The sequence below is a fragment of the Caulobacter sp. GW821-FHT12D05 genome (genome assembly GCF_058807295.1).
Genome location: NZ_JBXAQO010000004.1, coordinates 1 through 111130, shown reverse-complemented (window position 1 = coordinate 111130; position 111130 = coordinate 1). Strand labels below are relative to the sequence as shown.

Sequence of the window (111130 nt, the reverse complement as noted above, 5' to 3'; positions counted from 1 at the left end):
TATTCGAAGCTCAGCGCGCGGCGAGACCCTCGGCGATAGCCGCATTCAAGGCCGCGACAGCCGCATCGGGGCCCTGCGGATGCGCCCAGACCCCGGCCGAGACGGCCAGGAAGTCGGCGCCAGCCGTGGCCAGGGGCGCGGCATTGGCGGCGGTGATGCCGCCGATGGCCACGCACGGGACCTCCATCGTCTCCTGCCAGATGGTCAGGATGTCGGGCTCGGCGGTGGTCGGGGCGTCCTTGGTCGAGGTCGGGAAGAAGGCCCCGAAGGCGACGTAGTCGGCGCCGGCCTCGGCGGCCTCCATGGCCAGGTGGCGGCTGTCGTGACAGGTGACGCCGACCATGCGCTCGCCCATCAGCTTGCGGGCGTCGCGATAGGCCATGTCGCTCTGGCCGACATGCACGCCGTCGACCGGCAGGCGGGCGGCCAGGTCGGGGCGGTCGTTCAGGATCACCGCCACATCATGGGCCTGGGCGATCGGACCCAGCACGTCGACCGCCGCCTTGATCACGTCGTCGGGGACGTCCTTCAGGCGGATCTGCAGGGCGGCCACGTCGCCGCCTTCCAGGGCCTTGGCCAGCTGGCGGCCAAAGCCGGCCAGGTCGTCCAGGGCGGGCGGGGTGATCAGATAGAGGCGGCAGGGAAGCGTCATGAGGCGGCCTTTATGCCAATTTCAGGACGCTTGCGACACCTGGTCGCTGCTAACCAGAGTGAGAGTCAGTTGCAAAGTCCGTCGGGACCGGCTAGATGAGAATGACAATCAAACCGGGTAGGGCGTTCGTACCTTGTACGTCTGTAACTGTAACGGCATCCGCGAGCGCGAAGTGCGCGCCGCCATCGACGCTGGCGCCAGCCGGCCGGCCGACATCTTCCGTTCCAAGGGTTGCCAGGCTCAGTGCGCCAAGTGCGTCTGCGAAATGCGCCAGATGATCCAGGACAATCGCGAAGCGCTTGCATTCGCGGCCGAGTAATCGTCGAAAAGCCAATAAATTCAGCGATCGCGAAGCACTCGCACGCTTTTCTGTGAGAGCGCGAAACACTCGCACACATTCAGGTTGAAGCCCGTTTCGGCTTGCCCCAGGTTCCCGCCGAGATCCGAACCTTAAGGAGGCCGCCATGCAGGGCGATCCCAGCATCATCCGACTGCTCAACGCGGTGCTCACCAACGAGCTGACGGCGGTCAACCAGTACTTCCTGCACGCGCGGATGTACGACAACTGGGGCTTCAAGCGCCTCGGCAAGATCACCTACGACGAATCGATCGGCGAGATGAAGCACGCCGACATGCTGATCAACCGCATCCTGTTCCTGGAAGGCCTGCCCAACCTGCAGGACCTGCACAAGCTCAAGATCGGCGAGACCGTGCCGGAATGCCTGAACAGCGACCTGCAGGTCGAGATCGGCGGCCGCGAGACCCTGATCCCGGGCATCGTCCAGTGCGAACAGGCCCGCGACTATGTCAGCCGCGAGCTGCTGCGCGTGATCCTCAGCGATACCGAGCACCACATCGACTTCCTGGAAATGCAGATCGGCCTGGTCAAGTCGCTGGGCGAGCAGAACTACCTGCAGTCGGCCATGGGCGAACTGCCGGCGTAAGCGCCACGGAAACCCCGTCCTTCGACTAGCTCAGGATGAGGTTTCCGACTGAACGGCCCTAGCAGTAGTCCTCATCCTGAGCTTGTCGAAGGACGAGGACGGCTCCGCTAGGCAGGCCGCTCCATGAATACCCGCAGGCTCTCATCCAGCCCACGCGCCAGATGTTCGCGCCGGATCTCCAGGAGGTCCGGCGCTAATTTTTTGTCGTCGATCTCGAGGAAGCCCAGGCGCCGGTAGTAGGGCGCGTTCCAGGGCACGTCGCGGAAGGTCGACAGGGTGAGGCGGCTCGTTCGCGCGCCCACGGCGTCGATCAGGGCCGCGCCGATGCGCCGCCGTTCGAAGGCCGGCAGGACGTCGATCTGCTCGATATAGAGACTGTCGCCGACGGGCCGGAACATCACGAAGGCGGCGACCTGGCCCTCGACATCCGCAACCAGCAGGCCGCCAGCCGCGATCCGGTCGGCCAGCACCGACGCTGGCGAAGGCTCGTCGGCGGCCAGGGCGTCCATCAGCCCGATGAAACGCTGAGCCGAGGCCCGCTCGATCTCTCGAACGGCCTCGATCTCGGAGGACAGGGCAGGGCGGATGGCAACGGTCACGCCGCCATGCTGGCCCGCCGGGCAGGCAAGGTCTAGGCCGCGCGGGCGCCCGGACGACGTTGGGCGGCGATCGGCGCAGCGGCCTGGCCGGTCTTGAAGCGCGTCATCAGGTGCGTCAGCTCGTGGGCCTCGGTGCGCAGGTTGGCGGCGGCGGCGGTGGTCTCTTCCACCATGGCCGCGTTCTGCTGGGTCACCTGGTCCATCTGGTTGACGGCGCTGTTGACCTGGTTGAGGCCGGTGGCCTGTTCCTGGGCCGAGCGGGCGATCTCGCTGATCAAGCCGTCGATCTCGCCGACCTTGCTGACGATGCCGTCGAGCGAGGCGCCGCTTTCGCCGACCAGCTTCACGCCGCGATCGACCTGGGCGGTCGAGTTGGCGATCAGGGTCTTGATCTCTTTCGCGGCGTCGGCCGAGCGCTGAGCCAGGGCCCGCACTTCCTGGGCGACGACGGCGAAACCACGACCGGCTTCACCCGCACGCGCCGCCTCGACACCGGCGTTCAGCGCCAAGAGGTTGGTCTGGAAGGCGATCTCGTCGATCACCCCGATGATGTTGCCGATCTGGGCCGAGGACTTCTCGATCTCGCCCATGGCCGTGATGGCCTGCTGGACGACCTCGCCGGAGCGGCCGGCGTCGACGCGGGCGGCCGAGGCGGCGGCCGAAGCGCGCTTGGCGCCCTCGGCGCTGCGCACCACCGTGGCGGTGATCTCGTCAAGGGCGGCGGCGGTCTCTTCCAGGCTGGCGGCCTGTTGTTCGGTGCGGCGCGACAGGTCGTCCGAGGCGTAGGACACCTCGTCGATGCCGGCCTGCATGCTGCCGGTGCGCTGGACGATGGTCGAGACCGTGTCGCGCAGGCAGTCGATGGCGGTGTTGAAATCGTCCTTGACCTGCTGGTAGCGCGGATCCATCGCCGCTTCGATGTGCTCGCTGACGTCGCCGCGGGCCAGGCGGCCCAGGCCGTCGGCCAGCACGGTGACGACCGTATTGTCCTGGTCGGCCTTCTTGCGGGCGGCCTCGGCGGCGGCGCGCTCCAGCTCGACGGCGGTGATGTCCGAGGCGAACTTGATGACCTTCACCGGCTTGCCGTTCTTGTCGAACAGCGGGTTGTAGGAGGCCTGGATCCAGATCTCCTTGCCGCCCTTGCCCACGCGCTTGAACTTGTCGGAGAAGAACTCGCCGCTGTTCAGCCGGCGCCAGAAGTCGCGATATTCGCCGCTCTTGGCGTAGTCGTCCTCGACGAACAGGCTGTGGTGCCGGCCCTGGATTTCCGAGAGGCCGTAACCCAGCGTCTTCAGGAAGTTGTCGTTGGCCGTGATGATCGTGCCGTCGAGATTGAACTCGATCACCGCCTGGCTGCGGTGAATGGCGGCGATGATCGCCTCCATCTCGGCGATCTGGCTCGTGGCCTTGCTGTCGTCCTGGCGCGCCCGGAAGAAGGACATCGGCGTTTTCCCTGTCGCGTGAGGTCACCACCTTGGCGACGCCTGCATCTCACGCTTCGGCGAAAAGTTGCGCTCCGAAACTCAAAAGAGCCTTAACGCGGTGAAGCTCTCGGTTGAATGTCAAAAGATCAGTTATCTCGAAAAGACAAATAAAAACAGTAACATGATATCCATGTCTAAACTCGTCGTTTTCCTTAACGCGTCATCCGGTCGCACGAGACTTTAGGATAGATCGAGTCAGGGTTGTGCCACTCGGAGTCGGCCTCCCGACACGCCAAGGGCGTTTTCGGGTGGCGCCGCGCGAGGATCAGGCCATCATGCGGATCAGGCCCCGCTGAAGCTGGAACCAAGGCTCAGCTGGGCTGTTTGACCTTGCGAGTTCACGAGGGAGTCCCGCCATGCATATCGCCAACGGAAAGTCGCGCGAGCGCGCCCTGGCCGGTCGCGAAGCGTTCCAGCTCGATCAGCGGGAGGCTGGCGTTCACCCCGCGGCGCAGATCGCGCTCGGCGCGGCCCTGGCCGGCGGCGCGATCTTTGCCGCCCTGATGATGGGCCGTCGTCACGAAGCCGTGCTGGACGACGAGATGTACGCGGTCGAGTTCGCCGAGATGCACGAGCCGGTGGCCCATCAGCCCAAGCCCCTGACCAGCCTGCTGCTGCCCCCGCTGTTCATCGCCATGACCCTGTCGGGCCTGCGCACCTGGAACGCGCCGTCCAGCCCGGCCCGCACCCGCGCCCTGACCATCTGGAGCCTGGTGCAGGGCTTCAACGCCCTGTGGCTGGGCCTGGGCGCGCGTCGCGTCGGCGGCCAACTGGGCGCGGCCACGGCCTCGCTGGCGGCCTCGGCGGCCTATGCGATCGAGGCCCGCAAGGTCGGCGGCGGCGTGGCCCCGGACCTCGGCTGGGTCGGCATCGCCAACGCCCTGACGGCGCAGCTGTGGCGGCGCCCGCTGGTCCCGCGCGTTCCGACCATCCACTAGACGGCTCAGGGGATCTTCAGCAGGCGATCCAGGCTGAAGGTCCCACCGCCGCGCGCGATCAGGAAGAGCAGGAGGCCCGCCCACGACAGGTGGGTCGGCCAGGCGTCGGGATAGACGAAGATCTCGATCACCGCGGTCATGCCCAGGAAGGCCAGGGCGGACAGACGCGTGAACAGTCCCAGCACCAGCAGCACCGAGAACAGGTGCTCGGCATAGGTCGCCGCGTGCGCCGCCACGACCGGCGGCAGCAGGGGCACGTGGTACTCGCTCTCGAACAGGGCGTAGGTCCCGTCGGTGATGTGCAGCAAGCCATCGACCTTGGTGCGGCCCGACTGGAAGAAGATCGCCGCCACGCCGAAGCGGGTGACCAGGGCCAGGACGTCCTCGGTCAGCAGCTTGCGGGCGGTCTGGGCGAAGGCGTCGAACGGGGCGCGAAGCGAGAGCGCGGTCATGGGGTGAAGACTCCCTCGGAGATCAAGACGGCAAACAGTGACGCCAGGTTGGCGGCGGGGTCGGCCTCGAAGGCGCGCTGAGCGGCCTGCGCCGAGGTGAGGCCGTCGCGGCAGGCGCGCAGGAAGGCGACCTCGGGGACGCCGATGAGGCGGGCGGTGACGGCGCCGCCTTGGCGGACCAGCAGCAGGGTCTGGGCCTGATCCGACAGCTCAAGGTCCTCGCGGCTTTCGCGAGCGGCGATCCACAGGCCGGGCAGGCCGGCCTCGAAGCTGGCGAAGCGGACGCTGGGGTGCAGGGACAGGTTCGTTTCGGCCAGGGTCTCGGGCGTCAGGGCTGCGAGCGCCTCGGCCGTCAGAACCTCCGCCTCGGCGGCGAACAGGCACTCGGTCCACAGGCGGTCCAGGTGGGCGATCCCGGCCAGGTAGGGCGTGTCGTCGGCCGGTGGGAAGCGTTCCAGCCAGGTTGGGAAACCTTCACCGTAGTCGAGCAGGGCGGCGCTGGACGGCGGGGCCTCGCGGGCGAACAGGGCGGCGGCGGCGCGGAACCAGTCCTCGCCGACCATCGAATGCACGGTCGGGAAATTGGCGGCCAGGGCGTCGACGCAGCCCTTGGCGATGGTGTTGCGGTAGACCGACAGGCCCGCCGCGCCTTCACCGGGCGCGAGCCAGGGCGACAGGGCCGAGGGGCTGCCGGCGAGGGCGGCGACGAAGGCGTCCTGGAAGTCCAAGAGCTCAGGCATGGACGGTCTCCAGCGCGGCGAGCTCGGCGGCGGCGCGATCGCGCTCGGCGGCGGCGCGATCGCGCTCGGCCATCAGGACGTGGAAGGCGGGGATGTCATCGTCGCGCTCGATCAGCGTCGGGCGCAGGCCGATGCGGCGGATCAGGTGGCGATAGAGCGCCCAGACGGGCTCGGCCACCGGCGCGCCGTGGGTGTCGATCAGCAAAGCCGAGCCGCCGGCGTCGGCGCCGTGGCCGGCCAGGTGGATCTCGTTCACCGCCTCGGCGGGCAGGGCGTCCAGATAGGCCTCGGCGCTGTAGCCAAGATTGCTGGCGCTGACGAAGACGTTGTTGACGTCGACCAGCAGGCCGCAGCCGGTCTTGGCGACCAAGGTGGTGAGGAACTCGACCTCGTTCAGGTCGTGGCCGGTCAGGGGCAGATAGAGCGAAGGGTTCTCGACCAGCACGCGGCGGCCCAGGGCGTCCTGCATGCGGCCGATATTGGCGGCGATGCGGGCGAGGGCGGCTTTCGTGCGGGGGAAGGGCAGCAGGTCGGGCTGGTGGGCGCCGCGATGCGTCGACCAAGCCAGGTGCTCGGACACCACGAACGGTTCGAACCGGTCGACCAGGCGCTTGAGGGCGGCCAGGTGCTCGGCGTCCGGATCGGCGTCGGCGGCCAGGGACAGGCCCACGCCGTGCAGCGATAGCGGGCGGCGTTCGCGGACGGCCTCCAGCGCGGCGAGGCGCGGACCGCCAGCCGACATGTAGTTCTCGGGATGGACCTCGAACCACAGTCCCTCGGCGTCGCACGCGACCGCGTCGGCATAGTGCTGGGATTTAAGGCCGAGGCCGGCGGTGGGGGTCATATTCGAGGTCTCAAACAAACCCGTTTTCCCGGCGAAAGCCGGGACCCAGATCTCGAAGAGCCTGGGCTGACTGGAAAAGCGCTGAGGTCGTAGAACCCAACCCCAGCGCCCTTCCATCTGGACCCCGGCCTTCGCCGGGGAGACGGCGTGTGGAATTACATCTTCGGCGTCAGCGAACCCATGCCGGTCGGGGTCTTGATCGTGACGCAGGTGCCCTTCTTGACCATCTTCCAGGCGTCGCCCTGGTAGTCGACCTTCGAGGTGCCGGCGCACGAGGTGCCCGCGCCCGCCTTGCAGTCGTTCTCGCCGGCCTTGGCGACGCCGTAGCACTTTTCCTGGTCGCCCTTGGCCTTGCCGTGGTCGTCGGCGGCGGCGATCGAGACGCCGGCCGACAGGGCCAGGACGGCGGCGAGGGCGGCGGTGGCAGCGGTGCGGTTCATGGGGTTCTCTCCTGGGTGTTGTTTCACACCAGGCGGCTCTGCTGGCCGCCTGGTCGATGGGAAGTACGAAGCGACACCGCGAGAGGTTACACCGCTCAGCGAACAAAATTTCGGCGCGGTTTCACGGCCTAGGTTCCGGCGCGGCGCGCGGGCGTGTAACCATCCGCCCCTCGCGCGCGAATAGGGGCTTGCGTGACGGATACCGAAACCCGTTTGAAGGCGCTGATGCTGCGCGGGCTGGACGGCGACGCCGCAGCCTATCGCGAGTGTCTGGCCGGTCTCGGCGTTCGGCTTCGCGCCTATTTCGCGCGGCGGATGTCCGGCGCGCCCGGCGATGTGGAGGATCTTGTGCAGGAGACGCTGCTGGCGGTGCATCTCAAGCGGTCGACCTGGGACCCGTCCCAGTCGTTCACCGCCTGGGCGCATGCGGTGGCGCGCTACAAGCTGATCGACCATTGGCGGCGGCGGAAGATCCGCCAGACCCTGCCGATCGAGGACCACATCGAGTTCCTGGCCGCCGACGAGCCCGACCCTGGCGTCGGCCTCGAACTGGATCGCGCCCTGGCCTGCCTGCCCGAGAAGCAGCGGATCCTGGTCTCCGACGTCAAGCTGACGGGTCTGTCTCTGGCCGAGGCGGGTGCGAAAGCCGGCATTTCCGAAGGCGCCGCCAAGGTCGCCCTGCACCGGGCGCTGAAGGCCCTGGCCGAAAGGATGCGCCGTGCGGACGGATGATCTGATCGACGCCCTGGCCCAGGACGCGGGCCCCAGCCGCGCGCCGCCCAAGCGCCTGGCGATCGTCGCCGGCCTGGGCGCCCTGGCGGCGCTGGTTCTAGTGCTGGCCTGGCTGCACACCCGTCATGACCTGATGCCCGCCATGCGTGGCGGTATGTTCTGGATGAAGGCGCTCTATACCGGCGCGCTGGGCCTGGCCGGCTATCTGGCGATCGAGCGCCTGTCGCGGCCGGAGGGCTCGGGCCGGCGCGGCTGGATGCTGGGCGGGGCGGTATTGGGCCTGTTTGCCCTGGCCGGTGTCGTCCAGGCGATCATGAGCCCCGACATCCAGATGGCCCTGCACATGCTGCGCGGGCACTCGTGGCACGTCTGCAGCCGCAACATCCTGATGCTGGGCCTGCCGATGTTGGTCCTGGGCCTGTGGGCGGTGCGCGGCATGGCCCCGACCCGGCCGGTCGCCGCCGGCTTCGCCACGGGCCTGTTCGCGGGCGGCGTCGCGGCCACCGTCTATGGCCTGCACTGCGCCGAGAACACCTTCACCTTCGTGGCCCTCTGGTACAGCCTCGGCGTGCTGTCGCTGGCCGCCGTGGGCGCGCTGATTGGGCGCTGGGCGCTGCGTTGGTAGGCAGACCTGATGTCCCTAGAAGTAGCGACGATCACGTTTCGTATCGTCGCCTTAGGGTCGATTGACAAACCCACGTTCCGCCAATGAAGTGCCGCCTCTTTTCGCGAATGAGACGCGAGAAGCTTCACTGAAACGCCAGCCGGCTCTGTGGGGAGAGGCGCGTGACGATCGACGACACCCTTGCTCCGCTGGATGCGGGAGCGAGCGGCGAGCGCCTTGGCGCACCCATCTGGTCGACCGCGACCCTGCCCTGGCGGCTGGCCGAGATCGGCGGCGCCGGCGCCTTGGCGGGCGTGCTGATGATTCTGCTGTGGCTGGACGTGCGATCCGACCTGACCGAGGCGGCGGGACAGGCCTTCTTCTGGATCAAGGCCGCCTATCCGGCCGGCGTCGCCCTGTGCGCCCTGGTCGCGGCCACCTGGCTGGCGCGCGGACGGCCGGGCGGCGTCACGGTGCTGGCCTTGGCTGGCGCGGGCGCGGTCGGCATGCTGGTCGCCGCCGGCGTGCAGAACGCGGCCATGAGCCCGGCCGCGCTGCTGACCCTTCATTGGCCCAACGCGCTGGTGTGCCTGGGCAACATCCTGGTCATCGCCGCCCCGATGCTGGCGCTGACCGTTTTCGGCCTGCGCGACGTCGACCTGCTTCGACCCGCGCCGACCGGCTTCGCCTGCGGACTGTTTTGCGGGGGCGTAGCGGCGACGGTCGACGGCTTGCACTGCTGGCAGGGGACCTACGCCTTCGTCGGTCCCTGGTTCACCCTGGCCATGCTGGTCAGTGGCGGGATCGGGGCCGGCGCGATCAAGCTGCTCGCCCGTCGCCGCCGCTTTCTGGCGGCCGAATAGAAAAAGGCCTCCCGGATCGCTCCGGGAGGCCCTTCGTGTTCAAGCTCTAGAGCGCCTTATTCGGCGGCGGCCTTGGCCGCGCCGGCGCCGAACTTGGCGTCCAGTTCGCCGGCCGTGTAGCGCTTGGCCATGGTCGCGGTCGACAGCGCCTTGATCTTGTCGGCGTGGCCGGCCGAGCCGAACTCGACGAAGCGGGCCTGGCAGACCTTACGCATGGCTTCCTTGGCCGGCTTCATGTAGGCGCGCGGGTCGAACTCGCTCGGCTTCTCGGCCAGCAGCTTGCGGATCGCGCCGGTGATGGCCATGCGGTTGTCGGTGTCGACATTGATCTTGCGCACGCCGTGCTTGATGCCGCGCTGGATCTCTTCGACCGGCACGCCCCAGGTCTGGGGCATCTCGCCGCCGTACTGGTTGATGATGTCCTGCAGGTCCTGCGGAACGCTGGACGAGCCGTGCATCACCAGGTGGGTGTTGGGCAGGCGGCGGTGGATTTCCTCGATCACGTTCATGGCCAGGACGTCGCCATCCGGCTTGCGCGTGAACTTGTAGGCGCCGTGGCTGGTGCCCATGGCGATGGCCAGGGCGTCGACGCCGGTGGCCTGCACGAAGTCGACCGCCTGGTCGGGATCGGTCAGCAGCTCGTCGTGGGAAAGCTTGCCCTCGAAGCCGTGGCCATCCTCGGCCTCGCCCATGCCGGTTTCCAGCGAGCCCAGCACGCCCAACTCACCCTCGACCGAGACGCCGCAGCTGTGGGCCATCTGGACCACCTTGCGGGTGACCTCGACATTGTACTCGTAGGTCGCCGGGGTCTTGGCGTCTTCCATCAGCGAGCCGTCCATCATCACCGAGGTGAAGCCGTACTGGATCGCCGTGGCGCAGGTCGCCGGGCCGTTGCCGTGGTCCTGGTGCATGCAGACCGGGATGTTCGGATAGATGTCGACCAGGGCGTCGATCATCTTGGCCAGCATGATGTCGTTGGCGTAGTTCCGCGCGCCGCGCGAGGCCTGGATGATGACCGGCGAGTTGACGGCTTCAGCCGCCTCCATGATCGCCAGGCCCTGTTCCATGTTGTTGATATTGAAAGCGGGCAAGCCGTACTCATGCTCGGCGGCATGATCCAACAGCTGGCGCAGCGTGATGCGAGCCACGTAATTCTCTCCTGCAAGCGTGAAGTAGGTTGAGGTCGTTTCTTGTTATTGGGGCCGTGACGCTTGTGCGTTCTCTGCCCGGGCCGCCTTCTATCTTCGATAGAAGGCTTGTCTTTAAATGGAGCGCATTAGGACGGCGAAACCGCCTACACTTTCGCCTAATGCGCTCTGCAGTCGTCAGTCCAGCGCGGATCTGCACGATCCGCGCCAGGACAAGTCTCTTTAGGCCTCGAGTGCGGCGACGCCCGGAAGCGTCTTGCCTTCCATCCACTCGAGGAACGCGCCGCCGGCGGTCGAGACGAAAGTAAAATCGGCCGACACGCCCGCGTGGTTCAGTGCAGCGACAGTATCACCGCCGCCCGCGACCGCCACAAGCTTACCCGATTTCGCCAGCGATGCAGCGTGTTTTGCCGCCGAAACCGTCGCTTCATCGAACGGAGGCACTTCGAAAACGCCCAACGGGCCGTTCCAGATCAGTGTGATGCTTGAATCCATGGCGGCCAGCAGGCGCTTGGCGCTTTCCGGACCGGCGTCCAGGATCAGGTCGTCGGCCTGCACTTCGTTCAGCGCACGGACGGCGGTCTCGACGCCCGGGGCGACCTTCTTGGCCACGACCACGTCGACGGGCAGCAGCAGTTCGCAGCCGGCGGCGTCGGCCTTGGCGATGATTTCGCGGGCGGTGTCGGCCAGATCCTTTTCGCAGAGCGAGCCGCCGACGTCGTGGCCTTGCGCGAACAGGAAGGTGTTGGCCATGCCGCCGCCGATCGCCAGGCGATCCAGCTTGGCGACCAGGTTGTTGAGCAGGTCCAGCTTGGTCGAGACCTTGGAGCCGCCGACGATGCCGATCACCGGCTTCTTCGGATTGCCCAACGCGGCGTCCAGGGCTTCCAGCTCGCGCTGCATCGACAGGCCCGGATAGGCCGGCAGCAGCTTGGCCAGGCCTTCGGTCGAGGCGTGGGCGCGGTGGGCGGCGCTGAAGGCGTCGTTGACATAGATGTCGCCGTTGGCGGCCAGGGCCTTGGCGAAGTCGGCGTCGTTGGCCTCTTCGCCGGCGTGGAAGCGGACGTTCTCCAGCAGCGCGACGCCGCCGTTTTCCAGGCCGTCGACGACCTTGGCGGCTTCAGGACCGATGGCGTCCGAGGCGAAGGCGACCGGTTGTTCCAGCAGCTTGGAGAGCGGCTCGGCCACGAAGCCCAGGCTCATCGCCGGCACGACCTTGCCCTTGGGGCGGTCGAAGTGGGCCAGCAGGATGACCTTGGCGCCTTGCTTGGACAGATAGTGGATGGTCGGCAGGGCCGCGCGCAGGCGGGTGTCGTCGGTGATCTTGCCGCCGTCGACGGGAACGTTGAAGTCCACCCGAACCAGGGCGCGCTTGCCGGCGAGGTCGGCGGTGTCGAGGGTGCGGAAGGTCATGTGGCGTCCTGGGCAGGGGATATCGGGCAAGGAAAACCCCCGCTCCTCGGAAGGAGCGGGGGCTGGGTATCTCGGTTCCTTAGAGGAACTTGGCCATCTCGAGGGCCGTGTCGCTCATGCGGGTCGCGAAGCCCCACTCGTTGTCGTACCAGCTGAGCACGCGGACCAGCTTGCCCTCGATGACTTGCGTCTGGGGCAGGGCGGCGGTCGAGCTGGCGGCGATGTGGTTCAGGTCCGACGAGACCAGCGGATCGGTCGTCGTGAACAGCACGCCCTTCATGTCGCCGTCGGCGGCGGCCTTCAGGGCGGCGTTGACTTCGTCCACCGTGGTGTCGCGCGAGGGCACGACCTTCAGGTCGATGACCGAGACGTTCGGGGTGGGCACGCGGATCGACGAGCCGTCCAGCTTGCCCTTCAGGGCCGGCAGCACCAGGCCCAGGGCCTTGGCGGCGCCGGTCGAGGTCGGGATCATGCTCAGGGCCGCGGCGCGGGCGCGGTAGAGGTCCTTGTGCATGGTGTCCAGCGTCGGCTGGTCGCCCGTGTAGCTGTGGATCGTGGTCATGTAGCCACGCTCGATGCCGACCAGGTCGTGCAGGACCTTGGCCACGGGGGCCAGGGCGTTGGTGGTGCACGAACCGTTCGAGACGACGATGTCGTCGGCGGTCAGGGTCTCGTGATTAACCTTGTAGACGATGGTCTTGTCGGCGCCGTCGGCCGGAGCCGAGACCAGCACGCGCTTGGCGCCGGCTTCCAGGTGCAGGGCGGCCTTGTCGCGGGCGGTGAAGATGCCGGTGCACTCGAACGCGATGTCGACGTTGAGTTCCTTGTGCGGCAGGTCCTTCGGGTCGCGGATCGCCGTGACCTTGATCTTGCCCATGCCGACGTCGATCCAGTCCTCACCCGAGGTGACCGTGCCGGGGAAGCGGCCGTGGACGCTGTCGTAGCGCAGGAGGTGGGCGTTGGTTTCGACCGGACCCAGGTCGTTGATCGCGACGACCTCGATGTCGCGGCGGCCATGCTCGGCGATAGAGCGCAGGACCAGACGTCCGATGCGGCCGAAGCCGTTGATGGCGACGCGAATAGCCATGGGTCTTTCTCCTGTTATGGCCGCCGAGCTGATGCGATCGGCGTTCCCTATTTAAGGGCGCGTTTTGCGGGGGAAAGGCGCGAAGTCAAGCCCGAGAAACTGACACGCCTTCCGTAAATGCTGCTATGGGCTCGGCATCGCCCAAATCTCGCCCCTGCGTCTGGCATAGACGGGCTCGATCTATATGTTGCGTTGCATGATTGGAAATTGCCGATGATCCCGGCCGACGGTACGGCCCTCGACCTCGCCGTGCGCCGTTTGGAGCGTGCGGTCGGGGCGCTGGAACAGCGTCTCGCGGCCAAGGCGGCCGAGCCCGTCCGCGCGCCCGCGCCGGCGCTGACCTCGGCCGAGCCGAGCCTGTTTGACGACCAAGAGCGCGCCCGCCTTATCGCCGACCTGGACGCCGCGCGCGAGCGCGAAAAGGCGCTGGAGGAAGCCGGCGAGCAGGCTTCGGCGGCGCTGGGCCGCGCCATCGCCGAGATCCGTTCGGCCCTGGGCGACGAAGCCGTGGCCAATGACGATCACGAACATGATGACGCGCCGCACGACGCCGTCTCGTCCGACCAGGACCGGGATCTGTTCGACGATCCGAAGGAGGGCTGACCGATGGCCCAGGTGACTATCCATGTGAACGGCCGCCCCTACATGGTCGGCTGCGAGGACGGCCAGGAGCCGCACCTGACCGAGCTGGCCCGCCTGTTCGACCGCCAGGTCCGCCAGGTCAGCAGCGACGTCGGCCAGCTGGGCGAGACCCGGCTCTTCCTGATGGGCGCCCTGCTGCTGGCCGACGAGCTGTCGGACATGAAGCTGCGCCTGGCCCACGCCAACGCCGAGATCAGCCGCCTGAACCAGGAAGGCACAAAGGCCGAGATCGCCGCGATCCGCGCGCTGGACGCGGCGGCCGAGAAGATCGAGAAGCTGGCGGCGGAGTAAGTCAGTCGGCGAAAGCGGCGTCGACGTTTTGTCCGCCGTGGAAGATCCTGATAATCACGATCGCCTTTGCCGTGACGCTAAACGCGATCGCGGTGCGTCGCTCGAAGCCGAGCAGTCTCAGTCCCGGTCGGATATCGTCACGACGGACACCCTGTTCCGGAAAGCTCGCTAGGCTGGCGCATCGGTCATCGAGGCGTGTGACATACGCCATGGCTGCGTTGGGCGCGCCTCGATCGGCGATGTAGTCATACAGGTCGTGAAGGTCGTCGAGCGCTTCTGGCGAATAGACGACCGTTCTGGTCACGGTTTGGTCTTCAGGCGCTCGGCGTGATGGGCGCGGATCGAGGCCATCACATCCTTGGCGTCGATCGCCCGGTTAGGATCGTCCAGCATCGCGTCGTAGACCGGCGCTACATCCTCACGCAGCCAACGTTCCACGGCCGCGTCCCGTTCCTGCAAAGCGCGAACACCAGCGCGCACGACCTCGCTGGCGGACGCATAGGTTCCGGCCGCAACCAGGTCATCGATATAACGAGACTGCTCGGCGGGCAGACTGACAGTGCGCTTGCTGACTGTGGTCATGAGAGCCTCCGTCGCCACAGTAGCAGGCGGTATGAAGGTTGCATACCGCGTCCGCGTCACCGCGCCGCTAGCAATCCGCCCCCCGAACCCCTATCTTGATCAACGGCGGGTCATGCTGTGGCTCTCGTCGAAGATTTCTTATCCCAGGGACCTTAATCTCTCTATCGGGACCTGTTCCCTCCCGTGGCCGTGGCTGCGGGAATACGGGGCCCACCTGTTACTGACAGGTTCGAGTGGATTGAAACGTCTTCACGGTTCTTCGCGGCGCCGCCACCTTTCTCCCCTATAAGCGGTCGATGACCATCGCCGACCCCCTCGCGGCCAAGATCGCGCTGCGCGTCTTCCTGCGGAACCAGCGCAAGCAGCTGGCGCTCGAACATCCCGAAGCCGACTGGATGATCGCCGACGTGGCGCGCGAGCCGCTGGCCAGGCTGTTCCCGAACCCTGAAGGCAAGATCGCCGCCCTGTATCACGGGCTGGGCTCGGAGGTGTCGCCGCGCATCCTGGCCGACCAGATGGCGGAAGCAGGGTGGGTCCTGGCGCTGCCGGCGGTGCTGGACAAGGACGACGGCGAGATGGTGTTCCGGCGCTGGGATCGTGGGACGCCGCTGGTCCATGACGCCATCGGCCTGCGCGGCCCCCCGCCGGAAGCGCCGGTGGTCGAGCCCGACCTGGTGGTCGCGCCGCTGCTGGCCTTCCAGAGCGATGGGCTGAGGCTGGGGCAGGGCGGCGGCTACTACGACCGGGCGCTGGAGGACCTGCGGGCCCGCAAGCCCGACGTCTTCGTGCTGGGCCTGGCCTATAGCGGCCAGCAGGTGGAGAATCTGCCGCACGAGCCGCATGATCAAAGGCTGGACGCCATTCTCACCGAAAAAGAGTATATGGCCGTCAAAGACATGGGCCGCTGACGGCCCGCACCAAGGACTTTCGATGCGTTTCGCCTTCTTCGGTGATGTCGTCGGCAAGTCGGGCCGTGACGGCCTGGCCGACCATCTGCCCGATCTTCGCCGCCGTCTCGGGCTCGAGTTCGTGATCATCAACGCCGAGAACGCGGCGGCCGGTTTCGGCATCACCGAGAACACCGCGCGCGAGCTGTTCGAGGCCGGCGCCGACTGCCTGACCCTGGGCAATCACAGCTGGGACCAGCGCGAGGCCCTGACCTATATCGTCCGCGAGCCGCGCCTGATCCGTCCGGCCAACTATCCGATCCTGTCGGACGCTCCGGGCCGCGGCAGCCACCTCTTCCAGACGGACAGCGGCAAGACCGTGTTCGTCGTCAACCTGCTGGGCCGCGTCCACATGGACGCCATGGACGACCCGTTCGCCGCCGCCGACCGCGAGCTGGACAAGGCCCCGCTGGGCCAGGTGGCCGACGCGGTGATCGTCGACATGCACTGCGAGGCCACGTCCGAGAAGATGGCCATGGGCCACTATTGCGATGGCCGCGCTTCGCTGGTGGTGGGCACCCACACCCACGTCCCGACCGCCGATTGCCAGGTCCTGCCGGGCGGCACCGCCTACCAGACCGACGCCGGCGCCTGCGCCGACTATGACAGCGTCATCGGCAACCAGAAGGACGAGCCGCTGCGCCGCTTCACCACCAAGATCAGCGGCGGGCGTTATCAGCCAGCCTCGGGTCCGGCGACGGTGTGCGGCGTGTTCGTCGAGACCGACGACCGCACGGGCTTGGCAACGCGCGTCGAGCCGATCCGGGTGGGCGGGCGTCTGCAGCAGAGCATTCCCGAGGTCTAACCTTCGGTTCAGCTTGCGGCTGTCGCAACTCCAGCTTCAGATGGTGTCTCCATCCTAACGGAGACACCGCCATGACCGACGCCCTCTACACCGCCAAGGCCCACGCCGTGGGCGGCCGCCAAGGCACCGCCAAGACCGACGACGGCCACCTGGACGTGACGCTGGGCTATCCCAAGTCGCTGGGCGGTGACGGCAGCGGCACCAACCCGGAGCAACTGTTCGCGGCCGGCTACGGCGCCTGCTTCCTGGGCGCGCTGGGCCTGGTCGCGCGCAACACCGGCGTCAAGCTGGGCGAGCACAGCCTGGACAGCGAAGTCGACCTGATCAAGGACGAGACCAGCTTCCACATCGCCGTGCGCCTGAAGCTGAACGCGCCCGAGCTGGACCGTGAGACCGCGCTGAAGCTGCTGCACACCGCCCACGAGGTCTGCCCGTACTCCAAGGCGACCCGTGGCAATGTCGATGTGCAGCTCGAGGTCGCCTAACCCTCCGGGAAGAACTTGAAGAAGGGCTCGGCCTCGGTCAGCACGCGCTGCACCGACGGCCGGTCCTTCAGCCGCTCCAGGTACGACAGGCACAGCGGCCAGCGGCCGTCGAAGGTCTGGACCTTGTCGGCATAGAACAGCGCCGGCAGCGCCGCGCAGTCGGCCAGGCCGAAGTCGCCGCACATCCAGGCGCGGCCGTCGGCCAGCACGCTTTCCAGGTGGTCGCAGGCCTGGGCCAGCTGGCCATAGGCCTCGTCGACGCCGAAGCCGTCCTTGGCCTCGAGCGGACGCAGGCGGTCGGCGACGATCTTCTGCATCGGCGTCTGGACGTAGTTGTCGAAGAACCGGTCCCAGAACCGCATCCGCCAGGCGAAGTCCGGATTGCTCGGCGTGAAGCGCACGCGACCGGGATAGTGGGCGTCCAGATAGTCGAGGATGACGGTGGTCTCGATCACCGTCTCGTCGCGGGCGTCGTCGCGCAGGGCCGGCATCTTGCCCATCGGCGACAGCTTCAGGAACGCCTCGCGCCCGGCCGGATCGCCCAGATCGACCAGCACGTTCTCGAACGCGATGTCGTTCTCGTAGAGGCCGATCAGCACCTTCCAGCAGAACGAGGCCAGCGGGTGGGCGTGCAGCGTCAGGCTCATCGGGCGCTCCAGATACTTAAGTTATTGCCTAACTATATCGACGATCGGCGTTACGCAATACCCCTCGGGGGTGACAAAACCCGCCCTCGGACGCTAGAAGCGCCCACACTCCACTTTTCAGATCAGAGACAGAGCCTCCGAATGGCCGGCCACTCGAAATTCAAGAACATCATGCACCGCAAGGGCCGCGCCGACGCCGCGCGCTCCAAGCTGTTCTCCAAGCTGTCGCGGGAAATCACCGTCGCGGCCAAGACCGGCCTGCCCGATCCGGCCATGAACCCGCGCCTGCGCCTGGCCGTGAACAACGCCAAGGCCGAAAGCCTGCCCAAGGACGTCATCGACCGCGCGATCAAGAAGTCGCAGATGGGCGACGCGGCCGACTACTCGGAAATCCGCTACGAGGGCGTCGCCGCCGGCGGCGTCGGCATCATCGTCGAGGTGCTGACCGACAACAAGAACCGCGCCGCCGCCAACGTCCGGTCCTACTTCACCAAGATCGGCGGCAACATGGGGGCCACCGGCTCGGTGACCTTCAACTTCGATCACGTCGGCCAGATCACCTACCCGGCCAAGGCCGCGTCGGAAGACGACATGATGGAAGCCGCCATCGAGGCCGGCGCCGATGACGTCACCTCGGACATGGGCGAGGAAGGCGAAGGCCACACCATCTACACCGCCTTCGAGAGCCTGAACGAAGTGGCCGCCGCCCTGGAAGCCAAGTTCGGCGCGGCGTCAAACACCAAGATCGCCTGGCGTCCGAAGATGCAGGTGCCGGTCACCGGCGACTCGGTGGGCACGCTGATGAAGCTGCTCGACCTGCTGGACGACGATGACGACGTCCAGAACGTCTACTCGAACGAAGACATCAGCGACGAAGACCTGGCCAAGCTGGGTTGATGACCATGTCCCGCACCTTGAACGCCCTGGAAGTCGTCGATCTTCCGGGCCTGCCCAACCACTATCGCGGCAAGGTGCGGGACAATTACGACCTGCCGGACGGTCGCCGGGTGATCGTCGCCTCGGACCGCCTCAGCGCCTTCGACCTCAACCTGTGCGCCGTGCCGTACAAGGGCCAGGTGCTGACGCAGACGGCGCGCTACTGGTTCGACGTCACGGGCGACATCTGCCCCAACCACGTCGTGGCCTATCCCGACCCGAACGTGCTGATCGGCCAACGGCTGGAGATGCTGCCGGTCGAGCTGGTGGTGCGCGGTTATCTGGCCGGGACCACCTCGACCTCGATCCTGACGCTGTACAACAAGGGCGAGCGCCAGATGTATGGCGTGACCCTGCCCGACGGCCTGCGCGCCAACCAGCGCCTGCCGCAGCCGATCCTGACCCCCACCAGCAAGGCCGCCGACGGCGACCACGACGCGCCGCTGTCGCCCGCCCAGATCTTGGAGCAGGGCCTGCTGACGGCTGAGCAGTGGGAGACGCTGAGCGCCTATGCCCTGGCCCTGTTCGCGCGCGGCCAAGCGCTGGCGGCCCAGCGCGGGCTGATCCTGGCCGACACCAAGTACGAGTTCGGCCTCGACGCCGACGGCCGTATCGTCTTGGCCGACGAGATCCACACGCCCGACAGCAGCCGCTTCTGGAAGGCCGCGACCTATGAGGCGCGCTTCGAGGCCGGCGAGCGTCCCGACAGCTTCGACAAGGACTTCGTCCGCGCCTGGGTCGCCCAGCGCTGCGATCCCTATAACGACCCGATCCCGGAGATCCCCGAAGAGCTGATCCGTCAGACCTCGGACGTCTATATCGAGGCGTTCGAGACCATCACCGGCCAGACCTTCGTGAAGCCGGATGCGGCCGAGCCGGTGCTGGAGCGCGTGCGGCGCAACCTGGACAGCTACCTGGCCGGCTAAGGGATCACTCAAGCTCCCCGCTCGTTACAGCCGGCATGGACTGGCTGCTGTCTCCCTATGACTACCTTCCCATCGTCGGCGCGGTGATCGCCGGCGGGGCGATCGGGCTGGAGCGCGAGTATCGCAGTCGGCCCGCCGGCCTGCGCACCCACGTGCTGGTCGCCCTGGCCTCGGCCCTGCTGATGATGGCCGCCGTGCATCAGGTGCGGTGGATGAACGACACCCCGCTGGACGTCGTGCGCATCGATCCGGTGCGGATGGCGCACGGCGTGCTGACCGGCGTCGGCTTCCTGTGCGGGGGAGTGATCTTCCAGCAGGGTTTCTCGGTGCACGGCCTGACGACGGCCGCCTCCCTGTGGATAACTTCGGCGATCGGCACGCTGTTCGGCGTTGGTCTCTACGGCCTGGCGGTGGTCGGCACGGTGATCGCCCTGGTGGTCCTCAGCGCCGCCCGCTTCCTGGATCACCGCCTGCCACAGAAGAACTTCGCCGAGATCCGCGTGCGGTCGCGCCGCGAGGCGATGCTGCGTGAAGGCGACTTTCGCGACTTGCTGGGCGCCTTCGAGCTGAAAGGCGCACGGCTGGATCAGCGGCTGGTCGACGGCGGGACGATCTTCGAGTTGTCCGGGATGTTCTCAGGCAAGGACACGCTTCCGCTGTCAGCTGTGGCCGATCGGCTGCGCGAAGACCCTCGGATCGTCGAGTTCGATATCCTTCCTCGTAAGGACTGATCTTCTCGCCGTCACACCAGCCCGCTAGACTGCGCGGATGGTTCTGCGGGTTCACATCGACACCGATTGCGGCGTGGACGACGCCCTGGCGCTGGCCTTGCTGGCGCGCTCGCGACAGGCCGTCGAGGTGGTCTCGATCTCGGCCGTGTTCGGCAACACCTATGTGGATCAGGCGGCGGCCAACGCCCGGGGCGTGCTGCGCCTGGCCGGCTGCGGGGCCGAGGTCTATATCGGCGCCGGCGCGGGCCTGGCCAAGCGCCGGGTCGAGCGCATGCGGCCGGCCCACGGCGTCGACGGTCTGAACGGCGCGGGCTTTTCCCAGCGCTGGAAGCTGCCGGAACTGGATCGCGGCCACTCCACCAACTTCCTGGCCTTCGCCGCCCGTCGCAAGATCAGCGGCCTGTTCCTGGGGCCGCTGACCAACCTGGGCAAGGGCTTGCTGGAGGATCCCGTGGCCTTCCGCAACTGGCGCCCGACGATCGTGGCCGGGGCCTTCGCCGTCGAGGGCAAGGCCAAGGGCGGCGCGGACTTCAACAGCTGGAGCGACCCCGAGGCCCTGCAGCGCACGCTGGAGGCCGGGACCATGCCGCGCCTGATGCCGCTGGACGTCACCCACCAGGTCGAGGTCACCGCCGACGATCTCTCCAAAGGCGCGGTCTGCTGCGGCTCGCCGCTGTCGCAGCGCCTGACCAAGGCCGCGCAGGCCTATATCGCCTTCCACCAGCAGGTGTGGGGCGGCGAGGGTTGCCGGCCGCACGACGCGGTGGCCGCCGCCAGCCTGGTCGCGCCCGAGCTCTTCACCTTCGAACCGGCTCGCCTGCGGGTCACCGTCGACGGCGAGCGCCTGGGCCGCGTCGACCGCATCGACGGCGCGCCCAATGCCGAGGTCTGCACCAGCGTCGACGTCGCCGCCGTCAAGCGCTTGATCCTGGGCGGTCTGTTCGGCTGGGGCGCGGTGGAAGCGGCCTGGGCCTAGTGCGGCTGGCCCCACTGGGCGGCGCGTTCGCGGACCAGATCACGCATGAACTGGTCCAGATCGGCCAGGCGGCGATCCATCTCGGCCACCGGCACGCCGTTCCAGACCGCGTGGTCATAGACCGACCGCGCCTCGCGCAGGCTTTCGCCGGCCCGGTATCGTTCGGCTATGTAGAGGGTCTCGAGGAGCTTGGTCGGGCGGTCGATCTTCTCGTGCTTCATCGACCAGTAGCTGACCATGTACTCGGTCAGGATCCCATCGTCCGACGAACTGACCATCGGCGTCTCCCTTGTGGTTGAGGCCGAGATAGGGAGCCGACGGCTGAGCGCAACCGCGTCGATGCAGATGCTCGAATGTGCGAAGGCCGCCCGACGGCCCGTTGACCCGGCCCGTTGACCCGGCAAGCGGCCTCTCGTAGACCGGGCTCAACCTCCGAATGAGTATGTGTGATGGCGACGATTATCGGAACTGACGGCGACGACAAGATCGAGGTTCCGGGCCTGGGCGACTATCAGGTTCTGGCCGGCGCCGGGGCCGATACGATTTCAATCATCGGCACGGCCTCGCGCGACGCGCGGGTGGTCACGGTCGATGGCGGCAGTGGCGATGACGTCATTACGATGGAGCTCTACGGGGCCCAGGCGGTCACCGTTCACGGCGGCGATGGCAACGACGTCATCAAGACCGGGTTTGGCGGGACGCTGTACGGTGACGCCGGAGCCGACACCTTCACCATCTTGGGCTTCGGCAGCGGCAATCTGACGTTCACGATCGCCGACTTCTCCAGCGAGGATAAGCTCGACCTCCTGCCGGCCCTGAAGTCCTCGACGGTCTGGAGGGAGGGCAACGATCCGTTCGACCCGGTCTTTGGCGATTTGCGGCTGGTTCAGGCGGGCGCCGACACCATCATCCAGGGCGACTGGAAATTCGGCGACTGGGTGTCGATGGGCGTTCTCAAGAACGTGCAGGCGTCCAGCCTCACGGCCGCTCAGCTGGGTTTCAAGCCCAGCGTCGCCGACATCAGCTTCTACTCGGTCACCCCGCTGACCCAGACCTTCGCCGAGGGCGGGAAGGTCGAGTTCACGGTCACCTTGCCCAAGGCGGTCAGCAACTACGTCAATATCGACTTCAACCTGACGCCGGACTCCACCGGTTCGGGCGGGGTCAGCGCCAGCGCCCACTTCGCGCCCGGCGAAACCAGCAAGACGATCTCGTTCCTGATTCCCGACGACGCCAAGGCGCTGGGCTATTTCTTCTTCTCGTCGACCACGTCGCCGACATCCGGCTTCATGACCGACCCGCGCACGCCGCCCACCTTCAGCTATGTGGACAACGATGCGGGAGGCTTCAGCGTCTACATCTCGTCGGTGCGGGACGCCTATCAGGCGATGACGATGAACGTCACGCCGCTGCCCAACGACAATCCGTGGCTGAACGTCTCGTACTATCGGCCCGAGAGCACGACCCGATCGGCGATCGTCCAGCTGGAGAAGCTTGTGCTGGGCACGACCTCGGTCGCGCTCACGGCCTACCAGTTCTTCACGGGAAAGACGCCGGGGGCGGCGGGACTGGCCTACCTTGTCAACTCGCCCGACAACGCCAGCGACCTGAACGACAAGGCCGGCATCTACGCGGGGATGAACACCGAGAACCGCTACATCAACTTCGCCGCCAATCTCGGGCTGGTCGGCGATGGCAAGGCGGCCTTCGCGGCGACCTATGGCGGGCTGACGTTCCAGCAGGCGGTCGAGAAGGCCTATGACGCGGTGATCGGCAAGAGCTTCGCCCTGGCCGCCGGCGTCAATGTTCAGGCCGCCATCGACAGCGTCGTCGCGGCCAAGGGCTATTTCGACGCCCTGGCCAGCGAGCGCATGGGCGGCTTCGACCACGACCTGGCCATGAAGGCCGGCGTGGTGGGCTATCTGATCGTCGAGGGGCTCAAGGCCAATGTCGGCGTCTATGCCCGCGCCGTCGAGAACTTCTACCTCGACTTCGCCGACGGCACGGCCCAGCACAACATCAACCTTGTGGCCGTCTATGGTCCGGGGACCTATCTCGACGCGATGTGACGGCCGCCGCCCAGCGCCGACTTGCCCAGCGCCTACTTGCCGCCCGCATAGTCCTTGATCAGGGCGTAGAGGAAGTCGCGGCCCTCGTAGAGCGACTTGACCCGCATGCGCTCGTTCAGGCCGTGGATGCCGTCGCCGTCCGAGCTGCCGAACAGGCCCGAGACGCCGTAGGTCGGGATGCCCGCCGCGTTGGTGTGGACGCCGTCGGTGGCGCCGGTCAGCAGGATCGGCACGACCGGCACGCCGGGCCAAAGCTTGGCGGCTTCCTTCTCGATCGGACCCATGATCGCTGGCGTCAGGGGCGGGGGCGGCGAGACGCTGTTGGGCTCGTGGGCCAGGGTCACGGCGACGGGGGCGGCGGCCAGTTCGGCCAGCTTGGCGCGGACCTCCTCGACGGGCGTGCCGGGCAGGATGCGGCAGTTGACGTTGGCGGTGGCGCGCTGGGGCAGGGCGTTGGGCGCGTGGCCGGCATTGACCATGGTCGCCACGCAGGTGGTGCGCAGCATCGAGTTCCACATCGGGTCGGCCGTGACCGCCTTCAGCGCCGCCGGGTCGTTAATGTCGGCTACTAGGGCCTTCATCGCCGTGGCCTGGGCGGGGTTCACGCGGGCCTGCATCTTGGTGAAGTAGCCGCGCGTGGCGTCGTTGAAGCGCGGCGGGAAGCCATAGGCCCCGATGCGGTCCAGCGCCGCCGACAGCTGGTAGATGGCGTTGTCCGGCACCGGACGGCTGGAGTGGCCGCCAGGATTGGTCACGGTCAGGGTGAAGTCCTGATAGACCTTTTCGCCGCCCTGGACCTCCAGCACGACCGGCTTGTCGTTCTCGTCCAGCAGGCCGTCGGCGCCCTCGTTCAGGGCGAACTCGGCATCGACCAGCGGGCGGTGGTTCTTCACCAGGTCCTCGATGCCGTTATAGGCCTCGCTCTCCTCGCCGCAGGTCAGGGCCATCTTGATGTCGCGCTTGGGCTTGAAGCCCGACTGCTTCAGGCGGACCAGGCTGTCGACCCAGATGGCCGCCTGGGCCTTGTCGTCCGAGGTGCCGCGTCCGAAGAAGTAGCCGTTCTCCTCGACCAGCTTGAACGGGTCGCGGGTCCAGTCCTCGCGCTTGGCCTCGACGACATCGATGTGGGCCAGGAGGAGCATGGGCTTGGACTTGGCGTCGGTCCCGTGGAGGATCGCCACCAGGGAGCCCTCCTTGGGATGGCCGTCGGCGACCACGACCTTGACGTCGGCCTCGGGGAAACCGGCCGTCTTCAGCCGTGCGCCCATGGCCTGGGCGGCGGCGGTGCAGCTGCCCACCGACAGGGTGGTGTTGATCTCGACCAGCTCCTTGTAGAGGTCGCGGAAGGCCAACTGGTCGGGGCGGACGGTCTTGGGTGGCTCGGCGGTCTGTGCGCTCGCTCCGGTCGCTAGGGCCAGCAAGGCGCCCGCCGTCATCAACACCCGTTTCATCCGTACTCTCCCCAATGATCTTAGCTGGCGAAGAGAGCTTGCCTGACGACCGCGCGCAAGAGGCCGTGCTTAACGGCTCGTTAGCAATACAGGGGCTTTTCCTGAGGCGCGGATCAGACGATGTTGCGAGAACACATGATGAACGCCATTCGCATCCTCGGACTCGATCCTGGCCTCCGCCGCACCGGCTGGGGCGTCGTCAGCGTGCTCGGCTCGCGGGTGACGCACGTGGCCCATGGCGTGATCGCGCCGGACGAAAAGGCCGCTTTCTCCGATCGCCTGCTGCATCTCTTTGAGGGGATCTGCGCGGTGATCGAGCAGCACAAGCCTGATGAGGCGGCGGTTGAGGAGACCTTTGTCAACACCAACGCCCAGTCGACCCTGAAGCTGGGCCACGCCCGCGCGGCGGCGATGATCGCCCCGGCCCGCGCCGGCCTGCTGGTGGCCGAATACTCCAACGCCATGGTCAAGAAGGCGGTGGTCGGGACCGGCGGCGCCGACAAGGCCCAGGTCGCCTTCATGATCGCCCGTCTGCTGCCGACCGCCGGCTCGCCGACCGCCGACGCCGCCGACGCCCTGGCCGTGGCCATCGCCCACGCCCACGCCCGCACGGCGAGGAGAGTCGCATGATCGGTCGTCTGCGCGGCGCCGTCGCCGAGGTCGGCGAGGAAGAGGCCCTGATCGACGTCATGGGCGTCGGTTATGTCGTCCGCTGCGGCCATCGCACCCTCCAGCGCCTGCCGGCCCTGGGCGAGGAGACCTTGCTGCACATCGAGAGCCAGTGGAGCGAAAGCGCCGGCCTGCGGCTCTACGGCTTCGCGACGCGTGAAGACCGCAAGGCCTTCGTGCTGCTGCAGGCGATCCAAGGTGTTGGCCCCAAGGCCGCCATGGCGGTGCTGGACGTGCTGTCGCCGGCCGAGCTGGCCTCCGCCGTCGCCCGCGAGGACAAGGCCGCCGTCGGCCGCGCCAGCGGCGTTGGCCCGAAGCTGGCCCTGCGCATCGTCACCGAGCTGAAGGACAAGCCGATCACCGACGGGCCGGTGCTGATGACCGCCCCGACCTCGGCCAAGTCGGCCCCCGCCAAGCCCGCGCCCACCGGCGACGCCGTCGCCGCCCTGATGGGCTTGGGCGTCGCGGAAGTGAACGCCCGCCGCGTCGTCGAGGCCGCCGCCGCCCAGCTGGGTGAAGAGGCCACCGTCCAGGCCCTGATCAAGGCTGGCCTGCAGGAGCTGGGCCGGTGACCCGCATCATCTCCGGCGACGCCCAGCACGGCGACCAGGTCCCGGCGACCGATCGCGCCCTGCGGCCCCAGACCCTGGCCGAGTTCGTTGGGCAGGAGCAGGCCAAGGGCAATCTGCGGATCTTTATCGAGGCCGCCAAGGGCCGGGGCGAGTCCCTGGACCACGTGCTGCTGTTCGGCCCCCCCGGCCTGGGCAAGACCACCCTGGCCCAGATCGTCGCCCGCGAGCTGGGCGTGAACTTCCGCGCCACCTCGGGTCCGGTGCTGAACAAGCCCGGCGACCTGGCCGCGATCCTGACCAATCTCGAGCCGAACGACGTCCTGTTCATCGACGAGATCCACCGCCTGTCCTCGAACGTCGAGGAGATCCTCTATCCGGCCATGGAGGACCATGTGCTGGACCTCGTGATCGGCGAGGGACCTTCGGCGCGCTCGATCCGCATCGACCTTGCGCCCTTCACCCTGGTGGCGGCGACCACGCGGGCGGGCATGCTGGCGACGCCCCTGCGCGACCGTTTCGGCATCCCGATCCGCCTCGAATTCTACACCCCGGCCGAATTGCGCCACGTGCTGCTGGGCGCGGCCCGCAAGATGGGCGCGCCGCTGTCCGACGACGGGGCCGACGAGATCGCCAAGCGCGCCCGCGGCACGCCCCGCGTCGCCGGCCGCCTGCTGCGCCGGGTCCGCGACTTCGCCACCGCCGACGGCGCGAGCGTCATCGATCGCAAGGCCGCCGGCCTGGCCCTGGCCCGCCTGGAGGTCGACGAGGTTGGCCTCGACAGCCTGGACCGTCGTTACCTGCGCGCCATGATCGAACATTACGGCGGCGGCCCCGTCGGCGTGGAGACCATCGCCTACGCCATCGCCGAGGCCCGCGACGCCGTCGAGGACGTCATCGAGCCCTATCTGATGCAGCAGGGCTTCATCCAGCGCACCCCGCGCGGCCGCATGGCCTGTGGCAAGGCCTACCTCCACCTGGGCCTGACCCCGCCCGCCGCCCCGCCAGGCACGGCGCAGGGCGCACTGTTCGACGAGTAGCGGACCGGCTAAGCAGTCCCCATGACCACCCCGCCCGAACCTACTGCCGGCGTGTTCTCCGGCCGCGAGCATCAGCTGCCGGTGCGGATCTATTACGAGGACACCGACTTCTCGGGGATCGTCTATCACGCCAACTACCTGCGCTATCTGGAGCGGGGGCGGAGCGATTTCTTTCGGATGGTCGGGATCTCGCACACCGAGTTGGCTCAGCAGGACACGGCGTTCGCGATCATCCACATGACGCTGGACTTCAAGCGCTCGGCGCGAATCGACGACGCCCTGGTGGTGCGCACGACCTATGACCGGGTGAAGGGGGCGCGGCTTTACGTGACCCAGCGGGTCACGCGCGGCGACGAGGTGTTGATCGAGGCCAAGGGCGAGGCGGTCTGCATCACCCTGGACGGCCGTCCGCGCCGACCGACGGCGCAGATGCTGGCGCAACTGGCGCCCTGGCTAGCCGACGCGCAGGACGCCTGAGGCGAGAGCAACGCGTTTTTTCGGATCCCTCTAAGATTGTCATAGTTTCACCCAAGCGTCGCTTCATGTCATACGGCGCGTAGTAAGACTTTTCAGACGCCCCAACGGAGCCAAACCCGCATGGACGCCTCGGCCGCCGCACCGAATTTCTCGTTCTTCGCCCTCTTCATGCAGGCCGACTGGGTCGTCAAAGGCGTGATGATCGGTCTGATCCTGGCGTCGCTGGGCTCTTGGGCCGTGATCCTGGACAAGCTGTTCCGCTTCACGAACCTGAACCGCGCCGCCGACCGCTTCGAGGAGCAGGTCTCGGGCGGGCGTTCGTTGGAGGATGTCGCCGGTGAGGCGGGGGCCAATCCGCGTCATGCCCTGCCGCGTATGCTGCAGGCGGCCCTGAAGGAATGGCGCGACGCCAAGACCAAGGGCGCGATGAGCGAGAACCAGGCCGCGTTCCTGGTCGCCCGCATCGACCGCATCCTGGACACCCAGATCGCCCGCGAGACCAGCAAGGTCGAAGAGGGCCTGGGCAGCCTGGCCATCGTCGCCACCGCCAGCCCGTTCATCGGCCTGTTCGGCACGGTCTGGGGCATCATGCACGCCTTCCAGAACATCGCCCTGTCGAAGAACACCTCGCTGGCCGTCGTGGCCCCGTCGATCGCCGAGGCCCTCTTTGCCACGGCCGTCGGCCTGATCGCCGCCATCCCGGCCTATATCGCCTACAACAAGTTCTCGACCGACGCGGGCAAGTATGCCGGCCGCCTGGAAGGCTTCGCCGACGACCTGTCGACCGCGATCCAGCGCCGCCTGTCGGAACGGGTCTAGGCCCATGTCGATGTCGTCCAGCGACGCCTTCGCCACCAACAGCGGCCGTGGTCGCCGCCGTCGCGGCCGCCGCTCGCGCGGAGCCCTGTCCGAGATCAATGTCACGCCCCTGGTCGACGTGATGCTGGTGCTGCTGATCATCTTCATGATCAGCGCCCCGCTGCTGACCGCCGGCGTGCCGCTGGAGCTGCCCAAGACCGAAGCGGCCGCCCTGCAGAACCAAGAAGAGCCGATCACCGTCTCGATCCGCAAGGACGGCGGCATCTTCGTCGGCGAGACCCAGATCCCGTTCGAGAACCTGGCGCCGCGTCTCACCGCGATCGCCGGCAACGGCTACGACAAGCCGATCTTCGTCCGCGCCGACGGCGGGGCGACCTATTCGGTCGTCGCCCAGGTGATGGCGGGCCTGTCGAACGCGGGCTTCAACAAGATCAACCTGATCACCGAGACCGGCGGCCCCTCCACGGGCGCGGCTCCGCGCGACGCCCAGCCGGAGGGCGCGGGCGACCTGCGGCCGGCTCAATAGGCGCTGCATGAGCGCTCGCCGCGAACAACAGATCTCTCCGGGCCTAGTCGGCTCGATCGCGCTGCACGGAGCCGTGGCGGCGCTGATCGCGTTCGGCCTGCCGTGGAAGACGTCCAAGCCGATCACCATCGGCGAGTCGGTGCCGGTGACCATCGTCACCAACGGCCCGACCAACGTCCGCCCGGCCGAGGAAGCCCCGGAAGAGCAGACGGCCCAGGCGCCCGATCCCGTGCCGGAGGCCACGCCCCAGCCGCCGGCCCCGACGCCCGCGCCCACCCCGACGCCGGCTCCCGCGCCGCCGCCCAAGCCGACCCCGACGCCCAAGCCCGCGCCGACCCCGACGCCGGCCAAGCCCAAAGAGACCAAGAAGAACGACAACGACTTCTTCGCCTCGCTGGAAGCCTCGATCGCCAAGTCCAAGAAGGCGACCGGCAAGCCGACCGCCAACGCCCCCAAGGGCCCGGCCCGCGCGGAGACCTCGGTCTCGGCCCGCCCGGCCATGGGCGCGGCCACGGGTCTTTCCGCCGCCGCGCTGGGCCGTCTGCAGGGTGAGGTCCAGGACCGCTGGAACCCCAATTGCGAGGTCGAGGGCGGCGCCAATGTCAGCGTGCGGGTGGTGTTCGTGATCGGCCCGGGCGGTCGTGTCGTCGGCCAGCCGGAGTCGCCGGGCACCTCGTCGCCCGATCCCGTCGTCAAGGCCGCCGCCGACCGCGCCGTGCGCGCGCTGTTCGCCGCTTCGCCGTTCGCTTACCTGCCGCAGGACCTGTACGGTCAGAAAATCGCCCTCAACTTCAACGCAAAACAGGCCTGTTCGCGTTGATGCTGGGACAAAGGAAGAAGGAAGCCCCGATGCGTCTGAAAGCCCTGGTGCTCATGGCCGCCGTCCTGCTGGGCGGCGCAGCGTTTGTGACCCCGGCCGCGGCGCAGATCGAGGTCGACATCAATTCGGGCGCGGTCAAGCCGCTACCGATCGCGGTGCCGGCCTTCTCGGGCGCCACGCGCGGCGCCGAGATCGCCCAGGTCATCACCGGCAACCTGGAGCGCTCGGGCCTGTTCCAGCCGCTGAACGTCTCTGGTGTCGCCGACAAGCTGACCGACGTGAACGTCCAGCCGCGCTTCCCCGACTGGCAGGCGACCGGGGCCCAGGCCATGATCAACGGCCAGGTCACGGTCGGTCCCGACGGCGGCCTGCGCGTCGACTTCCGCCTGTGGGACGTCTTCAGCCAGCAGCAGCTGCTGGGCCTGCAGTTTTCCTCGACGCCGGACAACTGGCGCCGCGTGGCCCACAAGATCAGCGACGCCGTCTATGAGCGCCTGACCGGTGAGAAGGGCTATTTCGACACCCGCGTGGCCTTCGTCGCCGAAAGCGGGCCGAAGCTGAACCGCGTGAAGCGCCTGGCGATCATGGACCAGGACGGCGCCAACCCGCAGTACCTGACCGACGGCTCGTACATCGTGATGACGCCGCGCTTCTCGTCGACCAGCCAGGAACTGACCTACATGGCCCTGCGGCCGACGGGCTCGTCGATCTACCTGCTGAACCTGGAGACCAGCCGCCAGGAAACGATCGGCAAGTTCCCCGGCATGGTGTTCGCCCCGCGCTTCTCGCCCGACGGCGGCAAGGTGGCGTTCTCGGTCGAGAAGGCCGGCAACAGCGACATCTACATGATGGACCTGCGCAGCCGCGCCTCGACCCGCATCACCACCGACCCGGCCATCGACACTTCGCCGTCGTTCTCGCCGGACGGGACTAAGGTGGCGTTCAACTCCGACCGCGGCGGCCAGGCGCAGCTGTATGTGATGAACACGGACGGTTCGGGCGTGCGCCGGATCTCGTATGGCGGCGGCCGCTACACGACCCCGGTCTGGAGCCCGCGTGGCGACTTCATCGCCTTCACCAAGCAGACGGGCGGCGAGTTCCACATCGGCGTGATGCGCCCCGACGGCAGCGACGAGCGCCTGCTGACCACCAGCTATCTGGACGAAGGCCCGACCTGGGCCCCGAACGGCCGGGTGCTGATGTTCTTCCGCGAAGGCTCTTCGGGCAATCCGCGCCTGTGGACGGTGGACATCACCGGCCGCATCCTCCGTCCCGCCGCCTATCAGGGTTCGGGCTCGGATCCGGCCTGGTCGCCGCTGCTCAACTGATTGACACACAGAACGTCTAAATCCGGCAACCTGAGCCAAAGGTAAGCGTTCATGGCTCAGGTTTCTGAGCGCGGGCTATTCGCGCCGGAAGTGAATCCGCATCGTGTGTCGACCATCTGACATCATTGTGAGGTTTGGTCAGACATTTTCCGGGTCCATTCCAAGCTGAGCTTAGGTATGGGTCAGATCCAGAGTTCGTAGACTGAGGAGAAACTGGATGAGCTTCGACACCAAGCGCGCCGTTAGACTGGCGCTCGTCGGCGTTGCCGCTGCCTCGCTCGCCGCCTGCGCTTCGCGCCCGAAGCCCCAGCCTGTCGCGCCGACCGAGCCGCCGGCCCCGACCCAGCCGAGCCAACCCTACACCCCGCCGGCCCAGCCGCCGGTCTCGTCGGGCGTGCTGCCGGGTTCGGTGCAGGACTTCGTCGTCAATGTCGGCGACCGCGTCTATTTCGACACCGACGAATATTCGGTCCGCGCTGACGCCCAGCCGGTCCTGGCCGGTCAGGCCCAGTGGCTGAACCGCTACCAGTCGGTCCGCGTCCGCATCGAAGGCAATGCCGACGAACGCGGCACCCGCGAGTACAACCTCGCTCTGGGCGCCCGTCGCGCCAACGCCATCCGCGAGTTCCTGATCGCTCAAGGCGTGGCCGCGGCCCGCATCGAGACGATCTCGTTCGGCAAGGAGCGTCCGCTGGACGCCGGCACCAGCGAAGAAGCCTGGGCCAAGAACCGTAACGGCCGCACGGCCATCACGGACGGCGCTCGCTAAGCCAAGAAATGCTGGGGCGGCATCTCTTCGGAGTTGCCGCCCTAGTTTTGTCCGCGTCCTATCGGTAGATCACGGTCATGAAGCTCAAAACCGCTCTCCTCGCCGTTCTGTTCGCCTCATCGGCCGCCGTCGCCGTGGCTCAGACCCCGCTGCCGCCCGCCGATCCGCTGGACGACCGCTCGGCCAAGCGCGTGGAGCGGATGGAGAAGGTGGTGCGCGAGCTGCGCGCGATCGTCTTCCAGGGCCGTGACACCGGCAAGCCCGTCGTGGTGCAGCCGGCCGAGACCGACGCCCAGATCGCCGCCCTGAACGAGCGCGTCGGCGACCTGGAACAGACCCTGACCAAGCTGAACGGCCAGAACGAGACGGCCAATTTCGAGCTGACCAAGGCCAACCGCGCCGCCGCCGAGCAGAAGTCGCGCGCCGACTCGCTGGAGCAGCGCCTGGCGGCCGTCGAAAAGACCCTGGCCGACCTGCAGACGGCCGCCGCCGCGCAGGTCGCCGCGCCGGCCCTGGGGACGACCCCGCCGCCGCCCGCGCCGCCCGCCGATCCGGCCGTGGCCTTCAAGCAGGCCAAGGACCTGCTGCTGGCCGGCGACTACGGCAATGCCGAACAGGCCTTCTCGGCCTTCGTGGCCAACTATCCGGAAAGCACCCGCTCGGCCGAGGCCAAGTACTGGTGGGGCGAGACCCTGTTCGTGCGCGAGGCCTATAGCGACGCGGCCGGGGCCTATATCGGCGCGATCCGCGGCTGGCCGCAGACGACCTGGGCGCCGGACGCCACCCTGAAGCTGGCCCGGTCGCTGGTGGCGCTGAAGAAGACCCCGGACGCCTGCCGCACCCTGGACGAGCTGACCAAGCGCTATCCCAAGGCCCCGGCCCAGGTGACCTCGCGCGCGGCCTCGACCCGCGTCGCGGCGAAGTGCTCCTAGACACGGTCCGGGCCGCCTTTGAGCGGCGGCTCGACCCGGCCTCCGCCGCTCCGCTGGCCGTCGGCTTTTCGGGCGGCGGCGATTCCCTGTTCCTGCTGAAGGCGGTCCTGGATTGGGCCGGGAAGCGACCCGTGCTGGCGCTGGTCGTCGATCATCAGCTGCAAGCCGACAGCGGCCGCTGGACGGCCGAGGCCGTGGCCAAGGCGCGCGCGCTGGGCGCGGAGGCTCAGGCGCTGGTTTGGACTGGCGACAAGCCGAAGACGGGCCTGCCCGCCGCTGCTCGCCGGGCGCGTCATGCGCTGCTGGCCGAGGCGGCGCGCGCGGCCGGCGCCAAGGTTCTCCTTCTAGGCCACACCGCCAGCGACCTGGCTGAGGGCGCGGCGATGCGGGCCGAGGGCTCCAGCGTCTCCGATCCCCGCGAGTGGGCGCCGTCGCCGGTCTGGCCGGAGGGGCGGGGTGTCTTCCTGTTGCGGCCGCTGTTGGCGCTGTCTCGTAACGAGATCCGCCAGGCCCTGGCCGATCAGGGCGAGACCTGGCTGGACGATCCAGCCAATACCGACCTGCGCTACGCCCGGGCGCGGGCTCGCGCCGCCGGAGCAGGGGAGGCTTCTCCGTCCGAGACGGCGTCGCCGCCACCGCCGCGCTTCACCGTCGACGCCGTCGGAACGATCCGTTTGCCTCGCGACGTCGCCGCCGCCCATTTGGCCGCCGCCCTGCTGTGCGCGGCCGGGACCGAACGACCGCCGCGTGGCGAGCGTCTGGAGCGTCTGGTCCAGCGGATCCGGTCCGGCGAGGCCTTCGCCGCCACCCTGTCGGGCGCGCGGATCGAGGCCGGCGACGACGTCCTGATCTGCCGCGACGCCGGCGAGACCGCCCGGGGCGGCCTGGCCCCGCTGGAGCTCGCGCCGGGCCAGACCGGCGTCTGGGATGGTCGCTGGGAAGTCACGGCCGGGGCCGCGCCCCTGACCGTCACCGCTCTGAAGGGCAGGGCCGCCAGCCTCTCCGCCGCCGATCGCGCCAGGCTGGCCGCCATCCCCGCCTCGGCGCGGCCCGCCTTGCCGTTAATCCTGAGTCCGCTTGACGGCCCGGAGCTTGCACCCGAAGGAGGGAGGCGCGCGCGCCTGCTCGTTCTGGGTCGCTTCGAGGCCGCTGTCGGCCGCATCGACCAAGAATCCGTGACCTGATGTCACGTGCATGGCGCTTGCGCGTTCAACCGCCTATCTTGGTGGGTCAAGAGCTATCGTTGGAAAGACGACGCGTATGAATTTCAGGAACCTGGCCATCTGGCTGGTGATCGTGGCGGTGCTGGCGGGCGTGTTCGTCGTCAGCCAGAACGCGCGCACGAAGAGCGGCGGCGAAGTCAGCTACTCGCAGCTGCTCAAGGACGTCGACGCCGGCAAGATCAAGTCGGCGGAGATCGCGGGACAGCAGGTGCTGGCGACGACCGCCGACAACAAGAAGCTGACCGTCAACGCGCCGATGAATTCCGACGAGCTGGTCAACCGCATGGTGGCCAAGAACGCCGACGTGAAGTTCAAGAGCGGTTCGATCAGCTTCCTGGCCATCCTGGTCCAGCTGCTGCCGATCCTGCTGGTCGTGGGTGTGTGGCTGTTCTTCATGCGCCAGATGCAGGGCGGGGCGAAGGGCGCCATGGGCTTCGGCAAGTCCAAGGCCCGACTGCTGACCGAGAACAAGAACCGCATCACTTTTGAAGACGTCGCGGGCGTCGACGAGGCCAAGGAAGAACTGCAGGAGGTCGTCGACTTCCTGAAGGATCCGGCCAAGTTCCAGCGCCTGGGCGGCAAGATCCCCAAGGGCGCGCTGCTGGTCGGCCCTCCCGGCACGGGTAAGACCCTGATCGCCCGCGCCGTCGCGGGTGAGGCGGGCGTGCCGTTCTTCACGATCTCGGGTTCGGACTTCGTCGAAATGTTCGTCGGCGTCGGCGCCAGCCGCGTGCGCGACATGTTCGAGCAGGCCAAGAAGAACGCCCCCTGCATCATCTTCATCGACGAAATCGACGCCGTCGGTCGCCACCGCGGCGCCGGCCTGGGCGGCGGCAATGACGAGCGCGAGCAGACCCTCAACCAGCTGCTGGTCGAGATGGACGGCTTCGAGGCCAATGAAGGCATCATCCTGATCGCCGCCACCAACCGTCCTGACGTTCTGGACCCCGCCCTGCTGCGTCCGGGCCGCTTCGACCGTCAGGTCGTGGTGCCGAACCCGGACGTCGCCGGCCGCGAGAAGATCATCCGCGTGCACATGAAGAACGTGCCGCTGGCCGCCGACGTCGACGTCAAGACGCTGGCGCGCGGCACGCCGGGCTTCTCGGGCGCGGACCTGGCCAACCTGGTCAACGAAGCCGCCCTGACGGCCGCTCGCAAGAACCGTCGCATGGTCACCATGCACGACTTCGAGCATGCCAAGGACAAGGTCATGATGGGCGCCGAGCGCCGTTCGATGGCCATGAGCGACGCCGAGAAGAAGCTGACCGCCTATCACGAGGGCGGCCACGCCCTGGTGGCCCTGCGCGTCCCCGTCGCCGATCCGGTCCACAAGGCCACGATCGTGCCGCGCGGCCGGGCTCTGGGCATGGTCATGCAGCTGCCCGAGGGCGACCGCTACTCGATGAGCTTCGACATGATGACCTCGCGCCTGGCCATCATGATGGCCGGCCGGGTCGCCGAGGAGCTGATCTTCGGCAAGGAGAAGATCACCTCGGGCGCGTCCAGCGACATCAGCGCCGCCACTAGCCTGGCCCGCAACATGGTCACCCGCTGGGGCTTCTCGGACCAGCTGGGCACCGTGGCCTATGGCGACAACCAGGACGAGGTGTTCCTGGGCCACTCGGTCGCTCGCACTCAGAACGTCTCGCCCGAAACCATGATCACCATCGACGCCGAAGTGCGCCGCCTGGTGAAGGGCGGCGAGGACGAGGCGCGCCGGATCCTGACCGAGGAACTGGACCACCTGCACTCGGTTGCCAAGGCCCTGCTGGAGTTCGAGACCCTGAGCGGCGACGAGATCATCGGCGTCATGAAGGGCGAGATGCCCAAGCGCGACGAGGACGAGAGCAACAAGGAAACGGTCGCCGCGCCGTCCCTGGTGCCGCTGTCCCCGGGCGCGGGCGCCAGCATCACCGCCTAAGGGCGGATCGCCTCAAGGATCAAAGCCGGCTCGCAAGGGCCGGCTTTTTTCTTGCCCCGATATCTGGAACCGGTCGTGCGGGGACGTCGTTGAAAAAGCTTGGCCACGTAGGCGCGGCCGAGGGGCTCTGCTATTGGAAACCATGTCGTCCGTCGACGAGCCCCTTGGCTCGCCCTCCAGTTCATCCATGGCGCCCGCTTTCCTGACCGGTGGCGGCGAGATGACTCTCGCCCTGGCCACGCGCGATTGGTCAGATACCTCGCTAGGCGCGCCCGAGACCTGGTCTCCCGCCCTGAAGGTCGCCGCGGGCATGATGCTGGCCTCGCCGATACCGACCTTCCTGGCCTGGGGACCTGAGACCCTGCTGCTGCACAACGACGCCGCGCGGGGCCTGCTGGCCGCCAACAACATCGCCCTGGGCGCGCCGTTCGCCGAGGCGTTCCCGGTGCCCGCCGGCCTGGCCCTGCTGGAGCGCGCCCTGAAGGGCGAGAGCATCGTGCAGGAGGCGATCGGCTTCTCCCGCGCCGACGGCGAGGCGGCCTGGTGCAACCTGATGTTCGCCCCGGTGCGCGACGAGACCGGGACGGTCGCCGGCGTCCACGTGCTGTGCAACGACATCACCGAGCGCGTTCGCCGCGAACAGGCTCACCTCGAGGACGAACGCCGCTACCGCGCGCTGTTCGAGTCGATGGACGAGGGCTTCTGTGTCATCGAGTTCCTGGACGGCCCGTTCGGTCCTCTGAGCGACTACGTGCACATCATGGCCAATGCCGCCTATGAGCGGCACGCGGGCATCCCCAACGTCGTCGGCCAGAAGCTGCGCGAGATGGTGCCGGCCGAGGCCGACGCCTGGGTGGCGCGTTACGGCGAGGTGCTGCGCACCGGCCGGGCGATCCGGTTCGAGCAGGAACTGGTGGCCACCGGCCGGCATCTGTCGCTGTCGTCGTTCCGTATCGAGCCGCCCGAGCTGCGCCAGGTGGCGGTGCTGTTCCAGGACATCACGGCCCGCAAGCAGGTCGAGGCCGAGCTGCGTCAGCTCAACGAAACCCTGGAGGCCCGCGTCGCCGAGGCCCTGGCCGGTCGCCGCCTGCTGGCCGACGTCGTCGAAGGCGCCAGCGTCTTCGTTCAGGTCGTCGATACGAACCTGACTTGGCTGGCCATCAACAGCGCCTCGGCCGGCGAGTTCGAGCGGATCTTCGGCATCCGGCCCAAGGTCGGCGACAACATGGTCGAACTGCTGGCCGACTATCCCGAGCATCAGGCCCAGGTGCGAGACGTCTGGTCGCGCGCCCTGGCGGGCGAGAGCTTCATGGAGACCGACGAGTTCGGCGACTCCGAGCGTGAGCGTCGCCACTACGAGATGCGCTTCCATCCGCTGTACGACCTGAACGGCGAGCGGATCGGAGCCTATCAGTTCGTCTATGACGTCACCCAGCGCGTGGTGGAGCAGGAGCGCCTGCGCGAGACCGAGGAAGCCTTGCGCCAGGCCCAGAAGATGGAGGCCGTCGGCCAGCTGACCGGCGGCCTGGCCCACGACTTCAACAACCTGCTGGCCGGCATTTCGGGCTCGTTCGAGATGATCGGCGCGCGGCTGGCCCAGGGCCGCGCGGCCGATGTCGAGCGCTATCTGGCCGCCGGCCAGGGCGCGGCGCGGCGGGCGGCGGCCCTGACCCATCGCCTGCTGGCCTTCTCGCGCCGCCAGACCCTGGCCCCCAAGCCGGTGGTCATCAATCGGCTGATGGTCGAGTTCGTCGAGCTGGTGCGCCGCACGGTCGGCCCGAGCATCGAGGTCGAATATGTCGGCGCCTCGGGCCTGTGGCCGACCCTGGTCGACGCCAACCAGCTGGAGAACGCGCTTCTCAACCTGTGCATCAACGCCCGCGACGCCATGCCGGACGGCGGGGTGATCACCATCGAGACCGGCAATCGCTGGCTGGACGCCCGCACCGCCCGCGACCATGGGCTGGAGCCGGGCCAGTACGTCTCGGTCTGTGTCAGCGACACCGGCACGGGCATCGACAAGACCACGCTGGAGCGGGTGTTCGACCCGTTCTTCACGACCAAGCCGATCGGCCAGGGCACGGGCCTGGGTCTGTCCATGGTCTACGGTTTCGCCCGTCAGTCGAACGGCCACGTGCGGATCTATTCCGAGGTCGGGCAGGGGACCATGGTCTGCCTCTACCTGCCGCGCCGCCTGGGCGAGGAAGACGAGGCCGAGGCGGTCGAGCAGCCGACCGGTCCGGCCCCGGTCAAGGCCGGCAAGACCGTGCTGGTCGTGGACGACGAGCCGACCGTACGGATGCTGGTCGTCGATGCGCTGGAGGAGCTGGGCTATGCCTGCCTGGAGGCCGCCGACGGCTCGGCGGGCCTGCGGATCCTGCAGTCGACCGCCGAGATCGACTTGCTGATCACCGATGTCGGCCTGCCGGGGGGCTTGAACGGTCGCCAGGTCGCCGACGCGGCCCGCGCCTTGAAGCCCGAATTGAAGGTGCTGTTCATCACCGGCTACGCCGAGAACGCCGTCCTGAACCACGGCCACATCGAGCACGGCATGGAGGTGCTGACCAAGCCCTTCGCGGTCGGCGACCTGGCCGGCCGGGTCGACCGGATGCTGCGCGAGGCGTAGAAGGCGCGGATGACCAGCGCTCAGCGTCCTCAAGTCATGGGGATCGTCAACGTCACGCCCGACAGCTTCTCGGACGGCGGCAAGTTCGTCGCCGCCGCCGACGGGATCGAGCACGCCCGCCGCCTGATCGCCCAGGGCGCCGATATCCTGGACATCGGCGGCGAAAGCACCCGGCCGGGCGCGGCGCCGGTCTCGGAGTTCGACGAGATCCTGCGGGTGGTCCCGATCATCGAGGCGATCCGCAAGGCCAGCGACATCCCGATCTCGGTCGACACCATGAAGCCCGGCGTCGCCCGCGCGGCGATCAAGGCCGGGGCGACGATCTGGAACGACGTGGCCGCCCTGCGGTTCTCGCCCACCGCCCCGGAGGTCGCCGCCGAGCTGGGTTGCGAGGTCGTGCTGATGCACATGCTAGGCGAGCCGGGGACCATGCAGGACGACCCCCGCTATGGCGACGTGGTGGCCGAGGTCGAGGCCTTCCTGCTGGCGCGCGCCTTCACGGCCATGGCCGCCGGCGTGTCCAAGGAGAAGATCTGGCTGGATCCGGGCATCGGCTTTGGCAAGACGGTCGACCACAACCTGGCTTTGCTGAAGGCCCTGCCGCGGTTCGTTGCCCTGGGCTATCCGATCCTGCTGGGGGCCAGCCGCAAGCGGTTCATCGCCGGGATCGACCCGTCGGCCGGCGAAGCCTCTGACCGCCTGGGCGGCTCGCTGGCCTCGCATCTCGCAGGCGCGGAAGCGGGCGTGGCGGCGGTGCGCGTCCACGACGTGCGCGAGACGGTGCAAGCTCTGGACGTGCAGGCCGCGATCAAAGCTATTTGAAGTCCCGCTTAGGGAACCCCTTGCAGCGTAGGCGTTCTGCGCCTGCGCACGCGAGTCTGGGTTGATTGCGACTCCTGGCCTCGCTTGCGGGTTGGGGAATCACCGCGCTTAAATATCTGGGGACGGCCTATCGAAAGCACCCGCAAAGATGCGCTCGCGACATGCCCTGATTATCGAAGACGAGATCCTGATCGCGCTGGAAATCGAAGAACTGCTCAAGGAGCAGGGGTTCACCAGCATCGCGATTGCGGAGAGCCCGCTGGAGGCGCTCGACTGCGCCCTGAAGCGAAAACCCGACCTGATCACCGCTGACTACCGCATCGTCGACGGCACCGGCGTCGAGGCCGTGAAGATGATCATGGCCCACCTGGGTCCGATCCCGGTGGTCTATGTCACCGGCCACGCCAAGGCCCTGGATGGCCAGCAAGAGGGCGTCGTCGTCCAGAAACCGATCCGTCCCAACATCCTGGCAGGGGCCTGGCAGCACGCGCTGCAGGCGGCGTAGCGGACCTTCCGAATCCCGCCTAAACAGCGGGGATGTCAGACGCTCATAAGGGCCGCGTCCTCGTCATCGCCGGATCGGATTCCGGCGGCGGCGCGGGGATCCAGGCCGACATCAAGACCATCACCGCCCTGGGCGGCTACGCGGCCACCGCGATCACCGCCGTGACGGTGCAGAACACCCTGGGTGTCACGGGCGTCCACCCGATCCCGCTCGATGTGATCGCGGCCCAGGCCCGCGCGGTGCTGGACGACATCGGCGCCGACGCCATCAAGACCGGCATGCTGGGCGACGCCGCCGTGGTCGAGACCGTGGCGGCCGCGATCGATCACGCCAATAAGAATGGGGAGGGCAAGGTTCCGGCCGTCGTCGACCCCGTCATGATCGCCAAGGGCGGCGCGCCCTTGCTGGCCGAAGCCGCTATCGGCGCGGTGAAGTCCCTGATGATCCCCCGTGCCGCGCTGCTGACGCCCAACGCCCCGGAGGCGGCTGCTCTGACGGGCCTTGTCGTTGAGACCACCGATGACCTGCGCCGCGCTGGCGAGGCCTTGCTGATGATGGGCGCCAAGGCCGTTCTGATGAAGGGCGGCCACGTTGCCGGAGACCGCGTCGTCGACGTGCTGATGACCACCGAGGGCGAAACCACCTTCGAGGGCGAGCGGATCGACACACGCCACACGCACGGCACCGGCTGCACGCTGGCTTCGGCCTGCGCGACCGGCCTGGCTCAAGGCCTGCCGCTGGAAGCCGCCGTCGCCCGCGCCTGGAACTACGTCCACGAGGCCATGCTGCGCGCGCCGGGCTTCGGCGCCGGCCACGGCCCCCTCGACCACGGCTGGACCCTTCGCCCATGACCCAGAGCCTGGAAGACCGCCTGCGCGATATCGTCCGCGCCACGCCGACGACCTGGGAAGTGCTCAAGACCGTCCGCGACCTTGATTTGCCCGACTGGATGATCTTCTCGGGCGCGGTCTACCAGCCGGTCTGGAACCACCTGACGGGCCGCGACCTGGCCTATGGCATCAAGGACTATGACGTCGCCTACCACGACGACAGCGACACCTCGTACGAGGCCGAGGACGTCGTCATCCAGCGCGTGGCCGCCGCCTTCGAGCCGCCGCTGCGCGAGCTGGTCGAGGTCCGCAATCAGGCCCGCGTGCACCTGTGGTTCGAGAAGAAGTTCGGCGCCGACGAGCCCTATCCGCCGCTGGAAGACAGCGCCGCGGCCCTGAAGCGTTTTGTGGCCACCGCCTTCTGCGTGGGCGTGCGGCTGGAGAAGGACGACAGCTTGAGCGTCTGGGCGCCGTTCGGTCTGGAAGACCTGTTCGCCATGCGCCTGAAGCCCAACCCGCTGCGGGTGAAGGGCGCGGGCGGCTGGGAGCGCACCACCGGCTCGGCCAAGGCCCGGTGGCCTGAGATTTCGATCGAGGGCCTAGATTGTCACCGGGACAATAAAGGCTTTGCCCGCCGTCCCGGCCGCGCATAACCACGATGTCCAGTCTGGGAGATCGCCATGCGCCAGTGGACCATCGACGCCTTCGCCAGCGGCCCGTTCAAGGGTAATCCGGCCTGCGTGGTCGAGCCTTTCGACGCCTGGCCGTCGGATGCTTGGATGCAGGCGCTTGCCGCCGAGAACAACCAGGCCGAGACGGCCTATCTGCTGAAGACCGCCGACCCGGCGCGCTACGGCCTGCGCTGGTTCACGCCGGCCCTGGAGGCCCCGCTGTGCGGCCACGCCACCTTGGCGGCCGCGCACATGCTGTTCGAAGAGCTCGGTGTCGACGTCCCGCTGCTGACCTTCGACACCCTGTCGGGGCCGTTGACGGTCAAGCGAGCAGGCGAGGGGCTGGAGATGGACTTCCCGGCCGATCCGCCACGCCAAACCGATATCCCGGCGGGCCTAGCCGAAGCCCTGGGCGCCACGCCGGTCGAGGTCTGGGCCGGGGCCTATCTGATCGCGGTGATGGACAGCGAGGCGACGGTGCGCGGGCTGAAGCCCGACCTGTCGGCGCTGAACAAGATCGAGGGTGAAGCCACCGGCGGTCCGGGCCAGACAGTGGTCGTGGCCCAAGCCGACGCCGACAAGCCCTACGCTGTGGTCAGCCGCTTCTTCGCGCCGGGTTTCGGCATCCCGGAAGATCCGACCACGGGCTCGGCCCACTGCATCCTGATGCCGCTATATGGCGACAAGCTGGGCGCGGATGTCCTGCAGTTCCACCAGGCCTATCCCGGCCGGGGCGGGGACCTGGAATGCGAAAACCGCGGCGCGCGCATTCTGTTGCGCGGCCGCGGTTTCACGGTGGTGGAGAGCCGGCTCCGGGTGGAGCCGGCCTAAGCTCAGACTGTTACCAGCGACGGTCCGGACCACGGTGGTCGCGGTCACGATCGCCGTAGCCGTAACCGTAGTCACGGTCGTGGCGCTCGACGCGGATCTTGGCGCTGATGCGGTCGAAGCGACGATCCAGGTCGGCGCGTTCCCAGCCGCTCAGGCCGCCGCGGCGGTACTGGGCTTCCAGGCGAGCGGTCTGACGCAGGTCGGCGCGCAGGCGGGCGGCTTCCGAGCGGGTCAGGGAGTGGTTACGCACGCCCTGGTCGATACGGCGCTCCAGCATGTCCTGGCGCTGGTTGATCGACTGGGCCGAAGCCACGGCGGGAACGGTGGCGGCCGCCAGGGCCGAGACCGCAACGATCGGGATCAGGATCTTCTTCATCGGTTCGGTTCCTTTCAAATCTCTGCGTCGCACCCGTTTGGCTTGGGGAAGTGGGGGAAGCGACGTTGAGCTAAGAGAAACACGCCCAGCCTGAAGCGGTTCTGAGCCGCTCGTTATGTTCTGTTCATCTTGTGTCGAGGGTTCGACTTAGGGTGCTGGACGTGTCTAGGATCGGCGTGGGACTCAACCCAAGCGTTAAGAGTGGGCGGCGTTGATGCAGCTGGCCGATGTCCGGATCATCTCCGGCGCCATGACCGGATGTGTGGTTGATGGCCAGTTTCTACTGGAGTCGCCTCACGATCCCGGTCGAGATCCCGCGCCGTCGGCGCGCGAGCGGATTTCCTTCTTCATGGGCGGTTCGTTCGGCGCCTGGCTGCACTTGAGTGAACTGTTCGAAGAGCGCCCCGGTTTTTTCTCGCGCGCCAGCGCCAGCAACCGACTCGCTTTGCGCTTGCCAGTTGATTTCGCGGCTTTGCTCGCCAGACAGGCTGGGTCGCCCGGCGAAAGCGCTCCAGGCTACGTGGAACGGGCGGAGCTCTCGATGGAGAGCGAGTTCGGCTGGGTTTCGGGGCGGATACCGTCCCTGCGGGTCGAGGTCTGCGTCTCCGAGGCTGGCTTGGGCGTGAGCCTCAGCGGCGAGGTTGGGCCGCTAGTCACTTCAGGCACGTTCCTGAAGCCTGGGTCGCCCGTCCCGGTATTGGCCGATAGCCGGATCAGCGTGGACATCGTCATTCCGTGGGCGTTTCTGATCACGCAGGGATCTCACCTCGCCAGCCATGGAAACAAGTTCCGCACTTCGGGTGAAACGAGTGACACGCCTTTTGATTTCAACCGCCCGGGCCTGTCCGGGGTCGCCTTCGAGAGAGATGGCGGGATGCCTTTCTTCGAAGGGCGCTTCGCCGTTCAGCGAGGAATAGGTCGCCCCTATGTGCGGGCGCAGATCGACGACAAGAGCTTGTTGGCGGAGCCCTGTGGCCATCCTGTGCTCTGGCCGGATGGCTTTGCGACCCGGTCACCTTCCGATTCGGCGATCACCTATAGGCTCTGGCTCTTCGGGCTTGGCTACGACGCCTTGGCCCAGATCCTGAGCGGAGAGACCTCGGGACACCTTGAATTGAAAGGCGATGGCGTCGGCTATCTCACGGAGGCCACCTGGCTGGGCTCGGTGGCGGGTCGTCACGTGATCTCGGCCTGCCGCATCGACCTGGCGCTGGGCGAGACCGAGCTGGTCGTGAAGATCGAGGGCGAGGTCGATCGGATGCTGCAGCATGACGGGCCGCCCTTGCCGCCGACGCTTGGCCCGATCTTCTGGGTCACCATGAGGATTCCCGTGGCCTTCCTGGCGGCCCGCGGCATCGATCTGCTGGCGTGGGGGCGGCGCGAGAAGCTGGCGCTCGACCCTAGTCGGGCGCCCTAAGCCGCCTGCGCCAACCGGGCCGCCGTCATGGCCGCTTCGATGGCGGCGTAGAGCTTGCTGACTTCGATAGGCTTGGCCACGTGGCCGTCCATGCCGGCGGCCAGATAACCCTCGACCTGGTGAGCCAGGGCGTTGGCGGTCACGGCGACGATGGGGGTGCGGACGCGGCCCTCGGCGGCTTCCAGCGTGCGGATCGCCTGGGCGGCCTCGACGCCGTCCATGCCGGGCATGTGGATGTCCATCAGCACGATGTCGAACTTGGCGGCCTTCCAGGCCTCGACGCAGGCCGCGCCGTCGGCGACCAGCACCACCTCGGCGTTCAGCGGCGCCAGGACGGCTTCGACGACCTTCTGGTTGGTCGGATTGTCATCGGCGGCCAGCACGCGCAGGGCGTTCGATCCGACGACCGGGGCGGACGCTTCGGTCTCGACTTCCGGCGGCGGCGCGGGCGCGTGGCCGTCGTCGATATAGTGGACGTCGGTCAGCGCTTCTTCGCGCGGCAGCGAGACCAGGACGGTGAAGGTCGAGCCGCGACCCTCGCGGCTCTGGACCTTGATCGAGCCGTCCATCAGGGCGGCCAGTTCGCGGCAGATGGCCAGGCCCAGGCCCGAACCGCCGAAGCGACGGGTCGTGGTGCTGTCGGCCTGGACGAACTTGTCGAACAGGCGCGGCAGGATCTCGGGCGAGATGCCGATGCCGGTGTCGGCGACATCGATGCGCAGGCCCGAACCGTCCTCGGCCGAGGCGAAGCGCACCGCGACGGCGCCTTCCAGCGTGAACTTCAGGGCGTTGGAGATCAGGTTGCCCAGGATCTGGCGCAGGCGGTCGCTGTCGCCGCGCCAGACGCCCTGCGCCTCGGGGGCGATGGCGACCTCGAAGGCCAGGCCCTTGTCGCGGGCCTGTGGGGCGTATGTCTCGCGGATGGCCTGGGCCAGCTGGGCGATATCGAACGGGCGGTCGGTGATTTCCAGGCGGCCGGCCTCGATCTTGGACAGGTCCAGCACGTCGTTCAGCACGCCCAGCAGCAGGGCGCCGGATTCGCGGATCACCTTCAGGCGCTCGCGTTGCTTGGAGCCCAGGTCGTCCATGGCCATGACCTCGGCCATGGCCAGCACGCCGTTCAGGGGCGTGCGGATCTCGTGGCTCATATTGGCCAGGAAGTGCGACTTCAGGACGTTGGCGGCGTTGGCGTCGTCGCGCGCCTTGACCAGCTCGGCCATGGCGCCGCGCAGGTCGTGGTCGTTGGCCTCCAGACGGGTCACCAAGTGGTTGAAGCTGTCGGTCAGGCTCTGGAAGACGTCGTCGTCCGAGGTCTGCTCCACGGCCTTGAACCGGCCGCCGACGGCCGTCTCGTGCATGGCTTCCGACAGGCGCTCCATCGGGCGGGCCAGGCGGCGGGCCAGGCTGTTGGCCAGCAGGATCGCCAGGCCGGCCGCGCCGAAGAACAGGGCGCCGGTCAGGGCCAGGTCACGCGCCAGGGTCTGGCCCAGGCCCGGATGTTGGGCCACCAGCACCAGGGTGCCGACGGTCTGCGAAGACAGCTTGATCGGCCGCGTCAGGGTGTCGGCGTCGGTGGGATTGGCCGCGCCCAGCTGGGCGACGGTGCGCCCCTTGGTGTCCATGATCCGCACGGCCGCGACGCTGGGCGCCTTGGCCACGGCTTCCAGCGCCCGGTAGACGCCGACCATGTTGTGGTCGGCCAGGGGGGCGGCGGCGCCGGCGGCGGCCATCTGGGCGAGGATCTCGTGATTGGCGCGGGCTTCCTGCCGCGCGACGCTCCACTGCTGCAGCATGAAGCACAGGCAAGCAGCCACGAGGGCGAGAACGGTCGTGGCCAAGGCCACACCGGCGATTCGCGCCTGTAGTGGCGCGTGTGTCGCGGCAGTGCTCGCGCTGTTGTTGTGCTTTTCGCCCATCAGCGTTCAGGAACTCAATCGTCGCGACAGTATGCCTGAAGGTTCCTAACGCTTCGCTTCCAAGGGCAGTGAGAGTCGCGCGACAAAACAACGCTAGGGCGCATTTTTGCGTTGCTTTGGCTTTAACAATCTATTTACCTTTTCCATTAGTGTTTCGTTAACGGAGGCGGGCGTGGAAAAGGTTTTTGTTGCTAAGCGAGTGGCCAGCAAGCTGGTTTCGACCGAGACGGCTGTGGACGCCGCGGTGACCGAAGTCGCCGAGATGATGGCTGAGCTGATGCAGGCTCGTAAGGATCTGGGCCTGTCGGCCACGTTCGGCCACGGCGTCACCGCCAAGGTCGGCGACGCCATGCAGGCGCTGATGGCCGCGCGCACCGCGATGGTCGAGGCGCATACCGAACTGGACGAGACGCGCCTGCGCCTCGGCATCCGCACGCGGATGGTCGGCGATATCAAGCCGCAGGACGAGGTCCGCGGCTCGGCCCTGCGCGAGGTCGTCTAAGGTCCTCGCTAAAAATACATTGCAATAGTTTAATACCTTTGGGCCTCTAATCTGGGTTAGAGGCCCAAAGCATGTTTGCGTTCCTGCAACTGTTATTCTGGATCAATTGGCCGCTGCTTGCCGCGGCCTGCCTGTGCGCGTGGCGCTGGGGCGGTCGAGCGGAGCGCAGCGGTGCGATGCTGGTGCTGTCGACCTTCGTCGCCGTCCTCCTCGCGGGCCTCATCCATGGCAAGGAACTGGTCCAGGGTCTGTATCTGGCGTTGGACGGCTTGATGGCCCTGGGCCTGCTGCTGCTGGCCCTGCGCCACGCCACGCGCTGGCTGGGCATCGCCGTGCTGCTGCAGGGGGTGCAGTTCAGCCTCCATGCCTATTATCTCGTGGACGGCAAGCGGTACGACAACATCTACATCCTGGTGAACAACCTGGTCAGCACGGGCGTCCTGGTGTGCATCCTGGTCGGCACGTTCCTGGCCTGGCGCAAGCGGAACCAGCCCGAAAAATAATTGCCGCGATCGGACGATTGGTCGCGGCTTTCGCAAAATCTCTCCTTGCAATCGGCCGCGAAACGAGGTTCTTCGCCGGCGGGCCACACCCCCCCAACGGGGTGCAGTCCATCTGTAAGGATGGGAGACATCGCTATGACGACCCTCGCCAAGCCGGCAATCCGTCCGGCTCGCCCCGAGTTCTCTTCCGGCCCCTGCGCCAAGCGCCCCGGCTGGACCCCCGAAAATCTTCAAAACGCTGTTTTGGGCCGTTCGCACCGCTCGAAGCTGGGCAAGGCGCGCCTGAAGGCCGCCATCGACCAGACGCGCGAAGTGCTGGAAGTGCCGGCCGACTTCCTGATCGGCATCGTCGCCGGTTCGGACACCGGCGCGGTCGAGATGGCCATGTGGTCGATGCTCGGCGCCCGACCCGTGCAACTGATGGCCTTCGAGTCCTTCGGCAAGGACTGGGTCACGGACGTCACCAAGCAACTGAAGCTGCCCGACGTCGAAGTCCTGAGCGCTCCTTATGGCGAGCTGCCGGATACTTCGAAGGTCGACCCGGCCAAGGACCTGGTCTTCACCTGGAACGGCACGACCTCGGGCGTGCGCGTGCCGAACGCCGACTTCATCTCGGCCGACCGTGAAGGCATCACCATCTGCGACGCCACCTCGGCGGCCTTCGCCCAGGATCTGGACTGGGCCAAGCTCGATGTCGTGACCTTCTCCTGGCAGAAGGCCCTGGGCGGCGAAGGCGCGCACGGGATCCTGATCCTGTCGCCGCGCGCCGTGGCCCGCCTGGAAAGCTACACGCCGGCCTGGCCGATGCCGAAGCTGTTCCGCATGACCAAGGGCGGAAAGATCGCCGCCGACATCTTCGAAGGCGCGACGATCAACACGCCGTCGATGCTGTGCGTCGAGGATGCGTTGGACGCCCTGAAGTGGGCCGCCTCGATCGGCGGTCTGGAAGCCATGCAGGGCCGCGCCGACCAGAACCTGGCCGTGCTGGCCGACTGGGTCGCCAAGACCCCGTGGGTGGACTTCTTGGCGGCTGCGCCGGAGATCCGCTCCAACACCTCGGTGTGCCTGAAGGTCGTCGATCCCACGATCGCCGCCCTGCCGGAAGACGCCCAAGCCGACTTCGCCAAGAAGCTGGCCAGCCTGCTCGAGAAGGAGGGCGCGGCCCTCGACATCGGCGGCTATCGCGACGCCCCGGCCGGCCTGCGCATCTGGTGCGGCGCCACGGTGGAAGCCTCGGACCTCGAGGCCCTGACGCCCTGGCTCGACTGGGCCTTCGCCACCGTCTCGGCCGAACTGGCCGCCGCTTAATCTGACTCATTGCGGCTGAAATCCTCGTCCTTCGACTAGCTCAGGATGAGGATTTCAGAGTGCCGCCTCTCAGTAGCCCTCATCCTGAGCCTGTCGAAGGACGAGGGCGCGCACCCAATTCTCCGCAAGGAAATCCCAAATGACCGCTCCTCGCGTTCTCATCGCCGACAAGCTCAGCCCCGCCGCCGTCGACATCTTCAAGAACCGCGGCGTCGCCTTCGACATCAAGGTCGGCCTGTCCAAGGACGAACTGATCGCCGTGGTCGGCGACTATGACGGCGTCGCCATCCGCTCGGGCGCCAAGCTCGACAAGGACGTCATCGCCGCCGCCCATAAGCTGCGCGTCATCGCCCGCGCCGGCATCGGCGTCGACAATGTCGATATCCCGGCCGCCACGGCCAAGGGCATCGTCGTGATGAACACGCCCTTCGGCAACTCGATCACCACGGCCGAGCACGCCATCGCCATGATGTTCGCCCTGGCCCGCCAGATCCCCGCCGCCGACGCCTCGACGCAGGGCGGCAAGTGGGAGAAGAACCGCTTCATGGGTGTTGAGCTGTACGCCAAGACCTTGGGCCTGATCGGCGCCGGCAACATCGGCGGCATCGTCGCCGACCGCGCCCTGGGCCTGAAGATGAAGGTCGTGGCCTACGACCCCTTCCTGTCGCCGGAACGCGCCGTCGAGATCGGCGTCGAGAAGGTCGAGCTGGAAGAGCTGCTGGCCCGCGCCGACGTCATCACCCTGCACACGCCGCTGACCGACAAGACCCGCAACATCCTGTCGGCCGAGAACCTGGCCAAGACCAAGAAGGGCGTGCTGATCGTCAACTGCGCCCGTGGCGGCCTGGTCGATGAAGCCGCCCTGCGCAAGCTGCTGGATGAAGGTCATGTCGGCGGCGCGGCCTTCGACGTGTTCACGGTCGAGCCGGCCAAGGAAAACCCGCTGTTCGGTTCGGACAAGGTCGTGGCCACCCCGCACCTGGGCGCCAGCACCAACGAAGCCCAGGAAAACGTGGCCCTGCAGGTCGCCGAGCAGGTCAGCGACTACCTGCTGACCGGCGCGGTCACCAACGCCCTGAACAGCCCGTCGATCACGGCCGAAGAAGCGCCGAAGCTGAAGCCGTTCGTGGCCCTGGCCGAGAAGATCGGCGCCCTGGCCGGCCAGATGGTCGACTTCGGCGTCACGGCCATCGACATCGCCTACGAAGGCGAAGTCACCAACCTGAACGTCAAGCCGATGACCTCGGCCGCCCTGGCCGGCGTGCTCAAGCCGATGCTGGCCGAGATCAACATGGTTTCGGCTCCGGCCATCGCCAAGGAACGCGGCATTACCGTCTCGGAAAGCCGCCAGGAAATCAGCCCCACCTATGACAGCCTGATGCGCGTCACCATCACCACCGAGAAGGGCAAGCGCGCCTTCGCCGGCACGGTGATCGCCGGCGCCCCGCGCGTCGTCGAGGTCAAGGGCATGGAGCTGGACGCGGCCTTCTCGCCGGCCATGCTCTACATCAACAACCTGGACAAGCCCGGCTTCATCGGCGCGCTGGGCATGCTGCTGGGCGAGGCGGGCGTCAACATCGCCACCTTCAACCTGGGCCGCGTCTCGGCCGACGAGGACGCCATCGCCCTGGTCGGCGTCGACCAGGCCCCGGCCGCCGACCTGCTGGCCAAGATCCAGGCCCTGCCGCACGTGAAGGAAGCGCGCGCGCTGACGTTCTAAGGAAAAGATGCTCCCCCGCGATGCGGGGGAGCTGTCACGGAGTGACTGAGGGGGCTAATGCGGCCTGGGCCGAGCTGGCCCCCTCCGGCCCTCTGGGCCACCTCCCCCGCATCGCGGGGGAGGAGCTAGGATCCCAAATGTCCCTGCTCGTTCCCCGCAAGATCAGCTGGCCGGGTTTCCTGGTCTTCCTCGGCGCAGTGGTGTTCACGCTGTACGCGGCCCTGGCGCCCGGTGACGACACCGCCGGTCTGATCCCGTGGGACAAGGCCAAGCACTTCATCGTCTTCTACGGCCTGACCTTCCTGGCCTCGATCGCCCTGCCGCGCAGCCGGCCGTGGAAGATCGGCGTGGTGCTGCTGGGTTTTGGTATCGCCATCGAGATCCTGCAGGACCTGCCGATCGTCGGTCGTGACGCCGACATGTTCGACGTCGTCGCCGACACCCTGGGCATCGGCTTCTACTTCGGCCCGATCATCGTCGCCCAGTGGATGAACCGCGACGCCTAGGCCGGCGTCCCGCCGCGTCCGGCGCCGTCCTTGAACCGCGCCGCGCCGGCTCGAGCCTCGCGGCGCAGCGGCTCCAGCCCGCCACGCCCCTCGACCTTGAGCGCTTCGGCCAGGTCGACATCCCATTGCGCATAGGCCGAGGCGCGGTCGGCGCGCAGGCACAGCTGTGGGAAGGCGGCGATCTGCCGGGCCAGCTCATGCGCCGCCGCCAGGGCCATGCCGCGCGGCACGACACGGTCGGCCAGACCCCAGGACAGCGCCTCGGCCGCCCCGACCGCGCGGCCGGTCAGGATCATGTCCAGCGCCCGGCCCTGCCCAATGATGCGTGGCAGCCGCACCGTCCCGCCGTCGATCAGCGGCACGCCCCAGCGCCGGCAGAACACCCCGAACGTCGCGTCGTCGGCCGCCACCCGCAGGTCGCACCACAGGGCCAGTTCCAGCCCGCCGGCCACAGCGTAGCCCTCGACGGCGGCGATCACCGGCTTGGACAGAAGCCGCCGCGTCGGACCCATCGGCCCTTCGCCTTCGGGGTCGTAGCGCTCGCCCTCGCCGGATGCGGCGACGGCAAGGTCGAAGCCCGCGCAGAAGGTCCCGTCCGCGCCGGTCAGGATCGCCACGGCGGCGACTTCGTCGGCCTCGAAGGCGTCGAACGCCGCGCGCAGCTGCAACGCGGTCTCGGGATCGACGGCGTTGCGCTTGTCCGGACGGTTGATCGTGACGGTCCAGACCGGGCCGTCGGTTTCGAGTTGGACTTCGGTCATGTCGCAGTCTCCATGGCCAGTTCGCGATAGGCCGCCACCAGGGCGTCCAGGCTGAAGGCCAGGTTACGCCCGCTGGGATTGGGCAGCACCCAGGCGATCGCGCCGGCGAAGGGCTCCACCTGCTGGCCCCAGGCGACATCGCGGCGGCCGATCATGGCGCCGTAGGCCGCCTTGCCCAGGAAGGCGAGGTAGGCGGGCTGCCAATGGCGGACCCAGGTCTCGAACCCGGCGGCGGCGTCCACGAATTCCGAACGCGCCAAGTCGTCGACACCCGCCGTCGGCCGCTCGACCACGCTGGTGATCCCCAGGCCGTAGTCCAGCAGGCTGGCGTCGTCCTCGGCGGCGATCTGATGCGGCGTGAAGCCGGCCAGGTGCAGCACGCGCCAGAACCGGTTGCTGCGCCCGACGAAGTGATGCCCCTCGGCGGCGGCCGACAGCCCTGGGTTCAGCCCGCAGAACACGACGGACAGGCCAGGCGCGACGATGTCCGGGAGGGGCTTAGACATTCAGCGCCCGCGTTCCGCTGAGAAAGGGACTGCCCCGCAAATAGAACCGCAACGGCCGGTCGGCGTCCTTGGTGATGCCGATCCGCACGCCCACGCCGATGTCGGCCGGCTCGTGGTCGTCGTGGGCCAGCCACAGCGCACCCTCGGCGCAGAGGTCGAGGCCGTCGGCCCAGGGCCCGATCTGTAACGCTTGGGTCAGTCGACCGGGACCTCGCGCCAGGTCGCGCAGTTTCTCGGTCTGGCGATGAACCTGCATCAGGGCGATCCCCTCCAGCGGCTCCAGCGCCCTGATCAGGACACCGGCCCCGATCCCCTCGACCTCGCTCGACACGTTCAGCATCCAGGACACGCCATAGTTCAGATAGACATAGGCGTGGCCGCGCTCGAGGAACATCGGGCGCGTGCGCGGCGTCATCCCCCGGAAGGTGTGGCTGGCCGCGTCGCCGATGATGTAGGCCTCGGTCTCGACGATGCGACCGCTGAGCACGCCGTCTGGCGTCTCGCGCACGACGATCTTGCCGATCAGAAAGCGGGCGAGAGTTTCCGTGTCGATCGGCAGCTCGTCGCGCGTAAATCTCTTCACCAGCTGTCCACTCGTACTTCCCACGGCCTCGACATCCCCGCCGCCGCGTCCATTCCGCCGACGATCCAGCGCCGGGTGTCGGCGGGGTCGATGACGGCGTCGATCTCCAGGGCGGCGGCCATGCTGGTCGCCTTGCCGGCCGCGTAGAGCCGGGCCACCAGCTGGTCGTAGAGCGCCTTCTGCTTCACGGGGTCGGTCTCGGCCTCCAGCTCCTTGCGGTAGCCCAGCTTGACCGCGCCCTCCAGCCCCATGCCGCCGAACTCGCCGGTCGGCCAGGCCGCGATGAAGGCCGGGGCGTGGAAACTGCCGCCAGCCATGGCCTGGGCCCCGAGGCCGTAGCCCTTGCGCGTGACCACGGTGAAGAGGGGCGAGCGCAGCTTGGCTCCGGCGATGAACTGGCGACTGACGCGACGCACAGCGGCGGCGTCCTCGCTGTCGGGGCCGACCATGAAGCCGGGGGTGTCGCATAGGCTGAGCACTGGCAGGGCGAAGGCGTCGCACAGTTGCAGGAACCGCGCGGCCTTCTCGGCCCCGTCGCAGTCGATCGCCCCGCCCAGGTGGCGCGGATCGTTGGCGATCAGCCCCATCGGCCGGCCTTCGATGCGGATCAGGCCGGTGACCATCCCTGCCGCGAAGCCGCCGCGCAGTTCCAGGAACGAACCTTCGTCCACCAGCAGGTTGATCAGTGTACGGACATCGTAGACGCGCAGGCGGTTTTCCGGGATCGCGTTCCGCAGCCGCCGCTGGTCCGGCGCGGTCCAGGTCGTGAGCGCGCCCTGGAAATAGGACAGCGCCTGCTTGGCCAGCCGGGTGGCGTGCGCCTCGTCGTCGGCCAGGATGTCGATGACCCCATTGGCCCACTGATGCGCCGATGGCCCGATCTGCTCGGGCCGGAAGACGCCCAGGCCGCCGCCCTCGATCATCGCCGGCCCGCCCATGCCCAGATTGCTGTCGCGCGTGGCGATGATGATCTCCGACAGGCCGGCGATCGCGGCGTTGCCGGCGAAGCAGCGGCCGGCGACGATGGCGATCTTGGGGACCAGGCCCGACAGCTGGGCGAAGCTGCGGAACGTCGGCACGTCCAGCCCCGCCACCGCCGTGGTGTCGGTGTCGCCGGGCCGCCCGCCGCCGCCCTCGGCAAACCATACGACGGGCAGGCGTTGGTCGGCGATGACGCTCATCAGCCGGTCGGACTTGCGGTGGTTCATCGCGCCCTGCGTGCCGGCCAGGACCGTGAAGTCGTAGGCCAGGGCCGCCGTCCGCGCCTTGTCGGGCGGGAAGAGCGCGCCGTTGACGCTGCCGACGCCCGTGATCAGCCCGTCGGCCGGGGTGCTGGCGATCAGGTCCTCGACCGAGCGCCGCCGCTTCTGGGCCGCGATGGCCAGGGCGCCGTATTCCAGGAAGCTGCCGGGATCGACCAGGTCGTCGATGTTCTCCCGCGCCGTGCGATGGCCGGTCTTGCGGCGCTTGGCGACGGCGTCGGGGCGGGCCTCGTCCAGGGTGTAGCGGTGGCGGGCGATGACTTCGGCCAGGTCGGGACGGATGGCGTCGAGGTCCTCGGCGACCGCTTCGACGGCCTCGCCGCCGGCGACCTCCATCGGTTCCAGGAACACCAGCGGCTGGCCCTCGGCGACGGTGGCGCCGGGCTCGGCGGCGATCTTCAGTACGCGGCCGCCGGACGTGGCGTGGACGAGGTGCTCCATCTTCATCGCCTCCAGCACCGCCAACGCCTGACCGGGGTGGACGAGGTCGCCTTCATTGACTGAGATCGAGCCGACCGTGGCCGACAGCGGTGCGACCACGGCGACCGAGCCGTCGAGGGTCTCAAACGCCTGCGCGTCCTGCGTCGGAAGGCCGGCGACCAGTTCGGCCGCATGGTCCTCGATGAAGCGTGTCGTAAACACTGCGGCTTTTGGTACCGCAGTGTTCAAGATCGCCCGGATTAGCGGCGCGGTGGTCGCCACGCCCGTGATCTGGAACTCCGCCAGCGCCCGGTCGAGCCGCGCCGAGGCCTCGGCATAGGTCCGCCCGCGCGCGATCACCTTGGCCAGCAGGCTGTCATAGGCCGCCCCGACCGTGGTTCCGGCCCCGACGCCCGCATCGACCCGCACCCCCGGGCCGCCCGGCGGGCTCCAGGCGCCGATCGTCCCGTTGGACGGCTTCACCTGGCCGTCGGCGGTCAGGGTCTCGGCATTGATCCGCGCCTGGATGGCGACGCCGAAGGCCGGTGGGGCCTCCAGGTCCAGAGGCTTGCCCGCCGCCAGGTCGAACTGCAGCCGCACCAGGTCCAGGCCCGTGACCTCCTCGGTCACCGTGTGCTCGACCTGCAGGCGCGGATTGACCTCCAGAAAGTACGGTTGGTCGCCCTCGACCAGGAACTCGACCGTGGCCAGGCCGCGATAGCCGGCGCACAGCGCTTCGGCATGCTTCCACAGCTGCGTCCGCAGCGCCTCGGACAAGACCGCCGGAGCGATCTCGACCAGCTTCTGGTTCCGGCGTTGCAGCGAGCAGTCGCGGTCGCCGATGGCCAGCACACGAGCCCCGTCGCCGGCGATCTGCACCTCGATATGCCGCGCCTGTTCGACCAGCTTTTCGGCATAGAGCCCGCCGTCGCCGAACGCCGCTTCGGCTTCGCGCTGGCAGGCGGCGAAGGCGGCGTCCAGTTCGCTGGGATCGCGCACGGCCCGCATGCCACGTCCGCCACCACCCGCCCGAGCCTTCAGCATGATCGCGCCGTGTTCGGCCTGGAACGCCCGCGCGTCCTCCAGCGAGATCGCGCCTGTGCCCGGGATTAGCGGAACGCTGCGCTCCGCGGCTAACGCCCGCGCCAAAGCCTTGTCGCCGAAGGTCTCCAGATGCTCCGCCGACGGACCGATGAAGACGATCCCGCCCTCGGCGCAGGCGCGCGCCAGGGCGGGGTTCTCCGACAGGAAGCCGTAGCCGGGATGCAGGGCGTCGCAGCCCTCCGCCTTGGCCGCGTCCACGATCGCGACGATGTCCAGATAGGCCCGCGCGCCCGCGCCGGGCAGGGCGACCGCGCGGCCGGCTACGTGGGCCGTATCGCCCTGCGCATGGACCATCACGCTCTCGACCCCGGCCTCCGCCGCCGCGCGGGCGATGCGGACGGCGATCTCGCCACGGTTGGCGATCAGGACGCGGGACAAGGGCATGCGGGTTCCCCGAAATGAGCGGGCTTCATACGGCCGTTTGACGCACCTTCGCCCGACCCGCTTGACTCTCCAAGCACGAAAGATCAGAACAAAAGTAGAACAAGGAGTTGGGAATGGCCGGATCGCGCGAGGCGCGTCTTGCGGCCCTGAGAGGCCAGATCGCCGCGATCCAAGCGGGGACTCGGACTCCGACTCCGGTTCTGCCGTTCGGGGACCCGGCCATCGACGGCTGCTTTCCGGGCGGTGGCCTGCCGCTGGGGGGCTGGCATGAGGTGACGGGCGCGGGGCTGCAGGACGAGACGGGCGCGGCGACGGCCGCCTTCGTCGGTCTCTTGCTGCGACCGCTGGTGAAGACCGGGGCGATTGTCTGGGTCGCCCGGCGCAGCGACCTGTTCGCGCCGGGCCTGTTTGGCCTCGGCTTTCCGGCCGAACGGCTGATCCAGGTCCGCACCCGCGACGAGGCCGAGACCCTGTCGGTGCTGGAGGACGCCCTGTCCACCCAGGGCGTCGCCGCCGCGGTCGGCGAGGCCGAGGCGCCCGACCTGACCGCCGGCCGCCGCTTGCAGCTGGCCTGCGAGAAGCGCGGTGGTTTCGGGGTGCTGCTGCACCGAAGACCCTACGGCGGGGCCAGGAAGACAGCCGCCTCCGGCTCGGCTTCGTTCAGCCGCTGGCGGATCGGGCCTTCGCCGACCCCGCCGGCCGACGATATCGGCCTGGGTCCGCCACGCTGGCGGGTCGAACTGGAACGCTGCCGGGGCGGACGCTCGGGCGCTTGGATCTTGGAAGCACAGGAGGCCGGCTATGGCCCGCATCCTTTCCGTCTGGTGTCCCAACTGGCCGATCACGACGTGGCGCCGACGGAACCCGGACTACGACTGGTCGGCTGAGGCGCCTCCCTTCGCCCTACTGGTCTCCGAGCACGGGACCCGCCGCCTCGCCGCTGTAGACGACAGGGCGCGCGCCCTGGGCCTGTCCGCCGACCAGAAGGCCGCCGACGCCATGGCCCTGGTCCCGACCCTGGTCACCTTCGACCACGACCCGGCCGCCGACCGCGTGGCGCTGGAGGCCCTGTGTGACTGGTGCGTGCGGTTCTCGCCGGCCGTGGCCATCGACGGGACCGACGGCCTGTTCCTGGACATCACCGGGACCGACCACCTGTGGGGCGACGAGGAGACCATGCTGGTCGACCTCGTCGGCAGGCTGGCGCGCTGGGGCGTGCCGGCGCGGGCGGCGATCGCCGACACGCCCGGCGCGGCCTGGGCCTTGGCGCGCTACGGCGACGACCTCGCCATCGCCCAGCCGAGGCAGCAACGCGCCGCGATCGAAGGCCTGCCGGTCGCGGCCCTTCGCCTGGAGGACGCCGCCGAGGCCCAGCTGCCGCGCCTGGGTTTGCACCGCGTCGGCCAGCTCTTCGCCCTGCCGCGCGCCCAGCTGGCCAAGCGGTTTGGCCTGGCGACGACCTTGCGTCTCGACCAGGCGCTAGGCATGGCCGCCGAGGCCCTGACCTTCCGCCGCCCGGCCACGCCCTGGTCCGACCGCCTGGCCTTCTTCGAGCCAATCAGCGCGCCCGAGGACCTGGCTCGCGTGGCCGGCGACGCCCTGGCCCTGATCTGCCAGCGCCTGGAAGCCGAGGGGCGCGGCGCCAAGCGTTTCGAGGTCGTGTTCCATCGCCTGGACGGCAAGGCCTATCCGGTGCGCGCGGGCCTGGCCCGGATCGGCCGCGACGCCCGGCGGCTGACCAAGCTGATCGTTCCCAAGCTGGACAAGGTCGACCCCGGCTTCGGCATCGAGGTCGTCACCGTCCACGCCTGGGCGGTCGAGCCCCTGGCCGCCGCCCAGGAGCGTCTCGACGCCGATGCCGACGCGACCCTGGACGAGACCCTGGCCCCGCTGATCGACCGCCTGGTCAACCGCCTGGGCGAGAACCGCGTGTGGCGCGCCGACCCATTCGAAAGCCACGTTCCCGAGCGCTCGGTGATCCGCAACGCCCCGCTCGATCCCCCGGCCAGCGCGAAATGGGATCCCGACCGTCCACGCCCCGTGCGCCTGTTCAAGCGCCCGGAGGCCATCACCGCCATCGCCAAGCTGCCCGATGACCCCCCGATGCAGTTCACCTGGCGCGGCCGCGCCCACCGCGTCCGTCGCGCCGAAGGCCCCGAGCGCATCGGCCAGGAATGGTGGCGCGCCGGCGTCGGCGAGGAAGACACCGGCCCTGGCAAGATCCGCGATTACTACCGGGTCGAGGACGACGTCGGCGGCCGGTTCTGGATCTATCGGCAAGGGCTGTTCGGCGAGGCGGAAGCGCCGAAATGGTGGATCCATGGGCTGTTCGGATGAGCGCCTATGCCGAGCTGCAGGCCACCACGAACTTCTCGTTCCTGCGCGGCGCCTCGCACGCGGAAGAGCTGGCGATCGCGGGCGAAGCCCTGGGCCTCGCCGCCATCGGCATCGCCGATCGCAACAGCCTGGCGGGCGTCGTGCGAGGCTGGGCGGCGGCCAAGAAGCGCAACTTCCGCGTCCTGACGGGCTGTCGGCTGGACTTCATGGACGGCACGCCCAGCCTGCTCTGCTACCCGTCGGATCGGGAAGCCTTCGGCCGTTTGACGCGCTTGCTGACCGTTGGCCAACGCCGGGCTCCGAAGGGCGAGTGCCATCTGTCCTGGCAGGATTTCCTGGACCATTCGGATGGCCAGCTGGGCCTGATCATCCCGCCGAAGATGCTGGATGAAGCCTTCAAGCGCGACCTTGCGCGCATGGCCGGCGATCTGCGGGGACGGTCGTGGCTGGCGGGCGCCCGCGCCTACGCCGCCCAGGACCTGAAGCGTCTCTCACATCTAGACGCCCTGGGGCGCGCGACCGGCGCGCCGATGGTCGCCACCAATGACGTGCTCTATCACGGCCCCGAGCGACGACCGCTGCAGGACGTGATCACCTGTGTTCGCGAGCACTGCACGATCCAGGAGGCGGGCTTTCGGCTTGAGGCCAATGCCGAGCGTCACATCAAGGCGCCGGCGGAGATGGCGCGCCTCTTCGAGCGCTGGCCGCGCGCGGTCGAACGGACGATCGAGATCGTCGAACGGATCGGCTTCGACCTGGGCCAACTCGACGAGGAATATCCCGACGAACCGGTGCCGCCCGGCAAGACAGCGATGCAGCACCTGACCGACCTCACCTGGAGCGGCGCCGCTTGGCGCTATCCCAGCGGCGTGCCCGACAAGGTGGCCGCCCAGCTCAAGGAAGAGCTGCGGCTGATCGCCAAGATGGACTACCCCAACTACTTCATCACCGTGCACGACATCGTGCGCGAGGCGCGCAGCATGGGCATCCTGTGCCAGGGGCGGGGCTCGGCGGCCAATTCCTCGGTCTGCTTCTGCCTGGGCGTGACCGCGATCGACCCGACCGAGCACCGGCTGCTGTTCACCCGCTTCATCTCCGAGAACCGTGGCGAGCCGCCCGACATCGACGTCGATTTCGAGCACGAGCGGCGCGAGGACGTCATGCAGTACGTCTACCGCCGCTACGGCCGGGAATATGCCGCCATCTGCGGGACGGTGATCCACTACCGCCCGCGCAGCGCCATCCGCGATGTCGGCAAGGCCTTGGGCTTGACCGAGGACGTCACCAACCTGCTGGCCGGAACGGTCTGGGGCAGTTGGGGTTCAGGCCTGCCCGAGGAGCACCTGCGCAATGCGGGCCTGGATCCCGAGGCGCCGGAGATCGCCCGCGCCGTGGCCATGGCCACCGAGCTGATGGGCTTCCCGCGCCACCTGTCGCAACACGTCGGCGGCTTCGTCCTGACCAAGCGTCGCCTGGACGAGACCGTGCCGATCGGCAATGCGGCCATGGAAGACCGCACCTTCATCGAGTGGGACAAGGACGACATCGACAGCCTGGGCCTGATGAAGGTCGACGTCCTGGCCCTGGGCATGCTGACGGCGATCCAGCGGGCCTTCGGCATGCTGCGGAATGACCATGACCAGGAGATCGTTGACCTGGCCGACGTTCCTGTCGAACTGCCGGGCGTCTACGACATGCTGTGCAAGGCCGACAGCGTGGGCGTCTTCCAGGTCGAGAGCCGGGCGCAGATGTCGATGCTGCCGAGGCTGAGGCCCCGCCGCTTCTACGACCTGGTCATCGAGGTGGCGATCGTCCGGCCCGGTCCGATCCAGGGTGATATGGTGCATCCGTATCTGAAGCGGCGGAACGGGATCGAGAAGGCCGAGATGCCGGCGCCCTCGCCGGAACACGGTGAGCCGGACGAGCTGGAGCAGATCCTCGGCAACACCTACGGCGTGCCGCTCTTCCAGGAACAGGCGATGAGCCTGGCGATCGAGGCGGCCAGGTTCACGCCGGATGAGGCCGACGGCCTGCGCAAGGCCATGGCCACCTTCCGCAACCTCGGCACGCCCGATGAATACCGGGGGCGGTTCATCGATGGCATGACCTCGCGCGGCTACGAGCGTGACTTCGCCGAGCGCTGCTTCAAGCAGATCGAGGGCTTTGGCCACTACGGCTTTCCGGAGAGCCACGCTGCCAGCTTCGCCAAGCTGGTCTACATTTCGGCCTGGATCAAATGGGCATGGCCGAACGTGTTCTGCGCGGCGCTGATCAACTCGCAGCCGATGGGGTTCTATCAGCCAGCGCAATTGGTCCGGGATGCGCGCGAGCACGGGGTCGAGGTGCTGCCGCCCGACATCATGGCCAGTGTCTGGGACTGTACGTTGGAGCCGATGACAGCGGGCTTCCGCGCGCCGCGCATCCGCGAAGACAAGATCGCCGACTACGCCAACAGCCACCGCTGGAAGGCCGTCCGCCTCGGCTTCCGCCAGATCAAGGGGCTGAAGGAGAAGGGCGACATCGCGCCGCTGTTGAAAGCCCGCGCCGAAGGCGCCCGCACGCCCGCCGAGTTCGCCCAGGGCGGCGTGCCGCAGCGCGCGCTCGAGCTCTTGGCCGAGGCCGACGCCTTCGCCTCGGTCGGCCTCACCCGCCGCGAGGCGCTGTGGGCCGTGAAGGGGCTGAAGGGCGAGCACAAGGCGCCCGTGCAGGCGCCGCTGCTGGCCGGGTTGCCGCTGTTCGAGGACAAGGTCGCCCTGCCGGCCATGGGCAGCCCGCAGGAGGTGGCCGAGGACTACCGCACCACCAGCCTGTCGTTGAAGGCCCATCCGGTGGGCTTCTACCGACCGATGCTGGCGCGGCGCGGGGTGGTCACGGCTGAAGAGCTGCTGACGGTGAAGGATGGGACCAAGGTGTCGGTGGCGGGCCTGGTCCTGATCCGCCAGCGGCCGGGCACGGCCAAGGGCGTGGTGTTCGTGACCCTGGAGGACGAGACGGGCGTTGCGAATGCGGTCGTCTGGAAGGACCGCTTCGAGGCCGACCGCAATGTGGTGATGACCGCCTCGTTCCTGGTTATCCACGGCCGGGTGCAGCGGGCCGAGAACGTCATCCACGTGGTGGCCGAAGGCTTCACCGACCTGTCGGCGCACCTGTCGACCCTGAGGGACGAACCCGGCGCGCCGGCTCCGCGTGTGCGCCAGAAGGTGTCGGGGCGGCTGCTACGCAGCCGGGACTTTCACTGATAGCCACACCCGCCGCAGCCCCCAATACACCGCCCCCGCCACGATGAAGCTGGGCAGGGTCGCGCCCAGGTCGGGGAGCAGGCGGCTCAAGGCCTGGTAGGCGGCGACGCCGGCGGCCCAGGCCAGCAGGGCGGGCAGGCGGACGCCGCCGGACGCCACGATCGTCGCGCGGCGGCGGATCACGAAATGGTCGGTCAGCAGCACGCCGAACAGCGGCGCGAAGACCGAGCCGATCAGCAGCAGGAAACCCTCATAGCGGGCCAGCGGCGCGAACAGGGCGATGGTGGTGCACAGGCCGCCGAAGATCAGCGCCAGGTTGGCGGGCTTGGCCGGGACCAGGGTGGCGGTCGAGATGGCGGCCGAGTGGATGTCGGCGAAGGTGTTGTCGGTCTCGTCGATGACGATCAGGAACAGCGCGATCCCGCCGCCGCTGGCGGCCAGGGCGGTCAGCAGCAGGCCGTCGCCGCCGCCTGACGCCAGGGCATAGGCCGCGCCCAGACCCATGAACCAGATATTGGCCAGCAGGTAGCCCAGGGCGCTGCCCTTGAACATGCCGCCGCTCGTGCGACCAAACCGCGTGTAGTCGGCGATCAGCGGCAGCCACGACAGCGGCATGGCGATGACCAGGTCGACGCCGGCGCCGAAGCTCATCTCGCCGGTCCCGGCCTTGGCGAAGAGGGCGGCCAGGTCGTGCTCGGCCAGGAGGCGCCAGCTCAGCCAGCCCGCGCCGGCCAGCAGCAGCCACAGGCCATAGGCGCGCAGGAAGCGGCGGACGAACGACAGGGGTCCGACGATGGCCAGCCAGGTGGCCAGCAATCCAAACACCAGGGTCCAGATCATCGGGTTGGACAGGCCGAAGGTCTGCTTGGCCAGGGCGTCGGCGGCGTCGCGCATGGCGATGATCTCGAACGCGCCCCAGCCAACCAGCTGCACGGCGTTCAGCACCGTCGGGACGGTCGCGCCGCCCGCGCCCAGGGTCAGGCGCAGGGCGCCCATCGACGACAGGCCGGTATCGGCCCCGACCACGCCGGCGGCGGCCAGCAGCAGGGCGCCCAGCACCGAGCCCGTGACGATCGCCGCCAGGGCCGCGCCCAGGCTGAGCCCCGGCACCAGGAAGGCGCCGGCCTGCAGGACCAGCAGGCCGATCCCCAGGCTGAACCACAGCGAAAAGGCGTCGCGGGCCGTAAAGGCGCGACGCTCTGCCGGCACGGGCGTTAGGGGATCATAGGTGTCGTCGAGCTGAGCCATGGCCCCGTTTAGCAGCTGACCGGCGCCCACGCGAATTGCGGGTTTATGGCCAAGCTGTGTCGCGCCGGCCGTGAAAGCGTCACCATTCAGCCGAATCAATGTCTGGTTGCGGGTGCGCTCTTGGGGTTGAGGCCACGGGGGTGGCTTAGGGGGATGCGATGGACTTGAGCCTGTTGGCGCTGGGCGGCCTGGCGGCCGCGATGGCCTTGGACGCCGCGCCCGACCCGGTCCCGGCAGCGCCGCGTGAGACACCGGTGTCTTGCGACGAGGTCGAGGGCGAGGCCGCCAAGGCCAAGTGCCGGCGCGAGCGCAACGAGCTGGACCCCCTGACCATCGAAGGCGCCAAGCCCGGCGACACCGAAGGCCTGCTGGAACCGGAGCTGGAACTGGACGAGGAGGCCATCCGCACCCTGGGGGCCAATACGCTGGGCGATTTGATCGCCAAGCTGGCGCCGGTCCTGGCCAATGCCCGGGGACGCAGCGACGAGCCGCCGATCATCCTGATCAACGGCCAGCGCACGACCGGCAATATGAGCGATATCCCGACCGAGGCGATCCTGCGCATCGCGCCGCTGCGCGAGGAAGAGGCCCTGACCCACGGCTATCGCGCCGACCAGTTGGTCATGAACGTCATCCTGAAGAAGCGCTTCAACGCCACCACCGTGACCAACGAGGGCCAGTGGCTGGTCGAGGGCGGCCGGGCGTCGAGCGACCAGTTGGTCAACCTGTTCAAGGTGCAGGGCGAGGGACGAACCCTGGCGACGGCGCGTTATCATCGTGACTCGCCATTGTTCGAGGACGAGCGCGGCGTGGTCCGCACGCCCGTGGCCGGCAGCGCCGAGGCCCTGGCCGACCAGGTCGTCGGCGGCGACCTGACCGCCGCCCGCACCCTGCTGCCGCGCACTGAGCAGGCCAAGCTGGAGGTGACCCACACCCGCCCCTTGCGTGGCGGAACCATCGCGACGCTGGGCGGCGACTTGCAGATCGGCAGCAGCGTCAGGTTCCGCGGCTTGCCGGGCGTGGCGCTGGATCCGCCTGGCGACCTCGACATCTATCGCTACATCGACGCGCCCGAGGCCCTTAAGGTGCGCAACGACACCCGCAAGGTCGGGGTGGTCGCCGGCCTGTCGGGCCGCAAGACGCACTGGCGCTGGAACTTGGATGGCGGCGTCGACCGCAGCGAGAGCGCCTCGCGGATCGGACGGGGCCTGGACACCAGCGCCCTGCGCGCGGCCGTGGCGGCGGGCGAGGTCGATCCTGTCGGAGCGATCCCGGACGGCCTGATCCGCTACGCCCCGCGCGACACCGCCGACTCCGTGGCCACCAGCGCCAAGCTGGACATGACCCTGAACGGCACCCTGGCCGGCCTGCCGGCGGGGCGCATGCGGGCCACGGTCCGTCTGGGCGCCGATCATCGCCGGTTCGATTCCGAGAGCGTTCGCTCGGGCGTGCGTGTCGACCAGGTCCTGACCCGCGATCGCGCCACGCTGCAGGCCAGTCTCGATACGCCGCTGGTCGACAAGGCCGGACCGCTGGCCTTCCTGGGCAAGCTGTCACTGAACGCCAACGGCCAGTACGAGCAGTTCTCCGACATCGGCGGCCTGCTGACGGCCGGCGGCGGGGTGAACTGGACGCCGATGAAGCGCCTGAACGTCTCGGCCGACTATGGCTGGGAGGAGGGCGAGCCGACGCCCCAGCAGCTGAACGACCCCGTCCAGCAGACCGCCGCCACGCCGGTCTATGACTACGCCACCGGCCAGACGGCGTTCGTCACCCTGACCTCGGGCGGCAACCCGAACCTGCGGTCCGACAGCCGGCAACTGGTCAAGCTGGGCGTCAACTACAAGCCGTTCGAGACGCGCGATCTGCGGCTGTCGAGCAACTACGTCCGTACACGGATAGATGATCCGATTGCCGGGTTTCCCGCCGCTTCGGCCGAGCTGGAGGCGGCCTTTCCCAGCCGCTTCACCCGTGACGCCCAAGGTCGGCTGACGGCCATCGACACGCGGTCCGTCAACTTCGCCCATGCCGACACCGAGGACCTGCGCTCGCGGGTGACCTATATCCGGCGCTGGGGCGGGCCTAAGCCCGGGACCGGGCCGAAGTCGGTGTTCATCGCGCTGAACGACCGCTGGCGACTGCGCGACGCGGTGACGATCCGCGAGGGCATGGCCCCGCTGGACAAGCTGAAGGGCGCGTCGCTGGGCCAGTTCAACGCTTCGCCGCGTCACGAGATCAACCTGTCGGTCAATCTGGGCCTGCCGGGCTACACCTTCACCGCGGCGGGCTTCTGGCGCAGTCCAACACGCGTCGATGGCGGCGCGCGGGGCCAGGACCTGCGGTTCTCGACCCTGCCGGTCCTGATCCTGATGAGCACCGTGGACCTGGGCGCGAACAAGGCCCTGGCCAAGGACCGGCCGTGGCTGAAGGGGACCAAGCTGAACCTCAGCCTGGAGAACGTCTTCGACAGCTACATGCACGTGCGCGACAGCCAGGGCCGCACGCCGGAGGCCTATCAGGAGGCGCTGGTGAAGACGGCCGGCGGGCGCGGGGTGCGGGTGAGTTTGCGGAAGCAGTTTTGAGCGAATTAGGCGTGATGCAGGAGTTTGATCATCGCGTTCGTAAAATCGAAGAGGGTGTAGAGAAAGAAGCCGCCCCAGATAAACATGAAGAGCCATGGATACCGTATAGCGGCCTTACGTGCGGGAACGTGAACGGTGCCGCGTTCACCGAAGGGGCGTAGAAATTCGCTGCGGTCCCAGTCCATGTCGCTGCGGATGCCCAGTTTGTCTTCGACTTGGTCAATGAGATAGTTTGATTGTTGGAAGGCGGCGTTGACCCCGACGAACGACAGATACCCCGCCAAGCCACCAAAAAAGCTAAGAGCTAGCCTGATGCCCAGCTGTAGCTCATTGGGAAGCTTTAGTAACGACAACCCCACCATCGCGGCCAGGATCGCCGCACTCCACTGGAGCCCCCACGACAGGCGATAGTGGATTAGGTTCTCTTCGCGATCGATGCAGCGCAGAAATTGCTCATAGAGATAGCGACGGTCGTCCGACGACATAGATGGCTCCCCCCCAGGATGAGCCGCCCATAACGCATAACGATGTTATCTTGGCAATTGCAGCTTTGAGCTGTTTTGGGGGCCTACGACGCCCGGATCTTCACCACCTTGGACGGTCCCACCTGGCGCAGGTCTTCGACCAGGTCGAACAGCTGGGCGCGGACGGCGGCTTCGTCGCCGGCTTCGGCCAGGGCGTCCAGGGTTTCCAGGCGTTCGTCGGCGATGATCGGGGCGGCCGAGAGGCGCAGGGCTTCCATGATGCCGGGGGCCTTGGGACGGGCCACCTCGTTCACGTCCAGCAGGGTCTCGGTCAGCTTCTCGCCGGGACGCAGGCCGGTGATCTGGATCTCGATGTCGCGGCCGGGGACCAGGCCCTGCAGCTCGATCATGCGTTTGGCCAGGTCGATGATCTTGACCGGTTCGCCCATCTCCAGGGTCAGCACGCCGGCCTCGTCGGCGTCGGCGGCGATCATCGAGAGCGCGACGGCGCGCAGCACCAGCTGCACGGCCTCGGGGATGGTCATGAAGTAGCGCTCGACCGCCGCGTCGGTCAGGGTGACCGGGCCGCCGCGGGCGATCTGCTGCTGGAAGATCGGCACGACCGAGCCAGCCGAGCCCAGCACGTTGCCGAAGCGCACGATGCTGACGCGCATGTCGCCGCCGCCGCCGTACTGGCGGGCCACGGCCTCGGCCACGCGCTTGGCCGCGCCCATGACGCTGGTCGGGGCCACGGCCTTGTCGGTGGAGATCAAAGCGAGGTGCGCCGCGCCGCAGGCCTTGGCGGCGGCGGCGACGTTACGGGTGCCCAGGACGTTGGTGCGCACGCCCTCGCAGGGGTGGTTCTCGACCAGGGTGACATGCTTCAGCGCCGCGGCGTGGAAGATGATGTCGGGCTTCATCTCGGCGAAGACGCGGGTGACGCGCGAGGCGTCGCGCACGTCGCACAGCACTTCGCGGCGCAGCAGGCCGGGGTGGCTGTCGGCGATCTCGCGGTCGATGTGGAACAGGTTGTATTCCGAGGTGTCGACCATGGTCAGCTGGGCGCAGCCGCTGGCGGCGATCTGGCGGCACAGCTCCGAGCCGATGCTGCCGCCGGCCCCGGTGACCAGCACGCGGCGGCCCGAGACCAGGGCGCGGACGGGCTCGGGATCCAGGCGCACGGGCGGCCGGCTCAGCAGTTCTTCCAGGCTGATCTCGCGCAGGGCCGGACCGCTGGCGGCGGCGCCCATCTCGACCACGCCGTGGCGACGCAGCAGGCGCACGCCTTCGGTCTTCAGCCGGCCCAGGCGCTCGGCCCCGAAGGTGCTCATGGCGCTGTCGGTCAGGAACAGGATGGCGGACGGCGACAGGCCGCTGTCGCGCAGGCGGGCCAGCACGCGGTCGAAGTCGGCGATGGCGCCCAGCACGCAGACGCCGCGCAGCTCGTCGCCGGTCTCGCGGTCCATCGGCGAGACGACGCCGATCGGGGTGTAGCGCTCGCCCAGGCCCGCCGGGGCGCGCAGGAAGGCGTCGGCCTCGCCCGCCGAGCCGACGATCAGCAGGCGCGGCAGGGCCGGGTGCATCGAGGCGGGACCCAGGCGCAGCACCGAGTCCAGCAGCTGGCGCTCGTGCAGGCTGCGACGGATGACGCGCAGGGCCGACAGGAAGGTGCCCTGGAACAGGGCCGCGCCGGCCACGGTGCGCAGGCCGCCGTCGATGCCCGGATGGGCAAAGCGGGTGATGACCATGAAGGTCGCGGCCGTCAGGAAGGCCGAGCGGAACAGGCGCAGGTGGTCGCTGGCCGAGACGAAGCGCCAGGGCGCGCGCTCGACCCGGAACAGCAGTTCGACAATCAGGGACGCCAGGGCGTACAGGCCCGCCTGCACCAGCGTGTCCGTCGTGAAGGGCATGTCGATGACGAGATACCGGCCGACCAGCAGGGCCACGAAGGCCAGCAGGACGTGCGTTCCGATCTTGCCTACATGCCCCATGAAACGAACCTCTCGAGCCTGAAGGCCGGGGCGGGCCCCGGTGGAATCGTTCAAGCAACTAGCACGGCAATCCGTCGCCGTCGCGGTTTCAGCCGCGATGCAGGGGCAGAACTTCGACGACGTCGTTCGCCGAAGCAGCGGGCGCGCCAGCGCGTCGACGCACCAGAGCATCCGCCCGCGCGAAGACGCCGACCAGCGAGGAATCCTGATCGGGGAAAACGCTGGCGACGGTTCGCCCCTCGGGATCGACCGACAGGGCCGCGCGCATCCAGTGTTCACGGGGGCCGCCGGCGGGCAGCGGGGCGGTCAGGCGGGCGGGGAGGAGGCGGACTTCGGCGTCGCCGCCAGCCAGGGCGGCCAGCAGCGGCCGCAGGAACAGCTCGGCGCAGACCATGGCCGAGGCCGGGTTGCCGGGCAGGCCCAGAACGCGGCGGCCATCACCGAGGCGACCGCTCCAGGTGGGTTTGCCGGGGCGCACGGCCACGGTCTCGACGGCGAGCTCAAGGTCCAGCGTGCGCAGGGCCGGCTTGACCAGGTCGTGATCGCCGACCGAGGCGCCGCCGACGGTGACGATCAGGTCGGCTTCCACGGGGCGCACGGCCTCGGCGATGGCCTCGGCGTCGTCGGCCGCGGCGGTCAGGCGGAAGGCTTCGCCGCCCCAGGTCTGGATCAGCGCGGCCAGGGCGAACGAGCCGCTTTCGAAGATCTGGTCCGGACGGGGGCTGGCGCCGGGCGGGACCAGCTCGTCGCCGGTGGCCAGGATCGCCACGCGCGGCCGACGGGCGACCGAGACCTGGGCCAGGCCCGCCGAGGCGACCAGGCACAGCCGCCAGGGATCGATGACGACGCCGGCCTCCAGCAGGACATCGCCAGCCCGGAAGTCGCCGCCGGCGGGGCGGGTGTTGGACTTAGGATCGGCGCCGGCCTCGAAGCGGACCGTCTCGCACTCGCGGACGGCCTCTTCCTGGATGACGACGAGATCGGCGCCGGCCGGGATCGGGGCCCCGGTGAAGATGCGGACCGCTTCGCCGGCCTGGACCGTGCGGGCGAACGCCTTGCCCGCCGCGCTCTCACCGGCGACCGCGAAGACCTTGCCCGGCGCGTAGTCGGCCCGCTGGATCGCCCAGCCGTCCATGGCCGAAGCGTCGAACGGCGGCTGATGGCGATCGGCGACGACGGGTTGGGCCAGCACCCGACCGATGCTTTCGGCCAGGGAAACGGTCTCGACGCCCAGGCGCGCGGCGCCGTCCAGGATCCGGGCGCGCGCTTCCTCGACGGTGAGGTTCTTGAGCTGGATGGGATGGGTCACGCGTCCGCCTCGACAATTGCCACAGCCACTATAGACACCCCGCCCGAACCCATCGCGCATTCCCGCGCGAGATTTGGTCTTTCAACGCGAAGCTGTAGCATCGCGACATGAGCCGGACCTTGCGTATCGTTCCGAAGTTCAGCCGCGCTGCCGGCCTGATGCTGGTGATCGGGCTCGCCGTCCAGGGGTGTGCGCGCACCGAAGCGGTTTCAGAGCAGCGCTGCCCGGCGTTCGCGCATGTCGACCGGACAGTCCCACCGCCGCGTATCAATGGCGACGCCGGCGGTGAGCGCCTCGACGCGATCTGGGCGCGGTGGGCGCAAGAGCGGCCCCGGCTCGCCTGGCGGACAAACCGAGCGAATGCCGCGATCCGCTTCGAGACGACCGACGGCATGGTCGCGCACCCCGCGCGACGGGAGGTGGCGGCCAGGCGGTCCTCCGGAGGCTGGGAGGTCTATGCGCGATCTTCGGACGTGGCGATGACGAGCCCGGGACCCTGGACCCCGGTGAAGGTGTCCGACGCCGGGGCGTCTCGTCTGAACGCGCTCCTAGTCGACCCCTGCCTGTGGGACGCGCCGCGATATCTGGACGCCGAGGTTCGGCTGAAGAACGGGCACTACGACTCCCGGCCGGACGGCCCCACGACGATCTACGACCTGTCCGTGGGCCAGCGGCGCTGGGACGGGATGCAGGTCTCCTGGACCGTCGGGGTTCCAGGTCAATTGCGGGGCGTCCTCCTCGCCGAGGCGTTCGGCGCGCCGCAATACGATCTGGACCAGATCGATTCCGAGGGCTGGATCGACAAGCCCTGAGGCCCCGCGCCTCTCGGGAGGGCGGGGCGGAGAGGCTTTAGCCGACGAACGCCCGCTCGATCACGAAGTCGCCCGGCTCGGCGTTGGAGCCTTCCTTCAGGCCGTGGGCCTCCAGGAGGTGGGCGGTGTCCTTGATCATGGCCATCGAGCCGCACAGCATGGCGCGGTCGTGCTCGGGATCGAACTTGACCTGCTCCAGGCCCAGGTCGGCGAACAGCTTGCCGCTCTCGATCAGGTCGGTGAAGCGGCCCTGGCGCTCGAACGCCTCGCGGGTCACGGTCGGATAATAGACGAGCTGGGCCTTGGCCTCGTCGCCGACCAGCGGGTCCTCGTGGATCTCGCTGGTGAAGAGGTCGCGATAGGCCAGTTCCTGCACTTCGCGCACGCCGTGGGCGACGATCACCTGCTCGAAGCGGCTGTAGGCGTCGGGGTCGCGGGCCACCGACAGCCAGGGCGCCAGGCCCGTGCCGGTGCCGAACAGGAAGAGGCGCTTGCCGGGGCGCACGGCGTCCAGCACCAAGGTGCCGGTCGGCTTCTTGCCCAGCAGGATGTCGTCGCCTTCCTGGATCTGTTGCAGGCGCGAGGTCAGCGGACCGTCCGGCACCTTGATCGAGAAGAACTCCAGTTCCTCGGCGAAGTGCGGCGAGCCGATCGAATAGGCGCGCAGGATCGGCTTCTTCTCGTCCTCGCGGGGCGGCAGGCCGATCATCACGAACTCGCCCGAGCGAAAGCGGAAGCTGGCCGGACGGGTGATGGCGAAGCTGAACAGGCGGTCGGTCCAGTGCTTCACCCACAGCACCTTCTCGGTGAAGTACGGGGCTTCTTTCACGGGAGCGGCAGCGGTCGCGGTGGCCGTCATCTGAACTCTTTGAATCCTTGGCGCGCGGAGGCGCGGAAGAGGGCGGATGCGCCGGTCGGCTCGGCGCGGATGGACGCCGCTACGGCCCTGTAGGCGGCTGCTGTCTCATTTGAGCACGGCCGTCTCCATGTCAACGCCGGTTGTCTAAAGCCGACTTTGGAAAAACTCAGCGTTCAGGGCGCGGGCGCGGCGCTGTGTCGGGGAGTCGAAAGATCAGCGCAGTATTCGCGAGCCCACAGAAAGCGGCGTCTCGGTTTGCGAACAAATGTTCAGATGAGAAAGGCTGTCAGCTGTGCGCGGCATGGGATTGCACTGGGCTGGACGAAGCTTCGGAGCTTCGTGCGTCTGTCGTCCGGTTAAGGACAATCTTTTTCCCAATCTGTCAAAATCGCCGAACCGGTTTTTCGAAAGCGTCAAAAATGTGATTGCCGCTCTTTGAAACGAGGCGCAGACTTCCTTTTGCTTCGTTCGCGGAGCCAACGATACGGAGGAACGTATGCGGGTTAGGTTCATAGGGGCCGCCGCGGCGGCCGGTCTGTTAGCGTTTGGTTTGGCTGGTTGCAGTGACGGCGGCGCGAAGACGAAAGTCGCGCAGGCCAATCAAGTCGTCGTGGAAGGTACGCCTGTCACGGCATCGGGCTGCGTCAGGCCCGTCGAGAACACCAGCTGCCTGGTCGTGAAGGGCCGAGGCGGTGGTTATTACGACATCAGCAGCGCCAGCCCGGCGCCGGACCTGTCCAAGGGCGTGGCGGTTTCGCTGCGCGGCACGGACAGTGGCAAGAACACCCAGTGCGGGCGCGAGCTGACGAACGTGAAGTTCTCGTACCTGGGCATCCAGTGCGGCGCCACGATGCCGGCCAGCGCTTCGACCGCTACCGACAAGGACGCCAAGACCAAGCAGGAAAAAGCCGGCTGATCGAAACCAGCCGCGCTTGATCCGTAAATCCTAGCCCTCGCCGGAGCCCGGATCCGTCCGGGTCTTCGGCGAACGGGTGCTGTCGGCCGCACCTGGCGGCTCGGTGGCCGGCCTAGGCGGTTGGCCCTCCCGAGACGCGGGACGCTGGTTCTCGTGCTCGACTTCTCGGTTCGACGGCCGATTCGAAGGCAGGTCGTCGTTCGAGGGCTGAGGTTGGGGTGAAGAAATGCTGGGCATGGCGAAATAACGCCGTGGTCGGGGCTTCCGATCCCCAAAAGGGGTCTTCTTCGCGCGGCTCGAAGCCCCGAACGGCGGGGTTGTGGGCACCTAAAGCCGTCAAACCGTTGCGCCGCGCTTGCTCGCCGCATGCGACCCTGCTAAATGGCGCGGCTCTGGCGACAGGACATGGCGCGCCGAGGCTTCAAAGCCTCCCGGCGCGCTGTCTGTCTCCGGATGTCCGTCGGCCCGAAAGGGCGGTCGGAATGCAGGAGTGTAGCTCAGCTGGTAGAGCGTCGGTCTCCAAAACCGAAAGTCGTGGGTTCGAGTCCCCCCACTCCTGCCACTATATGTTTCCGACGGGCCGCGTGACGGCCCGCAGTTTTGGAAAGTCGTGAGCCTCTAGAGCATGGCCAGGAAACCGGGATCCAGCCCGTCCGCGATCAAGAACCGCGCCGCTAAGACGGCAGCGGCGATGGCGCCCGCCGGCGCTGGCGCGACGACGGCTGCAGCCGCTCCCGCCGCCCCCAAGAAGCGCACCAGCCCGGTGCAGTTCTTCCGCGAAGTTCGCGCCGAAGCCCGCAAGATCACCTGGACCACCCGCAAGGAGACCTGGATCACCTCGGTGATGGTCTTCATCATGGTGGTCATGGCCTCGCTGTTCTTCATGGCTGTCGACGGCGGCATGGGCTTCGCGATGAATCAGCTCCTGAAGCTGGCGACCTCGGGATAAGATAGAGCGATGAGCACCGAAACCGCCTCGAACCCGAACCACAAGTGGTACATCGTCCACGCCTACTCGAACTTCGAGAAGAAGGTGGCCGAGAGCATCCGCGAGCAGGCCAAGAACCAGGGCCTGGAGGAGAACTTCTCCGAGATTCTGGTGCCGACCGAAGAGGTCGTCGAGATCCGCCGCGGTCGTAAGGTCAATGCCGAGCGCAAGTTCTTCCCGGGCTACGTCCTGGTGAAGATGAACCTCTCGGACGAAGCCTACCACCTGATCAAGAACACCCCGAAGGTCACGGGCTTCCTGGGCAGCGGCTCCAAGCCGATGCCGGTTTCCGAAAAGGAAGTCCAGCGCATCGTCGGCGCGATCGAGGAAGGCGTCACCGCCCCGAAGGCCGTGGTGCTGTACGAAGTCGGCGAGAACGTCCGCGTCACCGACGGCCCGTTCGCCAGCTTCAACGGCTCGGTCGAATACGTCGACGAGGAAAAGGCCCGCCTGCGCGTCACCGTCTCGATCTTCGGCCGCGCCACTCCGGTGGAGCTGGAATACAATCAGGTCGAGAAGATCGCTTAATCGCGATTGGCTTGAAGTCTTTGAAAAGCCCCGCGTCCCAGGACGCGGGGCTTTTTGCTGTTTAGTCCTCGATCGCCTCGACGCCCTGGCGGTCCAGTTCCGCCAGGTGGTCGCGCATGGTCTTGAGCTGCTCGGGCGTGTGACCCGTCCAGCGGGTCAGCTCGCCGACGATCCGCAAGGGATAGGACGTGCGATACGAGCGGGTCGGATTGCCGGGGAACTTCTTGTCGGTGAGGTTGGGATCATCCTCGATCGGGCCGGTTGGCTCGACCACATAGATCCGCTGTGGCCCGTCGCCCTGGGCCAGTTCCGCGCCCCAGATGGCGGCGTCCAGGGTCGCGGTCAGATAGACATAGGCCGCCTTCCTGCGCCGGCCGTAGTTGGAGGCATAGCCGGCGCTGATCAGATCGCCCAGGTTCAGGTCCGCTTTCGTACCGTGATAGAACGGTTCAGCGCCCGGTGTGACGGTGGTGGTCATCGATCAATGGCCCTTCTGTGATGGAGACCCGACGGTCCCCGCGTCGAGGGCGCTACAAACTGCGCATAAATCGCCGTTCGCCAATTCTTGAAATCAGATATTTCAGCCCCAAATCCCCTTCAGGCGGGGGCGAGGACGTCGGTTCGGGGTTTGCCAGAGTGGCCAACTCGGCGCATTTTCCGCCTCCCGAACCCGGAGATCGTCTCGATGAAAGCGCCCCGCAAACTCGTGATCTTGGCGGTCGCGCCCGTCTCCCTGAGCGTGGTCCTGTTGCCGCTGGCCAACCGCCTGCCGCTGCCCGATGGCCTGATCGGTTGCGCCATCGGCAGCCTGTTCGGGCTGTCGCTGTTGGGCCTGCTGGCGATGGCCGGCAAGGCCAAATGCGCCTCCTAAAGCAGCCTCCGCACACAATCCGAAACAGGTCTTGAGGCCCCCGAATCCGCGTGCGACTTGCTGTCCACGCGAATGTGACTACTCTGTAACTGGAGCGTCCGGGGCTGAGCGAGCGCGATGGGGGGGCCTATCACCAAGTCGCAGACAGGGGACAACGGCCATGCCGTGGTGGTTTCGATGCCTCTCGAGGTTATCGAAGGCGACTGCGCGCGGCTGTCATCGGATGACCGTATGGTCGACGATCCGGTGGTCGCCACGGTGGCCGCCTACGTCCTCCAGACCCTGCAACCCTATGCCCCGGCGGGCCAGGCCATGACGCCGAAGACCGACATCATGACCGACCTGCACATCGACTCCCTGAGCGTGATGAACGCGGTGCTCGACATCGAGGACCACTTCGACATCTCGATCCCACTCAATCGACTGGCCCAGTTCCGCACCGCCGAGAACTTGGCCGCCTACATCGTCTCAAGACTCGGAAAACACTGAATTGGGCATCTTCGACACCCATTCCGCCCTGATGGCGCGCTACGAAACCGCTCGCGCCTCCGGACAAATGCCCACGGGCGTGGTGATGGACAGGCTGCTGTCCGCCACCGAGGCCGAGATCAACGGTCGAAAAACCGTGACCGTAGGCACGCACAACTATCTGGGCCTGGCCTTCGATCCGGCGTGTATCGAGGCCGCCGCCGAAGCCGTGCGCCGCGAGGGTACCGGTACCTGCGGGTCGCGGATCGCCAACGGCTCGTTCTCCGAGCACGTGGCCCTGGAGCGCGAGATCGCCGACTTCCACGGCATGGCCCATGCGATGGTCTTCTCGACCGGCTACCAGGCCAATCTGGGCGTCATCTCGACCCTGGTCGGGGCCGGCGACTTCCTGCTGCTGGACGCCGACAGCCACGCGTCGATCTACGACGCCTGCAAGCAGACGCAGGCCAGCGCCATCCGCTTCAAGCACAACGACCCGGCCAGCCTGGAGGCGCGCCTGCGCCGCGTGAAGGACGAGCCGGGCAACAAGCTGGTGGTGGTCGAGGGCATCTATTCGATGCTGGGCGACATGGCTCCGCTGAAGGAGATGGTCGAGGTCGCCCGTCGCTACGGCGCCTACATCCTGGTCGACGAGGCCCACTCGATGGGCGTGCTGGGCGAGCGCGGCTGCGGCCTGGCCGAGGCCGTCGGCGTGCTGGACAATGTCGACTTCATCGTCGGCACCTTCTCCAAGAGCCTGGGCGCGGTGGGCGGCTACTGCGTCTCCAACCTCGAGCAGTTCGACATCCTGCGCGTGGCCTGCCGCCCCTACATGTTCACCGCCTCACTGCCGCCGGCGACCGTGGCCTCGGTGCGCGCGGCCCTGGCGGCCGTCCGTGAGCGTCCGCAGCTGCGCGAGAAGCTGTGGAACAACGTCAACCGCTTCTACGGCGCCCTGGCCGACGCCGGCTTCCAACTGGGCTCGATCGCCAGCCCGATCGTCGCCGTGTGCCTCGACTCTGAGCTGACGACCCTGGCCATGTGGCGGGCGCTGCTGGACCGCGGCTACTACGTCAATGTCGGCCTGCCGCCGGCCACGCCCTCGGGCGAGAGCCTGCTGCGCTGCGCCATCTCGGCCGCCCACTCCGAGGCTCAGCTGGACGGCCTGGCCGAGCAGCTGATCAGCCTGGGGCGGGAGTATGGCGTCCTGCCCCAGGAAGACCTGCGTCGGGCCGCTAAGGCCTGACGTTCCTACGCCTGCCCAGCCAGACGTAGAAGCTGGGCAGCACGAGCAACGTGAGCACGGTGGAGGTCAGCAGGCCGCCGACCACCACCGTCGCCAGCGGCTTCTGCACCTCCGCGCCCGGCCCGATGGCCAGCGCCATCGGGATGAAGCCCAGGATCGCCACCAGCGCCGTGGTCAGCACCGCCCGCAAGCGGCCGACCGTGCCGTCGATGACGGCGGCGGCCAGGTCGTCCGCGCCCTCGATCCGTTGCTTGATGCTCTGCATCAGCACTAGGCCGTTCAAGGTCGCCACGCCCGAGACGGCGATGAAGCCGACGGCCGCCGAGATCGAGAACGGCATCCCCCGCAGCAACAGGGCCAGCGCCCCGCCGACCAGGGCCAGGGGCACGCAGGCGAAGACCAGCGCCGCCTCGGTCGCCGAGCCCAGGGCGAAGAACAGCAGCACGGCGATCACCAGGAAGACGACCGGCACGATGATCGCCAGACGCGCGCTGGCCCGTTCCAGGTTCTCGAACTGACCGCCCCAGTCCAACCATGAGCCGGGCGTCGGTTTGACGTCCCTGGCCACGGCGGCCTGCGCGTCCTTGACGAAGCCGCCCAGGTCGCGGCCGCGCACATTGGCCTGCACCACGATGCGGCGCTTGCCGTTCTCGCGGCTGACCTGGTTGGGACCCTCGGCGGTGTCGAAGCGGGCGATGCTGGACAGCGGGACGGCGCTGCCGCCTTCGCTCTCCGAGACCACGGGCAGCTGGCCCATGGCCGCCGGATCGGCGCGCTTGGCGTCGTCCAGGCGCACGACCACGTCAAAACGGCGGTCGCCCTCCAGGATGTGGCCGGCCTCGCGCCCGCCCAGGCCGATCTCCAGGGCGTCGGCGGCGTCGCTGGCGTGAACTCCCAAGGCCGCGGCGGCCGTGCGGTTGACGCTGGCGGTGATCGTCGGCTGGCCCGAGATCTGCTCGACCTTCACATCCGCCGCGCCGGGGACCTTGCGCAAGGTCGCGGCGACCTGGTCGGCGGTCCGGCTCATGGCCGCGAAGTCGTCGCCATAAACCTTGACCGCCACGTCCGAGCGCACCCCGGCGATCAGCTCGTTGAAGCGCATCTGGATCGGCTGGGTGAACTCGTAGGCGTTGCCGATCAGCTTGCTGAAATCGCCCTCCATGCGCTCGACCAGCTCGGCCTTGGAGAGGCCGGGATTTGGCCAATCCTTGCGGGGCTTCAGGATCACGAAGGTGTCCGAGGCGCTGGGCGGCATGGGGTCGGAGGCGATCTCGGCCGTGCCGGTGCGGGTGAAGACCAGGGCGACCTCGGGCTGGGCCGAGAGCGCCTTCTCGACCTCGAACTGCATGGCCTGGCTTTCTTCCAGCGAGATCGAGGGCACGCGGCTGGCCTGGACCAGCAGGTCGCCCTCATCCAGCGTCGGGGCGAACTCGCGGCCCAGGGCGAAGAAGGCGACGAGGCCAAGCATCAGCGCCAGAACGGCGCCGCCGGCCACGGCCTTGGGGCGGGCCACGGCGGCGCGCAGCACGGGCTCGAAGCGTGTGCGGACGGCCTTCATGGCCTTGGTTTCGCCGTGACCCGTCGGCTCGCGCACCGCCAGGGCGGTCAGGGCCGGGACCAGGGTCAGGGACAGCACGAAGGCGCCGGCCAGGGCGAACATCACCGTGGCGGCCATGGGCGTGAACATCTTGCCCTCGACGCCCTCGAAGGTCAGCAGCGGGGCATAGACCAACAGGATGATCGCCTGGCCGAAGGCGGCGGGGCGGGCCATCTCCTTGGCGGCCTCGACCGCGACCGACAGGCGCTCGCCGGCGGTCAGGTCGCGGCCTTCGGTCTGGCGACGCAGGGCCAGGCGACCGAGGGTGTTCTCGATCACCACCACGGCGCCGTCGACGATCAGACCGAAGTCCAGCGCCCCCAGGCTCATCAGGTTGCCGCTGATCCCGAACCGTCGCATGGCGATGGCGGCGATCAGGAAGGACAGCGGGATGACCAAAGCCGTGATCAGGGCGGCGCGGAAGTTGCCCAGGGCCAGGAACAGCACCGCGATGACCAGCAGGGCGCCGACCGTAAGATTGTGCTCGACCGTGCGGATGGTGGCGTCGATTAGGCGGGTGCGGTCCAGCACCGGCTTGACCACCACGTCGGGCGGCAGGCTGGCGGCGATGGTCTTGAGGCGCTCGTCGACCCGTGCCGCCACGGTGCGGCTGTTCTCGCCGACCAGCATCAGGGCGGTGCCGATCACCACCTCGCGGCCGTTCTCGCTGGCCGAGCCCAGCCGCGGGGCGTGGCCCAGGGCGACCGTCGCGACGTCCGAGACCTTGACGATCGCGCCGTTGCGACGGCCGATCGGGGTGTCGGCCAGCTCGGCCAGGCTTTTCACCCGCGCGTCGGTGCGGACGATATAGGCCTCGCCGCCACGCTGGACGTAGCCGGCCCCGGCGATGCGGTTCGAGTGTTCCAGGGCCTCGACCAACTGCGGCAGGCTGATGCCGCGCGCCGCCAACTTGGCCGGGTCTGGGTGGACGGCATATTCCTTGACGTAGCCGCCCAGCACATCGACGCCAGCGACTCCGTTCAGGGTCTTCAGCTGCGGGGCCACGATCCAGTCCTGGACGGTGCGCAGGTAGGTGGCCTTCTCGATGTCGGTCCGCAGGGTCTCGCCCTCGGGCGTGACGTAGGGAACGCCGGTGCGAGCGGCGGCGCCCTTGAACTCGACGGTCCAGATATAGACCTCGCCCAGGCCCGTGACCGGCGGCCCCATGCCGGGCTCCAGCCCGTCGGGCAGGCTGGCGCGGGCGGCCTGCAGGCGCTCATTGACCAGGGTGCGGGCGAAATAGAGATCGGTGCTCTCGGTGAACACGGCGGTGATCTGCGAGAAGCCGTGCCGCGACAGCGAGCGGGTCTCGACCAGGCCCGGCACGCCCGCCAGCGCGGTTTCGAGCGGGAAGGTCACCTGGCGCTCGACCTCCTCGGGGCCGAGGGCCGGGGCGACGGTGTTGATCTGCACCTGGCGGTTGGTGATGTCGGGCACGGCGTCGATGGGCAGGCGCGACAGCTGTTGCAGGCCGAACGCGAACAGCGCCACGGCCAGCAGGACGACGATCCAGCGGAAGCGGACCGAAAGGTCGATGAGACGATTGAGCATGATCAGTCCTCGTGCCCCGCTTCGCCCTTGCCGAGCTCGGCCTTGAGCCGGAAGGCGCCCTTGCCGGCGAGGGTCTCGCCGCCGCTCAGGCCTTTCAGGATCTCGACCGACCCGGCGGCGATGCGGCCGGTGACCACCGGTGTTGCGCGGAAGCCCTTGGGCTCGGCGACGAACACCACGGTGCGGCCCTCCAGGGTCTGGACAGCGTCGGCGGGCACGGTCAGGCCGCCTGCGCCCTTGGCCAGGATCACCCGAGCCGAGACGATGGAGCCGATCTGCGGGGCAGGCGCGGTGGGCTTGGCGCGCACCACGGCCGCGCCGGCGCCCAGGGCGCTGGGGGCCACGGCGATGATACGCGCGCTGGCCTCGCCGCCGTCGGGCCGCCGGACCAGCACCTCGTCGCCGACCTTGATCGCATCGGCCGAGGCGGGCGGCGCGTCGAAGACGTATTCGACCGCACTCTGATCGGCGATCTCGGCGACCAGGCCGCCTTGAGTCAGGAAACCGCCGACCCGTGTGTCGATGCGGGTGACGATGCCGGCGATGGGCGCGCGCAAGGTGGCGACGCCGCCGGCGCTGGGCCCGCCTTGGGCGGCGACCTGGGCGCGGGCGGCGCGCAGCTCGGCCTGAGCCTTGTCGGCGGCCGCTTGGCTAGCCTCCCAGTCCTGGCGGGCGACGACGCCGGCCTCGAACAGGCGGCGGTCGCGGGAGGCGGCGGCCTGGGCGGCGCGGGCGCCAGCCGAGGCGGCGTCGACGCTGGCCCGTGCGCCCGCGCCCTCGGCGCTGCGCAGGGTGGCGATCGCGGCGCCAGCGGCCACGCGATCACCGGCGGCGACGTGGACGCGCTCGACCGTGCCCGACACCGGCGCGCCCAGGGCGGCCGAGGCGTTGGCGGCCAGGGCGACGCGGCCGGGCAGCACCAGCTCCGAGCCGCCGCCGCGTCCGATCGTGGTGGTCAGCACGCCGGCCTTGGTCGCATCGGCGGCGGAGAGGGCGACGAAGCCTTCCTCATGGGCGGCTTCTTCTTCGGCGTGGCCTTCAACGGCGGCGGGGGCCTTGTCGGTCATCCGACCCAGGCCAAAGCCCAGGCCGGCGGCAGCGATCAAGGCGATGGCCGTTCCGGCCAGGATCCAATTGCGGTTGGTCATTGGGCGCCTCCAAAGGCGATCTGTCCGTTGGCCTGGGCGAGATCCGCCGAGGCCTTGGCGCGCGCCAGGCGCGCTTCGATGTGGCGTTGACGGGCGGCGACCAGGTCGCGGCGCGCGGAGAGCAGTTCCAGCAGCGGCAGCTTGCCGGCCTCGTAGCCCAGCTTGGCCAGGCGATAGGCTTCACGCGCGGCGGCTTCGCCCTCGCGGGCGGCGGCGGTCGAGCGTTCGGCCGCGCGGGCTTCGCCCTCGGCGCCGCGCCGATCGGCGGTGGCGTCGGCTTGGGCGATCAGCAAGCGGGCGCGAGCGGCGTCGGCCTCGGCCTGGGCCGCTTTCACCGCGCCACGGTTGCGGTCGAACAGCGGCAGGGGCAGCGAGACCCCGGCCACGGCGGCGGTGGCGTCGTCTCCGGCCAGCCGTCGGACGCCGAAGCTCAGCGTGACGTCCGGCGCGGCGCGGCGGCGTTCCAGGTCCAGCTTGCGCACGGCGGTCTGTTGTTCGGCCTGGGCGACGGCGACTGCCGGGGACTGGGCGCTGACGGCGGAGGCGATCCAGCCGCGATCCAGCACGCCCGGCGTCACGGCGACATAGGTCTGCTCGCCGCCGATCAGGGCCGACAGCCGCGCGAGGGCGGCGCCGGCTTCGGCCTCGGCGCGGGACTGCTCGGCCTGCGCCGCCGACACCGCTGCTTGGGCCTGCAAGGCGCGCAGCTCGGCTTCCTTGCCGTTGTCGACCAACAGCCGGGCGGCGCGGGCGTCGGCCTGGGCCAGCTCGACGCTGTCCTTGGCCAGGACCAGCCGCTCGCCGGCCGCCTCGGCGGTGGCATAGGCCACGGAAAGGTCGCGGGCGAAGGCGACCCGGTTCTGGTCGGCGCGCGAGCGGGCCGTGTCCAGCTCGGCTCTAGCGGCGGCGACGCGCGCGCCGCGCTTGCCGCCCAGTTCCAGGGTCTGGCCGACCGACAGGGTGGTCTCGGCGCTCTGGAAGTCGCGATAGGGGCCGTCGCCCCCGACGTTCTCGACCTGCAGGTCCAGGGTGGGGTTGGGCCGGGCGCGGGCCTGGAGAGCGCGCCCTTCGGCGGCGCGGGTCTCGGCCTCGCCGACGATCAGGCGTGGGGCCGAGGCCTCGCGCAGCAGGGTTTCCAGGGGCGGCGCGGTCTGGGCCTGGGCCGCGCTCCAGAGCGCGCCGCAGGCGACGGACGCCAAGGCCGCACGCAGCGGCCACCGGTTCGATGACATGAAGATTCCTCGCAATGACAGGACGACGGCGCGCCGAGGGCGCGCGAGCCGTCAGGCGCGAGGCGGGTGGTCGAGCGGGGAGGGGCTGTGCGAGGCCGGGGCCAGGGCGGCGACCAGGATGTGCTCGGCGGTCTTGGGCGCTGGCGCGGAGACGGCCAGGACCGGCGCGTCGATCAGCGAACCGCCGTGATGGCAGTGACCGCCCAGGCAGCAGGCGGCCTTGCAAGGCGCGCTGTCGTGCTTCTGGTCGGCCTGGATCGTCTGCTCGGCGCTGGCCGGACGTTCGTCGCAGACGCAAGCGGCCGAGGCGACGGCCGGGATCAGGACGAGCAAGGCCAGGACGCAGGCGACCAGAAGGCCTCCCAGGTTCCGCTGCCATGTCGTCGTCTTGACCATGGCCGCTCTATAGCTTTTGCGAACGACTCTGAGAACGCGTTACATAATCACAGGCGGCGCTGCCCTGCCCCCATTGCGACCTTTGACTCCGTGTCCCCCGCCTGCTACACGCCCCGCCTCGCTCCCGGACCTCGCGTCCTGGGGCGTGCTTGTCGTTATGGCGACAGGTTCAAATCCGTGGAAGGGCCGCCAAGCCCGCACCACGGCTCACAAGTGAGGACACTATGGCTAAGAAGATCCTGGGCTACATCAAGCTCCAGGTGAAGGCTGGCTCGGCCACGCCTTCGCCCCCCATCGGCCCGGCTCTGGGTCAGCGCGGCGTCAACATCATGGGCTTCTGCAAGGAGTTCAACGCGCGCACCGAGAACGTCGAAAAGGGCACCCCCCTGCCGACCGTGATCACTGTCTACCAAGACAAGTCGTTCACCTTCATCACCAAGACGCCCCCGGCGACGCACTACCTGAAGCAGGCCACCGGCCTGAAGTCGGGCGCGAAGCTGACCGGTCGTGAGACCGTCGGTGAAGTCACGCGCACCCAGCTGCGCGAGATCGCCGAAAAGAAGATGAAGGACCTGAACGCCAACGACATCGAGGCCGCGGCCAAGATCATCGAAGGCTCCGCCAAGGCCATGGGCCTGAAGATCGTGGAGGCCTAATCACATGGCTAAGCAACCCAAGCGCATCCAAGCCTGGACCGGCGACCGCGACGCGACCCACACGGTCGAAGCCGCCATCGCCCTGGTGAAGGCCAACGCCAAGGCCAAGTTCGACGAGTCGATCGAAATCTCGGTCAACCTCGGCGTCGACCCGCGTCACGCCGACCAACAGGTCCGTGGCGTCGTGAACCTGCCGTCGGGCACGGGCCGTGACGTCCGCGTCGCCGTCTTCGCCAAGGACGCCAAGGCGGCTGAAGCCACCGCGGCGGGCGCCGAGCACGTCGGCGCCGAAGACCTGTACGAAAAGATCGCCGGCGGCTTCATGGACTTCGATCGCGTCATCGCGTCGCCGGACATGATGGCCCTGGTCGGTCGCCTCGGTAAGGTGCTGGGCCCGCGCGGCCTGATGCCGAACCCGAAGGTCGGCACCGTGACCCCGAACGTCGGCCAAGCCGTCAAGGACGCCAAGGGCGGCGCCGTCGAGTTCCGCGTCGAGAAGGCTGGTATCGTCCACGCCGGCATCGGCAAGGCCTCGTTCACGGACGAAGCCCTGGTCATCAACGTCAAGGCTCTGATCGAAGCCCTGAACCGCTCGAAGCCCTCGGGCGCCAAGGGCATCTACGTGAAGCGTATCGGCCTGTCGTCGACGATGGGCCCGGGCTTCAAGGTGGACGTCGCCTCGGTCGGCTAATCGCTGATTGAAGCCACGAAATGAGAAGGGCGGGGCCTTGCGGCTCCGCCCTTTTTCTTTGATCCAAGGCGCATGAGCCAAGACGACATTCTCGACGTCGCCGTGATCGGCGGCGGGCCGGCCGGGCTGATGGCGGCCGAGACCGTGGCGCGGGCCGGGAAGTCCGTGGCCGTGTTCGAGAAGATGCCGACCTTCGGGCGCAAGTTCCTGATGGCCGGGCGTGGGGGGCTGAACCTCACCCATTCCGAAGACTTCGAGCGGTTCGCCCAGCGCTATGGCGCGCGGTCGGAGGCTCTGCGTCCGATGCTGGAGGCATTCGCGCCCAAGGACCTGGTCGCCTGGGCCGAGGGGCTGGGGCAGCCGACCTTCGTCGGCGCCAGCGGCCGGGTGTTTCCCAAGGCGATGAAGGCCTCGCCGCTGCTGCGGGCGTGGCTGGCGCGGCTGGAGGGGCTGGGCGTGCAGCTGCGCACCCGCGCCGAATGGACCGGCTGGAGCGGCGACGGCGGGCTGTTGATCAATGGCGAGGTCGTGCGCGCCAAGGCGGTGGTGTTGGCCTTGGGCGGGGCCAGCTGGGCCAAGCTGGGCTCGGACGCGGCCTGGGTCCCGACGCTGGCGCAGATGGCCGACATCGCGCCGTTCCGCGCCGCCAACTGCGGCTTCGACGTCACCTGGAGCGCCGTGTTCCGCGAGCGCTTCGCCGGGGAGCCGCTGAAGAACGTGGGGCTGCGCCACGGCGAGGCCAGCGCGCGGGGCGACGCCATGGTCGCCGGCTATGGCCTGGAGGGCGGGGCGGTCTACGCCCTGGCCGCCGGCCTGCGCGACGCGATCGAGGCCGAAGGGCGGGCGGTGCTGACCATCGACCTGCGTCCCGACATCCCGGCCGAGACCCTGGAGCGCCGCCTGCAAGCGTCGCGCGGCGGCCAGAGCCTGGCCAACTTCCTGCGCAAGGCGGTCAAGCTGTCGCCGGTCGAGGTCAATCTCCTGCGCGAGGCGCATGGCCTGGACTTGCCCGCCGAACCGGCGGCGCTGGCGGCGGCGATCAAGGCCGCGCCGATCGTGCTGACCGCCGTCCAGCCTCTGGAGCGCGCCATCTCGGCGGCCGGCGGCGCGCGCTTCGAGAGCTTGGACGGCCTGGCCCTGAAGGGCCGCCCCGAGGTGCTCCTGGCCGGCGAGATGCTGGACTGGGAAGCCCCGACCGGCGGCTATCTGCTGCAGGCCTGTTTCGCGACCGGCGTGGCGGCGGGCGAATTGGCCCTAGCGCGCCTGAAATAGGGCAATTTCGCTGACCTTTGCGTCACGCCCGCTATGTCGCGAACTTGACCGAACATCGTTATTTGATCATCGTTCGGCATCCGCCCAAGGGGGGAGGGATCCCATGACGACTATCGATCAAGCGCGCGCCGCCGTCGGCGCGCGATCCGACGTGCTGTCCGGCGAGCGCACAGCGTTTATCGATCGCTGGATCTATGTGTTCATGGCCGCCAGCTTCGTGGCGATCGTGCTTGTCGGCTTCGTTCCGGACTCTCTGGACAAGGTCGCGGCGGTACAGGCTGGGCAGCGGCCGCCGTTCCCGCTGGTGTTGCACCTGCACGCCCTCTTGATGGGCGGCTACCTGCTGTTGCTCCTGACCCAGACAACGCTGGTGGCGACCGGCCGTGTCGCCTCGCATCGTCTGCTGGGCGTGGCGGGCGCCGTGCTGGCGGCGGCGCTGGTGGTGGTCGGCTTCATTCTGATCCCGACCATGTACCATCAGGTGTTCGTCGGGACGCAGCTCGCGCCGCCGCTGGCCAGGGCCCAGATGGCGCAGCTTCTGGTGTTCATCGAGAACATCATGTTGCTGCAGCTGCGCGTCGGGTTTCTGTTCCCGATCCTGGTGTTGATCGGCGTCGGAGCGCGCAAGACCGATCCCGGCTTTCACAAGCGGATGATGATCCTGTCCATCGCGACCGCCCTGTCGGCCGCCTTCGACCGGGTCACCTGGATCCCGACCACCATGCCCGCCAGCCCGCTGTCTTCGGATCTCTACGTGCTCCTGGCGATCGCTCCCATGTTTCTATGGGACGTCCTCCGCAATCGGGGCGTCCATCGCGCCTACTGGGTCTGGCTGGCCATTGCCGCGCCGTTCACGATCGCGGTCCACGCCCTGTGGGACACGCCGTTCTGGCACGCCACGGCCAAGCGGATCATGGGCGTCTGACTACTTCATCGCCGCGCGGATCTTCGCGGCCATGGCCTCCAGGTCCTTGGGATCGGCCGGCTTGTTCTCGACCAGATAGACCGGCTTGCCCGCCACGCGCGGGATCACGTGGACATGCAGGTGCGGCACGCTCTGGCCGACGCCGTTGTTCTGCAGGATCAGGAAGCCTTCCAGGCCCAGGGCGTCGACCTCCGCCTGGCCGACCTTCTGGGCGACGGCCATGACCTTGGCGATGTCCTTGGGATCCATCTCCAGCAGGTTGCGGGCCTTGGAGGTCTTGGAGATCACCAGCACGTGGCCGGGCTCTAGCGGGGCGCGGTCCATGAAGGCCAGGACGTCGGCGTCCTCGTAGACCTTGTAGCTGGGCGCCTCGCCCCGGATGATGCGGGCGAAGATGTTGTTCGGATCGTAGGCGCCCTTCAGGGGCGGGAAGGGCGCGGTCGCGGCGCTCTTGGGCTCGAACCGCGCCAGCCAGCGGATCACCTCGCCCTCCAGCGCGATGCGCGCGTCCGAGAAGCTGTGGTCGGTGGCCATGTAGGTCTCGGTCAGCGCTTTCGCTCCGGCCGCATTGGCCGCGGCGGCCAGCTTGCGGGTGCCCGGCGCGCCGGCGAACTCGGCGCCGATCAGCAGCAGCGGGCGGTCGGCGATCTTGGCGGTCAGCTTCTCCAGGTCCAGCTTGTCGGCGTCGCGCTCGATCTCGGCGACCAGGGCCTCGGGCGTCGTGGCCAGCGGCGCGGTATCGGGGCGCATGGCTTCGATCACGGCCTTGCGGGCCTCGGCCGAGGTGATCCGCTCGCTGCGTGAGCCGATGTCCCAGGAATCGATCAGCACCGCCCCGGCTACGCGAGGCTCGGCGGCGACGGCGTCGGCGGCCATGAAGCCGCCCATGCTGTGGCCGGCCACGACGATGCGCTTGGGGTCGATGTGATGCTTGGCGACATTGGCGGGATCGAGCAGCCAGGCGACGGCGGCCTCACCATCGGCGCGGGCGTTGGCGAAGCTGAACGTCCCCTGGCTGCCCCACGAGCCGCGATAGTTGATCCGCATGGCGTTCCAGCCGGCGCGGCGAACGGCCTGCAGCAGGTCGATATTGGTCTCGTTGCCGGGAAAGCCGTGCAGGAACAGCATCGTCGGATGCGGCCCGGCGCCCGAGGCGGTGTAGAGGATCGCATTGACCTTCGAGCCGGCGATGTCGACCTGGAAGGCGGCCATGTCGGCCGGGCGGTCCTTGTCGCGCGCCGGATCGGCGACCACGGCGCGGGGCGTCGGCGGGAGCTTGGGTTCGGCGAAGGCCGGGCCGGCCATGGCCAGGAACAGGGCTGCCAAGAACAAGGGGCGGACCCCGGCGATAAGCTTGCGAGTCATGGAGCCCCTCCTGCCAGTTCTCGGTCGGAGACGCTGCTATCTCTCAGGCCAAACAGCAAGGGAGGACGGCATGGCTTCGATCCACAAGGACATCCTCATCGACGCGGCGCCTGACTCGGTCTGGGACGCCGTGCGCGATGTGGGCAAGATCCACGAGCGGCTGTGCCCGGGCTTCGTGACCGACACCGAGATGGTCGACGATGGTGCGGCCCGCCTGGTGACCTTCGGCAACGGCATGGTGGTCAAGGAGGTCATCGTCGACAGCGACGACGCCCGCCGCCGCCTGGTCTGGGCGGCGCAGAGCGAGCGCCTGACGCACCACAACGGCGTCATGCAGGTCTTCGACGCGGGTGAAGGCCGCTCGCGGGCGGTGTGGACGGCGGACGTCCTGCCTCACGCGGCGGCGGAGACCGTGGGGCCGATGATGGAAATGGGGCTGGCGGCGATGAAGGCGCGGCTGGAGGCCTAGACCACGGCGACGATGGCGCGGAAGAGCTCGGCCTTGGCCTCGTCGGGGGTGATCTGTCCCGCGGCGGCCACGCGCGACAGTGTCTCGGCCGCGCCCAGCATCGCCCACAGGCGCGCCGTCGAGATCGCGCCGTCCGGGGCGAACGGCGCCAGCAGCGCCCGGCAGGTCTCCAGGAAGGTCGTCAGATAGGCGTGTTTGGCCGCCTCCAGCGCCGGCGAGCCGGCCAGGGCCGCCAGCACGCCGGGGATCTCGCGGCCCTGCTTCAGCACGCAATCGACATAGGCCCCGGCGATCAGTCGAGCGCGGGCTTCCAGCGTGGCTTCGGCGCCGGCGAGGGCGGTGTCCATCGCCGCGTTCTGGACGGCGTCATAGGCTTCGTAGAGCGCGATCAGCAGGCCGTCGCGCGTGCCGAAGTGGTCGTAGACCACGGGCTTGGTCACGCCCGCGCGCTCGGCCAGCCGACCCAGGGTCAGGGCGTCGGTCCCGTCCTCGCGGATGATGGTCCACGAGGTCGCCAGCAGTTGCCGCAAGCGGTCCTCGCGGGTCAGGCGGCGGCGGGGCGAGGGGGGCGGCGCGGTTGACATGGCTATATACCAAAAGTAACTTACTAAAAGTATATAGGGTCCTGCGAGACTCTCCAACGCTTTCCCCAAAGCCTTTCGAGGAGTGCTCAATGCATGCTCTCGTCGTTCTCTCCCATCCCGTCCCTGGCTCCCTGACCCACGCCGTCGCCCAGGCGGTCGGGGAGGGGCTGGTCGCCTCGGGCGAAGACCACAGCTTCGAGATCGCCGACCTGGCGGCCGAGGGTTTTGACGCGGCTTTCGCCGCTTCGGACATCGACGCCCACCTGCGACGCGGACCGCCGTCGGCGGCGGTGCTGACCGAGCAGGCGCGGCTGGACCGGGCCGACGCCCTGGTGCTGGTCTATCCCGTCTACTGGTGGTCGATGCCAGGCCTGCTGAAAGGCTGGATCGACCGCGTATTCGCCAACGGCTGGGCGTATGAGGAGCGCGGCGACGGAACCACCGAGAAGAAGCTGGGGCGGCTGGCCGTGCACCTGGTCGCGATCGGCGGGGCCGACCTTCGCACCTATGCTCGCCACGGCTATTTCGGGGCCATGCGCACCCAGATCGACCACGGGATCTTCGGCTATTGCGGCGCGCCGGTGGTCACGTCCGAGCTGCTGACGGGCTCCGAGCCGCCGGTCGCTCACCTGGAGCGGGCCCGGGCGATCGGACGGAAGATCTTCGCCGGCGGTCGCGCGCGTGAAGCCGCCTAAAGCGGCCTGTTGATATCCCGCGCATCTTCGTCTATACGGCGCGCCTCTTCGACGGACTCTCGGGTCCGCTGGAGAACCTGTTTGAGAACTACGGGGCGTGGGGTCACCAACGCCGTAATCGAGGAAGGGCCCTTCCTCACCGTCGGGAGACAGGGATAGAGACGCCAAGTCTTCCTGCTCGTGACCTAAAGGTCCGAGACCGGAACGCGGCCGACTTTCCTTGAAACAGGCATATGCGACTCGCAAGCGGGAGCAATTCCGCATGGGACCGCATCTGGCTGCCGGAATGGTCCGGCCGCTGTTATTGAGTAGGAGACCGCAATGGACCGCGCTCAAAAGCAGGAATCGATCGAGTCGCTGAAAAGCGTCTTCGCCGATGCCGGCGCTGTCGTCGTGACCCACTACATGGGTCTGACCGTTGCGGAAATGACCGACCTTCGTCTTCGCCTCCGCAAGGAAGGCGCCGCGATCAAGGTTGTGAAGAACACCCTGGCCCTCAAGGCTCTGGACGGCTCGCTCGGTGAAAAGGGCGACACGCTCTTCACCGGCCCGGTCGCCATCGCCTATGGCCCGGACGCTGTCTCGGCCGCGAAGATCGCGGTGCAGTTCGCCAAAGAAAACGACAAGCTCAAGATTGTCGGTGGCGTCCTGGACCAGACCAACGTGCTGGACGAGAGCGCCGTTCGCGCTCTGGCGACCCTCCCGTCGCTGGACGAACTGCGTGGCAAGCTTATCGGCCTCATCCAGGCTCCGGCGACCAAGATCGCTGGCGTCCTGCAGGCTCCGGCCGCCCAGCTGGCTCGCGTCTTCAATGCCTACGCGACCAAAGACGCCGCGTAACGGTCATCCCCGCAAATCTATCCCAATCTCTCTAAGGAACTGACACATGTCGAAGCTCGAAAAGCTGGTCGAAGAACTGTCCACCCTGTCGGTGCTGGAAGCCGCTGAACTGTCGAAGCTGCTGGAAGAAAAGTGGGGCGTCTCGGCCGCCGCTCCGGTCGCCGTCGCCGCTGCTGGCGGTGGCGCTGCCGCTCCGGCCGAAGCTGCTGAAGAGCAAACCGAGTTCACCGTTGTCCTGGTCGACGGCGGCGACAAGAAGATCAACGTGATCAAGGAAGTCCGCGGCGTCCGTCCGGACCTCGGCCTGAAGGAAGCCAAGGACCTGGTCGAAGGCGCTCCGCAGAACGTCGTCGAAAACGTCTCGAAGGCTCAAGCCGACGAAGTCGCCAAGAAGCTGACGGAAGCCGGCGCCAAGATCCAAATCAAGTAATCTGGCCCCTGCTTTCGCAGGGATCAGGTTCCTTTTGGAACTGCCGAACGGCCTCGGAGGGAAACCTCCGAGGCCGTTTTCTTTTGGGCCTTAGCCGGCCGAGGCCGCCGGCGCCGGAGGCGGCTTGCCTTCGGTGAAGCGCACCAGGTCGCTCATGGTGAAGTGGCCCTCCACCGCCGACGGCAGGGTCGGCCGCCAGGTCGGCCATTGGGCCAGGAACGAGTGGCGGTCCTCGATCATCAGGCCCGCCAGCACCTCGGCGATGATCGTGCCGCCCACGGGACCCAGGTGGACGCCGTCGGTCAGTTCGGCCTCGCGCAGGATGTAGAACCAGAGCGGGGTGTTGGTCCCGAGGGCCGGGTGGTCCGCCAGAACCTTGGCGCGGGCGGTCTTGCGATCGGCGTCCTCGTTGTCGAAGAGCTCTTCGGCGGACAGTTCGGGGACCGACAGGCGCCGGGCGACGCTCTGGCCGGACGGCAGCTCCATCCGCCAGCCGCGCAACAGGTTCAGAACCGCCAGGGACCGCAGTTCTATCGGCAGATGCTGGTGGTCCGGCAGGCTTTCCAGCGGATCGACCAGCACGGTGTCGAGCTTGTAGGAGGGCTGCGGCAGCACGGCGCCTGCCGGAACCTCGCCGTCCGGCTCGAGATCCGGATAGAAGAACGCCCAGTCGATGGACCAGAAGTCCGGCAGCTCCCGGAAGCCGTTCAGGTTGGCCAGCGGCTGTGGCAGCTCAGGGGGGAACAGCGAGAAGATCGGGATCCGATTGAACGTCGCGTCCTTGCCGTGGAAGGGCTGGACGTTGGGCTGGGCGCCGGTGACGATGTGGTTCAGCGAGTAGCTGGGGCGCACCTGCGAGTGGCCGTAGCGATAGGCCGCCACCGCGAACTCGACCGGCATGTAGGCGTAACGGCCCTTGGAGTCGTAGACCGCCAGGTCCGGGAACTCGCCCTGGCCGCCGATGATCTCCTCATAGGTCTCCGGGCCCAGGATGCGCGGCAGGAAGTCGTGCAGCACGATCCACTGATAGTGCCAGCGGACGATCCTCTGGGCCTCCAGGAAATCGCCTTCGGCCTCGGTGTCCAGCACGCGGTTGTGGAAGCGCAGGAACAGGCTGTGCAGCTGGGAGACGATCAGGTTCTCGTCGTTGCGCTTGTCGCCGATCAGGGCGCGGCGCACGGCGGCGGTGTTGCGGGGCAGGTCCGGCCGATCGTTGCGCGACTTGTCGAAGTCCTTGTCGTCGCCCAGCAGCAGGTGCTTGCCGTCCTCTTCGTACAGGAAGGGCTGGTCGTCCGGACCCGAGCCGTAGACGGAGTCGAGGTCCAGCCTGGGCGTGCGGAAGTCCTGCAGGGCGTCGGGGTCGTTGAAACGGTCCAGCGACGACACCGGGTCGAACGTGATGTCGTGGTCGATGAACTGGCCCAGATAGGTGTAGCCGGCCGGGATGGACGGGTTCTCGTCCTCGGGCTCGGGCACATCGAGCGCGACGTCGACCGGTTCGCCAGCGGCGATCTTGGCGTCGAACTCGCCCTGGACCATCGTCTGCGCGAGGGCGATGAGCGCGGCGCGGGCTTGATCGTCTCGCTCGCCGAACACCGCCGGCGGGAGGTTGCGGAACATACGGCCAAAGCGGGCGTCCCGGATGCTGGACTGCGGGACACCAAGGAGGCCGCGCACGGCCGAGCCGTGACGTGAGGAGGCCATCGCCCAATCCTTTCAGGAGGGAGGTGAAGCGTGTTTGGGAAAGCTGGAGCGCGGCGAGGGACGAAAGCGCACAGACGCGTGGCCGCACGGGCACTTGGGTTTATTCGCTCGTAAAAGTAGCATCTGGTCAAGCTTCAGATTTGAGAAGTATTTGCGATGCGCGCGCCTGCTTGCGGCTTGGGCGCCCGCGCCTAAGGTTCTGGGCTCGAGCGCAGGAGGAATCACCATGGCGGCGCAGCGGCCCATTCATCGTCGTGGCGTGATCGCAGGCGGCGTTGCGACCCTGATGGCCGGACCGGCCCTGGCGGGCGATGGCCTGGGCGGCATCGTCATGCCGGCCTCGCCGACCGACAGCGAGCTGCGTGGCCTGTCGCCCACGGGCGGCAAGTCGTACTGGGCCTCGGGCTCGAAGGGCTGGCTGATCCGAGGCAAGGGCGAGCGGCAGGATCCCATGCGGATTATCGGCGCCGAGGACCTGGACTTCCGGGGGCTGCACGCCTTCGGCGACAATCACCTGCTGGCGATGAGCGCTGGCCCCGGCCCGAAGTCGCAGCTGTGGCGCACCAAGGACGGCGGCAAGACCTGGAAGCGGATCTACACCAACCAGGACCCGGACGGCTTCTGGGACTCGATCGCCTTCGTCGACGGCCGGCGCGGCTTCATCCTGGGCGACCCGACGCAGGGGCGCTTTACCGTGCTCTACACCGCCGACGGCGGCGAGACCTGGACGCGACTCAAGCCGGAGGGCGTGCCGCCGGCCGCGCCGAACGAAGGGGCCTTCGCGGCCAGCAACGGCTGCATCGCGATCGGCAGGCGTGGGCAGGTGGCCTTCTGCACCGGCGGGGCCGGCAAGGCGCGGGTTTATCTGTCGCGCGGCGGGGGCGGGGTGTTCGTGGCCATGGACACGCCGATCCTGGCCGACGCCGGGACCAACGGCGCGTTCGCCGTGGCCTTCGACAAGCACAATACGCTGTGGGTCTGCGGCGGCGACTACAAGAACCCGACCGCCAAGGGCGTGAACCTCGCGCGGCTGGATCCTGGCCGGGTCACCTTCGAAGCGGTCGACGCCCCGCCGGGCTATCTGTCCAGCGTCTCGGTCGACGGCTCGACGGTCATGGCCACGGGCCTGGCCGGCACGATCGTCAGCCGCAAGGGCGGGGCGTTCGAGCGGATCTCGCCCGCGCCGATGAACACCGTGCGCTTGACCTCGGAGAAGTCCGGGGTGCTGTGCGGACCCGGGGGCTCGATCGGTCTCTGGAGGGCCTAGCGGAACCATTCGCGCCGGGCCCACGTTCACCCGCCATGCTCAAGATCGCCGGTGTCCTGCTCGTCCTCATGATCGTCTTCGGCGTTCTCGGCTTCGTCGTCGACGTCGCTGGCGCGATCACCAAGGTCGCATTCTTCGTCTGCCTGATCGCCCTGGGCGTCTCGCTGGCCATGAAGGCTTTCAAGAAGGAAGCCTAGCGGAACGGGGTTCGCTGAAAGCCTGACCGCACAAGGTTGTGGGAAACCGCAAGAGCGTATTTACGCCAGTTTACGAATCCCCCTTTTCTTCCCCGCTCCTATCCCCTATATCCCCGCGTTCACGATTACATCGGCGGAGCGCCTACGCGCGTCCGTATTACGCCCCGAGGCGCGGTCAGCCGCCCTCCGACCAGCGCGAAGGGGCGCCCTAAAGCTTCCGGTCCCGGTCGCTTTTTAGGGGAATTCCAGCGTCCGCAGCTCCCTCTAGGAGGCGAGCGGCGAGGGTGGACGCTAGGCACATTCGAATTCACGCGCGGATTCCGTCCGCGCCGCAGGGAAACAAAATGGCGCAATCCTTCACCGGCAAGAAGCGGATCCGGAAGTCTTTCGGCCGCATTCCCGAGGCTGTGCAGATGCCGAACCTCATCGAGGTTCAGCGCTCGTCCTACGAACAGTTCCTGCAGCGCGAGGTCCGTCCGGGCCAGCGCCGCGACGAGGGCGTGGAAGCGGTCTTCAAGTCGGTGTTCCCGATCAAGGACTTCAATGAACGCGCGGTGCTCGAATACGTCTCGTACGAATTCGAAGAGCCCAAGTACGACGTTGAAGAGTGCATCCAGCGCGACATGACCTTCGCGGCGCCGCTGAAGGTCAAGCTGCGTCTGATCGTGTTCGAAACGGAAGAAGAAACCGGCGCCCGCTCGGTCAAGGACATCAAGGAGCAGGACGTCTATATGGGCGATATCCCGCTCATGACGGACAAGGGCACCTTCATCGTCAACGGCACCGAGCGCGTCATCGTCTCGCAGATGCACCGCTCGCCGGGCGTGTTCTTCGACCACGACAAGGGCAAGACCCACGCCTCGGGCAAGCTGCTGTTCGCCGCTCGCGTGATCCCGTACCGCGGCTCGTGGCTGGACTTCGAGTTCGACGCCAAGGACATCGTCTACGTCCGCATCGACCGTCGCCGTAAGCTGCCGGCCACGACCTTCCTCTATGCCCTGGGCATGGACGGCGAAGAGATCCTGACCACGTTCTACGACGTCGTCCCGTTCGAAAAGCGCGCGGGCGGCTGGGCCACTCCGTACAAGCCCGAGCGCTGGCGCGGCGTGAAGCCGGAATTCCCGCTGGTCGACGCCGACACCGGCGAAGAAGTGGCGCCGGCTGGCACCAAGATCACCGCGCGTCAGGCCAAGAAGTTCGCCGACGCGGGTCTGAAGACCCTGCTGCTGGCGCCGGAAGCCTTGACCGGCCGCTACCTGGCCCGTGACGCCGTCAACTTCTCGACCGGCGAGATCTATTCGGAAGCCGGCGACGAGCTGGACGTTCCGGCGATCCAGGCCCTGGCCGACCAAGGCTTCGACACCATCGACGTGCTGGACATCGACCACGTCACGGTCGGCGCCTACATGCGCAACACCCTGCGCGTGGACAAGAACGCCGTCCGTGAAGACGCGCTGTTCGACATCTATCGCGTCATGCGTCCGGGCGAGCCGCCGACCGTGGAAGCGGCCGAAGCGATGTTCAAGTCGCTGTTCTTCGACGCCGAGCGCTACGACCTGTCGTCGGTGGGCCGCGTGAAGATGAACATGCGTCTGGAGCAGGACGTGTCGGACGAAGTCCGCATCCTGCGTAAGGACGACGTCCTGGCCGTGCTGAAGGTCCTGGTGGGCCTGCGCGACGGTCGCGGCGAAATCGACGACATCGACAACCTGGGCAACCGTCGCGTCCGCTCGGTCGGTGAGCTGCTGGAAAACCAGTACCGCGTCGGCCTGCTGCGCATGGAACGCGCCATCAAGGAACGCATGTCGTCCGTCGACATCGACACCGTGATGCCGCACGACCTGATCAACGCCAAGCCGGCCGCCGCCGCCGTCCGCGAATTCTTCGGCTCCTCGCAGCTGTCGCAGTTCATGGACCAGACGAACCCGCTGTCGGAAATCACCCACAAGCGTCGTCTCTCGGCCCTCGGCCCGGGCGGTCTGACCCGTGAGCGCGCCGGCTTCGAAGTCCGCGACGTTCACCCGACCCACTACGGCCGGATCTGCCCGATTGAAACGCCGGAAGGCCCGAACATCGGTCTGATCAACAGCCTCGCGACCCACGCCCGCGTGAACAAGTACGGCTTCATCGAGAGCCCGTACCGTCGCGTGAAGGACGGCAAGCCGCAGGACGAAGTCGTCTACATGTCGGCGATGGAGGAATCCAAGCACGTCATCGCCCAATCGAACATCGCGGTGTCCGAAGGCGAGATCGTCGACGACCTGGTCCCGGGCCGTATCAACGGCGAACCGACCCTCCTGCAAAAGGAGACGGTGGACCTGATGGACGTGTCGCCGCGCCAAGTCGTGTCGGTGGCCGCCGCCCTGATCCCGTTCCTCGAAAACGATGACGCCAACCGCGCGCTCATGGGTTCGAACATGCAACGTCAGGCCGTGCCGCTGGTGCAGTCGGACGCGCCGCTGGTCGGCACCGGCATGGAAGCCGTCGTCGCCCGTGACTCGGGCGCCGTCGTCATCGCCAAGCGCACCGGCGTCGTGGAACAGATCGACGGTACGCGTATCGTCATCCGCGCCACGGAAGAGACCGATGCCGCTCGCTCGGGCGTCGACATCTACCGGATGTCGAAGTTCCAGCGTTCGAACCAGTCGACCTGCATCAACCAGCGTCCGCTGGTGAAGGTGGGCGACCGGATCAGCGCCGGCGACATCATCGCCGACGGCCCGTCGACCGAGCTGGGCGAACTGGCCCTGGGTCGCAACGCGCTCGTCGCGTTCATGCCCTGGAACGGCTACAACTTCGAAGACTCGATCCTGATCTCCGAACGCATCGTCCGCGACGACGTCTTCACCTCGATCCACATCGAGGAATTCGAAGTCATGGCCCGCGACACGAAGCTGGGTCCGGAAGAAATCACCCGCGACATCCCGAACGTCGGCGAGGAAGCCCTGCGCAACCTCGACGAAGCCGGCATCGTGGCGATCGGCGCCGAAGTCCAGCCGGGCGACATCCTGGTCGGCAAGGTCACGCCGAAGGGCGAAAGCCCGATGACGCCGGAAGAAAAGCTGCTGCGCGCCATCTTCGGTGAAAAGGCCTCGGACGTTCGCGACACCAGCCTGCGCCTGCCCCCGGGCGTCGCCGGCACGATCGTCGACGTGCGTGTGTTCAACCGTCACGGCGTCGACAAGGACGAACGCGCCCTGGCCATCGAACGCGCCGAGATCGACCGTCTGGGCAAGGACCGCGACGATGAGTTCGCGATCCTGAACCGCAACATCTCGGGCCGTCTGCGCGAGCTGCTGGTCGGCAAGGTCGCTCTGTCGGGTCCCAAGGGCCTGTCGCGCGGCGAGATCACCTCGGAAGGCCTGGCTCAGGTCGCTTCGGGCCTGTGGTGGCAGATCGCCCTCGAAGACGAGAAGGCGATGGGCGAACTGGAAAGCCTGCGCCGCCTGTTCGACGAGAACCGCAAGCGCCTCGACCGTCGTTTCGAAGACAAGGTCGACAAGCTGCAGCGCGGCGACGAACTGCCTCCGGGCGTCATGAAGATGGTCAAGGTCTTCGTGGCCGTGAAGCGCAAGCTTCAGCCGGGCGACAAGATGGCCGGCCGTCACGGCAACAAGGGCGTCATCTCGCGCATCCTGCCGATCGAGGACATGCCGTTCCTCGCCGACGGGACGCACGTCGACGTCGTTCTGAACCCGCTGGGCGTGCCTTCGCGCATGAACGTCGGTCAGATCTTCGAAACCCACCTGGGCTGGGCCTGCGCCAACCTCGGCAAGCAGATCACCAACCTGCTGGAAGACTGGCAGCATGGCGGTCAGAAGCAGGCGCTCGTCGAGCGTCTGACCGAGATCTACGGCCCGGACGAAGAACTGCCGGACACCGAAGAAGGCCTGATCGAGCTGGCCAAGAACCTGGGCAAGGGCGTTCCGATCGCCACCCCCGTGTTCGACGGCGCGCGCATGGACGACATCGAGGGTCACCTCGAAATGGCCGGCGTGAACAAGTCGGGTCAGTCGATCCTGTTCGACGGCCTGACCGGCGAGCAGTTCAAGCGTCCGGTCACGGTCGGCTACATCTACATGCTGAAGCTGCACCACCTGGTCGACGACAAGATCCACGCCCGTTCGATCGGTCCGTACTCGCTCGTCACGCAACAGCCGCTGGGTGGTAAGGCCCAGTTCGGCGGTCAGCGCTTCGGGGAAATGGAAGTGTGGGCTCTGGAAGCCTACGGCGCGGCCTACACCCTGCAGGAAATGCTGACGGTGAAGTCCGACGACGTGGCCGGCCGGACCAAGGTCTACGAGTCGATCGTCCGCGGCGACGACACGTTCGAAGCCGGTATCCCGGAAAGCTTCAACGTGCTGGTCAAGGAAATGCGCTCGCTCGGCCTGAACGTCGAGCTGGAGAACAGCTGATCCGGATCTCCGCTCCCGCCTGATGGCGGGAGCGGCCCCATCAGCCGCTTTTCCAACTCTATGAATTTTCGCGGGTAATCCCGCAGAAGGAACCAAGATGAACCAGGAAGTCCTGAACATCTTCAATCCGGTCCAGGCCGCTCCGACCTTCGACCAGATCCGTATCTCGCTGGCTTCGCCGGAAAAGATCCGCTCGTGGTCGTTCGGCGAGATCAAGAAGCCGGAAACCATCAACTACCGCACGTTCAAGCCCGAGCGTGACGGCCTGTTCTGCGCCCGTATCTTTGGCCCGACCAAGGACTACGAATGCCTGTGCGGCAAGTACAAGCGCATGAAGTACAAGGGCATCATCTGCGAAAAGTGCGGTGTCGAAGTCACCCTGGCCCGCGTCCGTCGCGAGCGCATGGGCCACATCGAACTGGCCTCGCCGGTCGCCCACATCTGGTTCCTGAAGTCGCTGCCGTCGCGTATCGCCATGATGCTCGACATGCCGCTGAAGGACATCGAGCGCGTCCTGTACTTCGAATACTACATCGTCACCGAGCCGGGCCTGACCCCGCTGAAGCAGCACCAGCTGCTGTCGGAAGACGACTACATGCGCGCCCAGGAAGAGTACGGCGACGACAGCTTCACCGCCGAGATCGGCGCTGAGGCCATCCAGAACCTGCTCAAGGCCATCGACCTCGAGAAAGAGGCCGAGCGTCTGCGCGAAGAGCTGTCCGGCACCGTCTCGGACATGAAGCAGAAGAAGTTTTCGAAGCGCCTGAAGATCCTGGAAGCCTTCCAGGAGTCGGGCAACCGTCCCGAGTGGATGGTGCTGACGGTCGTTCCGGTCATCCCGCCGGAACTGCGTCCGCTGGTGCCGCTGGACGGCGGCCGCTTCGCGACCTCGGACCTGAACGACCTGTATCGCCGGGTCATCAACCGTAACAACCGCCTGAAGCGCCTGATCGAGCTGCGCGCGCCCGACATCATCATCCGCAACGAAAAGCGGATGCTGCAGGAGTCGGTCGACGCCCTGTTCGACAACGGCCGTCGCGGTCGCGTCATCACGGGCGCCAACAAGCGTCCGCTGAAGTCGCTGGCCGACATGCTGAAGGGCAAGCAAGGTCGCTTCCGTCAGAACCTGCTGGGCAAGCGCGTCGACTATTCGGGCCGTTCGGTCATCGTGGTCGGTCCCGAGCTGAAGCTGCACGAGTGCGGCCTGCCCAAGAAGATGGCGCTCGAGCTGTTCAAGCCGTTCATCTATGCGCGTCTGGACGCCAAGGGCCTGTCGGGCACCGTCAAGCAGTCCAAGCGCATGGTCGAACGCGAGCAGCCGCAGGTGTGGGACATCCTCGAAGAGGTGATCCGCGAGCACCCGGTCATGCTGAACCGCGCCCCGACGCTTCACCGTCTGGGCATCCAGGCGTTCGAACCGAAGCTGATCGAGGGCAAGGCCATCCAGCTGCACCCGCTGGTCTGCGCCGCGTTCAACGCCGACTTCGACGGCGACCAGATGGCCGTGCACGTCCCGCTGAGCCTGGAAGCTCAGCTGGAAGCGCGCGTCCTGATGATGTCGACCAACAACATCCTGTCGCCCGCCAACGGTCGCCCGATCATCGTGCCGTCGCAGGACATCGTCCTGGGCCTGTACTACCTGTCGGTCGCCCGTGAGGGTGAGCCGGGCGAAGGCAAGATCTTCGCCGACCTGGGTGAAATCGAAGCCGCCATGGACGCGGGCGTCATCTCGCTGCACGCCAAGATCAAGGCGCGCCACACCGAGATGACTCCGGAAGGCGTTCTGCTGCGCAAGGTGATCGACACCACGCCGGGCCGGATGAAGATCGCCGCCCTGCTGCCGCACCACCCGCAGATTGGCCACCGCCTGATCGAAAAGGCGCTGACCAAGAAGGAAATCGGCAATCTGATCGACATCGTCTACCGCCACTGCGGTCAGAAGGCGACGGTCATCTTCGCCGACAAGGTCATGGGTCTGGGCTTCAAGGAAGCCGCCAAGGCCGGCATCTCCTTCGGCAAGGACGACATCATCATCCCGAAGCGGAAGGAGGCGATCGTCGCCGAAACCCGCTCGCTGGCCGAAGAGTACGAGCAACAGTACGCCGACGGCCTGATCACCAAGGGTGAGAAGTACAACAAGGTCGTTGACGCCTGGGCCAAGGCTACCGATCGCGTCGCCGATGAGATGATGGCCGAGCTTCAGATGAAGCATAAGGACGAGAACGGCCGCGAGAAGGAAATCAACGCCATCTACATGATGGCCCACTCCGGCGCCCGTGGTTCGCAAGCCCAGATGAAGCAGCTGGGCGGCATGCGCGGCCTGATGGCCAAGCCCTCCGGTGAAATCATCGAGACCCCGATCGTCTCGAACTTCAAGGAAGGCCTGACCGTTCAGGAGTACTTCAACTCGACCCACGGCGCTCGTAAGGGCCTGGCGGACACCGCGCTGAAGACCGCCAACTCGGGCTACCTGACCCGTCGTCTGGTCGACGTCGCACAGGACTGCATCATCGTCGAGGAAGACTGCGGCACCACGCGGGGCATCACCCTGCGCGCCGTCGTCGAGGGCGGCGACGTGCTGGTCTCGCTGGGCACCCGCGTCCTGGGCCGCTTCACGGCCGAGGACGTCAAGGATCCGGGCACCGGCGAGCTGGTCGTTCCGGCCGACACCTATATCGACGAGAACATCGCCGACGCCATCGAGGCCGCGGTCGTTCAGTCGGTGAAGGTCCGCTCGGTCCTGACCTGCGAAGCCAAGGTCGGCGTCTGCGGCGCCTGCTACGGCCGCGACCTGGCCCGCGGCACCCCGGTGAACATCGGCGAAGCGGTCGGCGTCATCGCCGCCCAGTCGATCGGTGAGCCCGGCACGCAGCTGACCATGCGTACGTTCCACATCGGCGGCACCGCCCAGGTGGCCGAGCAGTCGTTCTTCGAAGCGTCTAACGACGGTACGGTCCGCGTGATCGGCCCGACCGTTGTCGGCGCCGACGGCGCCCTGGTCATCATGAGCCGCAACACCTCGGTGAGCGTGCTGGTCGATGGCAAGGAACGCGAGACCTACAAGCCGCCGTACGGCGCGCGTCTGAAGGTCAAGGACGGCGACACCGTCAAGCGCGGCCAGCGCCTCGGCGATTGGGACCCCTACACCACCCCGATCATCACCGAAGTGGCCGGCCGCGTCCGCGCCGAAGACCTGGTGGATGGCCTGTCCATCCGCGAGGAAGTCGACGAAGCGACCGGTATCGCCCAGCGCGTCGTCGCCGACTGGCGGACGTCGGCTCGTGGTTCGGACCTGCGTCCGGGCATGGGCGTGCTGGCCGAGGACGGCTCGTACAAGCGACTGTCGAACGGCGGTGAGGCCCGTTACCTCCTGTCGGCCGGCGCCATTCTGTCGGTCGCCGACGGCGACGAAGTGAAGCCGGGTGAAGTCATCGCCCGTATTCCGACCGAAGGCGCCAAGACCCGGGACATCACCGGTGGTCTGCCGCGCGTCGCCGAACTCTTCGAAGCCCGCCGTCCGAAGGACTGCGCGGTCATCGCGGAAATGGACGGCCGTGTCGAATTCGGCAAGGATTACAAGAACAAGCGCCGGATCAAGATCACGCCGGACGTCGACGCCGATGGCAACCAAGCCGAAGCGGTCGAGTTCCTGATCCCGAAGGGCAAGCACATCGCCGTCCACGACGGGGACTACATCTCCAAGGGCGAATACATCATCGACGGCAATCCGGATCCGCACGACATCCTGCGCATCCTGGGCGTCGAAGCCCTGGCGAACTTCCTCGTCGACGAGATCCAAGAGGTCTATCGACTGCAAGGCGTGCCGATCAACGACAAGCACATCGAGACGATCGTTCGTCAGATGCTGCAGAAGGTCGAGATCCTGGAACCGGGCGACACGGGCCTCATCAAGGGTGACCACCTTGATAAGCCCGAGTTCGACAAGGAACAGGACAAGGCGGTTGCCCGCGGCGGTCGTCCGGCTGTGACCCAGCCGGTGCTGCTGGGCATCACCAAGGCCTCGCTGCAGACCAAGAGCTTCATCTCGGCCGCGTCGTTCCAAGAAACGACCCGCGTCCTGACCGAAGCCTCGGTGCACGGCAAGACCGACACCCTGGAAGGCCTGAAGGAAAACGTCATCGTGGGTCGCCTGATCCCCGCCGGTACGGGTTCCTACCTGCGTAGCCTGCAGCGCGTCGCCGCCAAGCGCGACGAGCAGCTGGCCCAGCAGCGCGAAGAAGCGATGGAGCCGCTGCCGGCGGAAATCGCTCTGGCCGACAGCGAATAAGCTTCGGTTTGAACTGACTAACGGAAAGGCCCGGGATCACTCCCGGGCCTTTTTGTTTGTCGGTGGTGTCGAGAGCGACTTAGCGCGGCTCGCGCACGTAGATGGTCTTGGTCGAGCGGCCGCGCAGCAGCAGGCCCAGGACGATGCCGAGGCCGGCGGCGATGCCCACGGCCCGGGCCGGCTTCTCATGCACCCAGGCTTCCAGGTCGCCGTAACGGTGCTGGAACTCGTCCGAGGCTTGGGCGGCGATGTCCTTCACACGGGCCCGGGTCTCGCCCAGGGCTTCGGCGGCGACGTCGCGCAGGCTGTCATAGGCGTCGTGGGCGGCGCCGCTGACCGCCTTCAGCTTGGGTTCGACCTTGGCGCGGGCCCGGTCGGCGGTCTTGGCGGCGTCGGAGGTCAGGCTGTCGACATAGTCGGTCATGATGGGGCTCGAGGCAGGAGGAGGGCGCACTGCGCCGCTGGGACGCTTGCACAACCCGCCCCGCCGGGGACCGTTCCGCGCGCTGACCTGGGTTAGCCCGGCTGGTGGTGCGACAAGGAGCTCGGCCCCAGCTTCTGGGCGGGCCGCTCGATGAAACGGAAGCTCAGCCAGCCCGACAGGACCGCCATCGGCATGACGAAGGCCGCCATGACCGCCACCCGCGTGGGCGGCGGCAGCGCCGCCAGGGGCGGGGTCTTGGCGATGATCAGCCCGGCCGTCGAGATGAAGAAGCCGTGGAACAGGTAGACGCCGTAGGAGGCGTCGGCCAGGAACCGCACGACCGGGTTGGCGCACAGGGCCTTCACGACACTCGGGGCGACGCCGCTGGCTTCCAGCTGGCCAAGGCCGAACATCGCCAGGAACACCACGATCGACACCGGCCACAGGTCCGAGGCGTGGTGCTCGAAGCCGGCCAGCGCCAGGGCCGCGACGATCAGGGCGATCCGCTCGACCTTGCCGACGCCTTGGCTCAGCAGCCGGAAGATGAACATGCCGGCCACGAAGTACTGCAGCTTCAGCGGCAGGAAGGACGGCGCGGTATAGCCCCACTTGGCGAACACCAGGGCCGTTGACGCCAGAGCGATGCCGCCGGCGACGATCCCGACCGCCAGATAGCCGAACCGCCGCACGCCCAGCCACAGCAGCGGGAAGGCGACGTAGAACTGCATCTCCAGGCTCAGACTCCAGTCCGGCAGGAAGGTCGAGAACGCGTATTTCGGAAGCAGGCCGAACAGGAAGGAGATGTGCAGGGCGAAGTTGGACAGGGTGTAGTGGATGCGCGCCGGATCGTTGTTGCCGCCCGCCGGCCACCACGACGGCGTCATCGCCTGGTGCGCCTGGTAGCCCGCCAGGAACAGGCCGCCCGCGACGAAGGCGATGATCAGGGAGACGTAATAGGCGGGAGCGATGCGGAAATAACGCCGCAGCAGGAAGGTCTTCCAACGACCCTTCTGGTCATCGCCCTTGGCGTCCTGCGCCTGCGCGACCAGGCACATCAGGAAGCCCGAGATCATCATGAACAGATCGACGGCGATCCCGCCGTTCGGCAGCGGCAGGCCGTACCAGCCGCCCCAGATCATGACGTGCGCGGCCATCACCCAGAAGGCGGCGATGCAGCGCATCAGGTCGATGAACGCCCAGTCTTTTTTCATCTGTCGGTCCCTGCCCAGCAGTCCAAGGCCATAGCTGACTCGGGAAGAACGCGCCTTAAGTCCCTCTTGCGGTTGAGCGCCAAACCTCGCATCCCTGCGACGCGACCTTGAGTTCGTCGCCAAGAACGACAGGGTGGGGAGCCCAGAGACCGCATGACCACGACCTCGACGGGCGCCGTCGCGCCCGCCAAGAGCCACTATGTCATCCTGGACGGCCTGCGCGGCGTCGCGGCCCTGATGGTGGTGGTGTTCCACCTGTTCGAGGCCTGGTCGGGCGGTGATCCGGAAAAGCAGATCATCAACCACGGCTACCTGGCGGTGGACTTCTTCTTCCTGCTGTCGGGCTTCGTGGTCGCCTATGCCTATGACGACCGCTGGGCCTCAGGGATGAGCCAGTGGGACTTCTACAAGCGCCGCCTGGTGCGCCTGCAGCCGATGATCATCGTCGGCGGCCTGATCGGGGCGGCGCTGCTGGCCTTCCAGCACGGGTCGCTGTTCCCCAAGCTGGCGAGCGTCACCACCTGGCAGGTCCTGGGCGTGCTGCTGCTGAGCTTCGTGATGATCCCGCTGCGGCCGTCCGCCGAGATCCGCGGCTGGGGCGAGATCTATCCGCTGAACGGCCCGCAGTGGTCGCTGTTCTACGAATACATCGCCAACATCCTGTACGCCGTGGGCCTGCGGAAGCTGCCCGTCCGCTGGCTGGGCGCGCTGGTCGCGGTGTCGGCCTTGGCGCTGGTCGGTCTGCTGGTGCTGGGCCCGCGCGGCGACGTGATCGGCGGCTGGGCGCTGGACGCCAACGGCGTGCAGATCGGCCTGACCCGCGTGATGTTCCCGTTCTTCGCCGGCGTGCTGCTGATGCGGCTGGGCAAGCGGATCAAGGTCAAGAACGCCTTCGCCGTGTGCAGCCTGCTGCTGATCGTCGGCCTGTCGCTGCCGCGTTTCGGCGTCGAAGAGCAGCGCTGGATCAACGGCCTCTACGAGGCGGCCTGCATCATCGTGCTGTTCCCGCTGATCGTGGCCATTGGCGCCGGCGAGAAGGATGTCGACGGTCCGAGCGTGCGCATCGCGCGGTTCTTCGGCGACCTGTCGTACCCGCTCTACATCACGCACTATCCGCTGATCTACATCTACACGACCTGGGTCGTGGACCAGAAGCCGTCGATCGGGCAGGGCGCGCTGGTCGCCGTGGGCGTGTTCGTAGGCGCGGTGACGATCGCCTGGGCCTGCCTGAAGCTCTATGACGAGCCCATCCGGCGCCGCCTGGCGGGCAGGTTCTTAGGTAAATCTGCGTCCTAACGTCGCGCAGCGTGACTATGACGCTTTCCGAACAATGTTATTAATCAGCGCTTTAACTATACCGTTCATCCCGGAATTTGATTTCGCTCAAATTTCCGGGCCTCCATGCGCGCCAGCATCTCCACCAAGGTCAGCCTGACCATCGCCTCGGCCTTCCTGGTCCTGACCCTCGCGGTCCTCGGGATCGTGGCCAAGAGCTCCCTGGATTTCGCCCGCAAGCAGGCGACGCAGGCCCAGGAGTCGAGCATGCGGGTGGCCTGGGACGTGATCGGCGAGCGGGGCAAGAGTTTCTCGCGCCAGGGCGACACGCTGCTGGTCGGCGACCATCCGGTGAACGGCGACTTCGCCGGCGTGGATCAGGTCAAGGCCCTGGTCGGCGGCACCGCCACCGTGTTCATGGGCGACAAGCGGGTCACCACCAACGTCACCAAGCCGGATGGCTCGCGCGCCGTCGGCACCAGCCTGGCCAAGGGCCCGGTCTATGACGCCGTGCTGGGCAAGGGCGAGCCCTACCGCGGCGAGGCCAAGATCCTGGGCAAGCCGTTCTTCGTCGCCTACGACCCGATCAAGGACGCCTCGGGCGCGGTGATCGGCGTGCTTTATGTGGGCGTGCCGCAGGCCGACTACTTCCAGCCCGTCTATCACCAGCTGACCATCCTGGCCCTGACCTGCCTGCTGCTGGGTCTGGCCGGCGGTTGCGCCTCGGTGCTGATGACCCGCCGCCAGCTGTCGCCGCTGTCGACCCTGCGCGACGCCATGAGCCGCGTGATGCGCGGTGACCTGACCGTGACCCTGCCGTTCGCCGGCCGCGCCGACGACATCGGCCTGATGGCCGACGCCGTGCACGGCTTCCGCGACGAGGCCCTGGAAAAGAACCGCATCGCCGCCGACGCGGCCGCCCATCGCGAAGCCTCGGAAGCCGAGCGCGACGCCGCCGGCGCCGACAGCGCCCGCCGCGCCGCCGAGCAGGCCCAGGTGGTCAAGCGCCTGGCCGAGAGCCTGCACCGCCTGTCGGCCGGCGACCTGACCGTGCGCCTGACCGAACCCTTCGCTCACGACTACGAGGGCCTGCGCGCCGACTTCAACCGCGCCGTCGAGGGCCTGGAAGGCGCCATGTCCGCCGTGGTCTCGGCCGTGTCGGGCCTGAACAGCGGGGCCGGCGGCATCGCCTCGGCCGCTGACGACCTGTCGCGCCGTAGCGAACAGCAGGCCGCCAGCCTGGAAGAAACCGCCGCCGCCCTGGACGAGATCACCGCCACCGTCCGCCGCACGGCCGAAGGCGCCAAGGAAGCTCACAGCGCCGTCAGCGCGGCCCAGGTCGAGGCCGGTCGCTCGCGCGACGTCGTCGCCTCGGCCGTCGAGGCCATCGGCGGCATCGAGGCCTCGTCCCGCCAGGTCGCCCAGATCATCGGCGTCATCGACGAGATCGCCTTCCAGACCAACCTGCTGGCCCTCAATGCCGGCGTCGAAGCCGCGCGCGCCGGTGAAGCCGGTCGTGGTTTCGCCGTCGTGGCCCAGGAAGTTCGCGCTCTTGCCCAGCGTTCGGCCGACGCCGCCAAGGAGATCAAGGTCCATATCGGCGACTCTGAGCGCCAGGTGGCCTCGGGCGTGTCGCTGGTCGGCGCGGCCGGCGAGACCCTGCAACGCATCGCCGGCCAGGTGGGCGCGATCAGCAGCGTGATCACCGAGATCGCCGCCTCGGCCCAGGAGCAGGCCGCCGGCCTTGGCCAGGTCAACACGGCCGTGAACCAGATGGACCAGGGCACCCAGCACACCACGGCCATGGCCAGCCGCTCGGCGGCCTCCAGCCAGTCGCTGCTGGACGAGGTGCGTGGCCTGGCCGAGCTGGTCCAGCGCTTCCGCGTGGGCGCCGTTGCTTCTTCCACGCGTCGCGCGGCCTAAGGCAAGGCTTCGTTAACCACGTTTGGTCAGGGTCTGCCGCAGAGTAACGGGGACCGTCCATGCGCGCCGTCTTCATCAAGGGTCCGTCACGGTACGACGCGACCCGGCTTTTCACCGATGAGCTGGCCGCCGCCTTCACGGCCGCCGGGCACGAGGCGGTCGTCGTCGACGCCGTGGGGCAGGCCGATCTGGCCGCGACCCTGCGTGCGGCGGCGGACACGCCCGCCGACCTCGTCCACACCTACGGCATCTTGGGCGACGCCAAGGCGCTGATCGGCCAGTCGCTGGGCGAGATCTTCGCCGCGCCGCACGTGTTGCATCACGTCGACTATCCGCTGAGCCACCTGAACCAGCTGGAGGCCACGGCCCGCGAGACGGTGATCCTCACGGTCGATCCGTCCCACGTCGAGGCGATCCACGGGACCTTCGGGCCGGACCACTTCGCGCACGTCGCCTTCTGTCCGCACGCGGCGGTGGGCGAACCGGCGCAGGCTGATGCGGACGCCGAGACCTTCGCCCAGCAGCGGCCGATCCCGATCCTGTTCGCCGGCTCGTTCCAGCCCGTGGGGGCCGTCCCTTGGGCCGAGGAGGGGACGGGCATCCGCCAGATCTTCGATCGCGCCCTGGACCTGGCCTTGGGCACCGAGTTCCTGCCGGCCCTGGAAGCCCTGGACAGGTCGCTGCGCGATTTTGGCGAGGATCCGGCCCATCCGCGCTACGAACGCATGCGCCGCTACGCCACCTGGGTGCACGAACAGACGCGCCAGCTGCGTCGGCAGGCCCTGCTGGAGTTGGCGGGCCAGGCCGGTCTGCCGGTGTTCTGCGTCGGCGCGGGCTACGAAGGCTGGATCGAGCGACACAAGAGCTTCCGCCTGGGTCCGGCGATGACCCTGACCGACACCGTCGCCCTGATGGGCCGGGCGCAGGTGGTGCTGAACGCCAACGCCAATTTCGGCCGCGGCTCGCACGAGCGTCCGCTGACCGCCATGCTGGCCGGCGCGGCCGTGGTGACGGACGGCGCCTGGTGGACGGAGCAGTTCGAGCCGGGCCGCGAAGTCCTGTCCTACCACTGGACCCGGCTGGAGACAGATCTGGCCGCCTTGGCCGCGCTCGTCGCGAACCCGGAGATCGCCTACGGCATCGGCCTGGCCGGTCAGGCGCGCGCTGTCGCCGCCCATCGTTTCGAGCACCGGGTCGACGCCATCATCGCCGCCGCGAAGGCCGCCTAGGGTCTACTTCTTCTGCAGCTCCAGGAACCGCCGCGCGCGGTCGGCGCTGTCGGCCTCGCGGCGCTTCTGGTCGACGACCGACTTGCGGGCGCGGCCCAGGCCGTCCTGCTCGGCGCCCAGGACGAAGGGGATCTCCTTCATCGTGCCGGGCTGGTCCTTGCTGCGATGGTCGACGCCCGGCGCCATGGGCGCGTCGAGATAGCGGCGATAGGCCTCCTGGGCCGCGCCCTGGGCTTCCAGCTCGCGGCGCCTGGCGGCGGTCATGCCCGACAGCGGGTCGCCCTTGGGCTTGGCGGCGCCGAAGCGCTCGTCGCACTTCTCGCGTTCGCGGCGGGTCAGGCCGACGGCGTCGGCGCTGATACAGCCGGTGCTGGTGCGCAGGGCCGAGCGCAGGTCGCCGGCCGTATCGCCCGGCAGAGGCGCGGGCCGGATGGCCGTGCCGGGCCGCGCGACGCCGGCCGCCGGAACGCTCAGCGTCGGGACCCCTGCCGGCGCCGGCCGCGCGGGCTGGCGCACCTGGAACGGCAGGACGGGGGAGGGGGCCTGCGCCTCGGTCGCGGCGGCAGGACGGGGTTTGGGCTGCTCCTCGGTCCTGGGCCGGATCAGGTCGACCGTCACCGTCGGCAGGTCGTCGGCGATCAGGTTTTCCAGCAGCGGCGGCGCGGGCAGGGCCAGCCAGGCCAGCACGACCACGTGCAGCAGCAGCGAGCCGGCGAGAATCGTCGCCCGCCTCCTGTCCTGCCCGTTGATCCGCACGCTAACGCTCACCCGTCCTCTTGGCGCTGGCCCCCGCCTTCCCCACATGGAGAGAGCGGGCTCGCAAACAAGTCGCTCCATTGGACCGTGAGCAAGCGCAGCTTGCGGTGGCGAAAACTTGGCCGCAAACCCAGCCTTAAGCCGGCGTTAACCGACGCGGGAACAGGCGGTTGACCTTTGGCGGCTTCGCGAGTACATACCGCGCTCTTTTTCGAGGCGTGCGTTCGCGTGCGTCCTGATGAGCTTTTTCCCCTCGGGGAGAAAAACCCGCCGGTGTGCTTCCCGCGCCCCGGCGAGTTTCGTGTTTATCGGGTCTCCAAGCGGAGCCTTGAACCAAGAACAACAAAGACAAGGACCTGAAGCGCCCCGGCCGAAAGGCACACGCTTCCATCAGAGCAGAGACTTAATGCCTACCATTAACCAGCTCATCCGTAAGCCGCGCTCTCCGAAGCCGGTCCGGAACAAGGTGCCGGCCCTGAAGGGCTGCCCCCAACGTCGCGGCGTTTGCACGCGCGTCTACACCACGACCCCGAAGAAGCCGAACTCGGCTCTCCGTAAGGTCGCCAAGGTCCGTCTGACCACCGGCATCGAAGCCGTGTGCTACATTCCGGGCGAAGGCCACAACCTGCAGGAGCACTCGGTGGTGCTCATCCGCGGCGGCCGCGTCAAGGATTTGCCCGGCGTCCGTTATCACATCCTGCGCGGCGTCCTCGACACCCAAGGTGTCAAGGATCGTAAGCAGCGTCGTTCGCTCTACGGCGCCAAGCGTCCGAAGTAAGGAAAAAGAAGAATGTCCCGCCGCCGTCGCGCCGAGAAACGCCAAGTCCTGCCGGATCCCAAGTTTGGGGACCTGATTGTCACGAAGTTCATGAACTACGTGATGTACGAGGGCAAAAAAGCCGTCGCCGAAAACATCATCTATGGTGCTTTCGACATCCTGGAAAACAAGCGCAAGGACCAAGGTCCGCTTGAGACCTTCCACTCCGCTCTGGACAACGTCGCCCCGGCGATCGAAGTCCGGTCGCGTCGCGTTGGCGGCGCCACCTACCAAGTGCCGGTTGAAGTCCGTCCGGACCGTCGCCGCGCCCTGGCCATCCGTTGGCTGGTGACCGCCGCGCGCAAGCGTGGTGAGAACACCATGACCGAAAAGCTGGCTGGTGAGCTGCTCGACGCTTCGAACAACCGCGGCACCGCCGTGAAGAAGCGCGAAGACACCCACAAGATGGCTGAAGCCAACCGGGCGTTCTCGCACTACCGCTGGTAAGCTTTTCGCTTCCAGCACTCTTTCAGGCGCGGGCGGTTTGAGATAAACCGCCCGCGCCGCACGTTTAATCCCGGTCGTGTCCGTCCAGGGCCGCCCCGTTTCGCAGAGCGATCGCTATGCCCCGCACGCATAAAATCGAAGACTACCGCAACTTCGGCATCATGGCCCACATCGACGCGGGCAAGACGACGACGACCGAGCGGATCCTGTATTACACCGGTAAGTCGCACAAGATCGGCGAAGTCCACGACGGCGCCGCGACCATGGACTGGATGGAGCAGGAGCAGGAGCGCGGCATCACGATCACGTCGGCCGCGACGACCGCTTTCTGGAACGAAAAGCGCCTCAACATCATCGACACCCCCGGGCACGTTGACTTCACCATCGAAGTCGAACGCAGCTTGCGCGTCCTCGACGGCGCCGTGACGGTGCTGGACGGTAACGCCGGCGTCGAGCCGCAGACCGAAACCGTGTGGCGTCAGGCCGACAAGTACAAGGTTCCGCGGATCGTGTTCGTCAACAAGATGGACAAGATCGGCGCCGACTTCGACAAGTCGGTCGAGTCGATCCGCGACCGTCTGGGCGCGAAGGCCGTGCCGATCCAATTCCCGATCGGTTCGGAATCGGCTCTGAAGGGCCTGGTCGACCTGGTCCGCATGAAGGCCGTGGTCTGGGATAACGATGGCCTGGGCGCGACCTATCGCGACGAGGAAATCCCCGCCGACCTGCTGGACAAGGCCGTGGAAGCCCGCGCCTACCTGGTGGAAAACGCCGTCGAACTCGACGACGACGCCATGGAAGCTTACCTGGGCGGCGAAGAGCCCTCGGAAGAAGTGATCAAGAAGTGCATCCGTAAGGCCGTGCTGACGGGCGCCTTCTATCCGATCCTCTGCGGCTCGGCCTTCAAGAACAAGGGCGTGCAGCCGCTGCTGGACGCCGTCGTCGACTACCTGCCGTCGCCGGTGGACATCCCCCCGACCAAGGGCATCGACTTCAAGACCGAAGAAGAAGTGGTCCGTAAGGCCTCGGACGAAGAGCCGCTGTCGGTTCTGGCGTTCAAGATCATGGACGACCCCTTCGTCGGTTCGCTGACCTTCTGCCGCATCTATTCGGGCAAGCTGGAAACCGGCATGTCGCTGCTGAACTCGACGCGCGACAAGCGCGAGCGCGTCGGCCGCATGCTGCTGATGCACTCGAACAATCGCGAAGACATCAAGGAAGCCTATGCCGGCGACATCGTCGCCCTGGCTGGCCTGAAGGAAACCCGCACGGGCGACACCCTGTGCGATCCCCTGAAGTCGCCGGTCATCCTGGAGCGCATGGAATTCCCGGCTCCGGTTATCGAGATCGCCGTCGAACCCAAGTCGAAGGCCGACCAGGAGAAGCTGGGCGTCGCCCTGCAGAAGCTGGCCGCCGAAGATCCGTCCTTCACCGTCTCGACCGACTTCGAAAGCGGCCAGACGATCCTGAAGGGCATGGGCGAACTGCACCTGGACATCAAGATCGACATCCTGAAGCGGACCTACAAGGTCGAAGCCAACATCGGCGCGCCGCAGGTTGCCTATCGTGAATCGCTGGGCCGCAAGGTCGACATCGACTACACGCACAAGAAGCAAACCGGTGGTACGGGCCAGTTCGCCCGCGTCATGCTGACCTTCGAACCGGGCGAGCCGGGTTCGGGCTTCGTGTTCGAAAACGCGATCGTCGGCGGCGCGGTGCCGAAGGAATACATCCCCGGCGTCCAGAAGGGCCTGGAATCGGTCAAGGACAACGGCCTGCTGGCCGGCTTCCCGCTGATCGACTTCAAGGCGACCCTGACGGACGGCAAGTTCCACGACGTTGACTCGTCGGTCCTGGCCTTCGAAATCGCCTCGCGCGCCGCCTTCAAGGAGCTGCGCGAAAAGGGCGCTCCGAAGCTGCTCGAGCCGATCATGAAGGTCGAGGTCGTGACCCCGGAAGAGTATCTGGGTTCGGTCATCGGCGATCTGAACAGCCGCCGTGGCATGATCCAGGGTCAAGACATGCGCGGCAACGCGACTGTCGTGAACGCCTACGTCCCGCTGGCCAACATGTTCGGTTACGTGAACACCCTGCGGGGCATGTCGCAAGGCCGCGCTCAGTTCAGCATGGTCTACGACCACTACGATCCGGTGCCGCAACACGTCGCCGACGAAGTGATCAAGAAGTACGCCTAAGCCTTTCCTCGCGGAAAAGCCTAGACGACGGATTGGGAAGGGGCTCTATGGGCCCCTTCCGACTAACCCCAGACGTCCAACCTGTTTTGATAAAGGCCCCTCTGGGGTCCTGGAGCTAAGAAGATGGCCAAGGAAAAGTTCGAACGTAATAAGCCGCACTGCAACATCGGCACCATCGGTCACGTTGACCATGGCAAGA

Annotated in this window: 105 protein-coding genes, 1 tRNA gene, 1 other RNA gene and 3 pseudogenes; 72 read left to right on the top strand and 38 right to left on the bottom strand. The window is 67.8% G+C overall.

From position 1 onward, the window contains the following. Nucleotides 1-10 precede the first annotated feature (10 nt). On the bottom strand, nt 11-652 hold the full coding sequence (gene thiE / locus AC1RRR_RS18535; protein ID WP_492815386.1) for a thiamine phosphate synthase: 642 nt from the start codon (nt 650-652) through the stop codon (nt 11-13). A gap of 133 nt (nt 653-785) precedes the next feature. Here thiE and AC1RRR_RS18530 point away from each other — a divergent pair, with 133 nt between their 5' ends. Both AC1RRR_RS18530 and bfr read left to right on the top strand, forming a co-directional pair. Continuing rightward, the gene (locus AC1RRR_RS18530) at nt 786-971 is read left to right on the top strand and encodes a (2Fe-2S)-binding protein (RefSeq protein WP_454717874.1); all 186 of its coding nucleotides are present in this window, start codon (nt 786-788) and stop codon (nt 969-971) included. 145 nt (nt 972-1116) lie between these two features. Then, nucleotides 1117-1596, top strand: coding sequence for a bacterioferritin (gene bfr, locus AC1RRR_RS18525; protein ID WP_454717873.1), 480 nt, complete (start codon nt 1117-1119; stop codon nt 1594-1596). Between the two features lie 107 nt (nt 1597-1703). Here the strand turns inward: bfr and AC1RRR_RS18520 are convergent, their stop codons facing one another. Together AC1RRR_RS18520 and AC1RRR_RS18515 are read right to left on the bottom strand one after the other, a co-directional pair. Further along, a complete protein-coding gene (locus AC1RRR_RS18520; RefSeq protein ID WP_492815385.1) occupies nt 1704-2195 on the bottom strand; it encodes a GNAT family N-acetyltransferase in 492 nt (163 codons plus the stop codon). 32 nt (nt 2196-2227) lie between these two features. After that, nucleotides 2228-3637 (bottom strand): methyl-accepting chemotaxis protein, encoded by a 1410-nt coding sequence (locus AC1RRR_RS18515; RefSeq protein WP_492815384.1) that lies wholly within the window; start codon nt 3635-3637, stop codon nt 2228-2230. Between the two features lie 398 nt (nt 3638-4035). Between AC1RRR_RS18515 and AC1RRR_RS18510 the strand changes: the two genes are divergently transcribed. Beyond that, on the top strand, nt 4036-4617 hold the full coding sequence (locus AC1RRR_RS18510; RefSeq protein WP_492815383.1) for a tryptophan-rich sensory protein: 582 nt from the start codon (nt 4036-4038) through the stop codon (nt 4615-4617). 5 nt (nt 4618-4622) lie between these two features. Here the strand turns inward: AC1RRR_RS18510 and AC1RRR_RS18505 are convergent, their stop codons facing one another. The 4 genes from AC1RRR_RS18505 to AC1RRR_RS18490 all read right to left on the bottom strand — a co-directional run bounded on the left by AC1RRR_RS18505 (nt 4623) and on the right by AC1RRR_RS18490 (nt 7093). Beyond that, nucleotides 4623-5069 carry a DoxX family protein gene (locus tag AC1RRR_RS18505; protein ID WP_492815382.1) on the bottom strand — a complete coding sequence of 149 codons (447 nt, stop codon included), beginning with the start codon at nt 5067-5069 and terminating at the stop codon, nt 4623-4625. Next, the gene (locus AC1RRR_RS18500; protein WP_492815381.1) at nt 5066-5809 is read right to left on the bottom strand and encodes an HvfC/BufC family peptide modification chaperone; all 744 of its coding nucleotides are present in this window, start codon (nt 5807-5809) and stop codon (nt 5066-5068) included. Before AC1RRR_RS18500 ends, AC1RRR_RS18505 begins: the two co-directional genes overlap by 4 nt. Further along, on the bottom strand, nt 5802-6653 hold the full coding sequence (gene bufB, locus AC1RRR_RS18495) for an MNIO family bufferin maturase (RefSeq protein WP_492815380.1): 852 nt from the start codon (nt 6651-6653) through the stop codon (nt 5802-5804). Before bufB ends, AC1RRR_RS18500 begins: the two co-directional genes overlap by 8 nt. A 155-nt stretch (nt 6654-6808) precedes the next feature. Continuing rightward, the gene (locus AC1RRR_RS18490) at nt 6809-7093 is read right to left on the bottom strand and encodes a BufA1 family periplasmic bufferin-type metallophore (protein WP_492815379.1); all 285 of its coding nucleotides are present in this window, start codon (nt 7091-7093) and stop codon (nt 6809-6811) included. A 192-nt stretch (nt 7094-7285) separates the two neighbouring features. Here AC1RRR_RS18490 and AC1RRR_RS18485 point away from each other — a divergent pair, with 192 nt between their 5' ends. From AC1RRR_RS18485 to AC1RRR_RS18475, 3 genes are all read left to right on the top strand, one after another. Beyond that, complete coding sequence (locus AC1RRR_RS18485) at nt 7286-7825, top strand: sigma-70 family RNA polymerase sigma factor (protein ID WP_492815378.1); 540 nt, start codon at nt 7286-7288, stop codon at nt 7823-7825. Further along, a complete protein-coding gene (nrsF, locus tag AC1RRR_RS18480) occupies nt 7812-8450 on the top strand; it encodes an anti-sigma-F factor NrsF (RefSeq protein ID WP_492815377.1) in 639 nt (212 codons plus the stop codon). Before AC1RRR_RS18485 ends, nrsF begins: the two co-directional genes overlap by 14 nt. Before the next feature lie 161 nt (nt 8451-8611). Then, complete coding sequence (locus AC1RRR_RS18475) at nt 8612-9292, top strand: DUF1109 domain-containing protein (protein WP_492815376.1); 681 nt, start codon at nt 8612-8614, stop codon at nt 9290-9292. 56 nt (nt 9293-9348) lie between these two features. Here AC1RRR_RS18475 and fba read toward each other — a convergent pair whose 3' ends face one another. The 3 genes from fba to gap all read right to left on the bottom strand — a co-directional run bounded on the left by fba (nt 9349) and on the right by gap (nt 12940). After that, nucleotides 9349-10440, bottom strand: coding sequence for a class II fructose-bisphosphate aldolase (gene fba, locus AC1RRR_RS18470; RefSeq protein ID WP_492815375.1), 1092 nt, complete (start codon nt 10438-10440; stop codon nt 9349-9351). A gap of 222 nt (nt 10441-10662) precedes the next feature. Continuing rightward, the gene (locus AC1RRR_RS18465; RefSeq protein WP_492815374.1) at nt 10663-11853 is read right to left on the bottom strand and encodes a phosphoglycerate kinase; all 1191 of its coding nucleotides are present in this window, start codon (nt 11851-11853) and stop codon (nt 10663-10665) included. A 79-nt stretch (nt 11854-11932) separates the two neighbouring features. After that, the gene (gene gap, locus AC1RRR_RS18460) at nt 11933-12940 is read right to left on the bottom strand and encodes a type I glyceraldehyde-3-phosphate dehydrogenase (RefSeq protein WP_492815373.1); all 1008 of its coding nucleotides are present in this window, start codon (nt 12938-12940) and stop codon (nt 11933-11935) included. Nucleotides 12941-13153: 213 nt separating this feature from the next. Between gap and AC1RRR_RS18455 the strand changes: the two genes are divergently transcribed. Both AC1RRR_RS18455 and AC1RRR_RS18450 read left to right on the top strand, forming a co-directional pair. Further along, the gene (locus AC1RRR_RS18455) at nt 13154-13543 is read left to right on the top strand and encodes a hypothetical protein (protein WP_492815372.1); all 390 of its coding nucleotides are present in this window, start codon (nt 13154-13156) and stop codon (nt 13541-13543) included. A 3-nt stretch (nt 13544-13546) separates the two neighbouring features. After that, complete coding sequence (locus AC1RRR_RS18450; RefSeq protein WP_291880144.1) at nt 13547-13873, top strand: cell division protein ZapA; 327 nt, start codon at nt 13547-13549, stop codon at nt 13871-13873. Nucleotide 13874: 1 nt separating this feature from the next. Here AC1RRR_RS18450 and AC1RRR_RS18445 read toward each other — a convergent pair whose 3' ends face one another. Continuing rightward, nucleotides 13875-14177: a type II toxin-antitoxin system RelE/ParE family toxin gene (locus AC1RRR_RS18445; protein WP_492815371.1), complete on the bottom strand. Its 303-nt coding sequence runs from the start codon at nt 14175-14177 to the stop codon at nt 13875-13877. Next, the gene (locus AC1RRR_RS18440; RefSeq protein WP_492815370.1) at nt 14174-14455 is read right to left on the bottom strand and encodes a type II toxin-antitoxin system ParD family antitoxin; all 282 of its coding nucleotides are present in this window, start codon (nt 14453-14455) and stop codon (nt 14174-14176) included. Before AC1RRR_RS18440 ends, AC1RRR_RS18445 begins: the two co-directional genes overlap by 4 nt. A 109-nt stretch (nt 14456-14564) precedes the next feature. Between AC1RRR_RS18440 and ssrS the strand changes: the two genes are divergently transcribed. From ssrS to AC1RRR_RS18420, 4 genes are all read left to right on the top strand, one after another. Then, a non-coding RNA gene (ssrS, locus tag AC1RRR_RS18435) (6S RNA) lies at nt 14565-14727 on the top strand. Between the two features lie 24 nt (nt 14728-14751). Beyond that, the gene (locus tag AC1RRR_RS18430; protein WP_492815369.1) at nt 14752-15363 is read left to right on the top strand and encodes a 5-formyltetrahydrofolate cyclo-ligase; all 612 of its coding nucleotides are present in this window, start codon (nt 14752-14754) and stop codon (nt 15361-15363) included. Between the two features lie 22 nt (nt 15364-15385). Beyond that, on the top strand, nt 15386-16207 hold the full coding sequence (locus AC1RRR_RS18425; RefSeq protein ID WP_492815368.1) for a TIGR00282 family metallophosphoesterase: 822 nt from the start codon (nt 15386-15388) through the stop codon (nt 16205-16207). Between the two features lie 71 nt (nt 16208-16278). Then, on the top strand, nt 16279-16692 hold the full coding sequence (locus tag AC1RRR_RS18420) for an organic hydroperoxide resistance protein (protein WP_454717853.1): 414 nt from the start codon (nt 16279-16281) through the stop codon (nt 16690-16692). Here AC1RRR_RS18420 and AC1RRR_RS18415 read toward each other — a convergent pair. Next, nucleotides 16689-17339 carry a glutathione S-transferase family protein gene (locus AC1RRR_RS18415; protein WP_492815367.1) on the bottom strand — a complete coding sequence of 217 codons (651 nt, stop codon included), beginning with the start codon at nt 17337-17339 and terminating at the stop codon, nt 16689-16691. The two genes, AC1RRR_RS18420 and AC1RRR_RS18415, sit on opposite strands and share 4 nt — an antisense overlap. 141 nt (nt 17340-17480) lie before the next feature. On the opposite strand from AC1RRR_RS18415, the gene AC1RRR_RS18410 reads away from it, so the two are divergent. The 4 genes from AC1RRR_RS18410 to AC1RRR_RS18395 are packed head-to-tail and all read left to right on the top strand — an operon-like array spanning nt 17481 to nt 20908. Further along, complete coding sequence (locus AC1RRR_RS18410; RefSeq protein ID WP_492815366.1) at nt 17481-18236, top strand: YebC/PmpR family DNA-binding transcriptional regulator; 756 nt, start codon at nt 17481-17483, stop codon at nt 18234-18236. Then, nucleotides 18236-19201, top strand: coding sequence for a phosphoribosylaminoimidazolesuccinocarboxamide synthase (locus AC1RRR_RS18405; protein WP_492815365.1), 966 nt, complete (start codon nt 18236-18238; stop codon nt 19199-19201). The genes AC1RRR_RS18410 and AC1RRR_RS18405 overlap by 1 nt, the downstream gene beginning before the upstream one ends. A gap of 35 nt (nt 19202-19236) precedes the next feature. Next, nucleotides 19237-19932, top strand: a complete 696-nt coding sequence (locus tag AC1RRR_RS18400; RefSeq protein WP_492815364.1) for an MgtC/SapB family protein — start codon at nt 19237-19239, stop codon at nt 19930-19932. 37 nt (nt 19933-19969) lie between these two features. Beyond that, complete coding sequence (locus AC1RRR_RS18395) at nt 19970-20908, top strand: nucleoside hydrolase (RefSeq protein ID WP_492815363.1); 939 nt, start codon at nt 19970-19972, stop codon at nt 20906-20908. On the opposite strand, the gene AC1RRR_RS18390 is transcribed toward AC1RRR_RS18395, so the two are convergent. After that, complete coding sequence (locus tag AC1RRR_RS18390; RefSeq protein WP_492815362.1) at nt 20905-21186, bottom strand: hypothetical protein; 282 nt, start codon at nt 21184-21186, stop codon at nt 20905-20907. The two genes, AC1RRR_RS18395 and AC1RRR_RS18390, sit on opposite strands and share 4 nt — an antisense overlap. A gap of 171 nt (nt 21187-21357) precedes the next feature. Between AC1RRR_RS18390 and AC1RRR_RS18385 the strand changes: the two genes are divergently transcribed. Beyond that, nucleotides 21358-22977: a hypothetical protein gene (locus AC1RRR_RS18385; RefSeq protein WP_492815361.1), complete on the top strand. Its 1620-nt coding sequence runs from the start codon at nt 21358-21360 to the stop codon at nt 22975-22977. 32 nt (nt 22978-23009) lie between these two features. Here the strand turns inward: AC1RRR_RS18385 and AC1RRR_RS18380 are convergent, their stop codons facing one another. Beyond that, the gene (locus tag AC1RRR_RS18380) at nt 23010-24428 is read right to left on the bottom strand and encodes a M20/M25/M40 family metallo-hydrolase (protein WP_492815360.1); all 1419 of its coding nucleotides are present in this window, start codon (nt 24426-24428) and stop codon (nt 23010-23012) included. Nucleotides 24429-24551: 123 nt separating this feature from the next. Between AC1RRR_RS18380 and ruvC the strand changes: the two genes are divergently transcribed. From ruvC to AC1RRR_RS18290, 18 genes are all read left to right on the top strand, one after another. Further along, a complete protein-coding gene (gene ruvC, locus AC1RRR_RS18375) occupies nt 24552-25058 on the top strand; it encodes a crossover junction endodeoxyribonuclease RuvC (RefSeq protein WP_492816557.1) in 507 nt (168 codons plus the stop codon). Then, entirely contained in the window at nt 25055-25669 is a 615-nt protein-coding gene (gene ruvA, locus AC1RRR_RS18370) for a Holliday junction branch migration protein RuvA (protein ID WP_454717844.1), read from the top strand. Before ruvC ends, ruvA begins: the two co-directional genes overlap by 4 nt. Continuing rightward, on the top strand, nt 25666-26706 hold the full coding sequence (gene ruvB / locus AC1RRR_RS18365; RefSeq protein WP_492815359.1) for a Holliday junction branch migration DNA helicase RuvB: 1041 nt from the start codon (nt 25666-25668) through the stop codon (nt 26704-26706). Before ruvA ends, ruvB begins: the two co-directional genes overlap by 4 nt. Nucleotides 26707-26727: 21 nt before the next feature. After that, nucleotides 26728-27183, top strand: coding sequence for a tol-pal system-associated acyl-CoA thioesterase (gene ybgC / locus AC1RRR_RS18360; protein WP_492815358.1), 456 nt, complete (start codon nt 26728-26730; stop codon nt 27181-27183). A 120-nt stretch (nt 27184-27303) separates the two neighbouring features. After that, nucleotides 27304-28002, top strand: coding sequence for a protein TolQ (gene tolQ, locus AC1RRR_RS18355; protein WP_492815357.1), 699 nt, complete (start codon nt 27304-27306; stop codon nt 28000-28002). A gap of 4 nt (nt 28003-28006) precedes the next feature. After that, the gene (locus AC1RRR_RS18350) at nt 28007-28528 is read left to right on the top strand and encodes an ExbD/TolR family protein (protein WP_492815356.1); all 522 of its coding nucleotides are present in this window, start codon (nt 28007-28009) and stop codon (nt 28526-28528) included. Between the two features lie 7 nt (nt 28529-28535). Continuing rightward, entirely contained in the window at nt 28536-29348 is an 813-nt protein-coding gene (gene tolA / locus AC1RRR_RS18345) for a cell envelope integrity protein TolA (protein ID WP_492815355.1), read from the top strand. A 29-nt stretch (nt 29349-29377) separates the two neighbouring features. Then, complete coding sequence (tolB, locus tag AC1RRR_RS18340) at nt 29378-30676, top strand: Tol-Pal system beta propeller repeat protein TolB (RefSeq protein WP_492815354.1); 1299 nt, start codon at nt 29378-29380, stop codon at nt 30674-30676. Nucleotides 30677-30878: 202 nt separating this feature from the next. Beyond that, complete coding sequence (gene pal, locus AC1RRR_RS18335) at nt 30879-31445, top strand: peptidoglycan-associated lipoprotein Pal (protein ID WP_492816555.1); 567 nt, start codon at nt 30879-30881, stop codon at nt 31443-31445. Nucleotides 31446-31522: 77 nt separating this feature from the next. After that, nucleotides 31523-32377, top strand: coding sequence for a tol-pal system protein YbgF (gene ybgF / locus AC1RRR_RS18330; RefSeq protein ID WP_492815353.1), 855 nt, complete (start codon nt 31523-31525; stop codon nt 32375-32377). Beyond that, nucleotides 32368-33561, top strand: coding sequence for a tRNA lysidine(34) synthetase TilS (tilS, locus tag AC1RRR_RS18325; protein WP_492815352.1), 1194 nt, complete (start codon nt 32368-32370; stop codon nt 33559-33561). Before ybgF ends, tilS begins: the two co-directional genes overlap by 10 nt. Before the next feature lie 76 nt (nt 33562-33637). Next, nucleotides 33638-35521 (top strand): ATP-dependent zinc metalloprotease FtsH, encoded by a 1884-nt coding sequence (gene ftsH / locus AC1RRR_RS18320; protein ID WP_492815351.1) that lies wholly within the window; start codon nt 33638-33640, stop codon nt 35519-35521. A 220-nt stretch (nt 35522-35741) separates the two neighbouring features. Then, a complete protein-coding gene (locus AC1RRR_RS18315) occupies nt 35742-38147 on the top strand; it encodes a PAS domain-containing protein (protein WP_492815350.1) in 2406 nt (801 codons plus the stop codon). Nucleotides 38148-38156: 9 nt separating this feature from the next. After that, complete coding sequence (folP, locus tag AC1RRR_RS18310; protein WP_492815349.1) at nt 38157-38969, top strand: dihydropteroate synthase; 813 nt, start codon at nt 38157-38159, stop codon at nt 38967-38969. Nucleotides 38970-39117: 148 nt separating this feature from the next. Then, nucleotides 39118-39474 (top strand): response regulator, encoded by a 357-nt coding sequence (locus AC1RRR_RS18305; RefSeq protein ID WP_492815348.1) that lies wholly within the window; start codon nt 39118-39120, stop codon nt 39472-39474. Nucleotides 39475-39506: 32 nt separating this feature from the next. Then, on the top strand, nt 39507-40325 hold the full coding sequence (gene thiD, locus AC1RRR_RS18300; protein ID WP_492815347.1) for a bifunctional hydroxymethylpyrimidine kinase/phosphomethylpyrimidine kinase: 819 nt from the start codon (nt 39507-39509) through the stop codon (nt 40323-40325). Continuing rightward, nucleotides 40322-40957: a nucleotidyltransferase family protein gene (locus AC1RRR_RS18295; RefSeq protein ID WP_492815346.1), complete on the top strand. Its 636-nt coding sequence runs from the start codon at nt 40322-40324 to the stop codon at nt 40955-40957. Before thiD ends, AC1RRR_RS18295 begins: the two co-directional genes overlap by 4 nt. 27 nt (nt 40958-40984) lie before the next feature. Then, nucleotides 40985-41806 carry a PhzF family phenazine biosynthesis protein gene (locus tag AC1RRR_RS18290; protein WP_492815345.1) on the top strand — a complete coding sequence of 274 codons (822 nt, stop codon included), beginning with the start codon at nt 40985-40987 and terminating at the stop codon, nt 41804-41806. Between the two features lie 10 nt (nt 41807-41816). On the opposite strand, the gene AC1RRR_RS18285 is transcribed toward AC1RRR_RS18290, so the two are convergent. Further along, complete coding sequence (locus AC1RRR_RS18285; RefSeq protein WP_492815344.1) at nt 41817-42182, bottom strand: hypothetical protein; 366 nt, start codon at nt 42180-42182, stop codon at nt 41817-41819. Nucleotides 42183-42396: 214 nt separating this feature from the next. Between AC1RRR_RS18285 and AC1RRR_RS18280 the strand changes: the two genes are divergently transcribed. Then, a complete protein-coding gene (locus tag AC1RRR_RS18280; protein WP_492815343.1) occupies nt 42397-43599 on the top strand; it encodes a hypothetical protein in 1203 nt (400 codons plus the stop codon). Here AC1RRR_RS18280 and AC1RRR_RS18275 read toward each other — a convergent pair. Next, nucleotides 43596-45606: pseudogene (locus tag AC1RRR_RS18275) on the bottom strand (ATP-binding protein). The gene AC1RRR_RS18280 and the pseudogene AC1RRR_RS18275 overlap by 4 nt on opposite strands. An 81-nt stretch (nt 45607-45687) precedes the next feature. Between AC1RRR_RS18275 and AC1RRR_RS18270 the strand changes: the two are divergent. From AC1RRR_RS18270 to AC1RRR_RS18250, 5 genes are all read left to right on the top strand, one after another. Beyond that, nucleotides 45688-46017, top strand: a complete 330-nt coding sequence (locus AC1RRR_RS18270; RefSeq protein ID WP_492815342.1) for a hypothetical protein — start codon at nt 45688-45690, stop codon at nt 46015-46017. A 176-nt stretch (nt 46018-46193) separates the two neighbouring features. Next, on the top strand, nt 46194-46520 hold the full coding sequence (locus AC1RRR_RS18265; RefSeq protein ID WP_492815341.1) for a hypothetical protein: 327 nt from the start codon (nt 46194-46196) through the stop codon (nt 46518-46520). A 135-nt stretch (nt 46521-46655) separates the two neighbouring features. Further along, nucleotides 46656-47828 carry a phosphoserine transaminase gene (locus AC1RRR_RS18260; RefSeq protein WP_492815340.1) on the top strand — a complete coding sequence of 391 codons (1173 nt, stop codon included), beginning with the start codon at nt 46656-46658 and terminating at the stop codon, nt 47826-47828. 139 nt (nt 47829-47967) lie between these two features. After that, complete coding sequence (gene serA, locus AC1RRR_RS18255) at nt 47968-49548, top strand: phosphoglycerate dehydrogenase (protein WP_492815339.1); 1581 nt, start codon at nt 47968-47970, stop codon at nt 49546-49548. Nucleotides 49549-49685: 137 nt separating this feature from the next. Further along, nucleotides 49686-50054: a VanZ family protein gene (locus AC1RRR_RS18250; RefSeq protein ID WP_492815338.1), complete on the top strand. Its 369-nt coding sequence runs from the start codon at nt 49686-49688 to the stop codon at nt 50052-50054. On the opposite strand, the gene AC1RRR_RS18245 is transcribed toward AC1RRR_RS18250, so the two are convergent. Genes AC1RRR_RS18245 through AC1RRR_RS18230 form a run of 4 tightly spaced genes read right to left on the bottom strand, consistent with a single transcriptional unit; the run spans nt 50051 to nt 55074 of the window. After that, nucleotides 50051-50815, bottom strand: a complete 765-nt coding sequence (locus AC1RRR_RS18245) for a crotonase/enoyl-CoA hydratase family protein (protein WP_492815337.1) — start codon at nt 50813-50815, stop codon at nt 50051-50053. The genes AC1RRR_RS18250 and AC1RRR_RS18245 overlap by 4 nt on opposite strands. Continuing rightward, nucleotides 50812-51321: a G/U mismatch-specific DNA glycosylase gene (gene mug, locus AC1RRR_RS18240; RefSeq protein ID WP_492815336.1), complete on the bottom strand. Its 510-nt coding sequence runs from the start codon at nt 51319-51321 to the stop codon at nt 50812-50814. The genes AC1RRR_RS18245 and mug overlap by 4 nt, the downstream gene beginning before the upstream one ends. Beyond that, nucleotides 51314-51904: a DNA-3-methyladenine glycosylase gene (locus tag AC1RRR_RS18235; RefSeq protein ID WP_492815335.1), complete on the bottom strand. Its 591-nt coding sequence runs from the start codon at nt 51902-51904 to the stop codon at nt 51314-51316. The genes mug and AC1RRR_RS18235 overlap by 8 nt, the downstream gene beginning before the upstream one ends. Then, the gene (locus AC1RRR_RS18230) at nt 51901-55074 is read right to left on the bottom strand and encodes an acetyl-CoA carboxylase family protein (RefSeq protein ID WP_492815334.1); all 3174 of its coding nucleotides are present in this window, start codon (nt 55072-55074) and stop codon (nt 51901-51903) included. Before AC1RRR_RS18230 ends, AC1RRR_RS18235 begins: the two co-directional genes overlap by 4 nt. Nucleotides 55075-55187: 113 nt before the next feature. Here AC1RRR_RS18230 and AC1RRR_RS18225 point away from each other — a divergent pair, with 113 nt between their 5' ends. The 3 genes from AC1RRR_RS18225 to AC1RRR_RS18215 are packed head-to-tail and all read left to right on the top strand — an operon-like array spanning nt 55188 to nt 60650. Next, a complete protein-coding gene (locus AC1RRR_RS18225; protein ID WP_492815333.1) occupies nt 55188-55961 on the top strand; it encodes an ImuA family protein in 774 nt (257 codons plus the stop codon). Then, a complete protein-coding gene (locus tag AC1RRR_RS18220) occupies nt 55876-57411 on the top strand; it encodes a Y-family DNA polymerase (protein WP_492815332.1) in 1536 nt (511 codons plus the stop codon). The genes AC1RRR_RS18225 and AC1RRR_RS18220 overlap by 86 nt, the downstream gene beginning before the upstream one ends. Further along, a complete protein-coding gene (locus AC1RRR_RS18215; protein ID WP_492815331.1) occupies nt 57384-60650 on the top strand; it encodes an error-prone DNA polymerase in 3267 nt (1088 codons plus the stop codon). Before AC1RRR_RS18220 ends, AC1RRR_RS18215 begins: the two co-directional genes overlap by 28 nt. Here the strand turns inward: AC1RRR_RS18215 and cytX are convergent. Further along, nucleotides 60627-61898 carry a putative hydroxymethylpyrimidine transporter CytX gene (gene cytX, locus AC1RRR_RS18210; protein WP_492815330.1) on the bottom strand — a complete coding sequence of 424 codons (1272 nt, stop codon included), beginning with the start codon at nt 61896-61898 and terminating at the stop codon, nt 60627-60629. The genes AC1RRR_RS18215 and cytX overlap by 24 nt on opposite strands. 158 nt (nt 61899-62056) lie before the next feature. On the opposite strand from cytX, the gene AC1RRR_RS18205 reads away from it, so the two are divergent. Next, a complete protein-coding gene (locus AC1RRR_RS18205; RefSeq protein ID WP_492815329.1) occupies nt 62057-64480 on the top strand; it encodes a TonB-dependent receptor in 2424 nt (807 codons plus the stop codon). 5 nt (nt 64481-64485) lie between these two features. On the opposite strand, the gene AC1RRR_RS18200 is transcribed toward AC1RRR_RS18205, so the two are convergent. The 3 genes from AC1RRR_RS18200 to AC1RRR_RS18190 all read right to left on the bottom strand — a co-directional run bounded on the left by AC1RRR_RS18200 (nt 64486) and on the right by AC1RRR_RS18190 (nt 68244). Beyond that, nucleotides 64486-64965, bottom strand: a complete 480-nt coding sequence (locus AC1RRR_RS18200) for a hypothetical protein (protein ID WP_492815328.1) — start codon at nt 64963-64965, stop codon at nt 64486-64488. 83 nt (nt 64966-65048) lie between these two features. Next, nucleotides 65049-66935 (bottom strand): polysaccharide biosynthesis protein, encoded by a 1887-nt coding sequence (locus AC1RRR_RS18195; RefSeq protein ID WP_492815327.1) that lies wholly within the window; start codon nt 66933-66935, stop codon nt 65049-65051. 88 nt (nt 66936-67023) lie between these two features. Next, nucleotides 67024-68244 carry a molybdopterin molybdotransferase MoeA gene (locus AC1RRR_RS18190; protein ID WP_492815326.1) on the bottom strand — a complete coding sequence of 407 codons (1221 nt, stop codon included), beginning with the start codon at nt 68242-68244 and terminating at the stop codon, nt 67024-67026. A gap of 107 nt (nt 68245-68351) precedes the next feature. Here AC1RRR_RS18190 and AC1RRR_RS18185 point away from each other — a divergent pair, with 107 nt between their 5' ends. Continuing rightward, nucleotides 68352-69056: a hypothetical protein gene (locus tag AC1RRR_RS18185; RefSeq protein WP_492815325.1), complete on the top strand. Its 705-nt coding sequence runs from the start codon at nt 68352-68354 to the stop codon at nt 69054-69056. 37 nt (nt 69057-69093) lie between these two features. On the opposite strand, the pseudogene AC1RRR_RS18180 reads toward AC1RRR_RS18185, so the two are convergent. Continuing rightward, nucleotides 69094-70024, bottom strand: a pseudogene (locus AC1RRR_RS18180) (ferredoxin--NADP reductase). Nucleotides 70025-70411: 387 nt separating this feature from the next. Here AC1RRR_RS18180 and AC1RRR_RS18175 point away from each other — a divergent pair. The 4 genes from AC1RRR_RS18175 (at nt 70412) to nusG (ending at nt 72347) form a co-directional block, all read left to right on the top strand. Next, complete coding sequence (locus AC1RRR_RS18175; protein ID WP_492815324.1) at nt 70412-70831, top strand: hypothetical protein; 420 nt, start codon at nt 70412-70414, stop codon at nt 70829-70831. A gap of 486 nt (nt 70832-71317) precedes the next feature. Beyond that, nucleotides 71318-71393, top strand: a tRNA-Trp gene (locus AC1RRR_RS18170). Between the two features lie 63 nt (nt 71394-71456). Beyond that, nucleotides 71457-71780, top strand: a complete 324-nt coding sequence (gene secE, locus AC1RRR_RS18165) for a preprotein translocase subunit SecE (protein ID WP_492815323.1) — start codon at nt 71457-71459, stop codon at nt 71778-71780. 9 nt (nt 71781-71789) lie between these two features. Then, nucleotides 71790-72347 carry a transcription termination/antitermination protein NusG gene (nusG, locus tag AC1RRR_RS18160; RefSeq protein WP_291880015.1) on the top strand — a complete coding sequence of 186 codons (558 nt, stop codon included), beginning with the start codon at nt 71790-71792 and terminating at the stop codon, nt 72345-72347. Nucleotides 72348-72408: 61 nt separating this feature from the next. Here the strand turns inward: nusG and arr are convergent, their stop codons facing one another. After that, nucleotides 72409-72825, bottom strand: a complete 417-nt coding sequence (gene arr, locus AC1RRR_RS18155; RefSeq protein ID WP_492815322.1) for an NAD(+)--rifampin ADP-ribosyltransferase — start codon at nt 72823-72825, stop codon at nt 72409-72411. 207 nt (nt 72826-73032) lie between these two features. On the opposite strand from arr, the gene AC1RRR_RS18150 reads away from it, so the two are divergent. The 3 genes from AC1RRR_RS18150 (at nt 73033) to spt (ending at nt 74932) form a co-directional block, all read left to right on the top strand. Then, the gene (locus tag AC1RRR_RS18150) at nt 73033-73218 is read left to right on the top strand and encodes a hypothetical protein (RefSeq protein ID WP_492815321.1); all 186 of its coding nucleotides are present in this window, start codon (nt 73033-73035) and stop codon (nt 73216-73218) included. Nucleotides 73219-73395: 177 nt separating this feature from the next. After that, complete coding sequence (locus AC1RRR_RS18145; RefSeq protein ID WP_492815320.1) at nt 73396-73707, top strand: acyl carrier protein; 312 nt, start codon at nt 73396-73398, stop codon at nt 73705-73707. Between the two features lies 1 nt (nt 73708). Continuing rightward, the gene (gene spt, locus AC1RRR_RS18140) at nt 73709-74932 is read left to right on the top strand and encodes a serine palmitoyltransferase (protein ID WP_492815319.1); all 1224 of its coding nucleotides are present in this window, start codon (nt 73709-73711) and stop codon (nt 74930-74932) included. On the opposite strand, the gene AC1RRR_RS18135 is transcribed toward spt, so the two are convergent. The 4 genes from AC1RRR_RS18135 to AC1RRR_RS18120 are packed head-to-tail and all read right to left on the bottom strand — an operon-like array spanning nt 74922 to nt 80856. After that, on the bottom strand, nt 74922-78080 hold the full coding sequence (locus tag AC1RRR_RS18135) for an efflux RND transporter permease subunit (protein ID WP_492815318.1): 3159 nt from the start codon (nt 78078-78080) through the stop codon (nt 74922-74924). The genes spt and AC1RRR_RS18135 overlap by 11 nt on opposite strands. Nucleotides 78081-78082: 2 nt before the next feature. Then, nucleotides 78083-79228 (bottom strand): efflux RND transporter periplasmic adaptor subunit, encoded by a 1146-nt coding sequence (locus AC1RRR_RS18130; RefSeq protein ID WP_492815317.1) that lies wholly within the window; start codon nt 79226-79228, stop codon nt 78083-78085. Further along, nucleotides 79225-80460: a TolC family protein gene (locus AC1RRR_RS18125; protein ID WP_492815316.1), complete on the bottom strand. Its 1236-nt coding sequence runs from the start codon at nt 80458-80460 to the stop codon at nt 79225-79227. The genes AC1RRR_RS18130 and AC1RRR_RS18125 overlap by 4 nt, the downstream gene beginning before the upstream one ends. Nucleotides 80461-80511: 51 nt before the next feature. Continuing rightward, nucleotides 80512-80856: a hypothetical protein gene (locus AC1RRR_RS18120; protein ID WP_492815315.1), complete on the bottom strand. Its 345-nt coding sequence runs from the start codon at nt 80854-80856 to the stop codon at nt 80512-80514. Between the two features lie 224 nt (nt 80857-81080). Between AC1RRR_RS18120 and rplK the strand changes: the two genes are divergently transcribed. The 4 genes from rplK to AC1RRR_RS18100 all read left to right on the top strand — a co-directional run bounded on the left by rplK (nt 81081) and on the right by AC1RRR_RS18100 (nt 84400). Then, complete coding sequence (gene rplK, locus AC1RRR_RS18115) at nt 81081-81512, top strand: 50S ribosomal protein L11 (protein ID WP_172269646.1); 432 nt, start codon at nt 81081-81083, stop codon at nt 81510-81512. Between the two features lie 4 nt (nt 81513-81516). Further along, nucleotides 81517-82203, top strand: coding sequence for a 50S ribosomal protein L1 (gene rplA / locus AC1RRR_RS18110; RefSeq protein ID WP_492815314.1), 687 nt, complete (start codon nt 81517-81519; stop codon nt 82201-82203). 72 nt (nt 82204-82275) lie between these two features. After that, on the top strand, nt 82276-83475 hold the full coding sequence (locus AC1RRR_RS18105; protein WP_492815313.1) for a TIGR03862 family flavoprotein: 1200 nt from the start codon (nt 82276-82278) through the stop codon (nt 83473-83475). A 103-nt stretch (nt 83476-83578) separates the two neighbouring features. Next, nucleotides 83579-84400, top strand: coding sequence for a hypothetical protein (locus AC1RRR_RS18100; RefSeq protein ID WP_492815312.1), 822 nt, complete (start codon nt 83579-83581; stop codon nt 84398-84400). Here the strand turns inward: AC1RRR_RS18100 and AC1RRR_RS18095 are convergent, their stop codons facing one another. After that, entirely contained in the window at nt 84401-85765 is a 1365-nt protein-coding gene (locus AC1RRR_RS18095; RefSeq protein WP_492815311.1) for an alpha/beta fold hydrolase, read from the bottom strand. A gap of 70 nt (nt 85766-85835) precedes the next feature. Here AC1RRR_RS18095 and AC1RRR_RS18090 point away from each other — a divergent pair, with 70 nt between their 5' ends. Next, complete coding sequence (locus AC1RRR_RS18090) at nt 85836-86234, top strand: SRPBCC family protein (protein ID WP_492815310.1); 399 nt, start codon at nt 85836-85838, stop codon at nt 86232-86234. Here AC1RRR_RS18090 and AC1RRR_RS18085 read toward each other — a convergent pair. After that, nucleotides 86231-86818, bottom strand: a complete 588-nt coding sequence (locus AC1RRR_RS18085) for a TetR/AcrR family transcriptional regulator (protein ID WP_492815309.1) — start codon at nt 86816-86818, stop codon at nt 86231-86233. The two genes, AC1RRR_RS18090 and AC1RRR_RS18085, sit on opposite strands and share 4 nt — an antisense overlap. A gap of 89 nt (nt 86819-86907) precedes the next feature. On the opposite strand from AC1RRR_RS18085, the gene AC1RRR_RS18080 reads away from it, so the two are divergent. The 3 genes from AC1RRR_RS18080 to rplL all read left to right on the top strand — a co-directional run bounded on the left by AC1RRR_RS18080 (nt 86908) and on the right by rplL (nt 88783). Further along, nucleotides 86908-87513, top strand: coding sequence for an NAD(P)H-dependent oxidoreductase (locus tag AC1RRR_RS18080; RefSeq protein WP_492815308.1), 606 nt, complete (start codon nt 86908-86910; stop codon nt 87511-87513). Between the two features lie 321 nt (nt 87514-87834). Next, on the top strand, nt 87835-88353 hold the full coding sequence (gene rplJ, locus AC1RRR_RS18075) for a 50S ribosomal protein L10 (RefSeq protein WP_492815307.1): 519 nt from the start codon (nt 87835-87837) through the stop codon (nt 88351-88353). A gap of 46 nt (nt 88354-88399) precedes the next feature. Next, entirely contained in the window at nt 88400-88783 is a 384-nt protein-coding gene (gene rplL, locus AC1RRR_RS18070; protein WP_492815306.1) for a 50S ribosomal protein L7/L12, read from the top strand. Nucleotides 88784-88873: 90 nt separating this feature from the next. On the opposite strand, the gene AC1RRR_RS18065 is transcribed toward rplL, so the two are convergent. Next, entirely contained in the window at nt 88874-90487 is a 1614-nt protein-coding gene (locus AC1RRR_RS18065) for a peroxidase family protein (protein WP_492815305.1), read from the bottom strand. A 226-nt stretch (nt 90488-90713) separates the two neighbouring features. On the opposite strand from AC1RRR_RS18065, the gene AC1RRR_RS18060 reads away from it, so the two are divergent. From AC1RRR_RS18060 to rpoC, 4 genes are all read left to right on the top strand, one after another. Continuing rightward, nucleotides 90714-91754: a WD40/YVTN/BNR-like repeat-containing protein gene (locus tag AC1RRR_RS18060; RefSeq protein WP_492815304.1), complete on the top strand. Its 1041-nt coding sequence runs from the start codon at nt 90714-90716 to the stop codon at nt 91752-91754. A gap of 35 nt (nt 91755-91789) precedes the next feature. Next, nucleotides 91790-91951, top strand: a complete 162-nt coding sequence (locus AC1RRR_RS18055) for a hypothetical protein (RefSeq protein ID WP_492815303.1) — start codon at nt 91790-91792, stop codon at nt 91949-91951. 344 nt (nt 91952-92295) lie between these two features. Continuing rightward, nucleotides 92296-96366, top strand: a complete 4071-nt coding sequence (gene rpoB, locus AC1RRR_RS18050) for a DNA-directed RNA polymerase subunit beta (protein WP_492815302.1) — start codon at nt 92296-92298, stop codon at nt 96364-96366. A gap of 97 nt (nt 96367-96463) precedes the next feature. Continuing rightward, nucleotides 96464-100654 carry a DNA-directed RNA polymerase subunit beta' gene (gene rpoC / locus AC1RRR_RS18045; RefSeq protein WP_492815301.1) on the top strand — a complete coding sequence of 1397 codons (4191 nt, stop codon included), beginning with the start codon at nt 96464-96466 and terminating at the stop codon, nt 100652-100654. Nucleotides 100655-100733: 79 nt separating this feature from the next. Here the strand turns inward: rpoC and AC1RRR_RS18040 are convergent, their stop codons facing one another. Then, nucleotides 100734-101078: a glycine zipper domain-containing protein gene (locus tag AC1RRR_RS18040; RefSeq protein ID WP_492815300.1), complete on the bottom strand. Its 345-nt coding sequence runs from the start codon at nt 101076-101078 to the stop codon at nt 100734-100736. A 92-nt stretch (nt 101079-101170) separates the two neighbouring features. Continuing rightward, a complete protein-coding gene (locus tag AC1RRR_RS18035) occupies nt 101171-102289 on the bottom strand; it encodes an acyltransferase family protein (RefSeq protein WP_492815299.1) in 1119 nt (372 codons plus the stop codon). A 153-nt stretch (nt 102290-102442) separates the two neighbouring features. Between AC1RRR_RS18035 and AC1RRR_RS18030 the strand changes: the two genes are divergently transcribed. From AC1RRR_RS18030 to AC1RRR_RS18020, 3 genes are all read left to right on the top strand, one after another. Then, nucleotides 102443-103585: an acyltransferase family protein gene (locus AC1RRR_RS18030; protein ID WP_492815298.1), complete on the top strand. Its 1143-nt coding sequence runs from the start codon at nt 102443-102445 to the stop codon at nt 103583-103585. 105 nt (nt 103586-103690) lie between these two features. Continuing rightward, nucleotides 103691-105487 carry a methyl-accepting chemotaxis protein gene (locus AC1RRR_RS18025; RefSeq protein ID WP_492815297.1) on the top strand — a complete coding sequence of 599 codons (1797 nt, stop codon included), beginning with the start codon at nt 103691-103693 and terminating at the stop codon, nt 105485-105487. A 59-nt stretch (nt 105488-105546) separates the two neighbouring features. After that, on the top strand, nt 105547-106716 hold the full coding sequence (locus tag AC1RRR_RS18020; protein WP_492815296.1) for a glycosyltransferase family protein: 1170 nt from the start codon (nt 105547-105549) through the stop codon (nt 106714-106716). Between the two features lie 3 nt (nt 106717-106719). Here AC1RRR_RS18020 and AC1RRR_RS18015 read toward each other — a convergent pair whose 3' ends face one another. Both AC1RRR_RS18015 and AC1RRR_RS18010 read right to left on the bottom strand, forming a co-directional pair. Next, nucleotides 106720-107484 carry a hypothetical protein gene (locus AC1RRR_RS18015; protein ID WP_492815295.1) on the bottom strand — a complete coding sequence of 255 codons (765 nt, stop codon included), beginning with the start codon at nt 107482-107484 and terminating at the stop codon, nt 106720-106722. A gap of 124 nt (nt 107485-107608) precedes the next feature. Then, nucleotides 107609-107855: pseudogene (locus AC1RRR_RS18010) on the bottom strand (hypothetical protein). Nucleotides 107856-107878: 23 nt separating this feature from the next. Here AC1RRR_RS18010 and rpsL point away from each other — a divergent pair. The 4 genes from rpsL to AC1RRR_RS17990 all read left to right on the top strand — a co-directional run. Further along, the gene (gene rpsL, locus AC1RRR_RS18005) at nt 107879-108250 is read left to right on the top strand and encodes a 30S ribosomal protein S12 (RefSeq protein WP_004624021.1); all 372 of its coding nucleotides are present in this window, start codon (nt 107879-107881) and stop codon (nt 108248-108250) included. Nucleotides 108251-108262: 12 nt separating this feature from the next. Further along, nucleotides 108263-108736 carry a 30S ribosomal protein S7 gene (gene rpsG, locus AC1RRR_RS18000; RefSeq protein WP_007661568.1) on the top strand — a complete coding sequence of 158 codons (474 nt, stop codon included), beginning with the start codon at nt 108263-108265 and terminating at the stop codon, nt 108734-108736. A 116-nt stretch (nt 108737-108852) separates the two neighbouring features. After that, nucleotides 108853-110931: an elongation factor G gene (gene fusA, locus AC1RRR_RS17995; protein WP_492815294.1), complete on the top strand. Its 2079-nt coding sequence runs from the start codon at nt 108853-108855 to the stop codon at nt 110929-110931. A gap of 123 nt (nt 110932-111054) precedes the next feature. Continuing rightward, nucleotides 111055-111130, top strand: a 76-nt coding sequence (locus tag AC1RRR_RS17990) for a hypothetical protein (protein ID WP_334349513.1), incomplete at its 3' end; no start/stop codon positions are given.

Bases quoted from the DNA above. Each gene is read 5' to 3' on its own strand.
- thiE (WP_492815386.1), bottom strand. From the start codon at position 652: ATGACGCTTCCCTGCCGCCTCTATCTGATCACCCCGCCCGCCCTGGAC.
- bfr (WP_454717873.1), top strand. From the start codon at position 1,117: ATGCAGGGCGATCCCAGCATCATCCGACTGCTCAACGCGGTGCTCACC.
- AC1RRR_RS18515 (WP_492815384.1), bottom strand. From the start codon at position 3,637: ATGTCCTTCTTCCGGGCGCGCCAGGACGACAGCAAGGCCACGAGCCAG.
- AC1RRR_RS18510 (WP_492815383.1), top strand. From the start codon at position 4,036: ATGCATATCGCCAACGGAAAGTCGCGCGAGCGCGCCCTGGCCGGTCGC.
- AC1RRR_RS18505 (WP_492815382.1), bottom strand. From the start codon at position 5,069: ATGACCGCGCTCTCGCTTCGCGCCCCGTTCGACGCCTTCGCCCAGACC.
- AC1RRR_RS18500 (WP_492815381.1), bottom strand. From the start codon at position 5,809: ATGCCTGAGCTCTTGGACTTCCAGGACGCCTTCGTCGCCGCCCTCGCC.
- bufB (WP_492815380.1), bottom strand. From the start codon at position 6,653: ATGACCCCCACCGCCGGCCTCGGCCTTAAATCCCAGCACTATGCCGAC.
- AC1RRR_RS18490 (WP_492815379.1), bottom strand. From the start codon at position 7,093: ATGAACCGCACCGCTGCCACCGCCGCCCTCGCCGCCGTCCTGGCCCTG.
- AC1RRR_RS18465 (WP_492815374.1), bottom strand. From the start codon at position 11,853: ATGACCTTCCGCACCCTCGACACCGCCGACCTCGCCGGCAAGCGCGCC.
- gap (WP_492815373.1), bottom strand. From the start codon at position 12,940: ATGGCTATTCGCGTCGCCATCAACGGCTTCGGCCGCATCGGACGTCTG.
- AC1RRR_RS18455 (WP_492815372.1), top strand. From the start codon at position 13,154: ATGATCCCGGCCGACGGTACGGCCCTCGACCTCGCCGTGCGCCGTTTG.
- AC1RRR_RS18450 (WP_291880144.1), top strand. From the start codon at position 13,547: ATGGCCCAGGTGACTATCCATGTGAACGGCCGCCCCTACATGGTCGGC.
- AC1RRR_RS18440 (WP_492815370.1), bottom strand. From the start codon at position 14,455: ATGACCACAGTCAGCAAGCGCACTGTCAGTCTGCCCGCCGAGCAGTCT.
- AC1RRR_RS18430 (WP_492815369.1), top strand. From the start codon at position 14,752: ATGACCATCGCCGACCCCCTCGCGGCCAAGATCGCGCTGCGCGTCTTC.
- AC1RRR_RS18425 (WP_492815368.1), top strand. From the start codon at position 15,386: ATGCGTTTCGCCTTCTTCGGTGATGTCGTCGGCAAGTCGGGCCGTGAC.
- AC1RRR_RS18420 (WP_454717853.1), top strand. From the start codon at position 16,279: ATGACCGACGCCCTCTACACCGCCAAGGCCCACGCCGTGGGCGGCCGC.
- AC1RRR_RS18415 (WP_492815367.1), bottom strand. From the start codon at position 17,339: ATGAGCCTGACGCTGCACGCCCACCCGCTGGCCTCGTTCTGCTGGAAG.
- AC1RRR_RS18410 (WP_492815366.1), top strand. From the start codon at position 17,481: ATGGCCGGCCACTCGAAATTCAAGAACATCATGCACCGCAAGGGCCGC.
- AC1RRR_RS18405 (WP_492815365.1), top strand. From the start codon at position 18,236: ATGACCATGTCCCGCACCTTGAACGCCCTGGAAGTCGTCGATCTTCCG.
- AC1RRR_RS18400 (WP_492815364.1), top strand. From the start codon at position 19,237: ATGGACTGGCTGCTGTCTCCCTATGACTACCTTCCCATCGTCGGCGCG.
- AC1RRR_RS18395 (WP_492815363.1), top strand. From the start codon at position 19,970: ATGGTTCTGCGGGTTCACATCGACACCGATTGCGGCGTGGACGACGCC.
- AC1RRR_RS18390 (WP_492815362.1), bottom strand. From the start codon at position 21,186: ATGGTCAGTTCGTCGGACGATGGGATCCTGACCGAGTACATGGTCAGC.
- AC1RRR_RS18385 (WP_492815361.1), top strand. From the start codon at position 21,358: ATGGCGACGATTATCGGAACTGACGGCGACGACAAGATCGAGGTTCCG.
- AC1RRR_RS18380 (WP_492815360.1), bottom strand. From the start codon at position 24,428: ATGAAACGGGTGTTGATGACGGCGGGCGCCTTGCTGGCCCTAGCGACC.
- ruvA (WP_454717844.1), top strand. From the start codon at position 25,055: ATGATCGGTCGTCTGCGCGGCGCCGTCGCCGAGGTCGGCGAGGAAGAG.
- ybgC (WP_492815358.1), top strand. From the start codon at position 26,728: ATGACCACCCCGCCCGAACCTACTGCCGGCGTGTTCTCCGGCCGCGAG.
- tolQ (WP_492815357.1), top strand. From the start codon at position 27,304: ATGGACGCCTCGGCCGCCGCACCGAATTTCTCGTTCTTCGCCCTCTTC.
- AC1RRR_RS18350 (WP_492815356.1), top strand. From the start codon at position 28,007: ATGTCGATGTCGTCCAGCGACGCCTTCGCCACCAACAGCGGCCGTGGT.
- tolA (WP_492815355.1), top strand. From the start codon at position 28,536: ATGAGCGCTCGCCGCGAACAACAGATCTCTCCGGGCCTAGTCGGCTCG.
- tolB (WP_492815354.1), top strand. From the start codon at position 29,378: ATGCGTCTGAAAGCCCTGGTGCTCATGGCCGCCGTCCTGCTGGGCGGC.
- ybgF (WP_492815353.1), top strand. From the start codon at position 31,523: ATGAAGCTCAAAACCGCTCTCCTCGCCGTTCTGTTCGCCTCATCGGCC.
- ftsH (WP_492815351.1), top strand. From the start codon at position 33,638: ATGAATTTCAGGAACCTGGCCATCTGGCTGGTGATCGTGGCGGTGCTG.
- AC1RRR_RS18315 (WP_492815350.1), top strand. From the start codon at position 35,742: ATGACTCTCGCCCTGGCCACGCGCGATTGGTCAGATACCTCGCTAGGC.
- folP (WP_492815349.1), top strand. From the start codon at position 38,157: ATGACCAGCGCTCAGCGTCCTCAAGTCATGGGGATCGTCAACGTCACG.
- AC1RRR_RS18305 (WP_492815348.1), top strand. From the start codon at position 39,118: ATGCGCTCGCGACATGCCCTGATTATCGAAGACGAGATCCTGATCGCG.
- thiD (WP_492815347.1), top strand. From the start codon at position 39,507: ATGTCAGACGCTCATAAGGGCCGCGTCCTCGTCATCGCCGGATCGGAT.
- AC1RRR_RS18295 (WP_492815346.1), top strand. From the start codon at position 40,322: ATGACCCAGAGCCTGGAAGACCGCCTGCGCGATATCGTCCGCGCCACG.
- AC1RRR_RS18290 (WP_492815345.1), top strand. From the start codon at position 40,985: ATGCGCCAGTGGACCATCGACGCCTTCGCCAGCGGCCCGTTCAAGGGT.
- AC1RRR_RS18285 (WP_492815344.1), bottom strand. From the start codon at position 42,182: ATGAAGAAGATCCTGATCCCGATCGTTGCGGTCTCGGCCCTGGCGGCC.
- AC1RRR_RS18280 (WP_492815343.1), top strand. From the start codon at position 42,397: ATGCAGCTGGCCGATGTCCGGATCATCTCCGGCGCCATGACCGGATGT.
- AC1RRR_RS18265 (WP_492815341.1), top strand. From the start codon at position 46,194: ATGCTGGTGCTGTCGACCTTCGTCGCCGTCCTCCTCGCGGGCCTCATC.
- AC1RRR_RS18260 (WP_492815340.1), top strand. From the start codon at position 46,656: ATGACGACCCTCGCCAAGCCGGCAATCCGTCCGGCTCGCCCCGAGTTC.
- serA (WP_492815339.1), top strand. From the start codon at position 47,968: ATGACCGCTCCTCGCGTTCTCATCGCCGACAAGCTCAGCCCCGCCGCC.
- AC1RRR_RS18250 (WP_492815338.1), top strand. From the start codon at position 49,686: ATGTCCCTGCTCGTTCCCCGCAAGATCAGCTGGCCGGGTTTCCTGGTC.
- AC1RRR_RS18245 (WP_492815337.1), bottom strand. From the start codon at position 50,815: ATGACCGAAGTCCAACTCGAAACCGACGGCCCGGTCTGGACCGTCACG.
- mug (WP_492815336.1), bottom strand. From the start codon at position 51,321: ATGTCTAAGCCCCTCCCGGACATCGTCGCGCCTGGCCTGTCCGTCGTG.
- AC1RRR_RS18230 (WP_492815334.1), bottom strand. From the start codon at position 55,074: ATGCCCTTGTCCCGCGTCCTGATCGCCAACCGTGGCGAGATCGCCGTC.
- AC1RRR_RS18225 (WP_492815333.1), top strand. From the start codon at position 55,188: ATGGCCGGATCGCGCGAGGCGCGTCTTGCGGCCCTGAGAGGCCAGATC.
- AC1RRR_RS18220 (WP_492815332.1), top strand. From the start codon at position 55,876: ATGGCCCGCATCCTTTCCGTCTGGTGTCCCAACTGGCCGATCACGACG.
- AC1RRR_RS18215 (WP_492815331.1), top strand. From the start codon at position 57,384: ATGGTGGATCCATGGGCTGTTCGGATGAGCGCCTATGCCGAGCTGCAG.
- cytX (WP_492815330.1), bottom strand. From the start codon at position 61,898: ATGGCTCAGCTCGACGACACCTATGATCCCCTAACGCCCGTGCCGGCA.
- AC1RRR_RS18205 (WP_492815329.1), top strand. From the start codon at position 62,057: ATGGACTTGAGCCTGTTGGCGCTGGGCGGCCTGGCGGCCGCGATGGCC.
- AC1RRR_RS18200 (WP_492815328.1), bottom strand. From the start codon at position 64,965: ATGTCGTCGGACGACCGTCGCTATCTCTATGAGCAATTTCTGCGCTGC.
- AC1RRR_RS18195 (WP_492815327.1), bottom strand. From the start codon at position 66,935: ATGGGGCATGTAGGCAAGATCGGAACGCACGTCCTGCTGGCCTTCGTG.
- AC1RRR_RS18185 (WP_492815325.1), top strand. From the start codon at position 68,352: ATGAGCCGGACCTTGCGTATCGTTCCGAAGTTCAGCCGCGCTGCCGGC.
- AC1RRR_RS18175 (WP_492815324.1), top strand. From the start codon at position 70,412: ATGCGGGTTAGGTTCATAGGGGCCGCCGCGGCGGCCGGTCTGTTAGCG.
- secE (WP_492815323.1), top strand. From the start codon at position 71,457: ATGGCCAGGAAACCGGGATCCAGCCCGTCCGCGATCAAGAACCGCGCC.
- nusG (WP_291880015.1), top strand. From the start codon at position 71,790: ATGAGCACCGAAACCGCCTCGAACCCGAACCACAAGTGGTACATCGTC.
- arr (WP_492815322.1), bottom strand. From the start codon at position 72,825: ATGACCACCACCGTCACACCGGGCGCTGAACCGTTCTATCACGGTACG.
- AC1RRR_RS18150 (WP_492815321.1), top strand. From the start codon at position 73,033: ATGAAAGCGCCCCGCAAACTCGTGATCTTGGCGGTCGCGCCCGTCTCC.
- AC1RRR_RS18145 (WP_492815320.1), top strand. From the start codon at position 73,396: ATGCCTCTCGAGGTTATCGAAGGCGACTGCGCGCGGCTGTCATCGGAT.
- AC1RRR_RS18135 (WP_492815318.1), bottom strand. From the start codon at position 78,080: ATGCTCAATCGTCTCATCGACCTTTCGGTCCGCTTCCGCTGGATCGTC.
- AC1RRR_RS18130 (WP_492815317.1), bottom strand. From the start codon at position 79,228: ATGACCAACCGCAATTGGATCCTGGCCGGAACGGCCATCGCCTTGATC.
- AC1RRR_RS18125 (WP_492815316.1), bottom strand. From the start codon at position 80,460: ATGTCATCGAACCGGTGGCCGCTGCGTGCGGCCTTGGCGTCCGTCGCC.
- AC1RRR_RS18120 (WP_492815315.1), bottom strand. From the start codon at position 80,856: ATGGTCAAGACGACGACATGGCAGCGGAACCTGGGAGGCCTTCTGGTC.
- rplK (WP_172269646.1), top strand. From the start codon at position 81,081: ATGGCTAAGAAGATCCTGGGCTACATCAAGCTCCAGGTGAAGGCTGGC.
- rplA (WP_492815314.1), top strand. From the start codon at position 81,517: ATGGCTAAGCAACCCAAGCGCATCCAAGCCTGGACCGGCGACCGCGAC.
- AC1RRR_RS18105 (WP_492815313.1), top strand. From the start codon at position 82,276: ATGAGCCAAGACGACATTCTCGACGTCGCCGTGATCGGCGGCGGGCCG.
- AC1RRR_RS18100 (WP_492815312.1), top strand. From the start codon at position 83,579: ATGACGACTATCGATCAAGCGCGCGCCGCCGTCGGCGCGCGATCCGAC.
- AC1RRR_RS18095 (WP_492815311.1), bottom strand. From the start codon at position 85,765: ATGACTCGCAAGCTTATCGCCGGGGTCCGCCCCTTGTTCTTGGCAGCC.
- AC1RRR_RS18090 (WP_492815310.1), top strand. From the start codon at position 85,836: ATGGCTTCGATCCACAAGGACATCCTCATCGACGCGGCGCCTGACTCG.
- AC1RRR_RS18085 (WP_492815309.1), bottom strand. From the start codon at position 86,818: ATGTCAACCGCGCCGCCCCCCTCGCCCCGCCGCCGCCTGACCCGCGAG.
- AC1RRR_RS18080 (WP_492815308.1), top strand. From the start codon at position 86,908: ATGCATGCTCTCGTCGTTCTCTCCCATCCCGTCCCTGGCTCCCTGACC.
- rplJ (WP_492815307.1), top strand. From the start codon at position 87,835: ATGGACCGCGCTCAAAAGCAGGAATCGATCGAGTCGCTGAAAAGCGTC.
- rplL (WP_492815306.1), top strand. From the start codon at position 88,400: ATGTCGAAGCTCGAAAAGCTGGTCGAAGAACTGTCCACCCTGTCGGTG.
- AC1RRR_RS18065 (WP_492815305.1), bottom strand. From the start codon at position 90,487: ATGGCCTCCTCACGTCACGGCTCGGCCGTGCGCGGCCTCCTTGGTGTC.
- AC1RRR_RS18060 (WP_492815304.1), top strand. From the start codon at position 90,714: ATGGCGGCGCAGCGGCCCATTCATCGTCGTGGCGTGATCGCAGGCGGC.
- AC1RRR_RS18055 (WP_492815303.1), top strand. From the start codon at position 91,790: ATGCTCAAGATCGCCGGTGTCCTGCTCGTCCTCATGATCGTCTTCGGC.
- rpoB (WP_492815302.1), top strand. From the start codon at position 92,296: ATGGCGCAATCCTTCACCGGCAAGAAGCGGATCCGGAAGTCTTTCGGC.
- rpoC (WP_492815301.1), top strand. From the start codon at position 96,464: ATGAACCAGGAAGTCCTGAACATCTTCAATCCGGTCCAGGCCGCTCCG.
- AC1RRR_RS18040 (WP_492815300.1), bottom strand. From the start codon at position 101,078: ATGACCGACTATGTCGACAGCCTGACCTCCGACGCCGCCAAGACCGCC.
- AC1RRR_RS18035 (WP_492815299.1), bottom strand. From the start codon at position 102,289: ATGAAAAAAGACTGGGCGTTCATCGACCTGATGCGCTGCATCGCCGCC.
- AC1RRR_RS18030 (WP_492815298.1), top strand. From the start codon at position 102,443: ATGACCACGACCTCGACGGGCGCCGTCGCGCCCGCCAAGAGCCACTAT.
- AC1RRR_RS18025 (WP_492815297.1), top strand. From the start codon at position 103,691: ATGCGCGCCAGCATCTCCACCAAGGTCAGCCTGACCATCGCCTCGGCC.
- AC1RRR_RS18020 (WP_492815296.1), top strand. From the start codon at position 105,547: ATGCGCGCCGTCTTCATCAAGGGTCCGTCACGGTACGACGCGACCCGG.
- rpsL (WP_004624021.1), top strand. From the start codon at position 107,879: ATGCCTACCATTAACCAGCTCATCCGTAAGCCGCGCTCTCCGAAGCCG.
- rpsG (WP_007661568.1), top strand. From the start codon at position 108,263: ATGTCCCGCCGCCGTCGCGCCGAGAAACGCCAAGTCCTGCCGGATCCC.
- fusA (WP_492815294.1), top strand. From the start codon at position 108,853: ATGCCCCGCACGCATAAAATCGAAGACTACCGCAACTTCGGCATCATG.